General features: G+C 61.1%; 104 protein-coding genes, 3 tRNA genes and 1 riboswitch (2 of these 108 running past the window's edge). Of the genes, 49 read left to right on the plus strand and 58 right to left on the minus strand.

Annotation, left to right across the window (positions count from 1 at the left end; all coding sequences use genetic code 11):
• The 3 genes from ACR0MO_RS10235 to ACR0MO_RS10245 form a co-directional block, all read right to left on the minus strand.
• On the minus strand, positions 1–49 hold the 5' end (the start) of the coding sequence (locus ACR0MO_RS10235; protein WP_170453426.1) for a C40 family peptidase. The gene continues 689 nt to the left of window position 1, outside the view; 49 of the gene's 738 nt are visible here — the first part of the coding sequence; its start codon is at positions 47–49; its stop codon lies off the left edge, out of view.
• The gene (locus ACR0MO_RS10240) at positions 46–1428 is read right to left on the minus strand and encodes a leucyl aminopeptidase family protein (protein ID WP_480891062.1); all 1383 of its coding nucleotides are present in this window, start codon (positions 1426–1428) and stop codon (positions 46–48) included. The genes ACR0MO_RS10235 and ACR0MO_RS10240 overlap by 4 nt, the downstream gene beginning before the upstream one ends.
• 63 nt (positions 1429–1491) lie before the next feature.
• Positions 1492–1881, minus strand: a complete 390-nt coding sequence (locus ACR0MO_RS10245) for a hypothetical protein (RefSeq protein WP_170735601.1) — start codon at positions 1879–1881, stop codon at positions 1492–1494.
• 144 nt (positions 1882–2025) lie between these two features.
• Here ACR0MO_RS10245 and ACR0MO_RS10250 point away from each other — a divergent pair, with 144 nt between their 5' ends.
• Together ACR0MO_RS10250 and ACR0MO_RS10255 are read left to right on the plus strand one after the other, a co-directional pair.
• On the plus strand, positions 2026–2676 hold the full coding sequence (locus ACR0MO_RS10250) for a carbonic anhydrase (RefSeq protein WP_170453429.1): 651 nt from the start codon (positions 2026–2028) through the stop codon (positions 2674–2676).
• A gap of 103 nt (positions 2677–2779) precedes the next feature.
• A complete protein-coding gene (locus tag ACR0MO_RS10255; RefSeq protein ID WP_170735602.1) occupies positions 2780–3316 on the plus strand; it encodes an SRPBCC family protein in 537 nt (178 codons plus the stop codon).
• Between the two features lie 61 nt (positions 3317–3377).
• Here ACR0MO_RS10255 and ACR0MO_RS10260 read toward each other — a convergent pair whose 3' ends face one another.
• The 4 genes from ACR0MO_RS10260 to ACR0MO_RS10275 form a co-directional block, all read right to left on the minus strand.
• Positions 3378–4286 (minus strand): alpha/beta fold hydrolase, encoded by a 909-nt coding sequence (locus tag ACR0MO_RS10260; protein WP_480872995.1) that lies wholly within the window; start codon positions 4284–4286, stop codon positions 3378–3380.
• 254 nt (positions 4287–4540) lie between these two features.
• Positions 4541–5563 (minus strand): aspartate-semialdehyde dehydrogenase, encoded by a 1023-nt coding sequence (locus tag ACR0MO_RS10265; protein WP_480891065.1) that lies wholly within the window; start codon positions 5561–5563, stop codon positions 4541–4543.
• A gap of 112 nt (positions 5564–5675) precedes the next feature.
• Positions 5676–6713: a glycosyltransferase family 4 protein gene (locus ACR0MO_RS10270; protein ID WP_480626507.1), complete on the minus strand. Its 1038-nt coding sequence runs from the start codon at positions 6711–6713 to the stop codon at positions 5676–5678.
• A gap of 22 nt (positions 6714–6735) precedes the next feature.
• Entirely contained in the window at positions 6736–7908 is a 1173-nt protein-coding gene (locus tag ACR0MO_RS10275) for an MFS transporter (RefSeq protein WP_170735604.1), read from the minus strand.
• A 137-nt stretch (positions 7909–8045) separates the two neighbouring features.
• On the opposite strand from ACR0MO_RS10275, the gene ACR0MO_RS10280 reads away from it, so the two are divergent.
• Positions 8046–9188: a DUF3095 domain-containing protein gene (locus ACR0MO_RS10280; protein ID WP_170735605.1), complete on the plus strand. Its 1143-nt coding sequence runs from the start codon at positions 8046–8048 to the stop codon at positions 9186–9188.
• 4 nt (positions 9189–9192) lie between these two features.
• Here the strand turns inward: ACR0MO_RS10280 and ACR0MO_RS10285 are convergent, their stop codons facing one another.
• Positions 9193–9963: an HpcH/HpaI aldolase family protein gene (locus ACR0MO_RS10285; RefSeq protein WP_170623416.1), complete on the minus strand. Its 771-nt coding sequence runs from the start codon at positions 9961–9963 to the stop codon at positions 9193–9195.
• A gap of 190 nt (positions 9964–10153) precedes the next feature.
• Between ACR0MO_RS10285 and hpaR the strand changes: the two genes are divergently transcribed.
• Together hpaR and ACR0MO_RS10295 are read left to right on the plus strand one after the other, a co-directional pair.
• On the plus strand, positions 10154–10588 hold the full coding sequence (hpaR, locus tag ACR0MO_RS10290; RefSeq protein WP_170453436.1) for a homoprotocatechuate degradation operon regulator HpaR: 435 nt from the start codon (positions 10154–10156) through the stop codon (positions 10586–10588).
• 640 nt (positions 10589–11228) lie between these two features.
• Complete coding sequence (locus ACR0MO_RS10295) at positions 11229–11927, plus strand: fumarylacetoacetate hydrolase family protein (protein ID WP_480891068.1); 699 nt, start codon at positions 11229–11231, stop codon at positions 11925–11927.
• Between the two features lie 3 nt (positions 11928–11930).
• Here the strand turns inward: ACR0MO_RS10295 and ACR0MO_RS10300 are convergent, their stop codons facing one another.
• Both ACR0MO_RS10300 and ACR0MO_RS10305 read right to left on the minus strand, forming a co-directional pair.
• Positions 11931–13145 (minus strand): DNA glycosylase AlkZ-like family protein, encoded by a 1215-nt coding sequence (locus ACR0MO_RS10300; protein ID WP_170453438.1) that lies wholly within the window; start codon positions 13143–13145, stop codon positions 11931–11933.
• 4 nt (positions 13146–13149) lie between these two features.
• Positions 13150–14175 carry a LacI family DNA-binding transcriptional regulator gene (locus ACR0MO_RS10305; protein WP_170453439.1) on the minus strand — a complete coding sequence of 342 codons (1026 nt, stop codon included), beginning with the start codon at positions 14173–14175 and terminating at the stop codon, positions 13150–13152.
• Positions 14176–14313: 138 nt separating this feature from the next.
• Here ACR0MO_RS10305 and ACR0MO_RS10310 point away from each other — a divergent pair.
• A tRNA-Arg gene (locus ACR0MO_RS10310) sits at positions 14314–14390 on the plus strand.
• A 2-nt stretch (positions 14391–14392) separates the two neighbouring features.
• Here the strand turns inward: ACR0MO_RS10310 and arsB are convergent.
• Genes arsB through ACR0MO_RS10330 form a run of 4 tightly spaced genes read right to left on the minus strand, consistent with a single transcriptional unit; the run spans position 14393 to position 18501 of the window.
• Positions 14393–15415 (minus strand): ACR3 family arsenite efflux transporter, encoded by a 1023-nt coding sequence (arsB, locus tag ACR0MO_RS10315; protein ID WP_480708438.1) that lies wholly within the window; start codon positions 15413–15415, stop codon positions 14393–14395.
• Complete coding sequence (arsJ, locus tag ACR0MO_RS10320) at positions 15412–16677, minus strand: organoarsenical effux MFS transporter ArsJ (protein WP_480891072.1); 1266 nt, start codon at positions 16675–16677, stop codon at positions 15412–15414. Before arsJ ends, arsB begins: the two co-directional genes overlap by 4 nt.
• Complete coding sequence (locus ACR0MO_RS10325; RefSeq protein WP_170521047.1) at positions 16674–17672, minus strand: ArsJ-associated glyceraldehyde-3-phosphate dehydrogenase; 999 nt, start codon at positions 17670–17672, stop codon at positions 16674–16676. Before ACR0MO_RS10325 ends, arsJ begins: the two co-directional genes overlap by 4 nt.
• Position 17673: 1 nt before the next feature.
• On the minus strand, positions 17674–18501 hold the full coding sequence (locus ACR0MO_RS10330) for an arsenate reductase/protein-tyrosine-phosphatase family protein (protein ID WP_480891075.1): 828 nt from the start codon (positions 18499–18501) through the stop codon (positions 17674–17676).
• Positions 18502–18688: 187 nt separating this feature from the next.
• Here ACR0MO_RS10330 and ACR0MO_RS10335 point away from each other — a divergent pair.
• Positions 18689–18764: transfer RNA gene (locus ACR0MO_RS10335), tRNA-Thr, on the plus strand.
• A gap of 306 nt (positions 18765–19070) precedes the next feature.
• On the opposite strand, the gene ACR0MO_RS10340 is transcribed toward ACR0MO_RS10335, so the two are convergent.
• The 3 genes from ACR0MO_RS10340 to ACR0MO_RS10350 form a co-directional block, all read right to left on the minus strand.
• The gene (locus tag ACR0MO_RS10340; protein WP_480891078.1) at positions 19071–19286 is read right to left on the minus strand and encodes a hypothetical protein; all 216 of its coding nucleotides are present in this window, start codon (positions 19284–19286) and stop codon (positions 19071–19073) included.
• 77 nt (positions 19287–19363) lie between these two features.
• Complete coding sequence (locus tag ACR0MO_RS10345; RefSeq protein WP_480780776.1) at positions 19364–19768, minus strand: PaaI family thioesterase; 405 nt, start codon at positions 19766–19768, stop codon at positions 19364–19366.
• A gap of 45 nt (positions 19769–19813) precedes the next feature.
• Positions 19814–20251 carry a hypothetical protein gene (locus ACR0MO_RS10350; protein WP_170453446.1) on the minus strand — a complete coding sequence of 146 codons (438 nt, stop codon included), beginning with the start codon at positions 20249–20251 and terminating at the stop codon, positions 19814–19816.
• 238 nt (positions 20252–20489) lie between these two features.
• On the opposite strand from ACR0MO_RS10350, the gene ACR0MO_RS10355 reads away from it, so the two are divergent.
• The 5 genes from ACR0MO_RS10355 to ACR0MO_RS10375 are packed head-to-tail and all read left to right on the plus strand — an operon-like array spanning position 20490 to position 27238.
• Positions 20490–22064, plus strand: a complete 1575-nt coding sequence (locus tag ACR0MO_RS10355) for an ABC transporter substrate-binding protein (RefSeq protein ID WP_170453447.1) — start codon at positions 20490–20492, stop codon at positions 22062–22064.
• A 55-nt stretch (positions 22065–22119) separates the two neighbouring features.
• The gene (locus tag ACR0MO_RS10360) at positions 22120–23673 is read left to right on the plus strand and encodes an ABC transporter substrate-binding protein (protein WP_170623390.1); all 1554 of its coding nucleotides are present in this window, start codon (positions 22120–22122) and stop codon (positions 23671–23673) included.
• Positions 23674–24642, plus strand: coding sequence for an ABC transporter permease (locus ACR0MO_RS10365; RefSeq protein ID WP_170623388.1), 969 nt, complete (start codon positions 23674–23676; stop codon positions 24640–24642).
• On the plus strand, positions 24639–25553 hold the full coding sequence (locus ACR0MO_RS10370) for an ABC transporter permease (protein WP_170453450.1): 915 nt from the start codon (positions 24639–24641) through the stop codon (positions 25551–25553). The genes ACR0MO_RS10365 and ACR0MO_RS10370 overlap by 4 nt, the downstream gene beginning before the upstream one ends.
• Complete coding sequence (locus tag ACR0MO_RS10375; protein WP_170453451.1) at positions 25550–27238, plus strand: ABC transporter ATP-binding protein; 1689 nt, start codon at positions 25550–25552, stop codon at positions 27236–27238. Before ACR0MO_RS10370 ends, ACR0MO_RS10375 begins: the two co-directional genes overlap by 4 nt.
• A 31-nt stretch (positions 27239–27269) precedes the next feature.
• On the opposite strand, the gene ACR0MO_RS10380 is transcribed toward ACR0MO_RS10375, so the two are convergent.
• Positions 27270–28034, minus strand: coding sequence for a helix-turn-helix domain-containing protein (locus tag ACR0MO_RS10380; RefSeq protein WP_480891083.1), 765 nt, complete (start codon positions 28032–28034; stop codon positions 27270–27272).
• Between the two features lie 106 nt (positions 28035–28140).
• Here ACR0MO_RS10380 and ACR0MO_RS10385 point away from each other — a divergent pair, with 106 nt between their 5' ends.
• Positions 28141–28569 carry a hypothetical protein gene (locus ACR0MO_RS10385; protein WP_480891086.1) on the plus strand — a complete coding sequence of 143 codons (429 nt, stop codon included), beginning with the start codon at positions 28141–28143 and terminating at the stop codon, positions 28567–28569.
• Positions 28570–28590: 21 nt separating this feature from the next.
• Here ACR0MO_RS10385 and ACR0MO_RS10390 read toward each other — a convergent pair whose 3' ends face one another.
• Positions 28591–30081 (minus strand): chymotrypsin family serine protease, encoded by a 1491-nt coding sequence (locus ACR0MO_RS10390; RefSeq protein ID WP_480891088.1) that lies wholly within the window; start codon positions 30079–30081, stop codon positions 28591–28593.
• A 252-nt stretch (positions 30082–30333) separates the two neighbouring features.
• Here ACR0MO_RS10390 and ACR0MO_RS10395 point away from each other — a divergent pair, with 252 nt between their 5' ends.
• Complete coding sequence (locus ACR0MO_RS10395; RefSeq protein ID WP_480891090.1) at positions 30334–32493, plus strand: hypothetical protein; 2160 nt, start codon at positions 30334–30336, stop codon at positions 32491–32493.
• A 62-nt stretch (positions 32494–32555) separates the two neighbouring features.
• Here ACR0MO_RS10395 and ACR0MO_RS10400 read toward each other — a convergent pair whose 3' ends face one another.
• The 7 genes from ACR0MO_RS10400 to ACR0MO_RS10430 form a co-directional block, all read right to left on the minus strand.
• Positions 32556–34097: an ankyrin repeat domain-containing protein gene (locus ACR0MO_RS10400; RefSeq protein ID WP_480891094.1), complete on the minus strand. Its 1542-nt coding sequence runs from the start codon at positions 34095–34097 to the stop codon at positions 32556–32558.
• A 178-nt stretch (positions 34098–34275) separates the two neighbouring features.
• On the minus strand, positions 34276–36204 hold the full coding sequence (gene dxs, locus ACR0MO_RS10405; RefSeq protein ID WP_170453457.1) for a 1-deoxy-D-xylulose-5-phosphate synthase: 1929 nt from the start codon (positions 36202–36204) through the stop codon (positions 34276–34278).
• 16 nt (positions 36205–36220) lie between these two features.
• Entirely contained in the window at positions 36221–37087 is an 867-nt protein-coding gene (locus ACR0MO_RS10410) for a polyprenyl synthetase family protein (protein ID WP_170521073.1), read from the minus strand.
• Complete coding sequence (locus ACR0MO_RS10415; RefSeq protein ID WP_170521075.1) at positions 37088–37330, minus strand: exodeoxyribonuclease VII small subunit; 243 nt, start codon at positions 37328–37330, stop codon at positions 37088–37090.
• Positions 37327–38253, minus strand: a complete 927-nt coding sequence (locus tag ACR0MO_RS10420; RefSeq protein ID WP_170623374.1) for a histone deacetylase family protein — start codon at positions 38251–38253, stop codon at positions 37327–37329. The genes ACR0MO_RS10415 and ACR0MO_RS10420 overlap by 4 nt, the downstream gene beginning before the upstream one ends.
• A 69-nt stretch (positions 38254–38322) precedes the next feature.
• Entirely contained in the window at positions 38323–39024 is a 702-nt protein-coding gene (locus tag ACR0MO_RS10425) for a response regulator (RefSeq protein WP_170453461.1), read from the minus strand.
• On the minus strand, positions 39021–39533 hold the full coding sequence (locus ACR0MO_RS10430; RefSeq protein ID WP_170623372.1) for a MarR family transcriptional regulator: 513 nt from the start codon (positions 39531–39533) through the stop codon (positions 39021–39023). The genes ACR0MO_RS10425 and ACR0MO_RS10430 overlap by 4 nt, the downstream gene beginning before the upstream one ends.
• Positions 39534–39692: 159 nt before the next feature.
• On the opposite strand from ACR0MO_RS10430, the gene ACR0MO_RS10435 reads away from it, so the two are divergent.
• The 5 genes from ACR0MO_RS10435 to ACR0MO_RS10455 all read left to right on the plus strand — a co-directional run bounded on the left by ACR0MO_RS10435 (position 39693) and on the right by ACR0MO_RS10455 (position 44243).
• Positions 39693–40559, plus strand: coding sequence for a branched-chain amino acid aminotransferase (locus ACR0MO_RS10435; RefSeq protein WP_480780765.1), 867 nt, complete (start codon positions 39693–39695; stop codon positions 40557–40559).
• Positions 40560–40684: 125 nt separating this feature from the next.
• Entirely contained in the window at positions 40685–41635 is a 951-nt protein-coding gene (locus ACR0MO_RS10440) for an AraC family transcriptional regulator (protein ID WP_170623617.1), read from the plus strand.
• Positions 41636–41745: 110 nt separating this feature from the next.
• A complete protein-coding gene (locus ACR0MO_RS10445) occupies positions 41746–42111 on the plus strand; it encodes an SPW repeat domain-containing protein (protein WP_480780764.1) in 366 nt (121 codons plus the stop codon).
• 135 nt (positions 42112–42246) lie between these two features.
• Entirely contained in the window at positions 42247–43815 is a 1569-nt protein-coding gene (locus tag ACR0MO_RS10450; protein WP_480891100.1) for an alkaline phosphatase D family protein, read from the plus strand.
• Positions 43816–44021: 206 nt separating this feature from the next.
• Complete coding sequence (locus ACR0MO_RS10455; RefSeq protein ID WP_170453466.1) at positions 44022–44243, plus strand: hypothetical protein; 222 nt, start codon at positions 44022–44024, stop codon at positions 44241–44243.
• 32 nt (positions 44244–44275) lie between these two features.
• Here the strand turns inward: ACR0MO_RS10455 and cobO are convergent, their stop codons facing one another.
• The 5 genes from cobO to ACR0MO_RS10480 form a co-directional block, all read right to left on the minus strand.
• Complete coding sequence (gene cobO / locus ACR0MO_RS10460) at positions 44276–44875, minus strand: cob(I)yrinic acid a,c-diamide adenosyltransferase (protein ID WP_170453467.1); 600 nt, start codon at positions 44873–44875, stop codon at positions 44276–44278.
• A 56-nt stretch (positions 44876–44931) separates the two neighbouring features.
• Complete coding sequence (locus ACR0MO_RS10465) at positions 44932–45867, minus strand: DMT family transporter (protein WP_170453468.1); 936 nt, start codon at positions 45865–45867, stop codon at positions 44932–44934.
• 54 nt (positions 45868–45921) lie between these two features.
• Positions 45922–46584: an HD domain-containing protein gene (locus ACR0MO_RS10470; RefSeq protein ID WP_480891102.1), complete on the minus strand. Its 663-nt coding sequence runs from the start codon at positions 46582–46584 to the stop codon at positions 45922–45924.
• Positions 46568–47668 (minus strand): chorismate synthase, encoded by a 1101-nt coding sequence (gene aroC / locus ACR0MO_RS10475; protein ID WP_480891105.1) that lies wholly within the window; start codon positions 47666–47668, stop codon positions 46568–46570. The genes ACR0MO_RS10470 and aroC overlap by 17 nt, the downstream gene beginning before the upstream one ends.
• 140 nt (positions 47669–47808) lie before the next feature.
• Positions 47809–48249 (minus strand): 6,7-dimethyl-8-ribityllumazine synthase, encoded by a 441-nt coding sequence (locus ACR0MO_RS10480; RefSeq protein WP_480891107.1) that lies wholly within the window; start codon positions 48247–48249, stop codon positions 47809–47811.
• Positions 48250–48319: 70 nt separating this feature from the next.
• Positions 48320–48470, minus strand: a riboswitch (FMN riboswitch).
• 54 nt (positions 48471–48524) lie between these two features.
• On the opposite strand from ACR0MO_RS10480, the gene ACR0MO_RS10485 reads away from it, so the two are divergent.
• Both ACR0MO_RS10485 and ACR0MO_RS10490 read left to right on the plus strand, forming a co-directional pair.
• On the plus strand, positions 48525–49151 hold the full coding sequence (locus ACR0MO_RS10485; RefSeq protein WP_480891109.1) for an FMN-binding negative transcriptional regulator: 627 nt from the start codon (positions 48525–48527) through the stop codon (positions 49149–49151).
• 55 nt (positions 49152–49206) lie between these two features.
• Complete coding sequence (locus tag ACR0MO_RS10490) at positions 49207–49815, plus strand: glutathione S-transferase (RefSeq protein ID WP_480891112.1); 609 nt, start codon at positions 49207–49209, stop codon at positions 49813–49815.
• 15 nt (positions 49816–49830) lie between these two features.
• On the opposite strand, the gene ACR0MO_RS10495 is transcribed toward ACR0MO_RS10490, so the two are convergent.
• A complete protein-coding gene (locus ACR0MO_RS10495) occupies positions 49831–50274 on the minus strand; it encodes a c-type cytochrome (protein WP_480891114.1) in 444 nt (147 codons plus the stop codon).
• A 462-nt stretch (positions 50275–50736) separates the two neighbouring features.
• On the opposite strand from ACR0MO_RS10495, the gene petA reads away from it, so the two are divergent.
• The 3 genes from petA to ACR0MO_RS10510 are packed head-to-tail and all read left to right on the plus strand — an operon-like array spanning position 50737 to position 53476.
• Complete coding sequence (petA, locus tag ACR0MO_RS10500; RefSeq protein ID WP_170453475.1) at positions 50737–51321, plus strand: ubiquinol-cytochrome c reductase iron-sulfur subunit; 585 nt, start codon at positions 50737–50739, stop codon at positions 51319–51321.
• A gap of 14 nt (positions 51322–51335) precedes the next feature.
• Positions 51336–52667, plus strand: a complete 1332-nt coding sequence (gene petB, locus ACR0MO_RS10505) for a cytochrome b (protein ID WP_170453476.1) — start codon at positions 51336–51338, stop codon at positions 52665–52667.
• Between the two features lie 17 nt (positions 52668–52684).
• Positions 52685–53476 (plus strand): cytochrome c1, encoded by a 792-nt coding sequence (locus ACR0MO_RS10510; protein WP_170453477.1) that lies wholly within the window; start codon positions 52685–52687, stop codon positions 53474–53476.
• A gap of 139 nt (positions 53477–53615) precedes the next feature.
• Here ACR0MO_RS10510 and mtaB read toward each other — a convergent pair whose 3' ends face one another.
• Entirely contained in the window at positions 53616–54872 is a 1257-nt protein-coding gene (gene mtaB / locus ACR0MO_RS10515) for a tRNA (N(6)-L-threonylcarbamoyladenosine(37)-C(2))-methylthiotransferase MtaB (RefSeq protein WP_170453478.1), read from the minus strand.
• Complete coding sequence (gene dapF / locus ACR0MO_RS10520) at positions 54869–55711, minus strand: diaminopimelate epimerase (protein WP_170453479.1); 843 nt, start codon at positions 55709–55711, stop codon at positions 54869–54871. Before dapF ends, mtaB begins: the two co-directional genes overlap by 4 nt.
• 211 nt (positions 55712–55922) lie before the next feature.
• Between dapF and ACR0MO_RS10525 the strand changes: the two genes are divergently transcribed.
• Positions 55923–55998, plus strand: a tRNA-Lys gene (locus tag ACR0MO_RS10525).
• 128 nt (positions 55999–56126) lie between these two features.
• On the opposite strand, the gene ACR0MO_RS10530 is transcribed toward ACR0MO_RS10525, so the two are convergent.
• The 5 genes from ACR0MO_RS10530 to ACR0MO_RS10550 are packed head-to-tail and all read right to left on the minus strand — an operon-like array spanning position 56127 to position 60336.
• The gene (locus ACR0MO_RS10530; RefSeq protein ID WP_170453523.1) at positions 56127–56669 is read right to left on the minus strand and encodes a DUF3833 domain-containing protein; all 543 of its coding nucleotides are present in this window, start codon (positions 56667–56669) and stop codon (positions 56127–56129) included.
• A complete protein-coding gene (locus ACR0MO_RS10535; protein ID WP_170453524.1) occupies positions 56666–57283 on the minus strand; it encodes a DUF3833 domain-containing protein in 618 nt (205 codons plus the stop codon). Before ACR0MO_RS10535 ends, ACR0MO_RS10530 begins: the two co-directional genes overlap by 4 nt.
• Positions 57280–58503, minus strand: coding sequence for an MFS transporter (locus ACR0MO_RS10540; RefSeq protein ID WP_170453525.1), 1224 nt, complete (start codon positions 58501–58503; stop codon positions 57280–57282). Before ACR0MO_RS10540 ends, ACR0MO_RS10535 begins: the two co-directional genes overlap by 4 nt.
• Entirely contained in the window at positions 58503–59051 is a 549-nt protein-coding gene (locus ACR0MO_RS10545; RefSeq protein ID WP_480626529.1) for a hypothetical protein, read from the minus strand. The genes ACR0MO_RS10540 and ACR0MO_RS10545 overlap by 1 nt, the downstream gene beginning before the upstream one ends.
• Positions 59002–60336: an FAD-dependent oxidoreductase gene (locus ACR0MO_RS10550; protein WP_170453526.1), complete on the minus strand. Its 1335-nt coding sequence runs from the start codon at positions 60334–60336 to the stop codon at positions 59002–59004. The genes ACR0MO_RS10545 and ACR0MO_RS10550 overlap by 50 nt, the downstream gene beginning before the upstream one ends.
• A 185-nt stretch (positions 60337–60521) precedes the next feature.
• Between ACR0MO_RS10550 and ACR0MO_RS10555 the strand changes: the two genes are divergently transcribed.
• Positions 60522–61247 (plus strand): SDR family NAD(P)-dependent oxidoreductase, encoded by a 726-nt coding sequence (locus ACR0MO_RS10555; RefSeq protein WP_170453527.1) that lies wholly within the window; start codon positions 60522–60524, stop codon positions 61245–61247.
• A 3-nt stretch (positions 61248–61250) separates the two neighbouring features.
• Here ACR0MO_RS10555 and ACR0MO_RS10560 read toward each other — a convergent pair whose 3' ends face one another.
• Both ACR0MO_RS10560 and ACR0MO_RS10565 read right to left on the minus strand, forming a co-directional pair.
• Positions 61251–62903, minus strand: a complete 1653-nt coding sequence (locus tag ACR0MO_RS10560) for a DUF6504 family protein (protein WP_480891118.1) — start codon at positions 62901–62903, stop codon at positions 61251–61253.
• 61 nt (positions 62904–62964) lie between these two features.
• Positions 62965–63252 (minus strand): I78 family peptidase inhibitor, encoded by a 288-nt coding sequence (locus ACR0MO_RS10565; RefSeq protein ID WP_170453529.1) that lies wholly within the window; start codon positions 63250–63252, stop codon positions 62965–62967.
• Positions 63253–63382: 130 nt separating this feature from the next.
• On the opposite strand from ACR0MO_RS10565, the gene ACR0MO_RS10570 reads away from it, so the two are divergent.
• A complete protein-coding gene (locus ACR0MO_RS10570; protein ID WP_170453530.1) occupies positions 63383–64495 on the plus strand; it encodes an S-(hydroxymethyl)glutathione dehydrogenase/class III alcohol dehydrogenase in 1113 nt (370 codons plus the stop codon).
• A gap of 93 nt (positions 64496–64588) precedes the next feature.
• Positions 64589–65314, plus strand: coding sequence for an NYN domain-containing protein (locus tag ACR0MO_RS10575; protein ID WP_480891121.1), 726 nt, complete (start codon positions 64589–64591; stop codon positions 65312–65314).
• Positions 65315–65323: 9 nt separating this feature from the next.
• Here the strand turns inward: ACR0MO_RS10575 and ACR0MO_RS10580 are convergent, their stop codons facing one another.
• From ACR0MO_RS10580 to ACR0MO_RS10590, 3 genes are all read right to left on the minus strand, one after another.
• On the minus strand, positions 65324–66262 hold the full coding sequence (locus ACR0MO_RS10580) for a DMT family transporter (RefSeq protein WP_170521133.1): 939 nt from the start codon (positions 66260–66262) through the stop codon (positions 65324–65326).
• A 144-nt stretch (positions 66263–66406) separates the two neighbouring features.
• Positions 66407–66820, minus strand: coding sequence for a group III truncated hemoglobin (locus ACR0MO_RS10585; protein WP_480873084.1), 414 nt, complete (start codon positions 66818–66820; stop codon positions 66407–66409).
• A 48-nt stretch (positions 66821–66868) separates the two neighbouring features.
• Positions 66869–69787: an error-prone DNA polymerase gene (locus ACR0MO_RS10590; RefSeq protein ID WP_480891124.1), complete on the minus strand. Its 2919-nt coding sequence runs from the start codon at positions 69785–69787 to the stop codon at positions 66869–66871.
• 109 nt (positions 69788–69896) lie between these two features.
• On the opposite strand from ACR0MO_RS10590, the gene ACR0MO_RS10595 reads away from it, so the two are divergent.
• Entirely contained in the window at positions 69897–70361 is a 465-nt protein-coding gene (locus tag ACR0MO_RS10595; RefSeq protein ID WP_480891127.1) for a DUF1203 domain-containing protein, read from the plus strand.
• Positions 70362–70371: 10 nt separating this feature from the next.
• Here ACR0MO_RS10595 and ACR0MO_RS10600 read toward each other — a convergent pair whose 3' ends face one another.
• Positions 70372–71361, minus strand: coding sequence for an ABC transporter ATP-binding protein (locus tag ACR0MO_RS10600; RefSeq protein ID WP_480891265.1), 990 nt, complete (start codon positions 71359–71361; stop codon positions 70372–70374).
• A gap of 87 nt (positions 71362–71448) precedes the next feature.
• Between ACR0MO_RS10600 and ACR0MO_RS10605 the strand changes: the two genes are divergently transcribed.
• The 3 genes from ACR0MO_RS10605 (at position 71449) to polA (ending at position 75044) form a co-directional block, all read left to right on the plus strand.
• Positions 71449–71625 carry a zinc-finger domain-containing protein gene (locus ACR0MO_RS10605; protein WP_480583615.1) on the plus strand — a complete coding sequence of 59 codons (177 nt, stop codon included), beginning with the start codon at positions 71449–71451 and terminating at the stop codon, positions 71623–71625.
• Positions 71626–71707: 82 nt separating this feature from the next.
• Entirely contained in the window at positions 71708–72178 is a 471-nt protein-coding gene (locus ACR0MO_RS10610; RefSeq protein ID WP_480891129.1) for a hypothetical protein, read from the plus strand.
• 70 nt (positions 72179–72248) lie between these two features.
• The gene (gene polA / locus ACR0MO_RS10615; protein WP_480891132.1) at positions 72249–75044 is read left to right on the plus strand and encodes a DNA polymerase I; all 2796 of its coding nucleotides are present in this window, start codon (positions 72249–72251) and stop codon (positions 75042–75044) included.
• Positions 75045–75089: 45 nt separating this feature from the next.
• On the opposite strand, the gene ACR0MO_RS10620 is transcribed toward polA, so the two are convergent.
• Both ACR0MO_RS10620 and ACR0MO_RS10625 read right to left on the minus strand, forming a co-directional pair.
• A complete protein-coding gene (locus tag ACR0MO_RS10620; protein ID WP_170453539.1) occupies positions 75090–75320 on the minus strand; it encodes a DUF2798 domain-containing protein in 231 nt (76 codons plus the stop codon).
• A 73-nt stretch (positions 75321–75393) separates the two neighbouring features.
• Positions 75394–76146, minus strand: a complete 753-nt coding sequence (locus tag ACR0MO_RS10625) for a TIM barrel protein (RefSeq protein ID WP_170623338.1) — start codon at positions 76144–76146, stop codon at positions 75394–75396.
• Positions 76147–76320: 174 nt separating this feature from the next.
• On the opposite strand from ACR0MO_RS10625, the gene ACR0MO_RS10630 reads away from it, so the two are divergent.
• A complete protein-coding gene (locus tag ACR0MO_RS10630; protein ID WP_170623335.1) occupies positions 76321–77265 on the plus strand; it encodes a DMT family transporter in 945 nt (314 codons plus the stop codon).
• Here ACR0MO_RS10630 and ACR0MO_RS10635 read toward each other — a convergent pair.
• The gene (locus ACR0MO_RS10635; RefSeq protein ID WP_480708421.1) at positions 77262–77843 is read right to left on the minus strand and encodes a DUF1285 domain-containing protein; all 582 of its coding nucleotides are present in this window, start codon (positions 77841–77843) and stop codon (positions 77262–77264) included. The two genes, ACR0MO_RS10630 and ACR0MO_RS10635, sit on opposite strands and share 4 nt — an antisense overlap.
• 64 nt (positions 77844–77907) lie before the next feature.
• Between ACR0MO_RS10635 and ACR0MO_RS10640 the strand changes: the two genes are divergently transcribed.
• From ACR0MO_RS10640 to ACR0MO_RS10655, 4 genes are read left to right on the plus strand one after another with little or no spacing between them, the layout of a single operon-like run.
• Complete coding sequence (locus ACR0MO_RS10640; RefSeq protein ID WP_170521152.1) at positions 77908–78915, plus strand: AAA family ATPase; 1008 nt, start codon at positions 77908–77910, stop codon at positions 78913–78915.
• Positions 78912–79787, plus strand: a complete 876-nt coding sequence (locus tag ACR0MO_RS10645) for a DUF58 domain-containing protein (protein ID WP_170521154.1) — start codon at positions 78912–78914, stop codon at positions 79785–79787. The genes ACR0MO_RS10640 and ACR0MO_RS10645 overlap by 4 nt, the downstream gene beginning before the upstream one ends.
• On the plus strand, positions 79784–82546 hold the full coding sequence (locus ACR0MO_RS10650; RefSeq protein ID WP_480891137.1) for a DUF4159 domain-containing protein: 2763 nt from the start codon (positions 79784–79786) through the stop codon (positions 82544–82546). Before ACR0MO_RS10645 ends, ACR0MO_RS10650 begins: the two co-directional genes overlap by 4 nt.
• Positions 82543–84585, plus strand: coding sequence for a hypothetical protein (locus ACR0MO_RS10655; RefSeq protein ID WP_480780749.1), 2043 nt, complete (start codon positions 82543–82545; stop codon positions 84583–84585). Before ACR0MO_RS10650 ends, ACR0MO_RS10655 begins: the two co-directional genes overlap by 4 nt.
• Here the strand turns inward: ACR0MO_RS10655 and ACR0MO_RS10660 are convergent.
• From ACR0MO_RS10660 to ACR0MO_RS10670, 3 genes are read right to left on the minus strand one after another with little or no spacing between them, the layout of a single operon-like run.
• Positions 84582–85427 (minus strand): 2-keto-4-pentenoate hydratase, encoded by an 846-nt coding sequence (locus ACR0MO_RS10660; protein WP_480891140.1) that lies wholly within the window; start codon positions 85425–85427, stop codon positions 84582–84584. The two genes, ACR0MO_RS10655 and ACR0MO_RS10660, sit on opposite strands and share 4 nt — an antisense overlap.
• Before the next feature lie 12 nt (positions 85428–85439).
• Positions 85440–87476 (minus strand): penicillin-binding protein 1C, encoded by a 2037-nt coding sequence (gene pbpC / locus ACR0MO_RS10665; protein WP_480891143.1) that lies wholly within the window; start codon positions 87474–87476, stop codon positions 85440–85442.
• Between the two features lie 36 nt (positions 87477–87512).
• Positions 87513–92936 carry an alpha-2-macroglobulin family protein gene (locus ACR0MO_RS10670; protein WP_480891145.1) on the minus strand — a complete coding sequence of 1808 codons (5424 nt, stop codon included), beginning with the start codon at positions 92934–92936 and terminating at the stop codon, positions 87513–87515.
• Positions 92937–93052: 116 nt separating this feature from the next.
• Here ACR0MO_RS10670 and ACR0MO_RS10675 point away from each other — a divergent pair, with 116 nt between their 5' ends.
• Positions 93053–95257, plus strand: coding sequence for a response regulator (locus ACR0MO_RS10675; protein WP_480891147.1), 2205 nt, complete (start codon positions 93053–93055; stop codon positions 95255–95257).
• A gap of 146 nt (positions 95258–95403) precedes the next feature.
• Here ACR0MO_RS10675 and yaaA read toward each other — a convergent pair whose 3' ends face one another.
• The 3 genes from yaaA to ACR0MO_RS10690 all read right to left on the minus strand — a co-directional run bounded on the left by yaaA (position 95404) and on the right by ACR0MO_RS10690 (position 98613).
• A complete protein-coding gene (gene yaaA, locus ACR0MO_RS10680) occupies positions 95404–96174 on the minus strand; it encodes a peroxide stress protein YaaA (protein WP_170453551.1) in 771 nt (256 codons plus the stop codon).
• Between the two features lie 33 nt (positions 96175–96207).
• Positions 96208–98247, minus strand: a complete 2040-nt coding sequence (gene recQ, locus ACR0MO_RS10685) for a DNA helicase RecQ (protein WP_480891151.1) — start codon at positions 98245–98247, stop codon at positions 96208–96210.
• Between the two features lie 78 nt (positions 98248–98325).
• Entirely contained in the window at positions 98326–98613 is a 288-nt protein-coding gene (locus ACR0MO_RS10690) for a YggT family protein (RefSeq protein WP_170743634.1), read from the minus strand.
• 130 nt (positions 98614–98743) lie between these two features.
• On the opposite strand from ACR0MO_RS10690, the gene ACR0MO_RS10695 reads away from it, so the two are divergent.
• The 10 genes from ACR0MO_RS10695 to smpB all read left to right on the plus strand — a co-directional run bounded on the left by ACR0MO_RS10695 (position 98744) and on the right by smpB (position 106952).
• Positions 98744–100111: an MFS transporter gene (locus ACR0MO_RS10695; protein WP_170735725.1), complete on the plus strand. Its 1368-nt coding sequence runs from the start codon at positions 98744–98746 to the stop codon at positions 100109–100111.
• A complete protein-coding gene (gene mepA, locus ACR0MO_RS10700) occupies positions 100108–100971 on the plus strand; it encodes a penicillin-insensitive murein endopeptidase (RefSeq protein WP_480891154.1) in 864 nt (287 codons plus the stop codon). Before ACR0MO_RS10695 ends, mepA begins: the two co-directional genes overlap by 4 nt.
• Positions 100944–101828: an esterase-like activity of phytase family protein gene (locus tag ACR0MO_RS10705; protein ID WP_170453556.1), complete on the plus strand. Its 885-nt coding sequence runs from the start codon at positions 100944–100946 to the stop codon at positions 101826–101828. The genes mepA and ACR0MO_RS10705 overlap by 28 nt, the downstream gene beginning before the upstream one ends.
• 91 nt (positions 101829–101919) lie before the next feature.
• Positions 101920–102564 carry a queuosine precursor transporter gene (locus tag ACR0MO_RS10710; protein ID WP_170453557.1) on the plus strand — a complete coding sequence of 215 codons (645 nt, stop codon included), beginning with the start codon at positions 101920–101922 and terminating at the stop codon, positions 102562–102564.
• A gap of 262 nt (positions 102565–102826) precedes the next feature.
• Positions 102827–103246, plus strand: coding sequence for an alternative ribosome rescue aminoacyl-tRNA hydrolase ArfB (arfB, locus tag ACR0MO_RS10715; protein ID WP_170453558.1), 420 nt, complete (start codon positions 102827–102829; stop codon positions 103244–103246).
• A gap of 57 nt (positions 103247–103303) precedes the next feature.
• Positions 103304–104050, plus strand: coding sequence for an SDR family oxidoreductase (locus ACR0MO_RS10720; RefSeq protein ID WP_170453559.1), 747 nt, complete (start codon positions 103304–103306; stop codon positions 104048–104050).
• 81 nt (positions 104051–104131) lie between these two features.
• Positions 104132–105145: a P1 family peptidase gene (locus tag ACR0MO_RS10725; RefSeq protein ID WP_480891157.1), complete on the plus strand. Its 1014-nt coding sequence runs from the start codon at positions 104132–104134 to the stop codon at positions 105143–105145.
• Between the two features lie 114 nt (positions 105146–105259).
• The gene (locus ACR0MO_RS10730) at positions 105260–105673 is read left to right on the plus strand and encodes a cytochrome c family protein (RefSeq protein ID WP_170453561.1); all 414 of its coding nucleotides are present in this window, start codon (positions 105260–105262) and stop codon (positions 105671–105673) included.
• A 201-nt stretch (positions 105674–105874) separates the two neighbouring features.
• The gene (gene idi / locus ACR0MO_RS10735) at positions 105875–106417 is read left to right on the plus strand and encodes an isopentenyl-diphosphate Delta-isomerase (RefSeq protein WP_170453562.1); all 543 of its coding nucleotides are present in this window, start codon (positions 105875–105877) and stop codon (positions 106415–106417) included.
• A 58-nt stretch (positions 106418–106475) separates the two neighbouring features.
• On the plus strand, positions 106476–106952 hold the full coding sequence (gene smpB, locus ACR0MO_RS10740; RefSeq protein ID WP_170453563.1) for an SsrA-binding protein SmpB: 477 nt from the start codon (positions 106476–106478) through the stop codon (positions 106950–106952).
• Between the two features lie 48 nt (positions 106953–107000).
• Here the strand turns inward: smpB and ACR0MO_RS10745 are convergent, their stop codons facing one another.
• The 4 genes from ACR0MO_RS10745 to panB form a co-directional block, all read right to left on the minus strand.
• Positions 107001–107765 carry a caspase family protein gene (locus ACR0MO_RS10745; RefSeq protein WP_480583679.1) on the minus strand — a complete coding sequence of 255 codons (765 nt, stop codon included), beginning with the start codon at positions 107763–107765 and terminating at the stop codon, positions 107001–107003.
• A gap of 110 nt (positions 107766–107875) precedes the next feature.
• Complete coding sequence (glpK, locus tag ACR0MO_RS10750; protein WP_480873113.1) at positions 107876–109354, minus strand: glycerol kinase GlpK; 1479 nt, start codon at positions 109352–109354, stop codon at positions 107876–107878.
• A 68-nt stretch (positions 109355–109422) separates the two neighbouring features.
• A complete protein-coding gene (panC, locus tag ACR0MO_RS10755; RefSeq protein WP_480891159.1) occupies positions 109423–110265 on the minus strand; it encodes a pantoate--beta-alanine ligase in 843 nt (280 codons plus the stop codon).
• Positions 110262–111101 carry a 3-methyl-2-oxobutanoate hydroxymethyltransferase gene (gene panB / locus ACR0MO_RS10760; protein ID WP_480891161.1) on the minus strand — a complete coding sequence of 280 codons (840 nt, stop codon included), beginning with the start codon at positions 111099–111101 and terminating at the stop codon, positions 110262–110264. Before panB ends, panC begins: the two co-directional genes overlap by 4 nt.
• Positions 111102–111272: 171 nt before the next feature.
• On the opposite strand from panB, the gene ACR0MO_RS10765 reads away from it, so the two are divergent.
• Positions 111273–112369, plus strand: the 5' portion of a protein-coding gene (locus tag ACR0MO_RS10765) for an ABC transporter substrate-binding protein (protein ID WP_480891163.1). 391 nt of this gene lie beyond the right edge of the window; only the first 1097 of its 1488 coding nucleotides appear in the window; the start codon lies at positions 111273–111275; its stop codon lies off the right edge, out of view.

Consider the following 112369-nt stretch of genomic DNA (forward strand, 5'->3'; position numbering starts at 1 on the left):
GACTGCGCAGCAGGTCAATGACGGGTCGGATGACGCGCAGGCGGGTCACAGGCCCAATATCTCCGGCAGTGCACCCAGCACGGCGCGCGGGCCTTGGCCCAAACCGCCTTTGCTGCGTCCGGGCGACTTGCTGGGCTGCCATGCATAGATGTCGAAATGCATATAAGCGCTGTTTTCGACAAAGCGGCGCAGGAACAGGGCGGCGGTGATGGACCCCGCGAACCCACCCGAGGGCGCATTGTCCAGATCGGCGATCCCCGGCTCGATCATCGCCTCATACGGTGTATGGAACGGCATCCGCCAGACCGGATCGGCCGAGCGTTGCGCGGCCTGCGTCAGGGCCGCCGCCGCCTGATCGTCATCCGTATAGAACGGGGCCAGATCCGGGCCGACGGCCACGCGCGCGGCCCCTGTCAGGGTTGCCATCGAGATCACCAGATCCGGCTGCCCCTCATCCGCCAGCGCAAGCGCGTCGGCCAGCACCAACCGCCCCTCGGCATCGGTGTTGTTGATCTCGACCGTCAGACCCTTGCGCGAGGTCAGGATGTCACCGGGGCGGAAGGCGTTGCCTGCCACCGCGTTCTCAACCGCCGGGATCAGCACCCGCAGTTGCAGCGGCAGATTCAGCTCCATGATCATCCGGGCCAGCCCCAGCACATTCGCCGCGCCGCCCATATCCTTCTTCATCAGACCCATGGAGGCACCGGGTTTCAGGTTCAGACCACCCGTATCGAAACACACACCCTTGCCGACCAGCGTCAGCTTGGGCCCTTTGTTGCCCCAGCCCATCTCGATCAGACGCGGGGCCTGATCCGCTGCGCGGCCAACTGCGTGGATCATCGGAAAATTCTGCTCCAGCAGCGCATCACCGGTGATGGTGCTGCATGTCGCCCCGAACTCCTGCGCCAGCGCTTCCGCCGCCTGTTGCAACTGGTCGGGTCCCATGTCCGAGGCCGGGGTGTTGACCAGATCGCGGGTCAGCGCCTCGGCATTGACCATCGCCTCAAGCCGCGCGGCATCTACAGTATCCGGCGCGACCAGACGCGCCTTGGCCGGAGATTGGCTGGCGTAGCGGTCAAACGCATAGCCGGTCAGCAGCCAGCCCAGACACTCCATCTCCAACTGATCGGGCGGGACATCGGACCCGAGGTGATACGTGCCTTCGGGCAGCGCCTCGGCAGCGGCGGCCAGAGGGAACCGTTTGCGGGCGCGTTTGGCCTGCGTTCCATAGCCCGCCAGCGCAAACCCGGCCCGGCCATCCTTGCCCGGCACCAAAAGCGCCTGACCTATTGCACCGGTGAACCCGTTCACCTCCACCCAATCACGAACATGATCCGGCTGGTCCTGAAGCCATCCGTCCAGATCGGATTGACCAAGCACATGCAGCGGAACAGAAGCGTCAGAGGGCGGGGCAAAGCTTAGGGTCATGGGCGTCTCGGCTGATTGAATTTGCGCCCAGACTAGCCACCTGCGACCCGCCCGCAACCCCCGTCAGACGGAAAGGTCCTGCTGATCCCAAACGGCGGTCAACGACCGCTCACCCACGCGGATCAGCCGCCCCAGCGTTGCGCCAGCCGCCACCGCATCCCCGGCATCGACCGCGCCTGCCACGTCGCCCGCAACCCGCGCCAGTGCGGTCATCCCGACCTGATCGGCGATCGCCACCAGCGATTTCGAGCATTTGCGCAGGTTCTCCCAATCGCGCTGCCGCCAGAACCGTTCGCAATTCGACAGGCGCACGGCCAGTTCCTCGACCGTGCGGCACAGCACATCCAACGCGTTCTTGTCGCCCAGTTGCCGGTACAGCCCGCTGAGGCGATCCGGGTCCAGTCGCACGGTTTCCTTATGTTCAAGTGTGAGTATCTTATCCACCACATTCACCCTAGTTCAGTCGCCCCCACGGCGTAGGCCTGATGTTTGGCGGGAAATTCTTTGCAAATCCTTGCGCGGAGTTCGGATAATGGCTCGAATTTTCCTTGAATTCAGTTTACAGCGGCCTAAGCAATTGAAGACAGGAACACCGAAATGGATATAGCCAAACCTTTGCCAACCTATCTGGTGAAACGGTATCACGGCTGGAAGGCGACGACATATTCCGAAAATCAGGTCTGGTATCGGCGTCTGGCGGATGAGGGGCAGCGCCCCCGAGCCATGGTGATTTCCTGCTGCGACAGCCGGGTGCATGTGACTTCGATCTTCGGGGCGGATCAGGGTGAGTTCTTCATTCACCGCAATATCGCCAATCTTGTCCCGCCTTACGCGCCCGATGGCGACCATCATGGCACAAGCGCCGCCATCGAATACGCCGTGACGGCCCTGAAAGTGGCGCATCTGATCGTGTTGGGGCATTCGCAATGCGGCGGTGTGCAGGGCTGTATCGACATGTGCAAGGGGCAGGCCCCGCAACTTGAGGCCAAGGAAAGCTTTGTCGGCCGCTGGATGGACATCCTGAAGCCCAAATATGATCTGGTCGCAGATATCGAAGACAGCGCCGACCAGGCCCGCCAGTTCGAACGGCAGGCGGTTGTGGCGTCGCTGGAGAACCTGATGACCTTCCCATTTGTGGCGTCAGCGGTCGAAGACGACACGCTCAGCCTGCACGGGCTCTGGACGGATATCGGTGCGGGCGGGCTGGAGTGTTTCGATCCGCACCAGAAGAGATTCGTGCCGGTCTGACAGCGCCGAACCGCCAGCGCAGGCATCAGGTGCAGTTCAGGGTCTGGTTTTCAGTTGTATTCCGGTATGCTTAGGTCATTGATCGCAATCTCCGGAGCATATTATGAAATGGATTAAACGCATTGTTCTGAGCCTGATCGTGCTTGTTCTGGCGCTTGTGGGCATCTCTTACCTGCTGCCCGGCAAGGCCGAAGTGTCCCGCAGCATCACCATCGACGCACTGCCCGAGGCGATCTTTCCTTATGTGAATTCCATGCAAAAGACCGAGAAATGGTCGCCCTGGCTGCACCGCGATCCCGAAACCCAGCTGTCCTATTCCGGGCCAGCGTCGGGTGTCGGCAATACTCTGAACTGGGCGTCGGACCACCCGCAGGTCGGTACCGGCTCGCAAGAGATTGTGGAAAGCGTCGAGAACCAGAGCGTCCAGACAGCGCTGGATTTCGGCCCGATGGGCACGGCTACGGCGTCGTTTACCCTGCAACCCGAAGGCGGGCAGACTCTGGTCACTTGGGGCTTCACATCTGATCTGGGCCTGAACCCGATGACGCGCTGGATGGGGCTGATGATGGATGGCTGGGTCGGCGGAGATTATGAGCGCGGATTAACCAACCTGAAGGCACTGGTCGAGGGGCAGGGGTGACAGAACCAGCTTTGCGCGCGGCTTGCCCGTCAGAAACTGACCGCCCGCCACCAGAATCCGTTCAGTCAGCCGTGGCCCGCAAATCTGAGATCGCCGCCGCAAACGCCTGCGGGGCTTCCTGCGGCAGATTGTGGCCGACTCCGTCGATGATCCGGCGCTGGTATGGGCCGATAAAGTGGCGCTGATCGAGGTCTTCGTCAGACGGAGGCTCAACCCCATCGTCGCGCCCCAACAAAACAATACTGGGGACCGTGATGTCGGGTTGCCCGGTCAAAAGCTGCTCGATCTCGTTGTAATCGGGGTCACCCGAAACCCCGCCATAGCGGTGTTGGTAGGAATGCAGCACGATGTCCACGAAATCGGGGTTTTCGAATGATGCGGCGGTGGTTGCAAACGTCACTTCATCGAACGCCCAACTGGGCGACCAAAGGGACCATATGTGGCGGCACAGATCATACCGCTGCTGAATCAGACCCGTACGCCCGCGGTCGGTGTGGAAATAATACTGATACCAGTAGCGGGCTTCTTTCTCGGGCGATGCCGGTTTCCATGCGTTTGGAATGTCCTGAATGTTGTAGCCATCGCCGCAACTGACCAAACCACTGACGCGTTCCGGCCAAAGCGCGGCCACAATGCAGGCGGCCCGGCCACCCCAGTCATAGCCGCCAAGCGTTGCACGTTCGATCCTCAGCGCATCCATGAAGGCCAGCAAATCAGCGGCGATTGCTGCCTGTTGCCCTGAACGCATCGTGTCGGGGGACAGAAACCGCGTTCGACCGTAGCCGCGCAAGTACGGCACAAAACACCGAAACCCCTGTCCGGCGAGATCCGGTGCAACCGGATCGTAAGAGCGCACGTCATAGGGAAAGCCGTGCAGCAGAATGACCGGCTTACCATCGGTTGGACCGAACTCATGATAAGCAATTTCAAGCTTACCGGCCTCGACGAAATGCAGTTCTGACCAGGACATTGTGCCTCCTGTTTCGCGGCGGGCGCTGAGAAACCGATTTGGATGATTTGCTGAATATCAAACAAGGCAGGGCATGCAAGTTGCTGAAAGCAGGGGGAATAAGTGACCACCGAAAACTGGGTTTTCTCTGCTGCCCGGCAATAGCGTTTTGTCGCGAAGTGGTTACATAGGCCTGAATTCGCTCATACCGCACAAAAAAACCCCGCCACCGAAGTGGCAGGGTCTGTTTCAAAGTCCTTGATCCTTCAGTGGGCTCAGCCCTTCTTCAGAACCTCACGGCCCAGCAGTTCCGCGATCTGCACCGCGTTCAGCGCAGCACCCTTGCGCAGGTTGTCCGAGACGCACCACAGGTTGATGCCGTTCTCGACGGTCGAGTCCTGACGGATGCGGCTGATGAAGGTGGCGAAATCGCCGACGCATTCGGCGGGCGAGACGTAGCCGCCGGCCTCGCGCTTGTCGATCACCATGATGCCCGGTGCTTCGCGCAGGATGTCGCGGGCTTCGTCTTCGTCCAGGAATTCCTCGAATTCGATGTTCACGGCTTCAGAGTGGCCAACGAACACAGGCACGCGGACGCAGGTGGCTGTGACCTTGATCGACGGATCGACGATCTTTTTGGTCTCGACAACCATCTTCCACTCTTCCTTGGTCGAGCCGTCTTCCATGAAGACGTCGATCTGCGGGATGACGTTGAAGGCGATCTGCTTCTGGAACTTCTTCGGCTCAACCTCGTTGATCGGGTTGTAGACGGCTTTGGTCTGGTCCCACAGCTCGTCCATACCCTCTTTGCCCGCACCGGACACCGACTGGTAGGTCGAGACGACAACGCGCTTGATCTTGGCGCGGTCATGCAGCGGCTTCAGCGCGACGACCATCTGCGCGGTCGAGCAGTTGGGGTTGGCGATGATGTTCTTGTTCTTGTAATCGTGGATCGCCTGCGGGTTGCACTCGGGCACGATCAGCGGAATGTCCGGGTCGTAGCGATAGAGCGACGAGTTATCGATCACCACGCAGCCCGCCGCAGCGGCCTTGGGCGCATAATCCTTGGTCGCGGCAGAGCCTACGGCAAACAGGGCGATGTCCCAGCCGGTGAAATCAAAGGTGTCCAGGTCTTTGGTCGTGAGTGTCTTGTCGCCAAAAGTCACCTCAGTGCCCAGCGAACGGCGGCTTGCCAGAGCGGCAAGTTCGTCCACGGGGAACCGGCGTTCCGCCAGGATGTTCAGCATTTCGCGGCCCACGTTACCCGTGGCGCCGACGACGACGACGCGATAGCCCATTTCATGTCTCCAAAGTTAAGGACGCGCGTTCATAGCCGCGTTGCAGCGAAGAAAAAAGGGCTTTCGCAGGGTATTTCACCGATTGACGCGGATTTGAGGCGGTTCGCTGCGCTTATTCCGCATCCAGCAGAGAGCGGTAGACCTTTACGATGGCTTCGGCCTCGCCTTCGATTCGAAAATTCTGTTCCACATGGGCGCGTGCGGCCTGTCCGGCGGTGGCCAGTTGGGCCGGGTCGGACAGCATCTGATCCAGCGCCTCGGCCAATGCCGGGGCGTTGTCTTTTTCAACCAGCCGTCCGGTCTCAGTGTCCTTGATCTGGGCACTGAACGCGCCCACACCATGGCAGGCGATGGCGGGCACGCCCGAGGCCATCGCCTCAAGCGGGGTCAGACCAAACCCTTCGTGGCGGGCGGGGGCGACGAACAGATCGAGGGCACGATAGGTCTCGACTATTTCCTCCCACGGGCGTTCGCCAAGAAAATGGACACGGTCGCACAAGCCAGCGGCTTGCAGCTTGGCTTCCTGCTCGGCCTGAAAGGCTTCGAATTCGCTGGTGGCGCGACCGGTGAAGATGATGTGGGCGTTGGGATGGTTGGGCAGAACGCTGAGCGCGGCGTCGACCAGCAGATCGACGCCTTTTTGTGGCCTGATGCGTCCGAAACAGCCGATCAGCGTACCGCTGGGCAGGCCCAGCTTGTCGCGCAGGGCTTGTTTGTCGGTCGCCGGGTGGAACAGTTCGGTGTTCACGCCATGCATGATCACCGTCGAAGGGTGCTGCAGGAACGAGGCTGCCTGCGGCGTTGTCGCGATCAAGGCATCCATTTGCGAGATCAGCTTCTTGGTAAACCCGGAATGATCCCGTTGCGCCGCAGAGGTGAACAGAAGTTTCAGATTGCGCCGCAGGACCTTGCGCAGAAACAGGCCCATCAGCATTTCCGTATTGCGCCGCGCGTGCCAGACCCGGCGAGTGCGGTTGGACAGGAACGGAACCTTGATCAGGCGGATATGCGGCAGGTCATCCGGCAGGCCGGGGCCGGTGGCGACGATCCCGATCATCTCTTTCTGGATCGGCAGCAGGCGGATGACCGTGGTTGTGACCCCGGACAGGCTGTGTTTCAGGTTGGGTGCGATCACCTCGATATCCTGCACGGGCCGTCCCTCCGGTTCTAAATCAATCCACGTTGTCCCGGCTGAATAGATAGATCACGCAGCCAATGGCAAGGGTCACGGCGAAAAAGCCGAAGATGGCCAGATAAGGCGCGGTGGCTCCGGCGGCGGTATTGGCCGCATGGATGCGACCGGTCACGAATTGCGCGATCCCAACCCCGCCGATGCCAAAGAGGTTCAGCAAGGTGACCCCGCGCCCCACCAGATGTGGCGGCACAAAAGCCCGGCCATGGGCCATGATCACCGGAAAGCTGGCCCCCAGAAACCCAATGACCGCCAGCAGCAGGACCGAGACCCATATCGCGCTGTCGATCCACAGGCACAGCATACCCAGCGCCGCTGCCCCCAGCGCATTACCGCCGAAGATCACCCATTTCCGCGTGCCCAGTATGCGATCCAGCGGCCCGTAGGCAAAGGTCCCGCCGATCATCGCCGATCCCATGATCAGAGTTGCGGTCCCGATCTGAGTGGTGCTGAGCCCGAAGACGTCGTTCAGATACGGCCCGGCCCACAATCCCCGCAGCGCGGCAGAGGGCGCATAGGCCACCAGCATCAGCGGCAGGATCAGCCACAAGGCGGGTTCCTTCAACAGGTCCAGAACTGATCCCCTATGCTCGGTCTCGACCTTGGCCGGGTCGCTAACGCTGACCCATATGCCAAGGGCGATCACGGCAGAGATCACCGCCAGCCCCAGCAGGGTGGCGCGCCAGCCCATCAGTTCGACCGCCAGCGCGGTGGGGTAAGAGGCGACCAGATTTCCCACCGACCCCACACCCAGCATCACCGCCGCAAGGGTTGCAAACCGGGCAGGCGGGTATTCGCGGGCAAAGATGAAGTAAGACGCCATCAGGACCGGAGAGCATCCGACCCCGATCAGCGCCATTGCAACGCTGATATAAAAGGCCGAGGATGCGGCGGCAAACACAGCCGCCCCGCCAGCACCGCCCACCAGCAGCAGAGCGGCGGCGGTCAGGCGCGGGCCGACCCGGTCCAGCGCCCAGCCCACGGGCAACTGCATGGCGGCAAAGACCAGAAACCAAAGGCCCGAGGCAAAGGCCAGATCCTCGGGCGTGGCACCGATATCCTTCTCAAGATCCAGGCTGAGCACGGCCAGAAACGCGCGGAAGAACTGGCTGAGGACGTAAGCCAGACACAGTACAACCAGCCCTGACTTCATGTAACATCCCCTTCACATCTTGGCACCAATCCTTGGCACGTCGTGGCAAAACGCACAAGCGCGTGTAGAATGTTGCAGAGGGCGGACTTCGATCACGTTTGAGCTAGCTTTTGGGTCAAGCCAATTTGAGGGGGACAATGAAAGACCTCCATTCTGCGTTTTATGAAAACCTTCCGCTGCTGCGGGATTTTAACCGGCTGGCAGACCCGTCGACCTTCGCACCCGTTCCCGATGACTGGATTCTGGGCGTCGCCGATATTGTCGATTCGACCGGAGAGATCGCGCGCGGGCGCTACAAGACGGTCAACATGGTCGGCGCGGCGGTAATCTCGGGCATGATCAACGCCATGGACGGCAAGCTGTTTCCCTATGTCTTTGGTGGCGACGGGGCCGGATTTGCGGTGCCACCCAGCGCAGCGGATACCGCGCGCACTACACTGTCTGACCTGCGGCGCTGGGCGCAGGAGGAATTCTCGATGCCCTTGCGCGCCGCCTTGGTGCCGGTGGCCGAGCTGCGCAAGGCGGGCAAGGATTTGCGCGTGGCACGCTATGCGCCCTCGAACGGGGTGGACTATGCCATGTTCACGGGCGGGGGTTTGGCCTGGGCCGAGGCGCAGATGAAAGCAGGTGTGCATGAGGTGCCGATGGCCGACCCGGGCAGCCAGCCGGATCTAACCGGCCTGTCCTGTCGCTGGTCCAACAGCCCGGCGCAGCATGGTCGCATCGTGTCGGTCGTGGTGCAGCCGACGGCAAGCGCCACCGAAAGCGACTTTTCCGATCTGGCGCAATCGGTTTTGCGCGCCTCGGACGGGTTGGACCGTGCAGGCCATCCGGTGCCCGAGCCCGGCCCGCCCATGACCTGGCCGCCCCCGGATGTGGGCTTGGATGCTCATGTGTCCCGCGCCGGGCGGAACCTGTTGACGCAAAAGCTGATGCTGCTGGGGCAGAACCTGCTGATCGCGATGCTGTTCTGGACCGGCAAACGCATGGGACAGTTCGAACCTGGTCATTACAGGCATATGGTCAGCCGCAACGCCGATTTCCGCAAATTCGATGACGGGCTGAAAATGACGCTGGATTGCGACCCGGCGACGCTGGCCCAGATCGAACACATGCTGGAAGAGGCGCGCGGGCGGGGCAAAATCAGATATGGCCTGCACGCTCAGGATGAGGCGATGATGACCTGCTTTGTCCCTGCAGCCACGCGCGACGACCATGTGCATTTTGTCGATGGTGCATCCGGTGGATATGCGCAGGCCGCAGCGGTCATGCGCGGCTAAGCGGTTATTCCGGCTTCCACTGTGCCGCCAGTGCGCGCGCAGACTGTGCCAGTAGCATCACGTCAATGCCCACGGCCAGAAACGCCGGATCCATCTCAAGATAGGCCGAGGTCGCCTCGTCATTCGTGCCCAGAATGCCCGGAGCCTTGCCGGCAGCCCTGATCCGTTTCATTGCGTCTGCGATCACCGCCCGAACCTCGGGCGCGGCGCTGTTGCCTTGGTGGCCCATATCCGTGGACAGATCGGCGGGGCCGATGAACACCCCGTCGATACCCTCGACCTGCAAAATCTCGTCCAGCGCCGCGATCCCGGCGCGGTTTTCCACCTGCACCAGCAGGCAGATTTCCTGATCCGCGGTCTGGATATAGTCTTTGACGGACCCATACATCGTCGCCCGCGCCGAGGTTGCCCCGACACCACGCACCCCTTCGGGCGGATAGGTGCAGGCGCGGACAAGCGCGCGCGCCTGTTCGGCGCTTTCCACGATGGGCACAAGAATGGTCTGCGCACCTGCATCCAGCACCATCTTGATCAGCCAGGTTTCCCCCACGGGCACACGCACCACCGGATGCGAGGGGCTGTTCGCCAGCGCCACCAACTGATCCCGGATTGAGCGGATGTCATTGGGCGCGTGTTCTCCATCGATGACCAGCCAATCGAAACCGGCGGTTCCCATGATCTCGGCGGTGATTGGTTCGGCAAAGCTCATCCAGCAGCCGATCTGCCGTTTGCCCTGTGTCAGAGCCTGTTTGAACGGGTTATGTGGGGCGGGCATTGGGAACACTCCTGTTTCAGGCTCTTGCGGTGTCAGTGAATTCCGCCAATTGGCCGGGGTCAAGTTCTACTTCTTTTCCCCGCGAATTAGCCGCCTCATCCCATTAAACAAAACAATGCCAGATCGATTGGTATCACGAATTTCAACTGCAAAAACTTGCGCAATTTCTGGATTTAGGTGAGGATTCAGTATGACCGACGAACTTCCCCTAACGTCGCGATCTTTGCCCATTGCTTTGTTGCGGGCGCGGGAAAAGGTTATGGGACCCATTCGGAAATTGCTGGTGGACGCTGGTGTCACCGAACAGCAATGGCGGGTCCTGCGGGTGCTGAACGAAGAAGGCCCGCAAGAACCCACCCATATTGCCGAACGCGCCTGTCTTCTGTTGCCCAGCCTCACGCGGATTCTGCAAAAGCTGGAACAGAAGAAGCTGATTGTCCGGCGCAGCCACCCTCAGGACCGACGTCGCCAGATCGTCGAGATCAGCGCCGACGGTATTCAGGTGATCCATGCCAATCTGGCCGTCAGCGTCGAACAGGCCGAACGCATCCGCACCCAGCTTGGCCCGGACAAGCATGAGATGCTGCTGGATCTGTTGAACGAGCTGAAAGATCTGGAAAGCTAAGGGGTAAATTCGCGATTTGCATTAAAACCCCGCCGGAGATGGTAGGGGGAAATCTCCGGCGGGGTGGCCAGACCCGGACTGGAATTGTGCCTGGCCCGTGTTTCAGAAAGTGCAGAACCGAAAATGGCTCAGTACCGGGGTTTGGGGTCTAGGGGGTAGACCTTTGGCCCTTGCTCCTTCCGAAACAGTCGCGTCCAATTGCAGACTTGTTGGGTTGTCCGCAAGAGGTTTCTTCGAGTCAGTTTGGTCGTGCTATTGTTCCGGTCTTCTATAGGACCGGATGTGTGTCTTTCCCTGTCTCGACGACAGGTGCCGTGCGGCAAATGTCTTTTTTGCTTCGATACCACGTGTTCTAGTGCGAAAGCCGCGGTTTCCAAGCTATATTCTTCAATTCAGGCATGTGGTCCTGCAACACATGCCTTTGAACGATCTGTGCTGGGGGTCAAAAAGCATAGACGCTCTGGACTTGATCAAACCGGGTTGATCAGATTCAGGGAACATATCTGTGGTTGTGTGCCGGAATTGAGCAGTTCCATGCCGAAACAATCTAAAGGCGTTGGTAAAAACAGGCGTGTTTCCGCCGGTTGCCGATAGCGCGGTCTTAACTAAGATGCCTCTGAACACGCAATTAGGGGTCATCATGCAACACTATTTGTTTCCGGTTCCGGACACGCTCGGCCTTCCTGTTGTCGGGGAAAGGGCTTTTTACCCGGTCGGTCGCATCTTTTGCGTCGGTCGAAACTATGCCGCTCATGCCGCCGAAATGGGGCATGAGGTTGATCGCGAGGCGCCTTTTTACTTCACCAAATCCGCCGCAAACGCCGTTTTGGCGGATGCGACAGTGCCCTATCCGCCCGGCACCGGGAACTACCACCACGAGATGGAGCTTGCGGTTGCGATTGGCAAACCGGTGTTCAAGGCCTCCCGTTTGCAGGCATGGGAGGCGGTCTACGCCTATGGCTGCGCGCTGGATATGACCCGTCGTGACCTGCAAATCCGCGAGCGCAACAAGCAACGACCTTGGGATCTGGGCAAAGACGTCGAAAACGGTGCGGTCTTTGCGCCGCTGACCCCGGCCGCCACGTGGTCGCCCGACGATGACAAGCGCATCCACCTGAGCGTCAATTCCGAAGTCCGTCAGGACGCGACCCTGCAAGAGCTGATCTGGAAAATCGATGAGATCATCTGCCACCTGTCCGGTTTCTATCACCTGCGCCCCGGCGATCTGATCCTGACCGGTACACCTGCCGGAGTCGGGCCAGTGGTTGCAGGGGACAAAATCGAAGGCGGGATTGACGGGTTAGAGCCCATTCGCCTGACACTGACAGACGCAGAATAGACCCTATTTAGGGTCTTTCAGCCAATCCTGCGCAAACTCGACCCTATCCAGACCGGCAAAGCGGCGGACCCGATCCAGTTCCGCGTCCAATCGACGGGTGCGGGCGTCCGACCACCGGACCTTGCGCTCGGGCCACATGGCTTTGACCCGCAAAACGCCCGCATCCCGATGGGCTTTCATGTCGATCCGCCCGATCAGCTTGTCGCCCTCAAGCAGGGGGAACACGTAGTAGCCATAGGTCCGTTTCGCCTCGGGCACAAAAACCTCGATCCGATAGTAGAAGCCAAACAACCGCTCGGCCCGGTTTCGGTCGCGCAACATCGGGTCAAACGGGCTGAGCACCCGGATGCGGCCCGTGGGCTGCGGCAGGTCATACGAAGCGTCGATCAGGTCGGGTCGCGCGAACAGCTTGCGCGCGCGCCCGTCCACACAGGTGATCTCAATCTCTTCCAGAGCACCTGATTTCAGCCCCCTGGCGCACCAATTCTTCGCCTCTGCTGGGCTGACCGTATCCCAGAATGCGGCCAACTCGCCCGAGGTTGCAAAGCCAAGCCGGTCCAGTGCCGCGTTGCATAGCCAATCGACCGTCGCCGCTTCGTCACAAGGTCGCTGTCCGGGGCACAGATGTGTTTCGATCACCCGCTCGGTCAGGTCATAGCGTTTCTGAAATCCGTCGCGCCCCACAACGGTCAAAGCCCCCGACCGCCACAGAAACTCAAGCGCGGTCTTGGACGGGTGCCAATCCCACCAGCCGCCAGAGCCCTTCTTTTCGTCCTTCCCGACATCCGAAGACGACACCGGCCCATGGTCGCGGATATGATCCAAAACGATCTGGAACTGCTGTTCGAACCCGTCCCGGCGCCAGTTCTTCCAGCGCGACTTAAGCAACGCTGCATCGCGCTGAAATCGCAGATGCCAATGGCGATAGTAGTCCATCGGAATGACGGCGGCATCATGGGTCCAGTGTTCGAACAGCGCCCGATCCCGCTCGTACAGACGTTTGAGGTTGCCGCTGCGATAGCTGGGCCTGCGCGAGAACAGGATCATGTCATGGGCGCGGGCGACGGTGTTAATGCTGTCCAGTTGTACAAAACCCAGCCGCTGGATCAGATCCAGCAACTCCGCGCCTTTTGCACCGCCCGCAGGTGGCTCGGCCAGCGCGTGGCGATCCATAAACAGCGCCCGCGCCGTCCGGTTGTCTAACCGTCGCAGCGCCATTGGGTCACCGCCGCTTCAGCGTATCGCCATAGCTGATCTTGGGGGTCAGGGTCACACGGGTTTCGATCTCGGAATTCGGATCTTTAAGCCGTTCGGCAATGATCTCGGCCGCCTGGCGACCAATCTCCAACCGGCAGGCATCCATCGTCGCCAATTTCCGCGGCAGGCCCTGCAGCAATTCCACGTTGTTGAACCCGGCCAGACCGATTTGTCCGGGAATGTCGATGCCCTGCTCCAGCAGATACAACAGCCCGCCCGCACCGATCATGTCGTTGGAATAATACAGAAAATTTAACTCGGGTGAGCGTTCCAGCATGGTCTGCGTCATCTCACGGCCCTTGGCCAGAGCGGAGCCGCCGGAATAGAACTCACGATCCTCGATCTCGATCCCGTGCTTGCCCAGCACCTCGGTAAACCCTTCGAACCGCTTCCGTGCCCGGTGATCCAAAGGCATCTTGGTGCCCATGAACCCGATATGTTCATAGCCCGCTTTAAGGATCGCCTGCGCCATCTCACGACCCGCGCGACGGTGGGAAATGCCCACCATTGCGTCCACCGGCTTGCCGTCGGTATCCATGATCTCGACCACCGGAATGCCCGCCGAATCCAGCATGGCCCGCGCAGCCTCGGTATGTTCCAGCCCCGCAATGATCACGCCCGAGGGCCGCCACGAGAGCATCTCGTACAGCACCTTCTCTTCCTTTTCAGGCAAATAATCGGTGACGCCCACCACCGGCTGCAACTCGGTGTCTTCCAGCACCTGATTGATGCCGGTCAGAACCTCGGGGAAAACCATGTTCGACAGCGACGGGATGATCACCGCGACCAGATTGACCCGGCTGGACGCCAGCGCACCGGCGATCTTGTTGGGGACATAGCCCAGTTCTTTGGCTGCAGCCAGAACGCGGGTGCGGGTGGCGTCTGACACGTCGCCCCGGTTGCGCAGGACCCGGCTGACGGTCATCTCGGAGACCCCCGAAGCCTCGGATACATCGCGAAGGGTAAGCGGGCGTTTAGTTTCAGTATTCACGAGAGGGCACCTGCGTTGTTGTTTTGCCCGATGGTAGCGTGAACAGGGCGCAGTTTACAACTGTTCTACGAACCCGCCGTAAACCCGCCGTAAACCCCATGACAAGCCGAAAAAACACAGGTACAGAGACCCTTGCGCGGCCCCGTGGCTCAACTGGATAGAGCAGCCCCCTCCTAAGGGGCAGGTTGCAGGTTCGAATCCTGCCGGGGTCGCCAGCTTAGGGTGTTACTGGCTCTGGGAACCGCGCGCGGGTGCGGTTGGCGAAGGCGACAAGCGACAGCATGACCGGAACCTCGACCAGAACGCCCACGACCGTTGCCAGCGCCGCGCCCGAGTTCAGGCCGAACAGGCTGATGGCGACTGCCACGGCCAGTTCGAAAAAGTTCGATGTGCCGATCATCGCGCAGGGGGCGGCGATGCGGTGGGGGACTTTCAGGGCGTAGGCGGTTCCGTAGGCCAGGGCAAAGATGCCATAGCTTTGGATCAGGATCGGCACGGCGATCAGGACGATGACCATCGGTTTCGACAGGATCGTCTGCCCCTGAAGGCCGAACAGGATCACAACCGTTGCGATCAGGCCCATGATGGACCATGGCTTGACCCGGGCCGAGAAGGCATCGATGGCCTGTTGCGAGCCCAGCTTGCGTCGCGTGATCAGCCCGGCGATCAGGGGAAGGACGACATAGAGAACGGTAGCAAGCACCAAGGTCTGCCACGGAACCGAGATGTCGGTGACACCGAGCAGAAACGCCACGATGGGCGCAAAAGCCACAACCATGATCAGGTCGTTGACCGAAACCTGCACCAGCGTATAGGTCGCATCCCCCTTGGTCAGCTGCGACCAGACGAAGACCATCGCCGTGCAGGGGGCCGCGCCCAGCAGGATCAGGCCGGCGGTGTATTGGGCCGCATCCTCGGGCTGAATCCACGGGGCGAAGACATAATCGAAGAAAAGCACCGCCAGCAGCGCCATGGTGAACGGTTTGATCAGCCAGTTGACGACCAGGGTCACGATCAGCCCTTTTGGTTGGCGCGCCACGCCTGCGACCGCCCCGAAATCGACGCCAACCATCATCGGATAGACCATGGCCCAGATCAGGATGGCGACCACAAGGTTGACGCTGGCGACCTCAGCCGAGGCGACCAGCCCGACGAGGCCGGGCGCGGCCAACCCGATCACCACGCCCGCGACCATGGCGAGGGCAACCCAGATGGTCAGGTAGCGTTCGAATATGCTCATGAATATGCCTCGGACGTTTGGTCGGTCAGTTTGCCCGATGTCAGCGCAGCCAGCGCAACCATTACCGCCGCCGTGCCAAGCACAAGGGACAGCCCGCCGATCTGATAGGTGAGGCCGGACAGGACGGTGCCGACCAACCGGCCTGTTGCGTTGGCCATGTAATAAAAGCCTACGTCCATCGTGACCCGCTCAGATTTGGTGAAGGCGAGGATCAGGTAGGAGTGCAGGGATGAGTTGACGGCGAAGATCGCTCCGAACACCAGCAGGCCGATGACCAACGTGATCGTTAGCCACGTCTCGGGCCCCGAGGACAGCAAAACAGCCAGTGTTAGAGCCGCAGGAATGCAGAACAAACCTGCCGCCCAGCTGCGGGCGGCGCGGATCAGGTCACCCTCGCTGCGGTCCGAGGCGCGCAGGATCTTGGGGGCGCTGGCCTGTACCGCGCCGTAGAGGATGACCCATATCGCCATGAACGTGCCGATCATGAAGAACGCGGCGCGATTGCCATCCTCGGTGCCGTCGGACAGGACGGCGTAGAAATAAATCGGGATGCCCACCACGAACCAGACATCCCGCGCGCCGAACAGAAAGACACGGGCCGCTGACAGCCAGTTCACGTTGGCGGATTTCGAGAACACCTCGGATAATTTCGCGCCTTTGCGCCCTTTAGGCAGCCCCGGCGGCATGAACCGGATGACGGCGAACAGGATCACTGCCAGAACAACAGCCATGACCACGATGGCGGTCATGAAGCCCAGCGTTGCCAGCATCGCCGCACCCAGCAGAAAGCCCAGCCCTTTGACCGCGTTCTTTGACCCGGTCAGCACGGCAACCCAGCGGAACAGCCCGCCGCCCTCGGCTGGGGCCAGCAGTTTGACAGCGGATTTCGAGGACATCTTCGCCAGATCCTTGGCCACCCCGCTGGCCCCTTGCACTACCATGACAAAGGCAACCGATGTGGCGACAGTCCAGTGCGGGTCCAGAAAGGTCATTGTCAGCAGCGCCGCCACCTGTAGCCCCAGCCCGGCATAAAGGGTCGAGGTCAACCCGAACCGCGCCGCAATCCAGCCCGCGGCCAGATTTGTCACCATCCCGGCGATTTCATACAGAACAAACAGATACGCCAACTGCACGGGCGAGAAACCCAACGTATGAAAGTGCAACAGCACCAGCATTCGCAAGGCCCCGTCGGTCAGCATAAAGGCCCAATAGGCCGCCGTGACCGCGATATAGGCCGACAGTCCCTCGGGCCGGTTGGTCACAGCGAGGCCCCGACCATCAGCGCCACATCGACCAGACGGTGGGCATAGCCCATTTCATTGTCGTACCACGCGTAGATTTTCACCTGCGTGCCGTTCACCACCATGGTCGACGGTGCATCGACGATCGAGGAGCGTTCGTCATTGGTATAGTCAGTCGACACCAAAGGCCTGGTTTCATAGCCCAGAATACCCTTCAATTCGCCTTCGGCGGCGGTTTTGAACAGGGCGTTGACCTCCTCAACCGTGGTCTCGCGCTCGACCTCGAACACGCAATCGGTCAGCGAGGCGTTCAACAGCGGCACCCGCACTGCATGGCCGTTCAGACGCCCCTGAAGTTCGGGGTAGATCAGAGTGATGGCCGTGGCTGACCCGGTTGTGGTCGGGATCAGCGAGTTCAGCGCAGACCGCGCGCGGCGCAGGTCCTTGGCGGGGCGGTCGACGATGGTCTGCGTATTGGTCACGTCATGGATCGTCGTTATCGAGCCGTGTCGGATGCCCAGATTCTCGTGGATCACCTTGACCACCGGGGCGAGGCAGTTGGTCGTGCACGAGGCCGCCGTCACGATCTGATGGGCGGCAGGATCGTAGATCGCATCATTGACCCCGAAGACAATGTTGGCGGTCGGGCCGTCCTTGACCGGGGCCGAGACGACAACCTTCTTCACGCCTGCGTCGAAATAGGGGGCCAGCTTCGCCTCGGTCTTGAAGACGCCGGTGCAGTCGATCACCACATCGACACCGTCCAATGGCAGGGCACTCAGGTCCTTGTTGCCGATAAAGGGCAGACGGGTGCCGTTGATGGTGACGCTGTCGGCGTCATGATCGAATGTTGCGTCCCAGCGGCCATGCACAGTGTCGAACTCCAGCAGATGCGCGTGCATCTCGGGGTCGCCGACCGCGTCATTGATCCAGGCGATCTTTGCGCCTTTCTCCAGCAACGGCTTCAGCGCCAGTTTTCCAATTCGACCAAGGCCGTTTACAGCATATGTGGTCATATCATTCCCCGACCGAGTTTCTGCCGATGTCATCGACAGCAGATTGCAACGCGATCCGGTCAAGGCTTTCGACCGGCAGTGATGTGAAGGCTTCGATCCGGTGCTTCAGTGCGCCATAGGCGCTTTGGAACGCCAGACTTTTCTCGGCATCGGTTCCGGTGGCTTTGACCGGATCTTCCATGCCCCAATGGCCGCTGATGGGCTGACCTTCCCAGGCCGGGCATTCTTCGTTGGCGGCTTGATTGCAGACGGTAAAGACGAAATCCATTTCCGGTGCGTCCTCGGTTGCGAACTCGGACATATGCTTTGACCGCAGCACCGAGGTGTCATGCCCTTTGTCCTTCAACACCTGAACGGCGAACGGGTTCAGTTCGGACACAGGCTGGGTTCCGGCGGAATGCACGTTGAACCGATCCCCACCGAGTTGGCGCAGCAGGGATTCGGCAAAGATCGAGCGGGCAGAATTGCCAACACACAGAAACAGGACGTTGAACTTGCGATCTGTCATAGTGTCATTTCCTTTTGTGAAAGGCATGCAAATGTCCGGGCGGCCCCGGCAGCAATCGACAATCAGAAAATCCAGCATCCCCTGAACAGTCTTCATGTCGACCGAGTAGCGCAGCGAAGTACCGGATCGTTCCTGAGTCACCAGCCCCGACCGTTGCAGTGCGTTCAGGTAGTTCGACATGGTGCTGGGTTTGATGCCCAGTTCCCCCGCAAGCTCGCCCGCAGGCACGCTGTCAGGAAACCGTCGCATTAACATGCGAAACACAGTGATACGCTGCGGGTGGCCCAGGATGGCCAGTTGGTCAGTGATTCTTTCTATCATATTTCATGAAATATCGAAATAAGAGTTGCGGATCAATTCGCGACTGGTGCCGTTACAAAAATTTCACAAATCAGGATGTCACCGCTGCGCAGCGTGATCAAAGCCCGGTTCACGCGCATCTGGACTTGCAGGCGCAAGAGCGACGGTTTAAACGAGCCTTCACACCCGGTTCCGGGTGGCCCAGGGTGCCGCTGTAGCTCAGCTGGTAGAGCACGTCATTCGTAATGATGGGGTCGGGGGTTCGAGTCCCTTCAGCGGCACCAGTTCTTCTCAGTGAAAACGCCGTCGATTTTTGACTCAATCGCTTCGGATGACCGTTGGATGGTCGGAATTGGACCTATCATTCAGCACTGAATCTGAGACACCCGAAAAAACGACGTAACGTCGCTTTGGTTGACACTTTCCTTAACAAGTTGACGTAAGCGTCAACTATCGCTGGTTATTTTGACTACGCGGTCAAAAACTGATGCAAATCGTCGATTCCTTCCCCCTTACGTCTCAAAACGAAACCCCTACATCCGCCGTGTCGCTGCGGGAAGCACTCACGGAAGGGGATCCTAGAGCCTGCCTCACCAGTTGCGCTCGGATGTGGCCCGCAGCGGCAAAGCTTGGGCAAATAAGTGGGAGGAGAGAATTTGATACCGTATGTCTTGTCTGTTCTTCGCAAGGCTCAAACGAGCGAGAACGCTGACGTGAATCATCACGATCACCAGTGCGTCATAGTATTGGACGAGGAACAGGGATCGCCCAGACTGAAGAAGGACGAGCTGCGGGATCTCTTTCATGTCGCGTTTGTCGAGATGGACCGCGATTTGCCAAAACGCCGAAAGAAAAAAGCACAGTCAAAGTCGACTTAGCACCGTCAATCTGACCAGGTCAGCGTCAACTGCGTCTGCGTCACAATGGCAGCCGGGCGGCCATCCGGCAGCGCGACAGTGGTTTGCCATATCATCGTCTTCCGACCTCGGTGCAACGGAATGCAGGTCAGTGTGATCTGGTCTTCGATCCGAATTGGCCGAATAAAGTTGGTTTTGCTTTCCAGTGTCGTGGTGCTGGCCCCTTTTTCGAGGTTCAGAGCGGCCGCAACACCGCCAATCGAGTCCGCTGCCCCCATGATCGCCCCACCGTGCATGACGCCGTTCCGGTTGCCCATGTCCGGTCTGACACGCAAAGTGGCAATGACTTTTTCTGGCTCAACCGATTTCAGCTCTAGCCCCAATGATTGAGAATAGGGCGGTAGCCAGTCCTGAGTATCTTTGTGCGGCATCTGTGTTTGGTTCTTTGATGATCTGACTTCAGTCATTGGCTTACTCTATTGCCATACGTAATGCGGATTGCGTTCGCCTTTCAAAAACCGTGCAACATCAATTGCGTCAATGACCAATGAAACACTGTTGAAGCCTGCAAGAACACAAACCCACCAAAAAAGCGCAGGGTCCGTGTCTTTGTCCGGCAAATTAGAAACGAAATAGGCGATCATTGGGACCCATAGAAAGTGGCCTGCGCCAAGCAGCCTGACAAAACCCAATCTGAAGTAAATCACGATCATCAGCGAAATACCGACCCCGACCGCGACAAGGTTGAACCAAGCATAATAGGAATCGAGAAAAAGCAGAGAGGCCAGATTCACAAGTATCAGGCAGATGGCCCAAGTTCTGGCAATTGGCTTGAAGCGAAACAGAACGATCCAGAGAATTTCGAAGGCACGCATGCGCCCTACTTTATCATCAGCGCAATAGTTGTCAGTCACTATGCGAATAACCATCAGCTGCGGAGCACCCTCAAAACAGGGACGGAACGCATCGGGGTATCTGGGTGAACACCAGCCCTCTTGGCCCAAGGCCCAGACCGATTCAGGGGACCCGACCCAGAATGATTGACATGCTCTCGCAGTTGGTATGCTATCCACTCCCATAACAATCACAGAATTTTGCGGCACTGCATCGTGAATTCGGTGCAGCTAAATGACTGCAAAAAGGGAGGAAATTATGAACAAACCAATGCTTGCACTTGCGGTGCTGATGACGTCGACGACGTTGGCCAGTGCGGAAACCCTGCGCTGGGCGCGCTCGGGCGATGCGCTTACGCTGGATCCGCATTCGCAAAACGAAGGGCCCACGCATACCGTGCGCCATCAGATGTATGAACCGCTGATTATCCGCGATACATCCGGCGCTTTTGAGCCTGCACTTGCCACGGATTGGGCCCCCAGTGAGAGTGATCCCAATGTCTGGGTGTTCAACCTGCGTCAGGGCGTGAAGTTCCATGATGGGGCCGATTTCACGGCGGAAGACGTGGTGTTCAGCATCAACCGTGCCAAACAGCCGAACTCGGACATGAAGGAACTGATCAACTCGATCGTTGAAGTGCGCGCTGTCGATGACCACACGGTCGAGATTGTGACTGACGGCCCGAACCCGATCCTGCCGGCGAACCTGACGGACCTGTTCATCATGGATCAGGGCTGGACCGAGGCGAACAACACGGTCGATGTGCAGGATTTCGAAGGCGGAGAGATCACCTTTGCCACCACCAATGTAAACGGCACCGGTCCATACAAACTTGTCAGCCGTGAGCCGGACGTAAAAACCGTGATGCAGCGGAACGAGGATTACTGGGGCCGCGATCAGTTCCCGATGGCGATCAGCGAAATCATCTATACGCCGATCCAGAACGACGCGACCCGCGTAGCGGCGATGCTGTCGGGTGAGGTGAATTTCCTTCAGGATATGCCGGTACAGGATCTCGACCGGGTCAATGCCGTGGATGGTCTGCTTGTCAAACAGGCACCTCAGAACCGGGTGATCTTTTTTGGCATGAACCAGGGCGGGGATGACATCGAAGCGGATAACGTTGATGGCAAGAATCCTTTGGCCGATGTGCGCGTGCGTCAGGCCATGTCCAAGGCCATCAACCGCGACGCCATCAAGCAGGTGGTCATGCGCGGTCAGTCGCAACCCGCCGGGATGATCGCGCCGCCCTTCGTGAATGGCTGGACGGCCGAGATGGACGGTGAAAGCAGCACGGATGTCGAAGGCGCCAAGGCCCTGCTGGCCGAGGCGGGGTATCCCGACGGATTCTCGATCCGGCTGGATTGCCCGAATGACCGTTACATCAACGACGAAGGCATCTGTCAGGCCGCTGTCGGGATGCTGGGTCAGATCGGCATCACGGTGAATCTGGATGCCAAGCCCAAGGCGCAGCACTTCCCGCTGATCACGGATGGAAAGACCGATTTCTACATGCTGGGCTGGGGTGTTCCGACCTACGATTCGGAGTACATCTTCAACTTCCTGGTCCATGGCCGCGAAAGCGATATTGGTACGTGGAATGGTACTGGCTTTGACAGTGATGAGTTGGACGCCAAGATCAAATCGCTGGCCTCGAACACGGACCTCGTTGCGCGCGATCAGGATATCGCCGAGATCTGGCGTGTGGTGCAGGACGAACAGCTGTACATCCCGATCCACCATCAGGTGCTGAACTGGGGTATGGCCGAGAATCTGGACATCAACGTCGATCCCGAAGATCAGCCGATGGTGAAACATTTCGGCCTGAACTAACCCGTGTCGCCGGGCCTCGGGATACGGGGCCCGGCACCAAAAAGTGGGAGCTATCATGAAACGTCTGACCACTGCCGCGCTTTTGGGCGCGCTTGCCATGCCGGTTGCGGCCGAAGAGTTCACCTTTGCCGTCACCACCGATCCGCAAACGATGGATCCTCATGCGGTGAATTCCGCCCCTGTTCTGGGGTTCCTGAACAATGTCTACGAAGGGCTGGTGCGTCGGGGCAAGGATATGACCATCGAACCGGCGCTGGCCACCAGTTGGGAAACCATCGGGGACGGTGCAGGCTGGCGGTTCAAGCTGCGCGAGGGCGTGACATTTCATGATGGGTCCGAATTCAATGCCGATGATGTGATTTTCTCGTATCAGCGCGCGTCCGATGAAAATTCAGACACCCGTAGTTGGTTCGCGCCGGTCAGTGAGGTGGTGAAAGTTAACGATTACACCGTCGATGTGATGACCACCGCGCCAAATCCGATCTTTCCTGACAGCATCGCCAACTGGATGATCATGGACAGCGGCTGGGCCGAGGCCAACGACGCCGCCCTTCCCGACAAAGAGGCCGGGAACCATGCGACGCTCAACGCCAACGGAACCGGTGCCTTTCGCGTCACTGCACGCGAACCGGGGCTGCGTACTGTCCTTGAGCCTTTCGAGGGCTGGTGGGACGAGGCAGAGCACAACCTGACCCGCGCCGAACTTGTGCCGATCCAGAACCCGGCGACCGCTCTGGCGGCTCTGCTGTCTGGCGATGTGGATTTCATCAACCCGGTCCCGATTCAGGACGTCGCCCGTTTGCAGGGCAACCCGGATGTAAAGGTCATTCAGGGGATCGAAGCGCGCGTGATTATGCTGGGCTTTGACCAGCAGGAAGGCGCAAGCGAGGCCGGGCAGGGTAATTCTGACCTGTTCCTTGATCCGCGAACCCGCGAGGCGGTGGCCAAGGCGGTCAACGTTCCGGCCATCCTTCAGACCATCATGCGCGGTAATGCCGAGGTGGCCAGCCAGTTGGTCAGCCCCGCGATGCGCGGTTATTCAGCGGCCAATGCAGACCCCTACGCCTATGACCCCGACGGGGCCAAGGCGCTGCTTGCCGAAGCGGGGGCAGAGGGGGCCGAGGTCAGCTTCAAATGCTCCAACAATCGCTATCTGAATGATGAAGCGGTTTGTCAGGCGATCACCGCCATGCTGACTCAGGCCGGGCTGAATGTGACGCTGGATGCGATGCCAGTGCAGAACTACTGGCCGGAACTGCGGGCCGACAATTTCGACATGTACCTGCTGGGCTGGTCGCCTGGCACGTTTGATGCCGAACATCCCGTGCGCTTTCTCGCCTCGACCCCGAATGAGGAAAAGAAGCTGGGTTCGTGGAACTTCGGCGGCTATTCCAACGCCCGCGTGGATGAATTGCTGCCGCTGATCCAGTCCGAGATTGACGAACCCACGCGTCAGGCCATGCTGGATGAGGTCGCAGGCATCCTGCAGGACGAGGTAGCTTATGTGCCGCTTTACGTTCAGCCTTTGGTCTGGGGTGCCCGCAGCAATATCGAGCTGACTCAACGGCCCGACAACTTCTTCCTTCTGCGCTGGGTCACGGTCAACTAAATGCTGTCATACATCATCAGGCGCGTGGCCCAGTCGGCGCTGGTTCTGTTCGTCGTGGGCCTTGTCGCCTTTTCCATGTTCCGTTTTGTCGGCGATCCCATCGACAACATGCTTGGGCAGGAACGGACCATGGAAGATGTGGAACGTCTGCGTACCCAGTTGGGCCTCGATCAGCCGTTTCCGGTGCAATATGTGAAGTTCCTGCAAGAGGCGGTGCAGGGCAATTTCGGCGTCAGCTTCCGTCAGGGTCGCCCGGTGGCCGAGATTCTGGCCGAACGCGCCCCTGCGACGCTGGAACTGGCAATGGTGTCAGCCGTGTTTGCCATTGTTCTGGGCATTGCGCTGGGCGTCTTTACCGCGATCCGGCGGGACGGGTTTGCGGCGAACTTCATCATGTCGGCCTCGCTGATCGGGGTATCCTTGCCCACCTTCCTGATCGGCATCTTGCTGATCTACGTCTTCTCGGTCGAACTGGGCTGGCTGCCCAGCTTTGGGCGCGGTGAGGTCGTTGACCTTGGCTGGTGGAACACCGGGTTCCTGACCGCCAGTGGCCTCAAGGCGCTGATCCTGCCCGCGATCACGCTGGGATTGTACCAAATGACCCTGATCATGCGGCTGGTGCGATCCGAAATGCTCGAGGTGCTGCGGCAAGACTACATCCGCTTTGCCCGCGCCCGTGGACTGAGCGACCGGACCATCAACTTCCGCCATGCGCTGAAAAACACCATGGTCCCGGTGATCACCATCATTGGTCTGCAACTGGGGGCCATCATCGCCTTCGCCATCATCACCGAGACAGTGTTCCAGTGGCCGGGCCTTGGCCTTTTGTTCATCAACGCAATCCAGTTCGTGGATATCCCTGTCATGGCAGCTTACCTGATGATGATCTCGGTCATCTTCGTCACCATCAACCTTGCGGTCGACATCCTTTACGCCTTCATCGACCCGCGCCTGAGGGTCAGCGCATGAGCCGTGTGAAACGCATTCTGGACAGCGACCAGTTCTACGCCTTTCGCCGCTCGCCCGTGGCCATAGTCTCTGCGACGGTGGCTTTGGTCCTGATCCTTGCCACCATCCTTGCACCGCTGATTGCGCCGACGAACCCGTTTGATCCGGCCAGCCTGAACCTGATGAATGGCTTCACCCCGCCGATGGAGCCGAACGCCTTTACCGGTGAAAGCTTTCTGATGGGCACGGACGATCAGGGCCGGGATGTGTTCTCAACCATTCTCTACGGCATGCGAATCTCGCTGTTTGTAGGCGTGGCGGCGGTTCTGTTTGCCATGGTTCTGGGGATCATTCTGGGCCTGCTGTCCGGCTATTTCGGCGGCTGGACCGAAACCATCATCATGCGTACGGCGGATGTGCAGCTGACCTTCCCATCAATCCTTCTGGCCATGCTGATCTTTGGCATCGCCAAGGGCATCACGCCTATTGAATACCGCGACCAGATGGCGATCTGGGTGCTGATCCTTGCCATTGGCCTGTCCGACTGGGTGCAGTTCGCGCGCGTCGTCCGGGGTGCCACGTTGGTGGAAAAGAACAAGGATTACGTCGCCGCCGCCCGTATCATCGGGCAAAGCCCGCTGACCATCATGTTGCGCCATATCCTTCCCAACGTGCTGTCACCGGTGCTGGTGATCGCCACCATCTCATTGGCGCTGGCGATCATTGCCGAGGCGACGCTCAGTTTCCTTGGTGTTGGTGCGCCGCCTACGCAACCGTCGCTGGGCACGCTGATCCGTATCGGGCAGGGCTTCCTGTTCTCGGGTGAGTGGTGGATCCTGTTCTTCCCCGCCTGCACCCTGCTGGCGCTGGCGCTGAGTGTGAACCTGCTTGGCGACTGGCTGCGCGATGTTCTGAACCCGAGGCTGAAATGACCGACCCCGTTCTTTCGATCCGCAACCTGACGGTGGAAATCCCCACCCGCCACGGCATCTTCAAGCCGGTCGAGCATGTGACCTATGACCTGCATCCCGGTGAAATCCGGGGCGTTGTCGGCGAAAGCGGCGCGGGCAAGTCGATGACCGGCAATGCCGTGATCGGCCTGCTGGACCCTCCGGCCCATGTCTCCGAGGGCGAGGTCTGGCTGAACGGACGCCGGATTGACGAGTTGGACGCCGAGGACAAGCGCAGAATCCGGGGCAAAGAGATCGGGATGATCTTTCAGGACCCGCTGACCTCGCTGAACCCGCTGTTCACGGTGGGCGAACAATTGGTCGAGACGATCCAGCTGCATCTTGGCCTGTCCGCGTCTGACGCGAAAAAGCGCGCAATAGCCCTGCTGGATCGCGTCTCGATCCCCGATCCGGCGGATCGGTTCAATCAATACCCGCACCAGTTTTCCGGCGGGATGCGTCAGCGGGTGGTGATCGCGCTTGCGCTGTGTACCGAACCCAGCGTGTTGATCGCAGATGAGCCTACGACCGCCTTGGACGTGTCCGTGCAGGCGCAGGTGCTGGATCTGATCAAGGAACTGGCCAAGGAACGTCAGGTCGGCGTCATCCTTGTGACGCACGACATGGGCGTCATTGCCGATACCACAGACACAGTGACCGTGATGTATTCCGGCCATGTGGTTGAAAGCGGCACGACCGATCAGATCCTTGGCGCGCCGACGCATGACTATACCAAATCCCTGATTGCCGCTGTGCCGCGCCCGCATACAAAGGTCGAGCGTTTTCCGGTGGTCAGCTATGGCGAGCGAGAAAGGACCTTCAAGATCGACGATCTGGCAGCGCATTGGGACAAGACCGATCTGTCTAAATCCGGTAAGCTGCTTGAGGTCGACAACATCACCAAGACCTTCCTGCAAAAGGGCGGTCTGCTGCCATCGCAACGCAAGTACTTTACCGCCGTCGATCAGGTCAGTTTCGACATTCGCGACGGCGAGGTGTTCGGCCTTGTTGGCGAAAGCGGGTCCGGCAAATCCACCGTCGCACGGATGATCGGCACGCTTTATCCGGTGGACGGTGGCCAAGTGATCTTTGATGGGCAGGACGTGACCGCCATGGGGGCGGACGCACTGCAGGCCTATCGCCGCCAGATCCAGATGATCTTTCAGGACCCGTTCTCAAGCCTAAACCCCCGCATGAAGGTCGGGGACCTTGTGGCCGAGCCGATCCATCACCACAAAATCCTGCCAAAACCCGCCGTTGAGCCGCGCGTGCGCGAGTTGCTGGATTGGGTCGGTCTGGCCAAGGATGCCTGGCGCAAATACCCGCATGAATTCTCGGGCGGGCAGCGCCAGCGCATCTGTATCGCCCGCGCGCTGGCCACGCAGCCCCGGTTCCTGATCTGTGACGAGCCGACAAGCGCGCTGGACGTCTCGATTCAGGCACAGATTTTGAACATTCTGAAGGACCTACAGGATCACCTTGGCCTGACAATGCTGTTCATCAGCCACGATCTGCCCGTCGTGCGGCAGATGTGTGATCGGGTGGGCGTCATGCGACAGGGCAAACTGGTCGAGGTTCAGGACACCGATGCCCTATTCTCGGCCCCTCAGCATGCCTATACCAAAGAGCTGCTGGATTTGATGCCCCGGTTGAAGCAACTGGCGTAGTGGCACTGGTCAATTGCCGCTTGGGGCATCCTCAATGCTGCGCCGAATGGGACAAGGTTTGCAGGAAATCCGCGCTGGCATCATCGGACGGAAAGAACAGTTCGATCTTCAGATCATCCAGCGTCACATCCGTAACGGTGCTGAACTGTGCGATGGTGCCGAACATCGAAACGCGTTGGTCGCCAAACCGATAGATCGTCGGAATGGTTGGGCCAATTGCGGCGTCACTGCGAATCTGCGCCTGTTCCGCCAGGGCCCGCGCGGCGGCGTCCAGTTCCGGCAGGCCACCGGCATTGGCGCTTTCGGACCGCAGGCGCAGCATTGTGTGATGGGCAACCTCGGGCCAGTTCTCGACAAGCTCGGCCATCAGTGGGCTGGTGATCAGCGTCAGAAGGCTTTGACCTTGCGCGATCCCAAGCGGTGCAAACAGCATTTCGGCGGGTTTGTTCAGCCGAACAAGGTGCCACAGCCGGTCCAGCACCATTGCCGGGTAAGGTTCATGCTGTTTTAGCGTCCACTCCACGGCGCTGCGGATGGGGGCCATGGCGGCATCATCGAAGGGCGTCGCCGCAAATCGCGCGGCAAACCCTTCGGCCCGCATCATCTGATTGCGCGCATCGACCGGCACATCCATGACCTCGGACAGGTGCAGGATCATGTCCGGGCTGGGCCGGGACCTGCCGGTTTCAAGGAACGAGATATGGCGGGCGCTGACATCAGCCTCAACCGCCAGATCAAGCTGGCTCATCCTGCGCCGCTTGCGCCACTCTTTCAGCAATCTGGGATACGGGGTCATGACGCAAGCCTAGCAAGCGCGGGTGCAGAAATCACTTACCTCTGACGTAATTGCTTTGTGTTCGAGCCATGGCGCATCAAGGACGGGTCTTGAACAGGAGGGGACCATGACCCGACAACATTCCGCAATGCGCTTGTCCGGCATTATTCTGATCGTGACCGGCGTTCTATTCGCGCTTACCGCGCTTCCGGCTTTGCACGGTCTTGCGCATATATTTCTGACGGTCGCGTATTGGCCGTTCCAAACAGTTCCTTCGGATATATCCGCTCCGACCACATTATTGCTGACGATCACGGGCGGTCTGACGGCCGGGCTGGGCGCTATGCAATGGGCATTGGGTACCCATGTTGCGCCTTTGTCTGCGACGGTGGCCGCGAAGGTTGCAAAGATAGCGACGTGGACATGGTTCTGCACCGATAGCGCGGGGTCCATCCTTGTGGGCGCGCCGTTCAACGTTGTGCTGAACCTGTCTTTTCTGCTGCTGATCCTGTGGTCCTGCCGAACGCAGCCGGACGGTAATCCTGTCGCGACCTGATCTTGGCCTCGGCCCAACCGTTCAATAAGCGGGACCCTGTTCGAACAGGTCGGACAGGGACTTGCCCTCAACCACCTCCAGCATTTTGGCCATGGCCTGCACCGACGCCACCAGCTTTTCATCGCCGGATCGTTCGATCTCATGGATCAGTTTTTGCAGCCGCTTGACATCCTGGGCACAGATACGTCGGGACAAGACGTCACTTGTGGTGACCGCCCCGGACAAGATCGGGCCTATGGCGGCGACCGCGGCGCGGCGCACATCGCCGTTTCGGATCATCAACTCGGTCAGGGCTGCGCGGTGTGCACTGACCAGAGTGTTCAACTGACGCCCGCTGCCCGATCCGTCCAGACGGGTCTGCAGATCGCGCCCAAGACCGCGGGCCGGGGACCCGGCCCTTGCCCAGCGTCTTTCGCGCGGTGTGAAGGGATGCAGCCCCGCCGCCGGTGACACATCTGCGTCGGGTGAGGTGAAGCCTGGCGCAACCGCCATCTCTTCGACAAAATCGGCAAACAGGCCATCGCAAATCGGTGCCAGATCAAGCTGCTCGAAAACATTTCGCATCTTGCAGGCCAGCCCGTCCGCATCCGTGGAACTGGCGAAATGCAGCCCCACAGCCGGATGGATGGCCGAGGACGTGGGCAACCCCGCCTGCGAAAACACGACAGAGCCCGAGTCGCCCGGTTCCGCCCAAACGCCACCGTCAGAGGCCTGAATCTGTACGACATCCTCGAAAAAGAAGATGTCGTCGGCCAGGAACACGGCGGTGTCCACATCCGCATCGACAACCTGGCCCTGGGTCAACCCGCTGGATTTGCCCGACTTCTGCACAGCCATGCCCAGCGTCGGTGTGTCCACCGCATAGATCGCCGAGCCGACGTTCAGCACAACGGTTTGCACCATGTCGGTGTTTGTGGGTTCCGCAATTGCTGCGTCGACGGTTCTGGTTTCGCCTGCCTGCAACTCGATCAGCCGCTTGACGGTTCCGACCCGGTCGTCCGTCACGTCGCCGCCATCCGACAAGCCCGGCTGCAGCATCGGTCCGTTCAACAGGACCACGACGTCAAAAAACCCCACGACGTGGCATGCCGTGAGCATAACAAAGCTTGCATCGGTCCGGTCCCACGCCCAGCCGCCGATCGTGCCGGTAAAGACCGAACCGCCGCTGACCCCACCCGGCACGGGGCGGAACCTGTCTGTCGGGTCGGCGGTAAAGCGCATCGGCGGCTGCTCGATCACATCGGTCGGCAATTCGACCTCGCGCCCGTCGCGCTGCGACCAGATGCGGAATGCGGCGGGCACCCGACGATCCGGCGCTATTCGGTCTGTCGGGTGCTTGCAGCTGACATAGAACCGCAGACACAGCGTATCGGTCGGTTTGCCTGACACGATTTTCTGCCCGATCCCAATCGCATGGGCGTCATATCGTCGAAACGCACCCTTGCCCAAATGCTGTTTCTTGTAGGCCCTGAGCAGCGGATAAAGATCGCCTTCGGCGTTCGGGGTAACCATCAAAAGCCCTCCTACGGCATGAAAAAAGTCAGCAACTATCAGGAGTGTTCGTGCGCTTGGCTTACCGATAGACTAGCACAGATTGGCCAGGCCTGCATCACCGCCAGGTTGTGCCGCGCTGGCATCGGCCATTTGCAGCCAAGCCCCAACGGGCAGTCGCGGAATCAGCCAAAATCGTGTATAATACAACCTGTGCAGGTATTTTTGACTGCATGTTTTTTATTTATTTTAAGCATTTATTGGAGAATTCCCATGACGGATGTCAGCAAGGAAATTGAACTTCGAACCTCTGCCAATTTCAGGCTGCTTCAGAACCCGAACTATTTTGGCAACCTGTCCCAACTGGACCTGAAAGGGCTGCAAAAGCCGGTTCTGAAAAAGATTCAGGACGTCGCGTTCGAAGAACTGACCTGCATCGGCTACAACCCCGACAGCAGCATCCTGACCGCGATTGTGCGGATCAAGCAGGCCGATGGCTATGGCGGCGGGCCCTGCACCGACGGGTCGCAGGAATATGTGCGCTTTTACCTCGATTACGGTGACGGCGTGTGGGTCGACAGCGGGGTGAACAGCTTCAACATCCATGACCTTGGGTTCAAGGATGACCTGTGTTACGCGGTGTCGATCAAGGTCGATCCCAAGAAACGGACATGTTGCGACCGCGACCCGGTTTTGCCGACCGTTCGGGCCGTTCTGTCCTGGAACGTGGTCCCGCCGGCCAACATGCCGAACTGGCTGCCGATCTGGGGCAACAGGCTGGAGCACGACATTCAGATCAACCCCAGAAGCCCGTTCCTATGCAACCTGATCGATCATATCACCGATATCGGCATTCAACAGATCGATCCGAAAGTGCTGCAGCAGGCGACATCGCTGCTGGAAACCCAGTTGGTTGCGAACAAACCGGCGGCCTCGCTGGCGCAGTTGATGAAAAAGACCGACCGGGCGGACAAGATGCAGGTTCTGCGTAATGTCTTTCCCACCATGGTCAAACTTGCGGCCGACAGCACGGATATCGCCGCAAGCCAGACGATGGCGGCCTTCCAGATACCGGATTTTGACATCGACCTTTCGGATTTCGATGACTTCATCATGAAGCCCGACTTCAACACGACATATGAAGAGCTTCACTGCGTTGGTCTGGATCGCGATGCCTCGAACCTGCATGGCGTGATCGAGATCAAGCGCGCCAGTGGTTATTCGGGCGATCTGTGTTCGCAAGGGTCGCGGGAATATGTCGCCTTCTACCTTGATTTCGGATCGGGCTGGGAATTCCAGGGCATCACCTGGGTCGATGTGCACAATATCGATCAGATCCCGGATGACGGGCTGTGGTATCAGGCCTCTCTGCCGGTGGATCTGGATGATCATCGCAAGGAATGGTGCAAGACCGGGCAGGCGCGGATTCGCGGTATCCTGTCCTGGGCCGTCCCGCCCGCGCCGAATGATCCGGATTTCGTGCCCCACTGGGGCGACCGGGCTGATTGCACGATCGAGGTAGAGCATCTTCCGAAAGGCGGCGTGCCCGGACAGTTCCTGCCCTTCCTGGAATCCATCGGAAACATGCCGATCCCGCAGATCAACGCCATGGGATATGCCAATGGCGCGGGCGTGGGCGGTATCATCCCCAATGCCGACGATGCGCCGTTTGGCGGGCGGACGCTGCTGAAGGGTCGGGCCTTCAACATCCCGGCTGGCGCGATGGAGTACCGGATCATGATCCAGGGACCGTCCGATATCGCGCCACGGGCCTATACCAACCCGTTCGAGGCCGATGTTACCACCTTCCCAAGCCCGTTTTCGGTCAAGCAGACGGTCAACGCGGTTGGGGATTGGTTCCCCTATCTGGCCGCCTCGCCGCTGGTCTCGGTCGCCGACGATCTGTTGGGCGCATTGACGGGGCTGGAGAACGGGTTGCACTCGGTCTTCATCGAGTTCCGGCAACCGGCAGGTCCGGTTCTGGGCACAACCGTATCGACGGTCTTTATGGTCGACAACACCCGGCCCGGCGCAGATGTCGAAATCACAAGCGGCGCAGGGAATTGTGGCAAGTTCGGCATTGGCGAAGTGATCTCGGGCACGTATTCGATGACGGGCAATCACTGCGGAAGCCTGCGCATCCATGTGACCCCGCTGCCCGAGGCTGCGGGCGGCACCATGGTCATCACTTCCGCCGCACCTGCGGCGACGGTATTGCCTCCGTTTGTCGGCGGCAGTTCCTCGGTCCCGATCAGCTACGCGGCTGGATCGCTGAGTACCGATGGCGCGTCTGGTAATTGGGAGCTTGATACCACCGGCATGGATCCCTGCGGCTACAACATCCGCATCCATGTAAGCGACCGCACCATTCTGAACAGTGGTCCCAACCACTGGACAAATGGCGATATCGAAGGCTTCTGCCTGGACGGTTGACGCCAGTAGTGCAAACCGGGCGGCGGCGCTTGAATTGCGCCGCCTTTTTTTATGGCCGCGAGTCAAATCACCCCGTGTTCCGCAACCTGATCCGGATTCGTGTTCGCCCAATCGGCAAGAAATTCGGACATCTCGGGCCGGGTTGCAAATTGCGGGGCTTTTCGGGGCAATGGTACGCCCCGCTCTAACGCCATCCGGGCGCAGTCGATATGGTCGCGATGCGCGCGTTGCGGGCAGTTTTCCGAGCCGTGAACGATGGTCGACAGCAATGTGCCGCCGTAGGCGTTGGTGTGGTCAAGGTCCGGGTTCTGGTGCAGAAAAAAGGCCGTGACATCGGCCATCCCTTCCCACCCGGCAAGATGCAGCGGCGGCATCCCCATCTCATCCGGCAGGTTGGCGTCAAAGCCCATCTCCACAAGGCGCTGCATATGGGGCAGGCTGCCTTCTCGCCACACCAGACGACCCAGAAGATAGGTCAATTCTTCCGATAGGGCAGTCATATCGATCCGGTCGCCGGGCCTTGGCACTCCATCCGCTGCACGCGCCAAAAGTGCCTCGGTCTCTGATAGCTGCGTGGATACCCCCGCCTGCTCCAGAACATCCGCCACATCCCGGTTCCCGAAGACGCGGGCAAAGGCATAGGGCGTATGGCCGCGACTGACGGCGTTTGGGTCCGCGCCGTGATCCAGCAAGAGCCGGGCGATCTCACCCGACGCCAAGCGCCGGGCGGTCTGATGCAAGGCGGGGATCACCAGCGATGGCTCGCCCGACGGGTGAGGCGCGATGCCTTCGTTGGGGTCTGCGCCATGGTCCAGCAACAGGCGCACCGCGTCGGTGCTGTTGAAATCAATAGCCCTTGGCAGCGCGTTGGTGCCCTTGGGATCGGCCCCATGGTTCAGCAACATCCGCAGCCCGTCGGTATGGCCAAGCTCGGTGGAATGGTAGAGGGATTCGTTGTCATTGGGGTCCGCGCCGTGATCCAAAAGCCATTCGGCCAGGGGCATGTTGTCCGCATGGCCGACAGCGCCATAAAGCGCGGACAGGCGATGGTCTGACTCCGGGTCGAAGGCAAAGCTGTCATTCACATCCGCGCCGTGGGCCAGTAACAGATCCGCCATGGCCAGCATGTCGCCTTCTTTCTCGGGGGCGGTCTTGATGTGCCGCGAAAACGCCAGATGGCACATCGGGCGCCGAGGCGGGTATTCGCGCGTTGCGGCGCCCGGATCCTGCGCCAGAACCCGGCGCATCGCATTCACGTCGTAAAGCGCAACCAACAGCGGCACCTGATCCCCGGCCAGGTCAGGCTCCTGCGTCAGCAGATACGCCACCGTTTCCGCCGAGCCGTTGTAAAGCGCCCAGCGCAGCCGCCCTTGTTTCTGCGCCCGGTCCATGCCTTGCGTTTCGACGGCCAGTTTCAGCGCGGACCATGTAGCATACCCCGTTTCGCGCGCGATCACATGCAGGCAGTCGGCATGTTTGTAGACCCCGTTTCTGGGCGTTTTGACAATACCATGGACGCGTAACATCGCGCCCTTGTCGCCCGCAGTCAGAGCTTTGCCCAAGGCCTTCGCGTCACGGCGCAGTTGGTCGAGTGATTTGGTCATCGGTCTTCCCTCCGCTGCCCGACGGTCCGCTGATCCGGGCTGAGAAACCGATTTGGTTTACAAGTCGTCTTAATGAGGTGCCGATGACAGCTTTCCGCGGACCGGGTGGCTGCCTCAAACAGCCTGACCCGAGCCTAACTTTCGCCCATCAGGGTTGCAAGCCGCATGACCGCCCGGCCTAGGCGCGTTTTTCACCGATCGAGGCAACGCCCAGAACATCCAGAACCCTGGCTTCGATCTGTTCGGCATTCATGCCAGCGACCGCGTACATATCCGCCGGGCTGGCCTGATCGATGAAGATGTCCGGCAATACCATCGAGCGGTATTTCAGGCCGCGATCAAACACGCCTTCATCCGCCAAAAGCTGCGCCACATGGCTGCCAAAGCCGCCCACAGCGCCTTCTTCGATGGTGATCAGCGCCTCATGGTCGTCGGCCAGGGTCAGGATCAGGTCGCGGTCCAGCGGTTTGGCAAAGCGGGCGTCGGCGATGGTGGGGGTGATCCCCCGCGCGCCAAGCGCTTCGGCCGCCTTCTGAACCTCGGCCAGACGAGTACCAAAAGACAGCAGCGCCACGCGCGCGCCCTTTTGGATCATACGGCCCTTGCCGATCTCCAGCACTTCGCCGCGTTCGGGCAGGTCGACGCCTACGCCTTCGCCACGTGGATAGCGGAAGGCAATGGGGCCGTCATCATGGGCAACGGCTGTGGCGATCATATGCATCAACTCGGCCTCGTCTGCGGCGGCCATTACGACCATACCCGGCAGGTTCGACAGATAGGCAATGTCAAACGACCCGGCATGGGTCGCCCCATCTGCGCCGACCAGCCCCGCGCGGTCGATGGCAAATCGCACCGGCAGGCGCTGGATCGCCACATCATGCACCACCTGATCGTAACCGCGCTGCAAAAAGGTCGAATACATCGCGCAGAACGGCTTCATCCCGCCCGCCGCCAGCGCCGCCGAAAAGGTCACCCCATGCTGTTCCGCAATCGCCACATCGAAACAGCGCGAAGGATAGCGTTCCGCAAACAGATTCAGCCCGGTCCCATCCGGCATTGCCGCCGTGACAGCCACGATCTTGTCATCGCGCGCGGCCTCATCCACCAGCGTCTTGCCAAAGACCGAGGTATAGGACGGCGCGTTCGAGGGTGCCTTCTTCTGCTCGCCCGTCACAACGTCGAACTTGGCGGTGGCGTGGCCCTTGTCGCGGGCCTGCTCGGCCGGGGCGTAGCCTTTGCCCTTTTTCGTCAGCACATGGATCAGGATCGGTCCGGTTGCGCGGGCCTTGACCGTGCGCAGTACCGGCAGCAACTGGTCCAGATCATGGCCATCGATGGGACCGACATAAGAAAAGCCCAGTTCTTCGAACAAGGTGCCGCCCACTGCCATGCCTTTCAGCATTTCCTTGGCGCGCTTGGCCCCTTCACGGAACGGCTCGGGCAACAACGACACCGCGCCCTTGGCGGCGGCTTTTAGGTCGTGGAACGGTTCTTCTGCATAGATGCGCGACAGATAATTGGACAGCGCACCCACCGGGGGGGCGATGCTCATCTCGTTGTCGTTCAGAATGACGATCAGGCGCTTTTTCAGGTGGCCCGCATTGTTCATCGCCTCAAAGGCCATGCCCGCCGACATCGACCCGTCGCCGATCACTGCAATCGCGTCACCCAGCCCCTCGGGCGTCACGCCACCCAGATCGCGCGCAACGGCAAAGCCCAGCGCAGCACTGATCGAGGTCGAGCTGTGCGCCGCGCCAAACGGGTCATACGGGCTTTCGCTGCGCTTGGTGAACCCGCTCAGGCCATCTTTCATCCGCAGCGTGCGGATACGGTCGCGCCGCTCGGTCAGGATTTTGTGCGGATAGCACTGATGGCCCACATCCCAGATGATCTTGTCGCGCGGGGTGTCGAACACGGCATGCAGCGCGGTAGTCAGTTCCACAACACCCAGACCTGCGCCCAGATGCCCGCCTGTCACTGAGACGGCGGAAATCGTCTCGGCCCGCAATTCCTGCGCCACCTGATGCAACTGCGTGTCCGAGAACTGCTTTAGGTCGGCAGGACGGCTCACAAGATCCAGCAGAGGCGTGTTCGGGCGATCAGACATTTAGCGCGTTCCTGACTTAGCTGTCCCGGGCAATAACGAAGCGGGCGGCGTCCTTCAAGGTTTCCGCCCTTGGGCCGTACCCGTCCAGCGCGGCGCAAGCCTGATCCACAAGCTCTGCCGCGCGGGCTTTGGCAGGGCCCAGCCCCAACAGAGAGACAAACGTGGCTTTTCCCGCATCCGCATCCTTTTGCAGGCGCTTACCGGCCTTTTCGGCGTCGCCTTCCACATCCAAAATGTCATCTGCGATTTGAAAAGCAAGCCCAAGCGCTTGGGCGTATTGGCGCAGCGGGGCAGGATCGGCCTGCGCCAATCGAGCACCCGCACAGGCGGACCATTCGATCAAAGCGCCTGTTTTTCCGGCCTGCAAATGCGTGATTGCCTGCAGCGACAGGGGCTCTGCTGCAGTCTCGGCCGCAATGTCCAGCGCCTGCCCCATGACCATACCTTGCGCGCCGCTGGCTTTGGCCAATGTCAGGGTCAATTCGGCCCGTATATCTGCCGCCCCAACTTCGGGTCGCGCGCAAAGCTCAAAGGCCAATGTCTGCAAGGCATCTCCGGCCAGAACCGCCGTGCCCTCATCCCATTTCACATGGGTCGTGGGGCGACCGCGCCGCAGATCGTCGTCATCCATACAAGGCAGATCATCATGGACCAGAGAATAGGCATGCAACGCCTCAATCGCCGTGGCAGGCCAGATCGCGCGGGCCTCGTCCACGTCATGCAAACGGGCGCTTTCCAGCACCAGAAACCCGCGCAACCGTTTGCCGCCTTCGGTGGCATAACCCATCGCCTGCGTCACATCGAAATCGTCAAAGGCGCTTAGGACATGGTCAAACTGCGCCTGAATGCGCGCCGCATCCCGCGCCAACTGGTCGCGAAACATTTACTGACCTTCGACAGGCGTCGTCCCGGTCGGCTGGCCACCCGCATCCAAGGTGATCGCGGCCACCTTTTCCTCGGCCCGCTTCAACTCATCCTCGCAGCGTTTCTTCAACGCCGCCCCGCGTTCATACAGCGCAATCGACTGATCAAGCGCCACGTCACCGCGTTCCAATTGGCCGACCACGGCCTCAAGCTCTTTCATCGCCTGTTCGAACGTCATCTGATCAACGGGGGTATCGGTCATCGTGCTGCCTTCATCAGTTCTTCCACATGCGCGCGTGTCGCCTCGGACAACGCGTTCAGATCATACCCGCCCTCCAGAGTCGAGACGATACGGCCCTCACAAACCTCATCCGCGATCCTGCACAGCTCAGCGGTGATCCAGGCAAAATCACCCGTGGACCAGTTCAGATTGGCAAGCGGATCGTCCTGATGCGCGTCAAACCCGGCTGAGATAATGATCAATTCGGGCCTGAACGCCCGCAAACGCGGGAAAGCCTGCGCCTCATAAGCCGCCCGCATCTCGGCCCCGCCTGTGCCGGGGGCCAGAGGTATGTTCAATACGGTCTCATAAGCGCCGGTCTCATCCGGGCGTCCCGATCCGGGCCACAAGGGCATCTGCTGGCTGGTAATCACCAGCGCGCGCTTTTCGTCCCACAGCAAATCCTGCGTGCCATTGCCGTGATGGACGTCAAAGTCAACGACAGCGACCTTGCTTAGCCCATGATGATCCAGCGCATGTTTCGCCGCCAAAGCCGCATTGCCGAACAGGCAGAACCCCATCGCCTTGTCCGTTTCCGCATGATGCCCCGGCGGTCGGATCGCACAAAACGCATTCGCAGCCTCACCGCCCAGCACCAGATCCACAGCCCGCACCACGGCCCCCGCCGCGCGATAGGCGGCATCGACAGTGCCCGGAGACATAAACGTATCCCCATCGATCTGCGCAAACCCCTCCGCAGGTCGCGTGGCCCGAATATCCCGGATGTAATCTTCGGGATGGACCCGCAGCAAATCATCATCCGCCGCCATCGGGGCCGTCCTGCGATCCAGATCCAAAGGCTCCAGCGCATGAAGAATATGCTCCAGCCGCGCCACCCGCTCAGGATGCCCGTCCGGCGTCACGTGCCCCAGACAATCAGCATGGGTCAACAAGGCAGTTTTCATCGGGATCCCTTCTTCATCTGGCTAAAAATACCTTCGCCGAAGGCATAAAATCGCCGCGCAGCGGCCAAATCAATCCGGTGCCAGCATATATCCTGCACCCCGAACCGTCTGCAGGTATCTGGGCTGCTTCGGATCCTGTTCGATCTTCCGACGCAACCGGGTGATCTGCACATCCACCGCGCGTTCCTGCGCCTGTCCCTTGTCGCGGCCCAGATCCTCGACCAGTTTCGCGCGGCTGATCGGCTCGCCCGGCTGGGCCGAGAAGATCTTCATCAACTGGCTTTCCGTTGCGGTCAGACGCACCGGGTCTTCGCCCTGCCACATCTCACCACGTTCGATGTCATAGCGGATCGGGCCCAGCGTCAGGATCTTCGCCGCGGTATCTTGGGCTGGCGTTTCCGGCATCCGCCGCAGAATGGCATTGATGCGCAGCAGCAGCTCTTTCGGCTCGAACGGTTTGGCCAGATAATCATCCGCCCCGGCCTCAAGCCCCGCAATCCGGTGCTCGGTTTCACCCCGCGCGGTCAGCAGCAGGATTGGAGTCGCATGCGTTTCGCGCAGTGCCTTTGTCAGGCTCACGCCATCCTCACCCGGCATCATCACGTCCAGCACGATCATGTCGAAATCCAGCCCCGACAGCACCCGGCGCGCATGGGCTGCGTCGCGGGCGGCGGTTACCAGAAACCCGTTCCGCATCAGGAACTTCTTCAACAGATCGCGAATGCGTTCGTCATCGTCGACGATCAGCAGATGGGCGTCCATATCGCTCATGAGGTCGTATCCCGCAGCTTCGTATACGCATGACGCATATCAGCATCCATCATCGCTTCAAGCACTTTACGAAAACCGGCCACGGCTTCGGGGCCTGCGTCCTTATATGCCGCACGCATCCGGGCGCGCTGGGCGTCGGACAGCGTGGCCTCCAGCGCGCGGCCCTTTTCGGTCAGAAACAGGTGCCGCTCGCGCTTGTCGGCGGTACCCACCCGGCTTTCGACCATTCCATCCTCGATCAGCGTCCGCAGCACCCGGTTCAGGGATTGTTTTGTCACCCCCAGAATGGCCAGCAGGTTGTTCACCGTGGTCCCCGGCGCGCGATTGACAAAGTGAATCGCCCGGTGGTGCGCACGGCCATAAGACATCTCGGACAGGATGCGGTCAGGATCGGCGGTAAAGCCGCGATAGGCGAAAAACATGGCCTCGATCCCCTGTCGCAACTGCTCATCCGTAAGAAACAACAGGCTTTCGCCCCCAAACATCGGGGCGGGGCGGATTTCGGACATATCTTGCCTCATTCGTTACACAATGCTCAGTTTATGTCAGCCTTATTGACATTCCAAGGGCGGACAGGTATCGAATCGCAGTTTTTGCGCAAGAATGTGTCCGCTCCGGACCTAAATAGCGCAACAATCGAAAATTCAACCCGGTTCAGGAGGTTTCGCATGGCGGGGTACGATGATCGTGACGGTGTCATCTGGATGGATGGTGAACTGGTGCCCTGGCGCGAGGCCAATGTGCACCTGCTGACCCACGCGATGCACTATGCCTCATCCGTGTTCGAGGGCGAGCGCGCCTATAACGGCAAGATCTTCAAAAGCCGCGAACATTCCGAGCGTCTGATCGCCTCGGCCGAGGCGCTGGATATGCCGATGCCCTATGACGTCGATCAGATCGAGGCCGCCAAGGACGAGGCGCTGAAAGCCAGCGGCTTGCAGGACGCCTATGTCCGCGCGCTGGTCTGGCGCGGCTCGGGCGAGGATATGGGCGTGGCTTCGGCCCGGAACCCGGTTCGCATGGCCGTCGCGGTCTGGCCCTGGGGTGCCTATTACGGCGATGCCAAGATGCAGGGTGCCAAGCTGGACATCGCGGAATGGAAACGCCCCAGCCCGGAAACCATCCCGGTTCACGCCAAGGCGGCGGGTCTTTACATGATCTGCACCATCTCCAAGCACAAGGCCGAGGCAAAGGGCTGTTCGGACGCGTTGTTCATGGATTGGCGCGGCTACGTGGCCGAAGCGACCGGCGCGAATGTGTTCTTCGTCAAGGACGGAGAGGTGCACACCCCGCAGGCCGACTGCTTCCTGAACGGCATCACCCGCCAGACCGTGATCCAGATGCTGAAAGACAAGGGCATCACCGTCCACGAACGCCGCATCAAGCCCGAGGAAATGGCTGATTTCGAACAATGCTGGCTGACCGGTACGGCTGCCGAGGTCACTCCGGTCGGGCAGATCGGTGACTATACGTTCAAAGTGGGCGATCTGACCCGCGAGATTGCCGAAGACTACGAAAAGCTTGTCCGCGCCTGATCTGCGCAGATCCTGAACTCCAAACCCCTGCCTTGCGCAGGGGTTTTTCTTTGCCTGCCGTTCAAGACATTGTGCAGATCGTTCAGATGGCTGGACGAACGCGCAGGTGGGGTTACGTTACCCACATGTTGGACCTGCTCAGTGATATCCTCACCCGTCTGTCCCTGCGGGGAACATTCTATTTCCGCACCTCCTTCACACCGCCTTTCGGTATTCAGGTGCCCGCGTTCGAAAACGTGGCCCGGTTTCACTTTGTGCAGCGTGGGGAGTTGAAGGTTTTTGTCTCTAACACAGGCGAAACCCTGCGTTTGAAGCAAGGCGATCTGATTCTGATCCCGCACGGCGCGGCCCATGCGCTGCTGTGCAATGAGGTCAATCCGCTGGACGCCCTGCCGCTGGAGCAGGTGCTGGAGGACGCCGGGTATCAGGGCGACGGCGTTCTGGTTTATGGTGGCGAGGACAAAAGCCGCGATACGCAATTGATCTGCGGCCATTTCTCGTTCACCGGTCCGCCGGGGCGACGCGGCACCGGGCATATGCTGATCGACCGGCTGCCGCCCTACATCCTGATCGAGAATTATGGCGAAGAAGCCGGGGCCTGGATCGAGGCCACGCTGCGCATGATCGGGTCCGAAGTGGGCGGCGCGCGGATCGGCGGTGACCTGATCGCGCTGAAACTGTCCGAGGTCCTGTTTGCCCAGGCAATCCGGGCCTATCTGGAATGCCAAAGCCCGACCGGCGCGGCGCTTGCCGGATTTGCCGACCCCCGCATATCCCGCGCGCTGACCGCCTTTCACCACGGCCCCGCACAGGAATGGAGTGTCGAGACTCTGGCCCGCGAAGCTGGGATGTCACGCACCGCCTTTGCCCAGTTATTTGCCGAGAAGATGGAAACGACCCCGATGCAATACCTGACCTCGTGGCGGATGCAGATCGCCTGCCACGGGTTGACGGAAAGCCGCTGGAACGTGGCGGATGCGGCGGCCGAGGTCGGTTACGCGTCCGAGGCGGCTTTTTCGCGGGTGTTCAAAAAGCAGGTCGGCGTATCCCCGGCGGCTTATCGGGCGATGCACTGATAGGCCCTAACTTCTGAACGATCTGCAACGAGACCTGAACGAACCGAACTGATGCGTCCGCGTTCACTACCTTATCTTCGGATTATCCCAAGCAAGAAAAGGATCTTCCGATGTCTCTTCGTTTTGTAACTCGTAACATTCACGCCTATCTGGACTACCCTGTCGCGCTAGCGCTGATCGTGCTGCCCTTTGTTCTGGGGCTGGGTCAGTCCAACCCCATGGCCTTATGGCTGTCAGTTATCACCGGGGTTGCGGCCTTTGTCCTGACCGTGCTTACCGACCATCGCCTGGGGATCTGGCGTGTCCTGAGCTATAAGTTCCATCTGGCCGTGGATCTGATCGTCGGCATCACCTTCCTGTTCGCCCCCAGCCTTTTCGGGTTTTCGGGTCTGGATGCCGTCTTTTACTGGCTGAACGGTGCTGCGGTGGTGCTGGTGATCTCGCTCAGCGCGCCTGAACAGGGTGTTGCCGCCTGAGAATTATCCACAGCTGTCACAGTATCATCGTGATACTGTCAAAAAACTGAGCCGCGCGTTTTACAAACGGGCGGTTCTTATCGGTTCACCAATCGCGTGATCTTTGAGACGATCACCAGACAGGAGAGCCCCGAGATGACCAAGATTATTCGCCCGACCCGCCGCACGTTTCTGGCTGGCAGCACTGCATTTGCTGCGTCGCTGGCCATGCCTGCCATCAGCCGTGCCGCGTCGCGACCCGTTTTCACACATGGTGTTCAGTCAGGCGACGTGGATGCAAGCTCGGGCATGGTCTGGACTCGCACCGACCGGCCTGCGCGCGTGATGATGGAGGTCTCGACCACCGAGGGCTTTGCCGATACCCGCCGATTGCCGCCAATGGATGCAATCCCGAACGGTGACTTCGCGGTCAAACGCCTGATCGACGGGCTGCCAGCGGATCAGGATATCTTCTATCGCTTTGTCGCCGCCGATCTAAGCGATATCAATACCGTATCAGAGCCTGTTATTGGGCAATTCCGCACCGCTCCGTCCGCGCGCCGCAACATTCGATTTGCCTGGTCCGGTGACACCGCAGGTCAGGGTTGGGGGATTGATGATGACGGGATGCGCACCTATGCGACCATGGCGCAGCATCGGCCTGACTTTTTCATCCATTCCGGCGATACGGTCTATGCCGACGGCCCGATGCAGGACGAGGTCGAAAAGGACGGGCAGGTGATCTGGAAGAACGCCACCCTGATCGACGAAAAGCGCAAGGTTGCCGAGACGCTGGACGAATTCCGCGCCCAGTTGAAATACAACATGATGGACGAGCACGTACGCGCCATGAACGCCGTCTGCCCCACCTTCTTCCAGTGGGATGACCACGAGGTTGTCAACAACTGGTCGGACGCCAAGGACCTGATCTCGGATGATCGGTATTCCGAGAAATCGGTGCATGTGCTGCAAGCCCGCGCCGGACGGGCGTTTCACGAGATGACACCGCTGCGCATAACCCCTGCCGAGCCCGGTCGCGTCTATCGCAAGATCTCATACGGTCCGATGCTGGATGTGTTTTTCCTGGATCTGCGCAGCTATCGCGGCCCCAACGGACCCGCGATGGAGGATGAAATCACCGATCAGTCCCGCATTCTGGGTGCCGCGCAACTGGCCTGGCTGAAACGCGAACTTGCAGCCTCGCAAGCCACCTGGAAGGTGATTGCCTCTGACATGCCGATCGGGTTGATCGTGTGGGACAACTGGAAGGAACAGGCCGGAGCGGAGGCGATCTCAAACGGTGACAGTGGGCCGGCCAAGGGTCGCGAGTTGGAGATCGCCGATCTGCTGCGTTTTATCAAGACGGCGGGCATCACGAACACGGTCTGGTTTACAGCAGATGTTCACTATACCGCGGCGCACTTCTACGACCCTAACAAAGCCCAATTTCAGGATTTTGAACCGTTTTGGGAGTTTGTTTCGGGGCCCCTGCACGCCGGTACATTTGGTCCGAACGCGTTGGACGGAACCTTCGGGCCCGAGGTGAAATTCGTCAAAGCTCCGACCGAAGATCAAGGGGTGAACCTGCCACCCAGTGCGGGTCTGCAGTTCTTTGGCCTCGTGGATATCGACGGTTCAACGCAACAAATGACCGTTCGCCTGATGGACCGCGCGGATACCGAGCTATGGTCGGTAACGCTGGATCCGCGTGACCCGGCCATCTGATCCTATCTTCCCCGTAACTTGCGCCCCGAAGAAATTCGTGGGCGCATTTTTTTGGCTTGAATTGTCTGACTAAAATAATCAGATATAGCTCAACGCCAGATGATGTATTATCCAGCACAGGGTTTCGGGGCGGTTTGCGGGCTTAGCGCGTGACACAGTGAGGGCCTGCCGCCGCCTCGGAAACGAGACAATCGCAGGGCTTCGGTATGCGCGAAAAGATGGACGAGATCATTGCCCGGCACGATGCCGCCACTGCCTGTGGGTGCAGCTGCTGCGACACCGATTACACGGCTTACGTGGACCAAAAGAACCGCAAGGCTGCCCGCGATGCGGCGGGAAAAGACGACACTCTGCCAGAGAGCGCCGCAAGCCGCCGCAAGTCTGTGCGCTACGTATTTGAAAACCTGTCAGGCAAGCGCGCAGGTTAAGGTGGGTATGGCGACGCCCACCTTGACCATTCCTAAAAGTCCACGCCGCGCTGGGCTTTGATACCAGCCTGAAACGGGTGTTTTTCCTCGGTCATTTCGGTGACCAGATCGGCATAGTCGCGCAGCGCTTGCGGGGCGTCGCGACCGGTCAGGAAGACGCTGGTCTTGTCGGACCGTGCCTTCAGCCCCTCGATCACACGCTCAACCGACAGGTATTCATAGCGCAGGGCGATGTTGATTTCGTCCAGCACGACCAGATCATATTCACCGCTGGCCATCAGATCGCAAGCCTTGTCAAAGGCGGCGGTGGCGGCGGCAATGTCACGCTCGCGGTCCTGCGTATCCCAGGTGAAACCTTCGCCCATCGTGTGCCATGTGACCAGATCGCGGTCTTCAAAAAACCGGCGTTCACCGGTCTTCCACTTACCCTTGATGAATTGCACCACCGCGACTGTCTGACCCCAGCCCAGCGCCCGGATCACCACACCAAACGCGGCCGAGGATTTGCCCTTGCCCTTGCCGGTGTTGATCAGCACCAGCCCGCGCCCCGGATCAACCGCCTCGGACACTTTCTTGCGGTGCTTGGCCTGCACCTGCTGCATCTTTTCCTTGTGATCCTGTGCGTCGCTCATGGGAAACCCTCTTTGACTGTCGCGCCCAACCTAGGCGAAGTTTGCGAAAGGTAAAGTCACGCTTTGGGGTCGGTGACGGATCGCGCCTTGCCGCGCTCTAGCCCCAATTGATGCTCGCGCCAGATCACGACGACATTGCCTGCGATCACCAGCGCTGCGCCGATCAGGATGGCGACTGTTGGCAACTCATCGAACCAGACATAGCCGATGAAAATCGCAAACAGCATGGTCGAATAATCGTACGGCGCCAGCATCGAGGCCTGCCCGAACCGATAGGACGAGGTCACCAGAATCTGCGCGACCCCCCCAATCAGCCCCATAATGACCAGTATCAGAGCCTGATTCAGGGTTGGCATGGCCCACCCCCAGAAGGCCGTCAGCGCAGATAACAGCGTCGCGGTCATGGAAAAGTAGAACACAATGGCCGCAGGGTGATCGACTTTGACCAGTTGCCGAATATGAATCTGCACGAAGGCACGGGCCATAGTAGCCCCCAGCACGCAAAGAGCACCAATGGTAGCAGTGACTTCCATCTGAGTGCTGCCGAGCCGGGGCCAGATCATGATCAGGACCCCCAGCAGGCCCAGCGCCACCGCTCCGATTCGGATCATGCGGATGCGTTCGCCCAGCATCAGCGCGGCCAGAATCAGGGTGAAGATCGGGGTGGCATAGCCGATGGCCGTGACCTCGGGCAGGGGCAGAAGGCTGAGGCCGGTGAACGTCAGCCCCATGGCGCTGGTGCCCAGAACGCCGCGCCAGAAATGGCCCATGGGTTTCTTGACGACAAAACCTTGCGCCAGTTCGCCCCGCCAGATCAGCCAGATGATGATGACCGGAATGGCAAAGAGCGAGCGGAAAAAGACCAGCTCACCCGGCGGGAAATCCTCGGACAGGGCTTTGACCAGTGCCGACATCGAGGTGAACAGCATCAGCGCAGCCAGTTTCAAACCCACGGCAAGCATGGGTCGATGCGATGTTAAGGATTGTGCCATTGGCCGGGACCCTGCGCCTTTGGCGGCGAAAGATCAACGACGGGATTGTACCAATCAGGCGGAATTCCAGTGATCGGGAACGGGGTGGCCGATTTCATCCGCGAAGGCATCCAGAAACTCAAGCATCTGTGACACCCGTTCCTGTGCAAGCGCCCGCCCGGCAGGGGTCAGCATATCGGCAGGCAGGGTCAGCAGTTTGACTTTCCAGTGGTCGAGCGAGAATTTCAGATCGTCCAGCGCGCGCGCTTCGGCAAAGGGATCATCGGGATCATAAAGGTCGCGGCCCAGCGCGCCAGCAACAACAAAGGTGCGGGCGATGCCAATCGCGCCCAGTGCGTCCAGCCGGTCTGCGTCGCGCAGGATGCGGGCCTCGGCAGTGCGCGGGGGGATGTTGGCCGAGAAACTGTGGGCCTCAATCGCGTGCTGGGTGGCGCGGATCGACGCGGCATCAAAGCCCAGATCACCCAAAATAGGCTCTGATTCCTGCGCGGACAGACGAGAGGCGAGGTGCCGGTTCGGATCGTTCTTGGGCAGGTTGACTAGATCGTGCAGATAGCAGGCGGCCAGAAGGACCTGCATGTCTGTCTGTTCATCGGCGATGGCCTGCGCATTGCTCCAGACGCGATCCAGATGCGCCAGATCATGCGCCGGATCGGTGGCCATGCGCTGCGCGACGATGCCACGCAGACGGGCGCGCAGATCAGCCGATATGTCCACGGTTCTCGCCGATCTGACCGCGATGCAGCAGCAAGTGGTCGAGGATCACGCAGGCCATCATCGCCTCACCCACGGGAACCGCGCGGATACCGACGCAGGGGTCGTGACGGCCTTTGGTGATGATCTCGGTCTCCTCACCGGATTTGGTGATGGTCTTGCGGGTGGTCAGGATCGACGAGGTCGGTTTGACCGCAAACCGCACCACAATGTCCTGCCCGGTCGAGATACCGCCCAGAATGCCGCCCGCGTGGTTCGAGCTGTATTGCGGGCCGTTCTGACCCATGAAGATCTCGTCAGCGTTGGCCTCGCCGGTCAGTTCGGCGGCGGCCATGCCCTCGCCGATTTCGACGCCCTTGACGGCGTTGATCGACATCATCGCGGCGGCCAGATCAGTGTCTAACTTGGCGTAAATCGGTGCCCCCAGCCCGGCGGGGACGCCGCGCGCCACAACCTCGACCACCGCGCCGACCGAGTTGCCGGATTTGCGCAGGTCGTCCAGATAGGCGGCCCAATCCTCGGCCGCTTGGGCGTCGGGCGTCCAGAACGGGTTCTGTTCGATTTGCGACCAGTCGAAATTGGCGCGGTCAATCTTGTGCGGGCCGATCTGGGTCATGTAGCCGGTGATCTGCACATTGGGCGCGATCTGTTTGATGGCCTCTCGCGCCAAGCCACCAGCGGCAACACGCGACGCGGTTTCGCGCGCCGAGCTGCGCCCGCCACCGCGATAATCGCGGATGCCGTATTTCTGCCAATAGGTGATATCGGCATGGCCCGGGCGGAACTTGTCCATGATGTCGCCGTAGTCTTTCGAGCGTTGATCGGTGTTCTCGATCATCAGCTGGACAGGGGTGCCGGTGGTCTGGCCTTCGAACACGCCGGACAGGATCTTGACCTGATCGGGCTCGCGCCGTTGGGTGGTGAATTTGTTCTGCCCCGGTTTGCGCTTGTCCAGCCAGTGCTGGATCATGCCCTCATCGATTGTGACGCCCGGCGGGCAGCCATCGACGGTGGCGCCCAAAGCGGGGCCGTGGCTTTCACCCCAGGTGGTGACGCGGAAGAGGTGTCCAAAGCTGTTCATCGACATGGGGCGTGCTCCTTTGAGCGATGTGATTAGCCTTGTGGGCCTTTGGCCTCAAGCGGATTTGCGTCTGGAGGTCGGGGAGGGGGCTCTGCCCCCGTCGCGCAAGCGCGACTCCCCCGAGGTATTTTTGAACAGAAGAAGGATCAGGCCGCTTTTGCGATGGATGCGCGCGTCGCGGTGATCTTGAGCGCGGCATGTGCGGCTTCGCGGCCTTTTTCGACGAAATGCGCGCGGTAGATGGCGTTGTGGTGGTCGGTTTGCTGGTATTGGTGCGGGGTGAGTGAGACCGACAGGATCGGAACGCCGGTATCCAGGCCTGCGCGCATCAGACCGTCTACCACGGCTTGGGCCACGAAATCATGCCGGTAGATGCCGCCATCGACGACAAAGGCGGCGCAGGCGATCGCGGCATATTGGCCGGTTTGGGCCAGATCGCGCGCCAGCAGGGGCATTTCGAATGCGCCGGGAACGTCGTAGACGTCGACCTGTTCGGCGGGGATGAGCCCAACGAAGCCGTCAAGCGCGCGGTCGACGATATCGGAATGCCAGTTGGCTTTGATGAAAGCATAGCGGGTGTGTGTCATTTGGACCTCCTTAAGTAGACAGACACGTCACCCAAGGCGATCACGAGCAGACGCGCCGAGGGGGCACGCTGCACGTTCTCTTTCATCCGGACTTTAACCGTCGGCTCTGGCTTCTCACCAGATCTGCTTGTCACCCCAGATGATCCGAAGCCGCTCGCGGGCTTACGGGTCATTGCCCGCATACCGCCGGTGGGGAATTTCACCCCGCCCTGAGAACGAGACGGACCTTGCATGGATCGGGCCCCTTCTGCAAGAGATTTGGCAGGAGGACCGCTATGCACCCGAACCCCGCCTTCCGCGCCGAGGACCGCGCGCGTCATATTGCGTTTGCCCGTGACAGGGCCTTTGGCGTATTGGCAATCTCGACCGATGGCGCGCCGCTTATAAGCCATGTTCCGTTTTTGCTGTCCGAAGACGGGGCGGTGGCGGAGCTGCATCTAGTCCGCTCGAACCCGATTGTGCGGGTGTTGAAGCAGCCTGTAGCGGCGCGAATCGCGGTGTCGGGGCCGGACGGGTATGTGTCGCCCGACTGGTACGGGATCGCGGATCAGGTGCCGACCTGGAATTATGTGGCCGCCCATCTGACCGGCGTTCTTGAGATGCACTCGCAGGAGGAATTGCGCGATCTGTTGGATCGGCAGTCGGCGTTCTACGAAGATCGGCTGCGTCCGAAGCCGCCGTGGCGTACCGACAAGATGAACGATGAGGCTCTGGATCGCATGATGCGGATGATTGTGCCCTGTCGGATGCGGATCGATGACATTCAGGGTACCTGGAAGCTGAACCAGAACAAACCCGATGATGTGCGGATGCAGGCGTCCGATCACATCGCGTCGGGGATTGGGTCCGAGTTGCAGGTGCTGCAGACGCTGATGCGCGGGGCCAAGCCGTCAGACGACTGACCGCTTTTGTTTTTTCGCCCTTGTTGTAAGGTCGGCGCAATCAGGGAGCGTGCGAATGAAACTCTATCACAGTCGGACCTCGCCTTATGTGCGCAAAGTCATGGTGCTGCTGCACGAAACGGATCAGCTGGAGGATGTCGAGCTTGAGACGGTGGCCAGTACGCCGATTTCACCGGCGGCATCTTTGATCAGCAAGGCCCCCCTGACCAAGGTTCCGGCGTTGGAACGCCCGGATGGGCCAACCCTGTTCGACAGTCGGGTGATCTGCGCGTTTCTGGATGCCCGCGCCGGAGGGCGGCTTTATCCCGATGGCGCGCGCCGCTGGGATGTACTGACGCTTGAGGCGCTGGCAGATGGTATTCTGGATGCGGCCCTGTCGATGACCTACGAAGACCGGTTGCGCCCCGAAGATAAGCAATGGGACGACTGGACCGAGTCGCAATGGGTCAAGATCGACCGGGCCTGTGCCGCCCTGAACCAGCGCTGGATGGCGCATCTGTCCGGCCCGCTGGATATGGGGCAAGTGGCTGTCGGCTGTGCGCTGGGCTATCTTGATTTGCGCCACGATGAGCGCGGCTGGCGCAAGGGCAATGATGCGCTTGCGGCTTGGTTTGCCGAGTTTGGCGAGCGGCCCAGTATGGTCGCCACCCGCCCGCAAGGCTGAGGGCGACCCGCGCCCCTAGTCGCTGAAGGTTGCCAGATAGGCGGCGATGTCTTCGGCCCCTTTCCTGAGCTTGACGCTCATGTTGGGGCGGGCGGTTTCGTCCTGCAGAAACTCCTGAATGAAACCAATCGGGTCCTTTGAATAGATCGCGATGTTTTCCTCGGTCCAGACAAGCCCCTGTTCGCCCGCCCGGATTATATCGTCGGTGAACATGCCGATGGGCAGGCGCTCGCTGCCATTCAGATAATCGGTCTCGGACCCGGCGACGCGGCCCACGACGCCATAGAGATTCGGTCCGGTAATGCCGCCTTTCTCCAGAACCTCGCCATCTTTGATGATCGCGTGGCACGAAGAACAGCGGTTATAAAGCTGCTTGCCTTTGGCGGGATCGCCAGCGGCGGCGGTTTGGGTGGACAGTGCAATCGTTAACAGAACGGCGGCCAAGGGGGTTTTTGACATCGGGGTCTCCTGATCGGCGTTCGCGCAGACCGGGATGTCCGGCATTCAGGCACAGGATTCAACAGCAAAAAGACCGCTATCCCACTGAACAAATGGTCTATTTCAGAGGTGTCATTTGTCGCGGAACAATGCGGCTCTGCCGTCGCGGATATTGCATGACATGGCATCAATCTTCTGCCGGAAGATGTGCCCCGAATCCGCTTGGGTCAGGCATAGCGGGGATGTGTCCCTGACCATCGAATCAAACCCCGCCGATTCGGGATGATCGGAAAAGATGTGGGCTTGAATCACCAAAAAAACCCGATGCATTGTGACAAATAGCACAGATGCGGCGTATTGCGCGTTTATGACCGCTGGACGAACGCTATTTGCGTCGATAGACAGCGCGGTTAAGACACCGCATTCGTGCGGTGCGCGAGCTATTTGCCCGTCCGCGGGCGCCAGAAAACCGGAGATAACCTCGTGTCCCACGCAGAAGACCACGAAGGCACCCGCAGAGATTTCCTCTATTACGTCGCTGGCGGCGCAGGAGTCGTTGCGACAGGTGCAGCCGTATGGCCCCTGATCAACCAGATGAACCCGTCGGCGGATGTGCAGGCCCTGTCCTCGATCCGTACAGATGTCAGCGGGGTTGAGCCGGGCACACAGTTGACCGTGAAATGGCTGGGTAAACCCGTGTTCATCCGCCACCGCACCGGTGCCGAGATTGCTGAAGCGCAGCAACAGGATGAGGAAGCGGTTGGCAATCTGCCCGACCCGCTGGCCCGGAACTTCAACCTGAACGCAGATGCGCCCGCAACCGATGCCAACCGCGTGCTGCCCTCGCCCGAGGGCGAAGCGGCGGGTGCCTGGATCGTGCAGATGGGCGTTTGCACCCATCTGGGCTGTGTTCCGCTGGGCGACGCCGGTGATTTCGGCGGATGGTTCTGCCCCTGCCACGGCTCGCACTACGATCTGGCTGGCCGGATCCGTAAAGGCCCCGCGCCTGAGAACCTGCCGATTCCGCCCGTTGAATGGGTGGACGCATCAACCCTCAAACTCGGCTAAGGGAGACCCAACTTATGTCCGGAATTCCCCACGATCATTACGAGCCGAAGTCAAACGGCGAAAAGTGGCTGCACAGCCGCCTGCCCATCGTCGGCCTTTTGTATGACACCCTGATGATTCCCACCCCCAAGAACCTGAACTGGTGGTGGATCTGGGGCATCGTCCTGGCGTTCTGCCTGGCGCTGCAAATCGTCACCGGCATCATCCTGGTGATGCACTACACCCCCCATGTCGATCTGGCCTTTGCCAGTGTCGAGCACATCATGCGAAACGTGAATGGCGGCTACTTCATCCGCTACCTGCACATGAACGGCGCGTCGCTGTTCTTTGTTGCGGTCTATATTCACATGTTCCGCGGCCTGTTCTACGGCTCGTACAAAGCCCCGCGTGAGATCACGTGGATCATCGGGATGCTGATCTATCTGATGATGATGGGCACCGCCTTCATGGGCTATGTTCTGCCCTGGGGTCAGATGTCCTTCTGGGGTGCGACCGTGATTACCGGCCTGTTTGGCGCCATCCCGTTTGTGGGTGATGCGCTGCAGACCTGGCTGCTGGGCGGACCGGCGGTGGATAACGCCACGCTGAACCGCTTCTTCTCGCTGCACTATCTGCTGCCGTTCATCATCGCGGCGCTGGTCATCGTGCATATCTGGGCGTTCCACACCACCGGCAACAACAACCCCACAGGTGTTGAAGTGCGTCGTGGTTCGAAAGCCGAGGCCGACAAGGACACACTGCCCTTCTGGCCTTACTTCGTGATCAAAGACCTGTTCGCGCTGGCGGTTATTCTGGTCGTGTTCTGGGCCATTGTCGGCTTTATGCCGAACTACCTGGGCCACCCGGATAACTACATCGAAGCCAACCCGCTGGTTACACCTGCGCATATCGTGCCCGAATGGTACTTCCTGCCGTTCTACGCGATCCTGCGGGCCTTCACCGGCGAGGTCTGGGTTGTGCAATTCGCCAGCTTCATCACCGGCGGCATCGTCGACGCCAAGTTCTTTGGTGTGGTCGCGATGTTCGGTGCGATCCTGGCGATGGCTCTGGCACCCTGGCTGGACACCTCGACCGTGCGTTCGGGCAAATACCGTCCGATGTTCAAATGGTGGTTCTACCTGCTGATCATCGATTTCTTCGCCCTGATGTGGCTGGGTGCGATGCCCGCGGAAGAGCCCTATGCGACCTTCTCGCTGATCGCATCGGCCTACTGGTTCGCTTATTTCTTCGTGATCCTGCCAATCCTTGGGGTGATCGAGAAGCCGCTGCCGCAGCCCGAGACCATCGAAGAAGACTTCAACGCGCATTATGGCAAGGCTGACGCCGAAGCCACGCCGGCCGAGTAAGAAGAGGGACCGGAAACATGTTCAAGAAACTTGCAATCGGCGCCGCGTTTGCCCTCGCTCTGACCCCTGCTGCATCCTTTGCGGCAGGTGGCGGCGAGCAGCATATCGAGGATTTCGACTTCTCGTTCGAGGGTCCGTTCGGAACCTGGGATCAGAACCAGCTGCAGCGCGGCCTTCAGGTCTACACCGAGGTCTGCGCAGCCTGTCACGGGCTGAGATATGTGCCCCTGCGCGATCTGGAAGCGCTGGGTTATTCGGAAGAGCAGGTCATCACCTACGCGGCCGACAATTTCGAGGTCTTCGACCCCGAGCTGGACGATTTCCGCCCGGCGATCCCGACCGACCATTTCCCGGTCAATGACGCGGTTGGCGCACCCGACCTGAGCCTGATGGCCAAGGCGCGTGCGGGTTTCCACGGTCCTTACGGTCTGGGCATCAACCAGCTGGTCAAAGGCATGGGTGGCGCGGAATACATCGCCTCGCTGCTGGATGGCTATACCGGTGAAGAGAAGGAAGAAGCAGGCACCATCCTGTACGAAAACAAGGCCTTCCCCGGCGGCTGGATTTCGATGGCCCCGCCGATTTCGGAAGATCAGGTTGAGTTTGCCGACGGCCACCCGGCCACTGTCGAAGCCATGTCCGAGGACGTTGCCGCCTTCCTGATGTGGGCCGCCGAGCCCAAGATGATGGACCGCAAGAACGCCGGTTTTGTCGGTGTGATCTTCCTGACCGTTCTGTCGGTGCTGCTGTACCTGGTGAACAAGCGTCTGTGGGCGCCGCACAAGGGTAAGCTTCGCAACGAGGACTGATCCTTTTCGGAATACTGACACAAGAACCCCCGCGCCCTAAGGTTGCGGGGGTTTCTTTTTGAGGTCGCCAGAAGGGGCCAGCCCCTCTTGGCCTGCGGCCAATTCACCCCGAGGTATTTTCGAACAGAAGAAGGGGGGATCAGACCGTGAGTTGGCCCGAGGTCTGCCCGGTGATTGTTGCCGTCACGATCTGGCCTTCGGGCTGAGGCGCGTTGAAGGCGACCTCGGTGAATTGTTCGGTCCGACCCATATGGGGGTTTTCCATCAGGATGTGATGGGTTTTGCCGATCTGGTCTGACAGGTGCCGGGTGACCTGCGCATCACCTGCGGCGCGCAGGCGGGCGGCGCGGTCTTTGATGATGTTGCCGTTGACCTGCTGCGGGATGCGGGCCGCCGGGGTGCCGTCGCGTTTGGAGTAGGGGAAGACGTGCAGCCAGGTCAGATCGCAATCAGCGACCAGTTTCAGCGAGTTCTCGAAATGCGCCTCTGACTCGGTCGGGAAACCTGCGATGATGTCTGCGCCAAAGGTCATCTGCGGGCGCAGCTTGCGGGCCTCTTCGGTGAAGCGGATGGCGTCGTCGCGCAGGTGGCGGCGTTTCATGCGTTTCAGGATCAGATCGTCGCCATGTTGCAGCGACAGATGCAGATGCGGCATCAGGCGCGGCTCGGTCGCGATGGCCTGCATCAGGTTCTCGTCCACTTCGATGGAATCGATCGAACTGATCCGCAAGCGGGGCAGGTCTGGCACCAGCTTGAGGATGCGCATCACCAGATCGCCCAGCCTGGGCTGCGCCGGCAGGTCGGCCCCCCACGAGGTGAGGTCTACGCCTGTCAGGACGACCTCATTATAGCCTTTGTCCACCAGCCGCTTGATCTGATCGACAACCACGCCCGCAGGGACACTGCGCGAGTTTCCGCGGCCATAGGGGATAATGCAGAAGGTGCAGCGATGGTCGCATCCGTTCTGGACCTGCACATAAGCGCGGGATCGGGTTCCGAAACCGTCGATCAGGTGGCCAGCGGTTTCAGTGACCGACATGATGTCATCGACCTGCACTGTTTCGGTTTCGCCAATGAAATCGGCCGCCATACCCTTCCAGGTATCGGGCCGCATTTTCTCGGTATTGCCGATGACTGCGTCGACCTCTTCCATTTGGGCAAAGGTCTCAGGCTCGGTCTGTGCCGCGCAACCGGTGACGATCAGGCGGGCGTTTGGGTTTTCCCGGCGCAGCTTGCGAATCTCTTGCCGCGCCTTGCGCACCGCCTCAGCCGTCACGGCACAGGTGTTCACGACCACCGCATCGGTCAACCCCGCCTGTTGCGACAGCTCTTTCATCGCCTCGGTTTCATAGGCGTTCAGGCGACATCCCAGAGTGGTGAATTTCGGGGCGCTCATCCCAGCGACCTTATGAATTCGGGCGTCAGGGTGCCCGAGAATACATGGGCTGTTGGTCCGGTCATCCAGACACCATCGTCGCGCCAGTCGATCCAGATGGTGCCGCCGTCCAGTTCGATCTGCACCTTGCGCCCGGTCAGGCCCCGCCGAGCAGCCGCAACCGCTGTGGCGCAAGAGGACGAGCCAGAGGCCAGAGTGATGCCCACACCGCGTTCCCAGACGCGCATCCGGATATGATCCGGCCCGATCACCTGAGCAACCTGAACATTGGTGCGTTCGGGGTAGAGAGGGTGGTGTTCGTAGCGCGACCCGAACTCGGTCAAGGGAATCGCTTCGGCGTCATCCACGAAAAACGTGCAGTGCGGGTTGCCCATGCCGGTCGCCGTTGGCGCGCCTTCTATGGGCAGTTCCAGAGTGTCCATCTCTTCCGCCAGCGGGACGTCGTGCCACTCCAGCTGAGGTTGCCCCATATTGACCGAGGTCAGGCCGTTCCCGGCCTCTTTGGCCAACAATGTGCCCCGTTCAGTCGTCAGCGTCAGATCGGATTTCCCGCTTTCCTCCATCAGAAACCGGGCGATACAGCGGGTGGCGTTCCCACAGGCGGCCGAGGTCGAGCCGTCCGCGTTGTAAAATACCAGATGTGCGTCGGCTGGGCCGGTTTCGATCACGGCCAACTGGTCGAATCCGACGCCAAACTGACGATGCCCGATTCCCCTGGCCAATTCCGCGCTGATCGGAACGGCATGTGCGCGCGCATCCACAATGACAAAGTCATTGCCCAGCCCGTGCATCTTCATAAAGGGCAAACCGGTATCGCTTATCTGTTGCATGGCGGGCATATAACGTTGCTCTGAACATGAATCCACCCTGTCGCGCAGATTCCTGAAAAAAGGGGTTGACCCCCCCGCGCCACCTGCCTAATTAGGCCGCCTATCGGGTCGCGGGAAACACTGATTAAACCGGCGAAACGAGGCGCAAAATAAGGGCTTGAACCCGGTCGGGTAATTGCCTTACAGAGCGCCACGGATCGTCAAGATCCAACGAAAGAGTGGGCCGTTAGCTCAGTTGGTAGAGCAACTGACTTTTAATCAGTGGGTCGCAGGTTCGAATCCTGCACGGCTCACCACTTTTTCCGCAAGGCAAGCTTGAACAGGCGGGATTTTCCCGCGTCAGCTGCAATCAAGCGGTATGGAACCGCATAGAAATATGCAAAAGACCGTTGGGGTCGGATGTAGGCGCATCCCAACCCTCGAACTACTTCTTTTCGAAGAACAGGATGACCTCTCCGATGCGGATCCCGAAGCGTGAGACATAGGCGCGGTTCAGCAGGCGGTCATCTTCCAGCAGCCACATCCAGTCGTCGAACTTCACGCGCATGGAGCCGTCCTTGATCGGCAGGTCGATCTTGTATTTCCAGTTGAAGGTGTCACCGCGCTCGATCCCTTCAGCGGTGCCAAGCACGCCGGGGGCGGTGCCGGTCCAGGTATCGGCGCCGGTTTTGGTCAGGGTCCAGATACGCTGCTCGGTCGCGCCGTCATCATAGACGAAATCTTCGACCAAGGTGAGCGTTTCTCCGTCCCAGGTGCCGTCGATATCAACGGTAAAGCGGCGCGGGACGTTGCCGAGGATGTCCTGAAACTGACCGTAGGCAACGGTTTTGCCTTCGAAAAACTCCTCAAGGTTCAACTCGCGATCCGACAGGAAGGATTTGGGAACCCTCGGTTTGGCCGAGCACGCCGCCAGCACCAACAGACAGGCGATCGCGGCAATGGATATGAGCGCGCGGATACGGATCATTGCAACAGCCTGCCGTCCGCGTCGGCATCATAGCCGTTTGTGCCGGACAGATGCGTGGTCTTGATCTCGGGTGCAGGGCGCATGGTCGCGACCAGCTCGGCCACTTTGATGCCGAATTTGCGCATTTCGGATCGGTTCATGATCGCGCCATTTTCGGTCAGATACATCCAGTCGGTCACATCCAGCGTGTGACCGCCCGCATCTTCGGGCAGGATGATCCTGTAGGTCAGCTTGACGGTTGAGCCCGAGATTTCACCTTTTCCTTCCCCCACAATGTCATCTGCCGTGGCGATGAAAGTGTTGCCGGTGCCCATAGTCAGATACCATTTGCGGGTCATCTGCTTGCCGTTGGAATAGGTGAACCATTCCGCCAATGTGCCCGAGTTGCCGTCCCATTCGCCGACCATGCGCGCCACGAAGCTGTTCGACATCTTGCCATTGGGGCCATAGATCAAGCCTTCGGACAGGATCTCGCCATTGAGGTGTTTCTTCAGCGAGAAATCCGGGCCGGTGCCCGTGTAATCGGCAGGCGATTGGGACCGAAAGCTCAGAAACCGGCCCCGGGCCGCAAGAACAGCGAGGATGGCGAGCAGAAACACGATAAGCGTATTCATTTGGCTGTAACCTCCGTAGGAAGGGTCAGAACCATCCCGAACGCCCCAAGCTTTAGGATGCAGGGCAGCACGGCGTAGGCGAGGTTGAGCGTGTTCAACGCCTCGGCACTGTTGGTTTGACCGGGTGTAAAGCCGCTGCGTTCCAGAAGCGGCAGAGTGAAAAAGGCAGCGAGCGCAAGGCCCAGCTTGCCAGCGAATGACCAGATGCCAAACGCGGCCGAGGCGTTCAGCCCCGCGCGCGTCAGCACGACCGAGAACATGGCGGGCAGCACCACCATATCCGCCCCAAGCGCCGCGCCGGATGCGATGCAGATGATGGCGAAACCGGTGAGGTCTCCGGCGGATAGCGTTGCGGCACCGATGAAGCCCGCGATCGAGAGCGGCATGGCGATGATCAGGGTCTTTTTCGGGCCGATCCGGTTGCTGAGCTTGGCCCAAAGCGGCACGCTTGCGCCCGCGCTGAGGAAGAACAGGATCAGCAGCGGCCCCGCCTTGCCGGCCAGTTGCAGGCGATCTTCGACAAAGAACAGGAACAGCGTTGAGGTGATGGCGACCGGAAGGCTGTTGACCAGTGCCAATGCCAGCAGTCTCAGCGCTCCGGCCTGCCCAAGACCGGCGAAGGACAGGCCCTGACCGGTGATCGGCGTGCGCCGCCAGATCGGTATTGTCAGAACCAGGGTCAACAGCGCCAACAGGCCGAGAAACAGCCCGAAAGCGGGGTAACCTTGCGCTGATGCACCCAAGGCCACGAACAGGGCTGGCGCGCTGGCCGCGATGACCACGCCCGTCAGTTGCCCGCCTTCGCGGTAGGCGGCGAGTGTCATCAGTTCTTTCGCGTCAGCCTTTTTCGCAAGCGTCGCGCTGCGGCCGTATAGAAGGATTGTGCCCAGGCTGTAGGCCGAAAACAGCAGGATCAGAACCGTGATCAGGGCTGTGACGCTTGCGCCTTCGGGCAGGCCAAACAGCAAGGGAAAGCCGATGGCCAATCCCAACGCGGCCAAAGCTGCGAACAAAAGCTGCCCCCCCGGCCAGCGGTCGATGGCCCAGCCGATCAGCGGGTCCTGCACCAGATCGACCAGTCGGATCACCAGCAAGACCGTACCGATCACCCCAAGGCCAATGCCCAGATTCACCGCCGCAAAGCGCGGCAGGTGAATATAAAGCGGAATACCCGCCGCAGCGAGCATCAGCGCATAGAGGCTGACACGGGGGTACAGCATCACCGACCCTTCAAACTCTGCGTAAAGCTGGCCGACCGGGTGTTGTCGCCCAGAAAGATCGACATGAAGGATTTCTTGATGTCGGTACTCGCCAGCGTGCAGGTTTGGGTACCATTGCGCCAGAACCCGACCTTGTTGGGCCCTTCCGAGATCGCCAGATAGTTGTCACCTTTGCTGACGGCCTGAAAACAGGCTTCAAGCTGTGCCTGTGTGGGCTGTGGGTTGCCCTGACGGGCCATCTCTTCCAGCGTCGATTCCACAAGTGCCTTTTGTTTTAGGTTCTTGCGGTAGGTCAGTTGCAGGCCAAAATCCTCGGCCCAGTTAAACGCGGCCCCGCCGGGGGTGTAGAGTTTCGCGTCGTAAAGCGGCAGACCCAGAAACCGAAAGGTCCCGCTGCCGATCTGCTTGGGGTCTTTCAATTCGCGCGACAGCGGATCCGCTGCCAGCCCAACCGGGGCCAGCAGCGTCAAAGACAAAAGCCCGGCGCGCCAGAGGCGCCTATTCAGCCGCAACAGCAGGGATGGCCGGGTCTTGTTCCAAAGTGCCATGGTCAGCTCCGATCGTTTGCGGGGTGCCCTTGATGCGATCCACGACATGCATCGCGCTGGCAATCCCGTCTTCGTGAAACCCGTGCCGGTTATACGCTCCGGCGAACCAAGTCCGGTTCTGTCCCTGCATCTCGCGGATTTGCCCTTGTGCTTTCAGGGCGGCCTTGTCGAACACCGGATGGGCGAACTCGACCTGATCATAGATATTGTCCGCGGGAATTTCTGACGACGCGTTCAGCGTCACGAACAGCGGATCGCTGTCTGGAATGTTCTGCAAACGGTTCATCCAATAGGTGACGCCGACATTCCCGGCTTGCGAGCGATAGGTCCAACTGGACCAGCAAGCACGACGCTTGGGCATCTGGCCGGGGTCGCAATGCAGGATGGCGCTGTTGGGCTGATAGCGGATCGCTTCCAATGCTGCAGCTTCGGCGGCGGTGGCATTGTCGCCCAGAATGGCGCGGGACTGATCGGAATGGGTGGCCAGAATGATTTCATCAAACCGGTCGGTGTGGCCCTGACTTGTAACCGAAACGCCCATGTCGTCACGCTGAACATGATCGACCGGAGCACCCAGACGGATGTCACATCCCCGTTCGCGCAGGGCGGCGTCGATGCGACGCACATACTCGATGCTGCCGCCTTTGACCGTGTACCACTGGTGCTGGTTGGCGCGGCCGCTGGCCAGCAAGGCGTGATTGCGGAAGAACTGCACCAGCGAGCGCGCTGGGAACTGATCCACGAATTCAACTGGCGTCGACCAGATCGCGCCGCACATCGGCATCAGATAGTTGTGGCGGAACCAGTGACCCAGACGCATCTGATCCACCAGCTCTCCGATCGTGGTGTCGTCGTCCTTAGCGGCCTCGGGCGCTTCTTTGCTGAAGCGCAGGATGTCGGCGATCATCTTGTAATAAGACGGCCGCGCCAGATTGCGTTTCTGTGCGGTCAGGGTGCGCAGGTTGTTCAGCCCATACTCGATCCGACCGTTGTCGATGGTTGCGCCAAAGCTCATCTCGGATTTGGTGACCGGCACGTTCAATTCGTCGAACAGTTTGGTCAGGTAAGGATAGGTCGCGTAGTTGAACACGATGAACCCGGTATCCACCGGTTGATCACCTTTCTTTCCCGCCATGACCGTGCGGGCATGCCCCCCCAGTCGGGGTTCGGCCTCGTAAACTGTGATGTCGTGGTCTTCTGAAAGGTAGTAAGCTGCGGATAGACCTGAAATGCCTGCACCTACGATTGCGATTTTCTTACGTACGCCCCGTGTTTCGTCGAACATGTGATCCCCTTAGTGCGACATTTTACAAAGGGATACGTAGCAGGGTTCACGCCGGATCAATCAGATTAGATTAATTTGCCACGTGCTCTAGACTGTGACGTCTGGGCTGAGTTTCCTGTGTGGTTGCGTGATCCAGCCCTTTGGCCCAACCGTAGAAGATACAGCACAACAGATATGGCCCGGGGATGAGCAGTTTTCACGGAAAAACCTATTGGATCGTAGGCGCCAGCGAAGGGCTGGGCCGGGCCGTGGCCGAGGGGCTGGCCCGCGACGGTGCGCATCTGATCCTGTCGGCGCGCAATGCCGACCGCCTGGCCGAAATCTGCGCCAAGCTGCCCAATGCGCGGTCGGTGCCCTTCGACGTGACCGATCTGGACGCCGTACGCCGCGCCGTGGCCGAGACCGGAGAGATCGACGGGCTGGTCTACAACGCCGGAGCCTATGAGCCGATGCGCTCGGCCGATTGGGACACCGAGGCGGTTCTGGCCATGACCGACGTGAACTACACTGGCGCGTTGCGGGTACTGGGTGAGACGGTGCCGGGCTTCATGCGCGCAGGTCGGGGGGACATTACTCTGATCGGCTCTTTGTCCGGCTATCGTGGCCTGCCTGCGGCGGTGGGTTATGCGGCCAGCAAGGCGGCGTTGGTGTCGCTGGCCGAGACGATGCGGTTCGATCTGGCGGGCACGGGGGTCACGGTTCGGATCGTCAATCCGGGTTTCATCAAGACCCGCCTGACCGAGAAGAATGACTTCAAGATGCCGATGCTGATGACGCCTGAGGACGCGGCAGAGCGTGTCATCAAAGCGATGTCGCGCCGTCGTTTTCGCACCGATTTTCCTGCACCGTTTTCCTGGGTGGTCCGGTTGGTAGATTACCTGCCGGATTGGCTGGTGTATCGTGGAAAATAGACCCTAACCAAACTGCCCCTGACAGAACCAGCCCGCTGACATGGTGCCGCCATGGCCGTAGAACAGCCACAGCCGTTCCCCCTGTTCCGTCACCACCACCCAGTAATCGCGCACGCCGCTGCGCCAGTTGGGATCGTCCAGCCACCATTCGGGCGCGATCCGTTCCGGGCCGGTGGCCTGTGCCAATTGCCAGTCGCGCCCGCGCCAGCGAAAGCTGCCGGGCACATCCGGGGTTTCCGGGGCCATCACCGGCTCGGGCTGCCACATCTGCAAGGGGCGCGGACGTGCCGGCGCAGGCCAATCGCGAGCCGGTTCCGACCACGCCGCCGCCAGCACCTGCGCCGTCTTCTCGGGGATGTGCGAGGCGGCGGGATGTCGCCGTGTGATCGCCTCAAGCCCGACCCGCGCGCCCAGCTTGCCGATCAGGTCATCCACGGCTGTATTCCCTTCAAGCCGGTTGCGGGCCACCTGTCTGGCTTCGGCATGTCCTGCCATCGTTCGGGCGTGGATAGGTTCGGTCTGGATCGCCTCAAGCCGCAGCATGTCGATGCCATAGCCAGCGTCGATCTTATCGATTTTCATCTCTAACAAGGGGCGAATGCGGTGTTTGTCATAGGTCGGACGGGCCAGACCGACCTCGATGATCTCAGCCGCCTGATCGGCGCGGTGGGCTTCCAACCGCAGGGTCCGGACGCCGCGCCCTTTCTCTTCCAGCTTGGTACAAAGCGTCGGCAGAACGCGATCAACAGCAGCCATCACGTCCTCGATCAACCCGATCGGGTTGGGCAGGGTCATCCGCACCGCAAACTGATGTGGCGGGCGGGCGGGCGAGACGGGCTCGGGCGCGCTGCCCATGGCCTGATCCAGCCGCAGCACCAGCCCGCGTCCGAACCGCCGTGCCAAACTCGCTCGTGGCTGGCCCAGCAGATCGCCGATTCGGCGCAGGCCCAGCCGGTTGAGCTGTGCGACCACCTGATCCTCAAGCCGCAGCGCCGCGATGGGCAGCGGGCTGAGCGCGCCGTAGGATTGCCCCGGCGCGGCGATCCGGGCCCCGCCGCCCAGCGCCATCACCTGCGGCGCGGCCCCGCCTCTGGTCCAGTGCCGCCGCTTGCCCGCCCGCGCGCGGGTGGCACGGGCCTCCTGACTGATGGCGTCGCCATTGCGATCCGATGTGGCCTCTTGCCCTGCATAGCGTGCCAGCGCCCAGGCCGCGCCCAGTGTATCCGCGATCCCCATCTGCACGCTGAGGCCCATATCGGCGCAGTCGGTTTCAAGCACGCTCAGCAGCGCCTCTTCCCCGCCGAACAGATGGGCGCAACCTGACAGATCGACGATCAGCCCGTCCGGCGCTTCCTCGGCCACCCACGGGCTGAACTTGCCCGCCCAGCGGCGCAGCGCGGTCAGAAACGCAGCCTCGGCCGGGGCGTTGCGGTGTCTGGTGATCAGCGAGGCACACATGGCATGGGCATCGCGCACCGGCTGACCCACGCGCAGCCCGGCAGCCTGAGCTTCGGCGTTCAGAGAGGTCACGACCTGCATGTTCGACTGTTCGGCCACGACAGCCAAAGGTCCGCTATGCAGCCCCCGCGCGGCGCGGATCAGCCGTTCAGCCCCCAGAAGGGGAAACCACAGTGAAAGTATTCGGCGTTTTGGCATCGGCAGACATCAAAATGTTCCCATTTTGTTCTTACCTGAGAATCAGCGCCCAAGTCCACGCCTACCCGCAGGTCAGACGCTGAATGACACCCGCACCGTTCACGAAGACATTCAGCCGGTCGATGCGATAATCCTGCGTTGCAATGTCGTTTGGTCCCAAAACCCGCGCCCGTTCGGGCAGATCGGCCTGAATGGAAGACACGGGCTGACCGACCGAGTCAGCAAACGGATCGCCCTGACAAAAGGCCAGATCGACCGGCGCGGCTTCGGGCTCGGTCCGCGCCTCTTCCGGGGCAGGGGGTTCGGCGCAGGCCGCAAGAAGGATCAGGATCGGGATAAATCGGTGCATTGGCGCTCCTCATTCCGGCAATGTCGTTTCTGCAATATCAATCGTTTAACCTGCCTGTCATCAAAGCACAGTTGAAAACACCCTGCAATTGGCGCAGGGTCGGGGCAAACAAGACAGGGAGACAAGCACAATGCGCACCCGTGCCGCCGTCGCCGTTCAGGCGGGCAAACCTTTGGAAGTGATGGACGTGAACCTGGAAGGCCCCAAAGCGGGCGAGGTTCTGGTTGAAATCAAAGCGACCGGCATTTGCCACACCGACGAATTCACCCTGTCGGGCGCCGACCCCGAGGGCCTGTTTCCCGCCATTCTGGGCCACGAAGGCGCAGGCGTGGTGGTCGAAGTCGGCCCTGGTGTCACCAGCCTGAAGCCCGGGGATCATGTGATCCCGCTCTACACTCCCGAATGCCGCGAGTGTGAATATTGTCTGCACCCCAAGACCAATCTGTGTCAGGCGATCCGCGAAACGCAGGGCAAGGGCCTGATGCCCGACGGCACCTCGCGCTTTTCGACGCTGGATGGTGATCCGATCCTGCACTACATGGGCTGCTCGACCTTTTCGAACCACACGGTCCTGCCCGAGATTGCGCTGGCCAAGGTGCGCGAGGACGCGCCGTTTGACAAGATCTGCTATATCGGCTGCGGCGTGACCACCGGTATCGGAGCCGTCATCAACACCGCCAAGGTCGAGATCGGTAGCCGCGCCATCGTCTTTGGTCTGGGTGGCATCGGCCTGAACGTCATTCAGGGCCTGCGTCTGGCCGGGGCCGATCAGATCGTGGGCGTTGACCTGAACCCTGCCAAGGTGGAAATGGCGACGAAATTCGGCATGACCGATTTCGTGAACCCCAAAGAGGTCGAAGGCGATCTGGTTCCCTATCTGGTCAACCTCACCAAGGGCGGCGCGGACTATACGTTCGACGCCACCGGCAATGTCGGCGTCATGCGCGACGCACTGGAATCGGCCCACAAGGGCTGGGGTGAGTCGATCATCATCGGCGTGGCCCCTGCGGGTGCCGAAATCTCGACCCGTCCGTTCCAGCTGGTCACCGGCCGATCCTGGCGCGGTACCGCCTTTGGCGGTGCGCGGGGCCGGACCGATGTGCCCAAGATCGTCGACTGGTACATGGACGGCAAGATCGAGATCGACCCGATGATCACCCACACTATGGGTCTGGACGACATCAACCACGGCTTCGACCTGATGCATAAAGGTGAGAGCATTCGGTCGGTGGTGGTTTACTGATACAATGAAATGATCTTGAAGGGCGGGCTTTTGCTCGCCCTTTTTTCATACCTAATTTTTGATGATTGAATTATTTTGAATTGAGGATTTGAAGTGACAACAGGAAATTCCTACCGATTGGCAGTATTGATAGATGCGGACAATGTGCCCGCGAAACATGCCAAAGAGATATTCGAAGAAATTGCGACATTGGGCGAAGCCGGCCTCAGACGGATTTACGGAGACTTTTCCAACGGCGCACCCCAAGGATGGGATGCCGCATTGCTGGCTGAATTTGCCATCGTTCCCCATCAGCAGTTCGCCAATACATCTGGGAAGAATTCCAGCGATATTGCCTTGGTAATTGATGCCATGGACATCCTGCATTCTGAGCGCTTCGGCGGGTTTGTACTTGTGTCGTCAGACAGCGACTTCACCCGCCTGGCAAGCCGCATTCGCGAACAGGGATTGGATGTATATGGAATCGGCGAGCGAAAAGCACCCAAAGCGTTCGTCAATGCGTGCAATCGTTTCATTTACATAGAGAATATTGAAAAATCCGAACCCATTGCATCACGCGCGAAGAGTGCAGAGACACCAAAGGCGAAGCATGAGTTGAACCATGCTTACCAATTGATCCGAAACGTTGTGCTGAACACGAACGAGGCGGATGGATGGGCCAGCCTTTCCTTTGTGGGTAGCCAACTGGGGAAGATGTATCCGGACTTCGATTCCCGTTCATACGGCTACAAAAGGCTGAGCGATTTGGTTCGAGCCATAGATCGCTTTGAAGAAGGCAACATAAATGGAGGACTCAAGATCAGGTGCATTGACACCTGAAGCCTTGGTTCAATCCCCCGGTCGCGACGCCCCCGTATCCGAGCGCGGTGAGCGCACCCGCAAAACCGGGGTGTTGGTCGAAGTGGTATTCGACCGACTCTCGCGCCAGACCACGAATACACCAGACGCGATGATGATGCTTGCCCCGACGGCGACCCAGCCGTCCGGGCGTTCACCGAAGAAGATCATGCCAAACAGCGTCGCCCAGATGATCTGGCTGTACTGGCTGGGGGCGACCACGCCGGCGGGCGCGGCGCGGTAGGCCAGGATGATCAGGTGTTGCGCTATGACCGAGAACACGCCGACCAGCGCCATCATCGCCAGATGCAGCAGCGAGGGCGGCTGGTAGACGGCGGGTTGCAGCAAGCTCATGACAACAATAGCCAGCAGCATGGGGTAGAGGATCAGCACGGCCGAGCGTTCCTCATTCCCGATCTTTCGCACCAGAACGGATGCGAAGGCGCTGCAAAACGCAGCCGTCAGGGCGGCGAGGTGGCCCAAAGTGATATCCGTTGAACCGGGGCGCAGCACGATCAGAACGCCGATCAGTCCGACGCCAACGGCGGCCCAGCGCTGGGCGCGGACAACTTCCCCCAGAATCGGGATCGACAGGACCGTGACGATCAGCGGGAAGGAAAACAGCAGCGAATAGACCTCGGCCAGCGGCAGGACCGAGAAGGCGTAAAAGGCGCAGGACATGGCCGTGACCATCAGCGCCGAGCGCAGCAGCACCAGCCACGGGTGATGCGGCAGGAAGTTGCCCGTTGTCCGGTCGGTCAGGATTGTGACCGCCATCGGCACAAAGGAAAACAGCGTGGCGAAGAAGATGATCTGCATCACCGAATAGGTCCCGCCCAGCACTTTGATCAGCGCGTCATGGCTGGCAAAGACCGCGAATCCCGCAAACGCGAAACCAAGTCCCCGAAGGGTGGTGTTTTGAGTGCTCATCGATATGGCCTCGGGTGATGTCGGTGTGGTGGCACTGTGCCGTCGCAGCGCAAAAAGGCTGTCTTGCCCCTGAGTAAACCGATTTTACCGGGGCGCATAGCCCCTATTTTACCGCTAACATCGCAAAGCCGCCATGTTCAGGGATCAACGCAGGATCGGCGGAGCGTCCTTGGGTTGGCGGGCCGATTGCACACCGGCCTTCATCCCGACCCCGATACGCCGGGCCAGCGCGACCCATGGGGTTGCGGTTTCCGGGGGCAGGGTTTGGGCGGCGACCTCTTCGAAGAGGTCCAGCCAATGGGCGAACATCTCGGGCTTCACGTCGGGCCGCTCGATATGGACGCGTTGGGGATTGCCGTCATAGCAGCGCTCGAACAGGATGGCGTTGCGCCAGAAGGCGGCGATCTTTTCCTCATGGCTGGGCCAGTCGGTGACATGGTTGCCAAAGACCGGACCCAGCACAGCGTCCTCGCGCACGCGGGCATAGAAGGCGCGGACCTGAGTGTTGATCTGATCGGGCGTTGCCGGAAAGCGCGGCGGCAGGGCGGGTCTGGTCATGAGGGCACCGGTTTCGACTCTGTTCCGGGCCAATATCCCGTTCTGTCGTCACGCGACAGGCGTGGTTTTGTCGCGCTGATCCGGCGTCAGCAGATGCCGCAGCAGGGCGACCGGATGCGCCCGCAGGCTGAGGCGGGTGGCGACGTAATCCTCGACTACCTGCTCGCCCAACGTCATCTGCGGCAGATAGGCTTCGGGCTCATCCAGCGCCTCGCCCTCCAGATCCTGCGAAAACAGGGGCAAGGGTTTGGCGGTGGCAATCGCCTTGGCCTGCCACAGCGCCTCGCGCCGGGTCAGATCGCAGGCGGCGAAGGCGTCGGCTTCGGCCAGCCGCTCGATCACCGACGGGCCCAACCCCGCCCGGCGCCAGACGTCATCGACCTGATGGTAGCCGTTGCCGCGTGCGGCGGTCAGCCAGCTGGCGTCCTCTTCGCTGAGCCCCTTGATCTGGCGGAATCCCAGCCGCAGGGCCAGCCCACCATGGCCGTCGGGCTCCATCACATTGTCCCAGAAGCTGGCATTGATGCAGACCGGGCGCACCTGCACCCCGTGTTCTCGCGCTTCCCGCACGATCTGGGCGGGCGCATAGAAGCCCATCGGCTGTGAATTCAGCAGCGCACAGGCGAAAATGCCGGGGTGATGGCATTTGATCCAGGCGCTGGCATAGACCAGCAGCGCAAAGCTGGCCGCGTGGCTTTCAGGGAAGCCATAGGACCCGAACCCTTCGATCTGCGAGAAACAGCGTTCCGCAAAATCCTGTTCATACCCGTTGCGCTTCATCCCGCGCAGGAACAGCGCGCGAAACTCGCTGACATTGCCATGCTTCTTGAAGGTTGCCAGAGACCGCCGCAGCCGGTCGGCCTGTTCCGGGGTGAACCCCGCGCCGACGATGGCGATCTGCATCGCCTGTTCCTGAAACAACGGTACGCCTAGCGTTTTGCCCAGAACCTCGCCCAACTCGTCCGAGGGGAAGCTGACCTCTTCCTCGCCATTGCGGCGGCGGATATAGGGATGGACCATGTCACCCTGAATGGGGCCGGGGCGGATGATGGCGACCTCGATCACCAGATCATAGAAATTGCGCGGCCGCATGCGGGGCAGGAAATTCATCTGTGCCCGTGATTCCACCTGAAACACGCCAACCGAATCCGCTTTGCACAGCATATCGTATACTTGGGGATCTTCGGGCGGCAGGGTGGCCAGCGTATAGCTGGTCTGGTGATGTTGCCCGATCAGGTCGAACGCCTTGCGAATGCAGGTCAGCATCCCAAGGCTCAGCACATCGACCTTCAGAATGCCTAAGCTGTCGATGTCATCCTTGTCCCAACATATGACAGTGCGGTCCTCCATCGTGGCGTTCTCGATGGGGACAAGTTCGTCCAAACGCCCCTCGGTGATGATGAACCCGCCGACATGCTGCGAAAGGTGCCGGGGGAAGCCGTCGATCTCATAGACCAAAGACAGAGTCTGTTTCAGGCGGCGATCTTCGGGGTCGAGGCCAATCTCGCGCATCCGGTGCGCTTCGAGCCCGACGGTTGAGAAGAAACCCCATAACTGTGAGGACAGCGCCGAGATCGTGTCTTCGGTCAGACCCATGGCCCGCCCAACCTCGCGAATGGCGCGTTTACCACGGTAATGCACCACCGTGGCACAAAGGCCCGCGCGGTCCCGGCCATAGCGGTCGTAGATGTGCTGGATTACCTCCTCGCGACGTTCGTGTTCGAAATCCACGTCGATATCGGGCGGTTCGTCGCGGGCCTCAGAGACAAAGCGTTCGAACACCATCGTGCCCAGTTCGGGGCTGACCTCGGTGATGCCAAGGCAGTAGCAGACCACCGAATTGGCCGCCGAGCCGCGCCCCTGACACAGGATATCGCGGGACCGCGCGAATTTGACGATGTCCCGGACGGTGAGAAAGTAGGGTTCGTATTTCAGCTTGCCGATCAGGGTAAGCTCATGGGCCAGCATCTTCCTGGCCTTCTCGGACGCGCCCGCCGGGTAGCGCCATTTCAGCCCCTCATGGGCCAGACGGTGCAGGCGTTCGGTTGGGGTTTCCTGCGCGCTGCCCTCGCTGGGGTATTCATAGCGCAGTTCGTCCAGCGAGAAGGTAAGCCGTTCGCTGAGGTCATGGGCGCGGGCGACAGCCCCTTCATGCCCCTTGAAGATGCGCAGCATCTCAGCCTCGGATCGCAGGCGCTGTTCGCCATTGGCCAGCGCTGCGCGGCCCAGATCATCCACCTTGCGGCGCAGACGAATGGCGGTCAGCACATCCCCCAGTTTACGGCGCGCACCGTGATGCATCATCGGTGCGGCGCTGGCGAGGGTGGGGATGCCGAGATGTTTCGATTCCGTCTCTAATAAAGAGAAATAGGTGCTGTCTGCGCCATCATACCGGGGGTGCATCAACAGATGTATCCGCCCGACAAAGCGGCGCGTCAGCTGCTGCGCCTGTGTCCGCCATGGGCTCGCGCCGCCCTGCGACCGGTCCGCCTGTGGCCAGAGCAGCAAGTGGAGACCGTCGGAAAACTCCAACAGGTCCGACAGGTGCAGGATGCAATCGCCTTTCTCGGCGCGCAGACGGCCCGCCGACAGGATACGGCACAGGTTGCCCCAGCCCTGTCGGTTCAAGGGCAGGGCGGTAACGGTGGGTGCATCGGTAAAGATCAGCCGCGCGGCTGGGATCAGGCGCGGCACTGCGTTAATCGGATACGAGGGCGGTTTGGGGATATGGTCCGGGCAGGGCGGGCCGATGGAGGTGTTCTGTGCCTCCCACTCCAGCCGTTCGCGGACCTTGCGGGCGATCTCGCGCCCTTGGGTATGGGCGCGCACGATTCCGGCGACCGAGTTGTCATCGGCAATGGCGATGGCGGGCAGGTTCAGGGTGACGGCACGCTCCATATACTCCTCGGGGTGAGAGGCCCCGGTGAGGAAGGTGAAGTTCGATGTGATCGACAGCTCGGCATACATGACGATTCCATATTATATTCACGTTTTGTTCTTTTTCGAGTCCTTTGCGCAGGAAACGGGTCGATTGAGGCCGATCAGGCAGGCAGGGTCAGGAAAAAGGAGGCCCGATATGTTCAAGATCACCGCATTATCCACCGATGATGTCCGCGCCCTTCAGGCAGGCGGCCCGGATGCCTATGGTGTCCCGCCCGAGCGGGCCGTTTCGACCGGCTCTGGCAATCCCTGCCGCCATTGCCTGCGCAACATTCCGGAAGGCGAAGAGATGCTGATTCTGGCGCATCGGCCCTTTTTAGAGACACATCCATACGCCGAAACCGGCCCGATTTTTCTGTGCGCCACACCGTGTGAGCGGTATGAGGGCGCGGCACTGCCCGAGATTCTGACCACCTCGCCGGACTATCTGATCAAGGGGTATGGGGCGGACAACCGGATCGTTTATGGCACCGGGGCGATCACGCCCACGGATCAGATTGGCGCAAAGGTCCGGGATATTTTTGCCCGCCCGGATATCGCCTATATCCATGTCCGATCTGCGCGCAACAACTGCTATCAGGCGCGGATCGATCGGGGCTAGGCTCAGGACCCTAAAGCTTGACCCGGTGCATCCCCCGGCGCGGCTGGTCCTGATCGTCCGCCGGTTCATCCGCGCGCGAGGATGTCAGGGCGAGGAAGACATCTTCAAGGTCGGCTTCCTCGGTCCGGACATCGCGAATGCGAATACCTGCGGCGCGGACGGATTCCAGAACCTGCTCGGCGCTGGTTTGGGCGCTGCGGTAGTTCAACACCAGATTGCCATCGTCGCGCAGGGTGGCTTCGACGCCCTCGGTTGCGGGCAAATCGGTGACAGGACGGTCGGGGACAATCACCATGGTGCGGCTGTCCATGCGGCCCAGCAGGTTTGCGGTGCTGTCCTGCGCGATCTTTTCACCGTGGTTGATGATGGCGATCTGGTCGCACATCTCCTGCGCCTCTTCCAGATAGTGCGTGGTCAGGATGATGGTCATGCCCTGTTCGTTCAGCTTGCGCACATTGGCCCACAGCATCTGGCGCAGCTCGATATCCACGCCCGCCGTGGGTTCGTCCAGCACCAGCACTTTGGGATGATGCACCAGCGCCTTGGCCAACAGCAACCGCCTGCGCATCCCGCCCGACAGGGTGCGGGCATAGGCCTCGGCTTTGTCGCTGAGGCCGACCAGTTCGAGGATCTCATCGCTGCGGCGTTGCGCTTTGGGCACGCCATACAGCCCGGCCTGAACCTCTAGCGCGCCGCGTGGGGTGAAGAACGGGTCGAGGTTCAGTTCCTGCGGCATCACGCCGATGGCGGCGCGGGATTGGCGCGGGTTCTGATCCTGATCGAAGCCCCAGATCGACACATTGCCCGAGGATTTCACCACCAGCCCCGCCAGAATATTGATCAGCGTCGATTTCCCGGCCCCGTTTGGCCCCAGAAGCCCAAAGACCGACCCGCGCGGGATGGTCAGATCAATACCTTTCAGCGCCTGTTTCTCGGGCTGGCCCTTGCCGCCGCGATAGGTCTTGCGCAGCCCTTCGATCCTGATTGCCGCATCGGCCATGTGGCTCTTGCCCCCGGTTTGCTCATCGCTCATAAACGCACCTAGTACATGCCCGCGAGGCCGACAACCGCAGAAGGATCGCCAGCCGTGACCATCGAAGCCCCGGAAACCAGGATCGTCGAAACCACCCGTGTCGCCTGTGACGGGGGTGAGGGCGCATTGGGTCATCCGCGCGTCTGGTTGCAGATCCCCGAGGATACCGGCTGGGTCGAATGCCCCTATTGCGACTGCAAATATGTTCTGAGGGGCACAGAGCAAGGCTGATCGTCCGCTGCTTCGGTCGCTGCCGAAATCTTGCCGCGTTTCTCATGGTAACTCTTTGGTGGGACCAACGCGGGTGAGTGCGATGACCGACATGACTGCTAAACAGAACGCCAGCCCGGTTTTTGGCTGGATCGGGTTTTGCCTGGCGGCGATGGCGTTGTTTGCCGCGCTGTTTGTGTTCTGGGCCGGGCCGTTTGCGCCGCAGCAATCAACCGGCGTGTCGCTGGGGGAACTGGCCGCCGAGATTGGAAAATCGACCCTCCGCGCTGCCGCTGGGCTGGAACAGCCTGAACCGGTCGCCCAAACCCGCGATCTGGACGATTTCCTGCAAATCGGCGTGGCCATGCTGGGCGGGCTGGCGATTGTTGTCTCGGTAATTGGCATTCTGCGCCACGAACGGATGCGCCCTGCTATCGCGGGTGTCTGCGTTGGCATCGGTGCGATCCTGTTCCAGTTCTTCGCCTTTGCCTTTTTCGCCTTCCTTGGCGTGCTGGTGATCATGGCGCTTCTGAACAGCTTCTCGGACGTTTTCAGCGGCCTCTTTGGTGGTTAACCCACGTTCCTGACTGGTCAGTCGCCTGCCCCTGTGGCAGAACCATCCCTGACCGACAGGGAGAGCGCGCATGAGCAATTTCGGAAAAGGGTGTCACCTGCATCTGATCGACGGATCGGCCTTTATTTTCAGGGCCTATCACGCGCTGCCTCCGCTGACGCGCAAATCCGATGGGCTGCCGATCGGGGCGGTTTCGGGGTTCTGCAACATGCTGCAGAAATATGTCGAAGGGAACGCCGGGCCAGATGCGCCGACCCATGTGGCGGTGATTTTCGACAAGGGCTCGCACACGTTCCGCAATGATCTGTACGATCTCTACAAAGCCAACCGCGAGGCGATGCCCGAGGATCTGCGCCCGCAGATGCCCCTGACCCGCGAGGCGACGAAAGCGTTCAACATCGCCTGCAAGGAGCTTGAGGGCTATGAGGCCGACGACATCATCGCCACGCTGGCCGTTCAGGCGCGTGAGGCCGGGGGTCGTGTGACCATCGTCAGTTCCGACAAGGATCTGATGCAACTGGTCGGCGACGGCGTGGAAATGCTGGATGCGATGAAGAACAAGCGCATCGACCGGGACGGGGTGCTCGAGAAATTCGGCGTCGGGCCGGAACGGGTGGTCGATGTGCAGGCGCTGGCCGGGGATTCGGTGGATAACGTGCCGGGCGCGCCGGGGATCGGGATCAAGACGGCGGCGTTGTTGATCAATGAATATGGTGATCTGGAAACCCTGCTGGACCGCGCCGAAGAGATCAAGCAGCCCAAGCGCCGCCAGACCCTGATCGAAAAGCGCGACCAGATCGAATTGTCGAAGAAGCTGGTGCAACTGGATGAGCAGACGCCTCTGGATTTCACCTTGGACGATCTTGAGGTGAAAGACCCCGAGCCGGAGAAGTTGCTGGCGTTTCTGGCCGAGATGGAGTTCCGCACCCTCACCAAGCGCATCGCGGATAAGTTGGGGGCTGAGGCTCCGGTGATTGCCGACGCGCCTGCGCCGGTCGAAGAAGTTGAAGCCGAGGTTATCCCGTTTGATGCCTCGAAATACGAATGCGTGCGCGATGCCGGGGCGCTGCAAAAATGGATCGATCAGGCCTATGAGCGCGGCTGGGTTGCGGTGGACACCGAGACCACCGGGTTGAATGAGATGATCGCCGATCTGGTCGGCATTTCGCTGTGCATTGAGCCGGGCGAGGCTTGTTACATCCCGTTGATCCACCGGCAAAGCGCGACCGATGATCTGTTTGGCTCGGACGCGCTGGCCGAGGGACAGATGCCGCTGGATGAGGCTCTAACCCTGCTGAAACCGGTATTCGAAGACCCGTCGGTCCTGAAAATCGGGCAGAATATGAAATATGATGCCAAGATATTTGCGCGTTATGGCATCGATGTGGCCCCCATCGATGACACGATGCTGATGTCCTACGCCATGCATGGCGGCGCGCATGGGCATGGCATGGATACGCTGTCCGAACGCTATCTGAGCCACACGCCGATCCCGATCAAACCGCTGTTGGGTTCGGGCAAATCGGCGATCACCTTTGACAAGGTGCCGATTGATGAGGCGACCGCCTATGCCGCCGAGGATGCCGATATCACCCTGCGCCTGTGGCAATTGTTCAAGCCGCAACTGCATCAGGTGCAGGTGACGACGGTGTATGAGACCCTCGAACGCCCGCTGGTGCCGGTGCTGGCCGAGATGGAGATGCACGGCATCAAGGTTGACCGCGATGTTCTCAGCCGCATGTCCAACGCATTCGCCCAGAAAATGGCCGGGTTAGAGGCTGAAATCCACGAATTGGCCGGTGAGAATTTCAATGTCGGCTCGCCCGCGCAGTTGGGAGAGATCCTGTTCGACAAGATGGGTCTGGAAGGCGGCAAGAAGGGTAAGACCGGGAAATACTCGACCGGGGCGGATGTGCTTGAGGATCTGGCGACCGAGCATGAATTGCCGCGCCGGGTGCTGGACTGGCGGCAGCTGTCCAAGCTGAAATCGACTTACACGGATGCTTTGCAGACCCATATCAACCCCGATACCGGGCGGGTGCATACGTCTTATTCGATAACCGGGGCCAGCACGGGGCGTCTGGCCTCGACCGATCCGAACCTGCAGAACATCCCCGTGCGTACCGAGGAAGGGCGGCGCATTCGCGAGGCGTTTATTGCCGAGCCGGGCAATGTGCTGGTCAGCCTCGACTACAGCCAGATCGAGCTGCGGATTTTGGCGCATATCGCCGGGATTGATGCCTTGAAACAGGCATTCTCGGACGGGTTGGACATTCACGCCATGACCGCGTCTGAGATGTTTGACGTGCCGCTGGACGAGATGACGCCGGATATCCGCCGTCAGGCCAAGGCGATCAACTTTGGTGTGATCTATGGCATCTCGGGCTTTGGTCTGGCGCGCAACCTGCGCATCCCCCGGGCCGAGGCGCAGGGGTTCATTGATCGGTATTTCGAACGCTTTCCGGGCATTCGCCAGTACATGGACGATACGGTCGCGTTCGCCAAGGAACATGGCTATGTGCAGACCCTGTTCGGGCGCAAAATCCATACGCCTGAAATCAATGCCAAGGGGCCGCATGCCGGGTTTTCGCGCCGGGCGGCGATCAACGCGCCGATTCAGGGGACGGCAGCGGATGTGATCCGGCGCGCGATGGTGCGGATGCCGGATGCGATCAACGGGCTGCCTGCCAAGATGCTGTTGCAGGTGCATGACGAATTGCTGTTTGAAGTGGCCGAAGATGCGGTGGATCAGGTGATCGGTGTGGCGCGCGACGTGATGGAGGGTGCATCGGACCCGGCCGTCAAGCTGGATGTGAAGCTGGAGGTGGATGCCGGGCAGGGGGCCAACTGGGCCGAAGCGCATTAAGGAAGGCGCCGCTCATCAGGCCCGGCGGGCCCTCTTCGCAGCGGGTCAGGCTTTGGGCCTGACCAGTCGGTCCACCAGCCGTTTCACTGCGGGCCCAAGAACCACAATGACCGCGAAGGCGATGGGCCAGCAGAACATCCACGAGGCCATCCAGTCCGAGACGGTGGTGGGACCCAGCCCCACGGCCTTGACCGTCGCAATACCGGTTACGATGCAGGACATCAGCCCTGACATGATCAGGCAAAACACGACATGCGATAAGCGGGCGGCGGTCATGGGCATCATCCGTTCGTTGGCCTTGGCAACATGTGGGGTATTTTGGCCGCAAATGCCAGTGGTTGCTGTCAGGCTACCGCATCCAGTCCAGCGACTCCTCGGTCCGGCGCGTTGAAGGCGTGTATTCCGCGCTGACCCACCCAGCATAGCCGCTATTGTCCATCGCACTGAAAAGCCTGTCGAAATCCGTGTGTCCGCTGCCGGGTTCCGACCGACCCGGCGCGGCCCCGATCTGAGCGTGCACCACGCGGTCATGGTATTGATCCCAGACGGCCAACGCGTCGCCATGGATCATATCGGCGTGAAAGCTGTCATATTGCAGACCGATATTGCGGCGATCCACCTGGTCCAGAACCTCGGCCGCCAGCGCGTAGTCGTTCAGGAAGTAGCCCGGTTGGGACACCGGGTTCAGCGGCTCGATGGTGAACTGCTGGGTGGGCGCGATCTCGGCCGCCCATTGCAGGTTTTGCACGAAGCTGGCCATCGCCTGTGGCCCGGACGCATAGCCGGACATGATATGGATGATCTTCGGGCGCAGCGCGTCGGCGTAGCGCAGAACCCGGCGGATATCGGATTGAAACCGCGCCTCGCCGCCGGGAAGTGCTGCGTAACCGGGCTGCCCGCCGGTGTAGTTGGGCGGTGGGGCGTTGATCAGAACCAGTTCCAGCCCATTGGCCAGCAGGGCGCGGCGGGTCTCTTTCGCGGCCAGATCATAGGGGAACAGAATCTCGACCGCCTTGAACCCGGCCTCGGCTGCGGCGGCAAAGCGATCCAGGTAGGGCAGCTCGGTAAAGAGCAGCGAGAGATTGGCGGCAAATCTGGGCATGAGCGGTCCAGGTGTTTGGTCCCCGGACCTTAGCGAGCGGGCGGTTTTCAGGAAAGGGACGGAAAACGACAGATTGTCGAAAATCGACCAGATCAAGGATCGGGTCTGAGGGACGATCCGCCCCAATGCGGCGAATCATGTCCGGCGCCGCTTTGACAAAAAGGCCCGATCTTTATGGCTTACAGCCCCGACCCCGCGCGCGGGACCGCACTCGCTTTGCCCGCCGACCGCAATGCTGCGCTGTCCGGCAACGGGTTGGCGGTCGCGTCGATGCTGACATGGGCGGCAGGGTTTCCGGCGGCAGAGGTCCTGTTGCACAGCTGGCCTCCGATTGCGCTGTTTGCGGCGCGGATGGCGTTGGCTTTGGCCGTTATGGTTCCGATCTGGATCTGGCTTGACGGTCCGGCGCGGGTGCTGAACGCCCGCTGGGGCCGGGCGCTGTATATCGGAGCGGTGGGGTTCGGCGGCGGCATGTTCCTGATCCTGCTGGCGCAAAAGCTGACCGATCCGGTGACGGTGGCGATCATCGCATCCTGCGCGCCTTTGGCCGCCACTTTGCTTGAAATGGCAACCGGCACGCGACGCCTGCGATGGAACTTTGCCCTCGGCGTCCTGGTCTCGATCATCGGTGGGATCATCGCCACCAGTGCGCTGGCTCCGGCACAGCTGGGTGTGGGGGCGGCTTGCGCGGTTGTATCCACGTTTCTGTTCTGCTGGGGCAGCATGGCCACAGCGCGCGACTTCCCTGAACTCAGTCCGATGGGCCGATCGACGATCACTTTTGCCGGCGCGTTGATGATGGCGGCAGTGCTGCTGTTGGGGGCGTATCTGCTTGGGCTTGATCTGCGCCCCTCACGGCCCGTTGATTTTGCCCAAGGCGCGATGCTGGTGATTTACGCGCTGGTCTCAATGGGCATCAGCCAGGTGTTCTTCATTGCCGCTGTTGGCAAAATGGGCGTCGCGCTGACCTCATTCCACATCAACGTCGCGCCCTTCTACGTCATGATCATCATGCTGGTGCTGGGCGAGGCATGGGACTGGACCCGCGCGCTGGGCGCGGGGATCGTTGCATTGGCGGTGCTGGTCGCGCAGGACCGCAGGATTCCGCAATCGACCTAAACGTCGGTCAGTGCCTCTGCCGCAATCAACGGGAAAAACTGCCCGCCGGACCAGACGCCGAACCAACCCTCGTGCTCGGTCCCGATATCGACCAGCCGGTAAAAGCTTTTGCGGTCGATGCGCGCCTCAAGGTTGGCGCGGATCAACATATATAGCGCGGGTTCTTCTGTTTCGGGATCGGTGACAATGCGGATGGGATGGTCCTGCCCGGCCACCGCCGTATCGCCCACATGGGTTGTGAATGTCAGCTCTTGCGCCGCGCCGTCGCCTGTTTGGTCAAAGTCCACGGCGACAAACGGCGCGTCCTCGACAGTGATTCCCACCTTTTCGACCGGGGTGACGAGGTAGTATCTGTCGCCATCTTTCTTAAGAATTGAGGAAAATAGCTTTACCAACTCGAACCGGTTGATCGGCGACCCTAAGTAACTCCAGGTACCATCCCGTGCGATCCGGATGTCCAGATCGCCGCAAAACGGAGGATTCCACAGGTGAACGGGCGGTAAACCCCTGGTTTTGGCCGCTTTGACTGATGCAGCCAGACCATCCGGCGAAGGTTTCACAGGTTTTTGTCCGCTCATTGCTTTTGCCATTTCCTCTTAGCGCGATACACTTCATTTATAATAGTCCACGGAAGGGAAAGTCATGACCGAACCTGCCGACCTCGTGTCCGAGATCGAAGCGCTGGAAACAAAACTGCAAGAGGCCAAGTCCTCGATCACTCGCCGCTTCATCGGGCAGGAACGGGTCGTGGAGCTGACCCTGACCGCGCTGTTGTGCGGTGGGCATGCGCTGTTGATCGGTTTGCCCGGTCTGGGCAAGACACGTTTGGTCGAGACGCTGTCGACCGTGATGGGGCTGCACGGCAATCGCATCCAGTTCACGCCGGACCTGATGCCCGCCGACATTCTGGGGTCCGAGGTTCTGGACACCGCCGATGATGGCACCCGTCATTTCCGCTTTATCTCGGGTCCGATCTTTTGCCAGTTGCTGATGGCGGATGAGATCAACCGCGCCAGCCCGCGCACCCAGTCGGCGCTGCTGCAGGCGATGCAGGAACGAACGGTGACAGTGGCGGGCGAGGATCGCTCGTTAGGTGTGCCCTTCCACGTTTTGGCCACGCAGAACCCGATTGAGCAAGAGGGCACCTATCCGCTGCCCGAGGCGCAACTGGACCGGTTCCTTGTTCAGATCGACGTCGAATACCCGGATCGCCAGACCGAGCGGGATATTCTGTTGGCGACAACAGGCGTCGAAGAGGACGCGGCGCATCAGATTTTCACCAAGGAAGAGTTGCTGGCCGCGCAGGTCCTGCTGCGCCGGATGCCGGTTGGGGACTCGGTCGTTGAACTGATCCTTGATCTGGTCCGCGCCTTCCGTCCCGATGAGCCCGGCGCGTCAGAGCGTGTCGCCGAAACCGTCGCCTGGGGCCCCGGTCCGCGTGCGGCGCAGGCGTTGATGATGACGGTGCGAGCTCGGGCGATGCTGCAAGGGCGGCTGGCCCCGAATGCCGAGGATGTGCTGGATATGGCCCGCCCGGTCCTGAGCCACCGTATGGCGCTGAACTTTGCGGCGCGGGCACGCGGCGACAGCTTGTCTGAACTGATCGAATCCACCGCCGCCGGTCTGATCCGGACCGAGGCCGCGGCGTGAATGCCGCGCTGACCCTTCGCGAAAGATCCGAGGCCGAGGCGTCCCGGCTGCCGCCCCTGTTGGCGCGTGCCGAACATCTGGCCGGGACCGTCCTGCTGGGTGACCACGGGCGGCGACGCTCGGGGTTGGGCGATGATTTCTGGCAGTACCGCCCGGCACAGATCGGTGACAGTCGGCGGATGATCGATCACAGGCGATCAGCGCGTGGTGATCAGCAATTTGTGCGCGAACGCGAATGGCAGATTGCGCAATCGGTGATGCTGTGGGTCGATCAGGGTGCCTCGATGCGCTTTGCGTCGAACAAAGAGTTGCCGACTAAGGCCGACCGGGCGCGCCTGCTGGGATTGGCAACCTCGATCCTATTGGTGCGCGGGGGTGAGCGTGTGGGCCTGACCGGAACCACCCTGCCGCCCCGGCGCGGCAATGCGCAGATCATCCGGCTGGCGCAGGCGTGGTCCGAGGATGCCGAACCTGACTATGCCCCGCCGGAACACCGGGCGATGATCCCGCATGCGCGGGCCGTGTTCATCTCCGATTTCCTCGGCCCGATGGATGAGGTCGAACTGGCCTTGACCAAAGCCGCCGACCGGGGCGTGCGGGGCGTGATCCTGCAGGTGTTGGACCCAAGCGAAGAGAGCTTCCCCTATCGCGGCCGCACCATCTTTGAAAGTGTCGGCGGCACGACCCGGCACGAGACGCTGAAGGCTGGAGACCTGCGTGATCGATATATGGACCGGTTGGCACAGCGCAAGGACGCGCTGACCCAACTGTGCCGCGCAACTGGCTGGCAACTGGGCCTGCACCACACCGGAGACAGCGCACAAGCGGCTCTGTTATGGCTCTACCGGGCGCTGGACGGGGGCATGCGATGACGGTTCTGGCGGGCATCGGCTTTACCGCCCCATGGGTGCTGCTGGGTCTGCTGACCCTGCCGATCCTGTGGCTGATCCTGCGCGCCGTGCCGCCCGCGCCGATCCGGCGTTTGTTCCCGGCGGTAACTTTGCTGCTGGGCTTGAAGGATGACGAGAGTGTCTCGGACCGCACCCCGTGGTGGCTGCTTATGCTGCGGATGCTGGCAGCGGCGGCGATCATCATCGGGCTGGCAGGGCCAGTTCTGAACCCGTCGCGCGATCAGACGGGCACCGGGCCGTTGTTGCTGGTGCTGGATGCCAGCTGGGCCGGGGCGACACGCTGGTCGGCGACGCTGGATCAGATCGATGCGCAACTGACCGAGGCCGGGCGCGCGGGGCGCCCTGTCTCGATCCTGCGTCTGACCGAGCCGGAAACGCCGGTGTTTCAGGCGGCTGAGGCGTGGCGGAACCGTTTGCCGGGACTGGCACCGAACCCGTGGCAACCGACCGAAGCGCAGATCGATCAGGTCTTTGCGGCGCTAGAGCAGGTCGATGGCGGTTTTGACACCCATTGGTTCAGCGACCGGCTGATCTATGAGGGTCACGCCGATTTAGTGTCTGATCTGCAATCCCGTGGCGCGGTCACGGTGTATCAGCCCAATTCCGGCGCGGTGGCGTTGTTGCCTGCGGCCTATCAGGACGGGGTGATCCAACTGACCGCGCTGCGGGCCGAACCCGGACCGGAACAGCGCGTCACCGTTCTGGCGCAGGGCCGCGACCCGGCGGGGACAGCGCGCGTTCTGCAATCCGCAGACATGACCTTTGAGAATGGCGCAACCGACGCGCGGATCGAGCTGGCTCTGCCCTCGGAACTGCGCGCCCGGATTACCCGGTTCGAGCTTCAGGGCCAGCGGTCTGCCGGGGCAGTCACCCTGACCGATGACAGCCTGCGTCGGCGCGAGGTCGCGCTGATTGCCGGATCGATCAACCGCGAAGGGTTGGAGTTGCTATCACCCTTGCACTACCTGACTCAGGTGTTGGTCCCTACAGCGGATTTTGTCGAAGGCGGGCTGCTTGAGGTTTTGCCTGCGAATCCGGATGTCATCGTTCTGTCGGATGTGGCCCAGATGTCGGCCCTGGAAGAGGCTGACCTGACCGCATGGGTCGAACAGGGCGGGCTGCTACTGCGCTTTGCCGGGCCGCGCATGGCCGCCAGCGATCTGGGCCGGGATGAGGAAGATACGCTGTTGCCCGTAAGGCTGCGCAGCGGCGGCCGCACCGTTGGCGGCGCGATGAGTTGGGGTGAGGCCAAAACGCTGGCCTCGTTCCCCGAAGCCTCGCCCTTCTACGGGTTGCAAATCCCGGATGACGTGGTGGTTTCAACACAGGTCATGGCGCAACCAGACCCTAATCTGGCGGATCGGGTGATTGCGTCGCTGTCGGACGGAACACCTCTGGTCACGCGCAAGGCGCTGGGTTTGGGGCAGGTCGTGCTGTTCCACGTGACGGCGGATGCGGAATGGTCCAGCCTGCCGTTGTCGGGCCTGTTTGTGGAAATGCTGGATCGTCTGGCTGTCGCCTCGGCGGCCAAATCCCGGCAAGTGGAACAGTTGCAAGGCACCACGTGGGAGCCGGTTCAGATCATGGACGGTTTTGGCGTGCTGTCCGACGCGGGCACATTGGCCGGTGTGGACGGGGTGGAACTTGTCTCGGGTCAGATCGGCCCCGACATTCGCCCGGGTCTATACGAAAGCGGCAAGCAGAAGCTGGCGCGCAACGTTCTGTCCGAGGACTCGGTGCTGAGCCCGGTGGTCTGGCCCTCGGACGTGCCGATCCGGGGGCAGGAGGTCACGACCGAGACGCCGTTGGGTGGCCTGCTGCTCAGCCTCGCGCTGATCCTGCTGACCATCGACGTGATCGCCTCACTCGCGCTGTCGGGCCGGTTGGGTCTGGCCAAGGCGACCGCAGCAGCGCTTGCGGCCATGCTGCTGGTGCCCGAGGCACAGGCGCAAACGCCGGATGAGACGGATTTCGCCCTGGCCGCCACCCATGAATTGGTTCTGGCCCACGTCCTGACCGGGGATACTCAGGTAGACGATATCGCGCAGGCGGGCCTGCGTGGGCTGGCGCAAACGCTGTTCTACCGCACATCCGTGGAACCGGCGGAACCCATCGGCGTGGATCTGGAACGCGATGAGCTTGCTTTTTTTCCGCTGCTCTACTGGCCGATCACGCCTGATCAGCCGCAACCCTCAGCCGAGGCTTATGCCAAGCTGAACGCCTATCTGCGCTCGGGCGGGATGATCCTGTTCGATACGCGGGACGCCGATATCGCCGGGTTCGGGGCCTCAAGCCCCAATGGGCGCAAGCTGCAACAACTGGCCGGGCCGCTGAATATTCCCGCGTTAGAGCCGATTCCCCGAGACCATGTCCTGACGCGGACCTTCTATCTGTTGCAGGACTTCCCGGGCCGTTATTCAGGCACCGAGGTCTGGGTCGAAGCCGCGCCGTTGGATGCGGAACAGATCGAGGGGATGCCCTTCCGTAACCTCAACGACAATGTGACGCCGGTGGTGATCGGCGGCAATGATTGGGCCGGGGCCTGGGCGGTGGACCGCAACGGGCAGGCCCTGCTGCCGGTGGGTCGCGGCTATGCGGGTGAGCGTCAGCGCGAACTGGCCAGCCGCTTTGGCGTCAATCTGGTGATGCATGTGCTGACCGGGAATTACAAATCCGATCAGGTGCATGTGCCTGCTCTGCTGGACAGGTTGGGACAATGACCGGAACCGTCATATTCGATCCGCTGATCCCATGGCCCGTTCTGGCCATTGTCGCCGCGCTTGCGGTTGGCGGGGTGATTCTGGCCGTCTGGCGCGGCCTGTCCGGCTGGGCGCTGCGGGGCCTGGCGGCTTTGGTGTTGATCGCCGCGCTGGCCGGTCCTGTGTATCAGATCGAAGACCGCGCGCCGCTGACCGACATTGTTCTGATGATCAAGGATGAAAGCGCCAGTCAGACGCTTTCCGACCGCGCGGATCAAACTGCCGAGGCCGCCGAGGCGCTGGCCGCCGAGATCGAATCCCGCGACAACACCGAGCTGCGCCGCATTCGCGTTGGCGACGGGGACGGTGATGAGGGTACGCAGGTGATGGCCGCCGTCAACGCCGCTTTGGCCGAGGAACCGCGCGCACGGATTGCGGGCGTTCTGGTCGTCTCGGACGGGATCGTGCACGATGTCGATCAGGCCCCGGACCTTCCTGCGCCCCTGCATCTGCTGCAAACCGGGCGCGAAAACGACTGGGACCGCAGGCTGATCGTCCGCAACGCACCCGCCTTTGCCATTATCGGTGAGCCTGTGACCCTGACCCTGCGTGTCGAGGACAGCGGTGCCGCGCCGGGCGGCGCGCCCAACGCGCCGCTTCAGATCTCGGTCGACGGTGGAGAGGCGGAAGAGTTCCGCATTCCGATCGGTGTGGATGTGGAACTGCCGATCACGCTGCCCCATGGCGGGCGCAACGTGATCCAGTTCTCGGTCCCGCAGGCCGAAGGCGAATTGACCGACCGCAACAACACTGCGCTGATCCAGATGAACGGCGTGCGCGACCGGCTGCGCGTTCTGCTGGTTTCGGGCGAGCCGCATCCCGGTGGCCGTACATGGCGGAACCTTTTGAAATCAGACAGTTCCGTTGATCTGGTGCATTTCACCATTCTGCGCCCGCCGGAAAAGCAGGATGGCGTCCCGGTCGATGAACTGTCACTGATCGCCTTCCCGACGCGCGAGCTGTTTCTGGAAAAGATCAACGATTTCGATCTGATTATCTTTGACCGCTACAAACGTCGCGGCATCCTGCCCGCGATCTATCTGGATAACGTGACCGATTACATCAACGGCGGCGGTGCTGTGCTGATCGCGGCGGGTCCCGATTTCGCCAGTGCAGACAGTATCTTCCGCTCACCGCTTGCGCCCATCCTGCCCGCGCAACCCACGGCGCGGGTGATCGAGGAACGCTATGTGCCCATGGTCAGCGATCTGGGGCATCGGCATCCGGTGACCACCAATCTGGGCGATTCCGAGGATTGGGGCGCATGGCTGCGTCAGATCGATGTGAACCAGCGCTCGGGTCAGGTTCTGATGACCGGTCTGGACGAACGCCCGCTGCTGGTACTGGACCGCGTAGGCGAGGGGCGCGTGGCGATGCTGGCCTCGGACCATGCCTGGCTGTGGAGCAGGGGTTACGAGGGTGGCGGGCCGCAGCTAGAACTGCTGCGCCGGTTGGCCCATTGGATGATGAAAGAGCCCGAGCTTGAGGAAGAGGCGCTATGGGCCGAGGCCAATGGTCAATCCATGCGCATCATCCGTCAGACGCTTGAGGATGAGGTCGGGCCGGTCACAATCACCCGCCCCAATGGCGAGACGCTTGAGATCACGCTGGACGAGGTCACTCCGGGCCGGTTCGAAGCGCAGTATTTCGGGCCTGAGATCGGCCTCTACCGCTTGCAGGAAGGCGAGTTGATGGCGGTGATCGGCCTTGGCCCCGCTGCACCCAAGGAATTTGAACGCACGATCGCCACCGGCGATGTGCTTGATCCTGTAATCGCGCAGATGCGTGGCGGGGTGATCCGGCTGGAAGATGGCTTGCCCTCGATCCGCAATGTCCGGGCCGGGCGTCCTGCGGCGGGACGCGGCTGGATCGGTTTGACCCCGCGCGAGGCTTATGAGACTCGCGATGTCACGCAGGCCGGGTTGCTGCCGCCTTGGCTGGTTCTGTTGCTGGCGGGTGGGTTCCTGCTGGGTGGTTGGCTGCGCGAAGGCCGTCGTTAGTCTTCGCTGAAAATAACGCTGACCGATGGGTTCTCCGGCAGACCCTCATAGCTGACGGACGCGCCGCCTTTGCCTTTGGCCGGCGGAAACAGCGGACCAAAAGAACCGACTGAAACCATGTCGCCGGGCTTAAAGGTGATGCCTTTGGAGGTCAGCCAAATCACGGCATTGGCCGGATGCCCCAGAACTGCCCGCCCCGGCGCTTGCGCCAGTATTTCGCCATCTGCTGCGCTGAGCGTGACCGTCATGTCACCCAGCGCCGTTGTCATGGTCAATGGGTCCGTTACGGCGATTTCCGAGCCTAACACGCCCAGTTTCGGCCCCACACCGATGGCCGTAAGGGTCACAGGCGTGATGGGTTGCCCCTCGGCCAGTGTCAGATCGGGCAGTTCGATGAACGGGCGAATGGCCGAGACGTTGCGGATGACCTCCTCGGGCGTTGTGGCCTGATTGATCGCGGGGTCGCCGACGACAAGGATCAGGTCGGCCTCGAATACGGGTCGGGCCCCCCAATTCGCCGGAACCGTGGCCCCATCGTCCCGCATCATGTCGCGATACAGAAGACCCTGAACCGGTTCGGACGCCCCGAACCGTTCCTGCGCCGGTGCGCTGGTCAGGCCCGCTTTGTAGCCGATGACCGGGCCCAGATGCGGTTCCATGACCTCGGCCAGCCTGGCCTGGGTACACAGCGCATCCTCCATCGTTCCATCCGGCGACAGGGCGGCGGTTGCAGTATTGGAGAGATAGTCGCGCACAAAGGTCTCGATCTGCGCGTCAGAGGCGCAGTCCGCAACTGCCTGAGAGGCCGTCATCGCGAGCGCCAGGGTTATCCACGTCCGCATATCGATCTCCTTTCAGTCGATCCTGACCGAAACCCGGTCAGACGCGCCATGGGCGTCAACCACCACCAGCGCGGAAAACCCCGGCCCCGGGTTGGGTATTTCGAACTCACGGTGCCGCTGTCCGGTCAAAACCGGAACCCCGTCGGCCAGCAGGGAAAACGGCCCGACCCCGCCGCGCAGCTTGACGGTCAAAGGGGCTCCGTCGGTCTCTAACACGGCATTGTTTGGCGGGAAGATCACGTCAGGGGCGCTTGGGTCATCTTCAAACGCAGCCCCGCGCGGCTGAAACCGTTGCAGGGGTTGCGGCAATTCGGCGGCTCCGACAATCAGGGTGGATGGGGGAGGCGGGCGCAGCGGAACGGGGATGGGTTTCAGATGCCCAAACGCCTCGAACAGCAGGGGCGCAGCCAGTTCGCCGCCAAACGCGCCGGGCACCGGCGTTCCGTCGGCGCGGCCCAGCCAGACGCCGATCACATGCTGGCCGTCAAAGCCAATGGCCCAGGCATCCCGGTGTCCGTAGGATGTACCGGTCTTGTAGGCCAACCCCTGCGCGGCGGCCCCCGGTGGCGGGGCGAGTCCAGCCAATATGTCGCTCACCTGCCACGCGGCGACGTCCGACAGGGCGCGGGCGGTTTCGGTCCGCTCGGCCAGTGCGTCATGATGCAGAACCGGCCCTTGTCCACCTGCCGCAAGCGTGGCGTAGAGCTGCACCAGATCGTGCAGGCTAAGCCCCACACCACCCAGCGAGATGGCAAGGCCCGGTGTCCCGCCGCCAAGTTGCGGATCACTTCCGGCCTGTTGCAGCGCGGCCATCACCCGCGCGGGACCAAGCGCGTCGGTCAGGCGCACCACCGGGATGTTCAGTGACAATTGCAGCGCGTCACGCACCCGGATGTCCCCCCGAAAGACACCATCGAAATTGCGCGGCGCATAGCGCCCGAACATCACCGGGCTGTCGCTGATCAGGGTTTCGGGATGGGCCAGCCCCTGATCGAAGGCCAGCCCATAGATCATGGGCTTCAGCGTAGACCCCGGCGACCGCAATGCGCGGGTCATGTCGACAAAGCCCTGCCGGTCGTCCTGATAGCCCGCCGATCCGACCGAAGCTAGAATCTCACCACTACGGTGATCCGCCACGATCAGGGCACCGGAGATGCGCGGCCCCGCCTGATCGGCGGCCTGAGCCACCAGCGATTCCAGCCGGGCCTGCAACCCGGCGTCCAATGTCAAATCCAGCGCCTCGGTCTCGGGGTTTGCGCGCTGGGCCCGGTCGGTCAGATGAGGTGCGAGGCGCGGGAAGGCCTTCATCTGCGTGGGAACCGTTTCGGTCAGCGCGCTGAGCATCTGGGCGTCAGACAGCACCCCATGCCGCTGCATCCGTCGCAGAACCCGGTCGCGCGAAATCCGGGCGACCTCGGCGGCGCGGTCGGGTCGCCGCGTTTCGGGGGATTGGGGCAGGGCGACCAGCAACGCAGCCTGTGCAGGCGTCAGGCGAACCGGGTCTTTGCCGAACCAGGCGCGGGTGCCCGCCCGGATGCCTTCCAGATTGCCGCCATAGGGTGCATGGGTCAGATACAGGCCCAGAATCTGATGTTTGCTCAGGCGTCGTTCCAGCGCCAAAGCGACCCTAACTTGGCGGATCTTGCCGCTCCAGCGCCCGGTGGGGCCGTCCTCGATCAGCCGCGCGACCTGCATGGTCAGGGTCGATCCGCCCGAAACGGTGCGCCCGTTCCACAGCGCCTGCCCGGCCGCTCGGATCATCGCCATTGGATCAACGCCGGAATGGGACCAGAACCGTTTATCCTCGTAGCGGATCAGCATGTCGGTAAAGGCGGGATCGACCGCGCCGGGGCGCAGTCGCCAGATCCCGTCTTCGACCGGGAAGGTGCGCAACAACGTGCCGTTCCGGTCCCGCATCTCGACCGAGGTTTCCGCCAGAACCGGGGGCAGGACGGTTGCATCCACCCACTCCGCCGCCCGGTCCCGCGCAAAGGCGGTCAGATAGAGCACACCGGCCAGCGCCATCAATATCGCGGAGCTTCTAGGCATCCCGACGCTCTGCCAGTTGATATGTCGGGCGACCGATCACCGAAACTCGATCTGCCCGGTTCCGGTCCGGGCGCGGTTTTGCGGGCGGTACATATCCTCGACCGAGGCCGCCGGGTGGTGGAACGTGCCCGGCGTGACCGCGCGGGCCACATAGGCCAGCGTCACGGTCTCACCGCCGGACAGATCAACCGCGGCCAGAAACCGGTCCGAGCGGAACTCGGTATGCGTCGCCTCGGACAGGTCCAGCCAGTCCAGCGCGCGCACATCGCCCGAGCGCAGCAGGTTCGGATTGTCGATCTCGATCCCCGCTGCCAGAGGATCATCCACCATCAGCCGCGCGCCCCCGCGCTCAAAGGGTGTGACCGTCAGGACCGTGACAAACCGGTCGCCGGTGGCGAAGTTGGTCGGGTCCAGCGGCTCACCATCCATCGAGTAATAGCTGCGCTCGATTGCATAGCCGGTGCCGCCTGCCTCGGGCGGTGTGGTCGGGATGCCGGTGACGGTCAGCGTGATGTCGGTTGGGTTTGCGTCTGTGGTGGTGATGTTTAACTCATCCGTCAATCCGCTTTCCAGCACCTGAACGAAGGGCCCAGAGACCGGTGCGCCGTTCACCATCAGCCCCGACCCGGACGGGTCCGACACCAGCGCGTGAGCTGCCAGCAGGGACCACGAGGCCTCTTGCGTCGACAGATACCCGCGACCGGCGCTGACGCGCTGGATCAGGGCGTCGCGGTCCACGGCCTGACTGCCCGCACCCACGGCCAGTGTCAGCAGACCGGCGGCGTCGCGCAGATCGGTGCCGTAATCTGCACGCCACAGGTATTTCTCTTGCGCGGGGCGGCGTTGCAGCATTTGGGCGGCACGGGCGAACATGGCGTCAGCGCGGGTCTGATCCCCATAAGAGGCCAGCGCCGCCCCCAATTGAGCCGCAGCCAGCGGAGTGTCGAACGCGTCGCCCTTGGCGTCTGCGTAGTATCGCAGATCGCCCATCGAGGCCGCCCCTTCGCGCGCCAGCACCATCAGGGCATAGGCAATGTCCTGACCCCCCTTGTCGAAGTCGGGCGCATAGTTGATGCGGTTGCGCAGGTTGTCCATGGCTTGGGCAAAGGCGCGGTCGGACACCGGGTGCCCCTGCGCACGGGCGCGCGACAGGAAGTCGGTGACATATGCGTCCAGCCAGAAATCCCCGCTGCCCGCGCGCCACAGGCCAAAGGCGCCGTTCGGGGCCTGCCGGGTCAGGATGCTGCGGATCGAGTCGGTGATGCGCTGATCCACCGCCGGGCCATCCCCCAGCCCCGAGGCTTGCGCGACCGATGACAGATAGAGCAGGGGCAGCGCCTTGCTGGTGATCTGTTCGGTGCAGCCATAGGGGTAGCGGTTCAGTTGGTCCAGCAAGCCGGGCGTGTCGAATTTCGCCAGCGCTCCGGCGGACAGGATGGCCTTGGCCGAACCGGGCTGGAACCCGTCAAACACATCCTGTGTAAGCAGGAAACTATCGCCTTCGCCCAGCGAAAACCGCCGTGTTTGAGCCACAGCAGGGTCATTTGCACGGATAGGCAATCTCAGGGTCTGCGATAGATCGCGGCCATCCGGAGTGGTGATCGCAACGCTGATTTCAGGATCGCCAACCGCAAGAGCGCTGACCGGGATCTCGAACGTGGTTTTGCCGCCGTCTTCCAGCACGAAACTGCTGGGCGCTGAGCCCAGTTGCAGCGTGGATGAGGATGTCAGCCCCAGTGCCATTTCCCCGCTTGGCCCGTCGGCATGGACGATTTCCAACAGCATTCGGCTTTGATCGCCGGGGGCTAGAAAGCGTGGCAGGCTGGCGGTGACGACCACCGGGTCGCGGACGATCATTTCGGCCTCGGCCTGACCGACGGCAGCGTTTGACCACGCCACAGCCATCAGGCGCACGGTTCCGTTGAAGGCGGGCAGGGGGATGTCAATCTCGACCTCGCCATTTGCATCGACCTGAACCGGTCCGCTGAAAACGGCCATCAGGTCCTGCGTTGGTGGCGGAGATTGTCGGCGTGTGCCAGCGTTGTCACCGCCCGAGCGGATCGTTCCCATCGCACCGTTCATGCCATCGATCAGACGCCCATAGACATCGCGCAGGTCCACGCCTAGACGACGCTGGCCAAAGAAATATCCCTGCGGGTCCGGGGTTTCGAATCCGGTCAGGTTGAGGATGCCCACATCCACAGCCGCCAAGGTCAGCCAGACCGGGTCGCCTTCGCGCGCATTTTCGACCCTGATACGGGCTTTTTGTGTTTGCCGCGGCGCGGTCACCTGGGGCACGTCGATGGCCACATCCAGCATGCGCCCCACCGGTTCGACCGTCGCATGGGCCACACCCATGGCCCGCGCCGGGTTCTGGCCTGCGGCGACGTCCATCGGGCGGATCACCGTGGCGGTGACATAGGCGCCCGCGCCCCAGTCTTCGGTGATTTCGATGGGGATCACGGATTCGCCTTCGGGCACCTCGACCATCTGGCGGTGGATCAGGCGGTTCGATAGCACTTCGATCTGTGCCATACCGGCCATACGTGGGACGATCCGCAATTGCGCGGTGTCGCCGGGGCGATAGCTGTCGCGGTCCAGCGACATCTCCAACCGGTCGGGCGAGGTGGATGCATCTGCCGCCTGATACCAACCTGCCGAGAACTCAACCGCCGTCTCGGCGTAAGCGCCATCAAGGCGTTGAACGACCAGTTCATACTGCCCCCAATCTACGGGCTGCGTCAGGGTCAGCGGGTCTGTGGTCGTTTCGACCTCACCCGTGGCAATGCGGGTGCGGCGGGTGGTCGGCTCCCAATTCCAGTCGCCGTATAGCTGGTACCACTGATAGCGGGTTTCCACCTTGTTCAGCGTCCAGCGCAGGCGCATGGGTTCCGGGGTCAGGTCGGGCGACAGGCCGACGATCTGAAAGGCGGCCTCGGTCCCCTCGGGGATCACATCGTCGAACAAGGGCCGGACACCGATCATCGCTTGCGCAGATCTGACTGGGGCTGTCAGCCGACGCTCCACCGGACGACCTGATCCATCGGACAGACGGGCGATGACAACCGCTTCGACCGGAGCGCCATCGGTCTCTAACACAGGGATTTCCACGGCAATTGTGGCTTGCCCGGCGGCATCCGTGCGGGCGTCACCGAAATAAGTGCTTTTGGTCGAGGTTTCGGTGTCGTACCGGCCAAAGCGATAGGTTTCATAGCCGGGAACGGTGTCCGCAGGGCGGGCGATGACCTGACCGTCGATGCCCAGATCCGACCCCGGCGCGCCGAACAGATAACGCGCGTCGATCTGCAAGGGCGGCGTGTCGCCGGGGCGCAGCGGGGCGTCCGGCAGGGTCAGGTCAAAGTCGATGCGTTCGGGCAGGAAATCCTCGATCAGAACGGTTTGGCGGGCCAGCGCCGCGCCCTTGGGATCGGACTTGATTTCGATCTTCCACGCCCCGCGCGGCACATCGGCCGCGACGGGCAAAGCAAAGACATGCCCCCCGGCGACCCCACCATCCGAGATTGCGCGGCGGTACTCCACCCCATCCGGGCGCGAAAGAATGGCCGTCAGCGGCAGGCCGTCAATCGCCTGCGCTGTGCTATCGCGCGTCAACGCGGTGACATGGATCACCTCGCCCGCGCGATAGGCCCCCCGGTCGGTGGTCAGGAACACATCCACCGGCCCGGCAGGCGCGCGCCCTTCGACCCCGCGATCCGAAAGGTCAAAGGCCGGGTCGGTCAGAGACAGAAAGCTGAAATCTGTATCCCCGTCGGATACCATCACCAAAGCAGGCGCGCTTGCGCCCGTGCCGCGAGTCAAACCGGGTTCAAACCGCACGTAGCCACTGTCATCGGTCTGCGCCTGGGCAATCACGGCATTGGCGTTGGACACCAGCGAGACGTCGATCCCCGCCCGAGGCGCGGCATCATGAAGCCCACGCACGGTCACATGCAGACCGTCAGTGCCCAAAGCCGTGCTGATCCCCAGATCGGTCAGGACAAACCATTGCGTCGCACCCGGATCGTCATAGGGATCGACGCCCGGAACACGCGCCGTCAGCGCGTAGATGCCTGCGGGCTGCTCGGCAATCGCCTCGGCCATCGGCAGACGGGCGGTCATGGTTTGGTTCAACTCGTTCGAAATATCAGCTGTGCCGGTCCAGATATCCTCGGCGATCTCTTCCGAGAACGTCTCTTCCTGCCAATCGCTTAGCGGGCGGCCAAAGAAATCCTGCTGCACCGCGCGGATCAGGTTGCGGTCACTGACACGCCGCAGGGTCAGGTCCAGAGATGCGGTATTTACCGTTTCGACCGGCAGGGCGGCATCCGCCGATTTCGGCAGCACATAGCTGCGTCCGGGAAAGCGGACCGACGGCGCGCGATCCCGCACGTAATGCGTCAATTCCACCGTGCGGTTCAAAGCCTCGCCCGATGCGGCTGGAAGCCCCTCACGCAAGCTCAGACGATAGCGTTGGCCGTGCGCCACGCCATCAACGCAGAGGTTTTTGCCTTCAACCTGCACCACCAACCCCTCGGTGCTGCGCTGCACATAGGGGTCATAATCGACCCCGGCCTTGACCAGCGGTTCCGAGAACTCAACACAGATACGCGGCGCGGCGGCGTTGCTTTCAACGGTGCTGTCGATGACGCGGAAGCCATATTTCCCGATTGCCTCATCCAACGCGGCCAGCACATCCGCACGCGGCTGAACCTGTTCCGCCAGACGCAGGGCAGACACCATGTCCCGCCCGCGATCCGCCGCTTCCAGCGCGTCCGCCAGGATCATCAAAGCCGCGATCTGAGTCCCCGGCGCATCCGAACGTAGATACCCGTTGACGGCTGCGTTCAGGGCACGTTCGCGCAACTCACGCCCTTCGCGATAGCCATTGGGGTCCAGGCCCAGCAACAGCCTTGCATATTCCGCCCACAATTCTGGCGCGTCGCTCAGGGTCACAGCCGCCCCGGTCCAGAGCATTGCCAACCTGTCGGTATCCGCGTTCCGCGCCGCCTCCAGCAAAGTCTGCAGATCACGATCCCCGGCATTGTGCAAAAACCCAAGGTCGCGCGCTTGCCGTGCGGCCGCGTTGAGGTCTTTCTGACGGATGAAGGTCATTGCCTCCGCGCGCGTTTTCGCCAGTGTTAGGGTCTGTTCCGGCGTCGCCACCTTCTGCGCCGACACTGCGCCCTGATAGGGCTCCTGCCGGTTCACGCCGCTTTTGGGAAAACAGGCATCGGATCGGGTGTTGTAGGTGAACGCTGTGCATTGCTGATTGGCCGAGCACGCCCGAATGCAGGATTGCAGATCCGTGTCGAACAGCGCGTCCAGATCCGAGCCATAAAAATCCGCATCCCGCGTGGTGATATAGCGGAATTCCGGCACCGCTGTCTGTGCCACTGACGCCATGGGCAGGATCAGCAAAGAAAAGATGTAAGCAATTGAAATAAAAACAAAGCGGTGCATCGGGACCTCCTATTCCCCATCAATCTCGCATGCGGCCCGCGGGTCACGCAACGGCTTAAACACTTTTTCATCGGTTGGCCGGATGCTGGGTGCGGATCAGACCGGAATTGAACATCATGAGCCTTGCACAGAAACTGGCACAGGAACGGCGCGCGCGTCTCGCGGCCGAGCGGATGCTGGAAATGAAACAGGCCGAGCTTTACGCGGCCAATCGCAAGCTGGGTCGCCACGCCATGGCCCTGACCAAGCGCATCGGTGAGACTCAGGCCGAGGTTGAGACGGTCCGGGATGAAAACGAAAAGGTCAAATCCGATCTGACAGTGGCGCATGCCAAGGTCGAGGTTGCAGAACGCCGCCTGTGGCATTCGATCCAGACGATTCAGGACGGGTTCGCATTTTTTGACGGTGAAAGCCGCCTGATCAGCGCCAACACCGCTTATCTGAGCGTGTTTGAGGGGTTGGATGAGGTCGCGCCGGGTATCTCATACACCCGGATTCTCGACCTGCTGACGACCGAGGGGATCGTGGATATCGGCGATGAGAAAGCCGCCGCATGGCGCGCCCGGATGCAGGATCGATGGGCATTGGCAAATCCGCCGTCCGAGGTAATTCAATTGTGGAACGGCGAATACATCCGTCTGATCGATCAACGCGGCAATGGCGGCGATGTGGTCAGCCTGGCGCTGAGCATTACCGCCTCGGTCCGGCACGAGGCTGAATTGCAGGCCGCCCGCGACCGGGCCGAGGCCGCCAACCGCGCCAAGTCGGCTTTCCTCGCGAATATGAGCCACGAAATTCGCACACCGATGAACGGCATCGTCGGCATGACCGAGTTGCTGTCCGAAACCCCGATGGACGAGGAACAACGCCTTTACGTCAACACCATCCGTAACTCGGGCGAGGCGCTGCTGGTTATCATCAATGACGTGCTGGATTATTCGAAGATCGAAGCCGACAAGCTGATCCTGCATCCCGAACAGTTCGATCTGGAACGCTGCATTCTGGAAGTGGCGATGCTGTTGCAGCCCAGCGTGCGGGACAAGGGGCTGACGCTGCTGGTGGATTACGACCTGTTCCTGCCGACGCTGTTTGTGGGCGATCCGGGTCGGGTGCGGCAGGTGCTGACCAACTTGGTGGGCAACGCCGTCAAATTCACCAGTGACGGTCACGTCCTGATCCGGGTCACTGGTGTGCCGCATCCGGACACGCAGGAATGCGACATCCATATCGCTATCGAAGACACCGGCATCGGGATCGCGCCGGACAAGATCAGTCACATCTTTGGCGAGTTCAATCAGGTCGAGGATGAGCGTAATCGCCAATTCGAAGGCACCGGGCTGGGTCTTGCGATCACCAAGCGCCTGATCACCATGATGGGCGGCACAGTCTGGGTCGAAAGCGAGGTGGGGCAGGGCTCTTGCTTTGGGTTCCGGGTGTCGCTGCCCACCGCCGAAGGTCCTCAGCCCGCGCCGCCTGATCTGGATGGTCGCCTGAAACATGTGATGGTGGTCGAAGATATGGCCGTGAACCGCGCCATCCTTGCCAAGCAACTCGGCCGCCTTGGCGCAGACGTCACGATGTGCGCCTCGGGGGGTGAGGCTTTGGCAAAGCTGGATGCAACCGTCGATCTGGTCCTGTGTGACCACGACCTGCCGGATATGGACGGGCTGGAACTTGCGACAACTGTGAAAGATCGCGGCTGGTCAGAGCTGCCGGTGGTGATCATGTCGGCAAATCCGGGCGTCATCTACGCCGATCCCGCCCGGCACCTGATCGAAGGCGTTCTGCAAAAGCCAATCCCGCGATCCGAGCTTTACAGCCGCCTCATGGCGCTGGGCAACGCCGCGTTGAAACCCGACCCCCCGGAAGTGGCCGAAGCTGGCTCTGCGCAGAAACCAGAACGCCAAAGGCGGATGCGCGTCCTTGCGGCCGAGGACAATCGCACCAACCAACTGATCCTGAAGAAGATGGTGAAAGACCTGAACATCGATCTTCAGTTTGCAGGCAATGGGCTAGAGGCGGTTGAAACCTATCAGGAATTCGCCCCTGACCTGATTTTCATGGACATTTCCATGCCTAAAATGGACGGCAAGCAGGCGACCGCCGAAATCCGGCGGCATGAGATTGAAACGGGCGGCCATGTCCCCATTGTTGCCCTGACCGCGCATGCCATGGCGGGTGACGATCAGGGCATCCTGTCCGCCGGGCTTGATCACTACCTGACCAAACCGCTGCACAAGAAGCTGATCCACCAGATGATTCTGGATCACCGCCCGGATGAAGCCCAACCGGTCTCGGACAGCCCGGCACCGACAGGCTAGCGCCGCTCGCCCCACACACGCCACGCTTCAAACCGCGCAACCGGATCCCCTTCATCTGGCCAAAAATATCTCGGGGAGCGCGAGGGGCAGCGCCCCTCGCTCCGCCATCAACAACCAGGACCACAGGCCGGTTTCATGCGTAAGGTTCAAGCCTGATAAGGGCGCAGGAAAACCGGCTTGTTTTCCTCAGACAGTTCCGGGCGGTATTCGTAACCTCCGCTGTCGAAATCGAGCAGCCCTTTGGGATCGGTCAACCGATGCTGAATGATATAGCGCGCCATCGCGCCGCGCGCTTTCTTGGCAAAGAAGCTGACGATCTTGGGTGTGCCGCCTTTGTCTTCCATGAACACGGGCGTGATCACCCGCAGTTTCAGCGCCTTCAGGTCGACCGCACCGAAATATTCCTGACTGGCGCAGTTCACCAGAACATCGCCGCCAATCTCTTCGGCCTGCGCGTTCAGCGCCTTGCTCAACTGGTCGCGCCAGTATTCATACAGGTTCTTGCCGCGGCGGGTTTTCAGTTTGCTGCCCATCTCCAACCGATAGGGCTGAATCGCGTCCAGCGGGCGCAGCACGCCGTAAAGACCCGACAGAATGCGCAGATGATCCTGCGCCCAGGCCATCTCATCCGCGTCCAGCGAGGCTGCCTCGAGCCCCTGATAGGTATCCCCGGCAAAGGCCAGCGCGGCGGGGCGGGTGGCGTCCGCCTCGGGCGCGTCGGCAAAGGCGCGATAGCGGTCGCGGTTCAGGCGGGCCAGATCGTCGCTCAGATCCATCAGCTTTTTCAGATCGCCCAGCGTCAGATTGCGGGCGGTTTTTGACAGACGGATCGCGTCGTCCTGAAAGTCGGGTGCTGTGACCTCAATATCCCGCTCTGCCCAGTCCAGCCGTTTGGCCGGGGAAATCACTACCAGCATATCCGCCCTCGTTCCTTGCCTGATGCCGGGTATTTAGCCCGCATCCCGCAGCACGTCCAGAAAGGCCGCGCCAAACCTTTCGTGACGGCGGTCACCCAGCACCATCTCGATCCCGCGTGGGTCGTCGGGGCGCAGTTGTGCCACCTTGGCCAATTGCGAGGCGGAACAGGTCAGCGGCTTGTCGATCCCGTCCGGGCCACGCGACAGCTGAGACTGCACCTCAAGCAAACGGTCATAAATCTCGCCCTGATCGCGGCCTGCCAGCTTGCGGCGCGCGGGGTGAACGGCCTCGACCGCGCCCGCAATCACCTCCAGAAACGTATCGCCGTAGCGTTCCAGTTTCTTCGCGCCGACCCCGCCGATCCGGGCCATGTCGTCCAGCGTTGCGGGGCGGGTCTCGGCCATTTCGATCAGGGTGCGGTCGGGGAAGATGACATAAGCCGGAACCCGTGCGGATTCGGCCAGCGCGCGGCGCTTGGCCTTGAGCGCCGATAGCAGCGGTGCGTCTTCCTCGGACACCATCGCCTTGACCGCTGGCCGCCGGGTGGCCTTGCGGATCGTGTCCTTGCGCAGGTTGATCTGCGCCTCGCCCTTGAGGATCGGTTTGGCGGCCTCGGTCATGCGCAGCGCGCCGTGGCGGTCCGGATCGGGTCGGACCAGATCGTGGCCCATCATCTGCCGGAAAATCGCCTGCCACTGCGGTCGCGACCAATCCTTGCCGATGCCATAGGTGGGCAGGGCGTCGTGACGGCGGGCGCGGATCTTGTCGGTCTCATTGCCCAGTAGAATGTCGATCAGATGGCCCGCGCCGAACCATTCCTCGGTCCGCAGAATTGCCGACAGGGCCATGCGGACGGGGGTGGTGCCGTCGAAGACCTCGGGCGGAGTATCGCACAGGTCGCATTTACCACAGGGTTCGATCTGCTCGCCGAAATAGCCCAGCAGGGTCTGACGGCGGCAAACCAGCGCCTCGGCCAGCCCCAGCAAGGCGTTCAGCCGCGCATGATCGGCCATGCGGCGTTCAGACGGGGCCAGTCCTTCGTCGATTTGCGACCGGCGCAGGCGGATGTCATCCGGCCCAAACAGGGTCAGCGTCTCGGCAGGGCCACCATCGCGTCCGGCGCGGCCGATTTCCTGATAATAGGCCTCAATGGATTTGGGCAGGTCCGCATGGGCGACCCAGCGGATATCGGGCTTGTCGATACCCATACCGAAAGCCACGGTGGCGACGACGATCAGTCCGTCTTCGCGGGCGAAACGGGTTTCGACGATGCGGCGGTCCTCGGCCTCCATCCCGCCGTGGTAGTGGCAGGCCGAGTGGCCCTCGGCCCGCAGCGCCTGCGCCAGCACCTCGGTCTTGTTGCGGGTGCCGCAATAGACGATGCCGGACTGCCCCTTGCGGGCACCGGCAAAGTCGAGGACCTGCTTGCGGGGGCCATCTTTGGCGGCAAAGGCCAGATGGATGTTGGGTCGGTCGAACCCGCGCAGGAATTTGCGGGGCGCGGTGCCGTCGAACAGCTTCTCGACAATCTCGTCCTGCGTTTCCGCATCCGCAGTGGCGGTGAAGGCGGCCAGTGGCACGTTCAGCGCGCGCCGCAACTCTCCGATCCGCAGATAATCGGGGCGGAAATCATGGCCCCACTGGCTGACGCAATGGGCCTCGTCCACGGCAATCAGGCTGACATTGATCCGGCGCAGCATCCCCAGCGCCGACCCGGCGGCAAGACGTTCTGGGGCCATATAGAGCAGCTTCAGCCGCCCGGCCTCCAACGCTTCCCACACCGCATCGGTTTCTTCTTGTGTATTGCCGGATGTCAGCGCTCCGGCCTCAACCCCGGCCTCTTGCAGCCCACGCACCTGATCGCGCATCAGGGCGATCAGCGGAGAGATCACCACCGTCACACCGTCGCGCAGCAAGGCAGGCAGTTGATAGCATAGGGATTTACCGCCGCCGGTGGGCATGATGGCCAGCACGTTTTCACCGACTGTCACAGCATCGACGATTTCCTCCTGACCGGGGCGGAAGTCGTTGAATCCAAAGACATCTCGCAGCAAAGGCGCGGCGTCGAACATGTGCGGGGTTGCCCTGTTTTAAGGTTTATCTGCTCTTAAGACAGGACAATCACATACTAAGATTCGGTGAACAAGAGGTCAGTAGAAATAGACCGCATTGTTGATCAGAATGATCCGCAGTGCATAGACGCCGACCAGCACCACCAACGGCGTCAGGTCCAGTCCGCCCATCGCGGGTAGAAAGCGGCGGATCGGGCCATAAATCGGTTCGAGAATGCGGTTCAGGCCGTACCAGATTTGCGCGACCAGTTGCTGATGCAGGTTCAGCACCTGAAAGTTGATCAGCCAGCTCATGATCACATGGGCGAGGATGATGAACCAGACAATGTCCAGGATCAGCAGCAGGATTTGGATCAGCGACAGCATGGGCACTCCGTTCTTTCACCGAACAGAGACCTAAGCGCCCCTGTCGCAAAGAGCAAGCCTGCGCCAACTGAATGCTTGCGAATTGGAACAAAGCCCCGTCTTATGAAGACAAAGAAGAACAGGGGCAGTCATGGCAGAGATTTCCAAGCGCAAGCGCATCTGGGGATGGTGGTTTTTCGACTGGGCCAGCCAGCCCTATCACACTCTGCTGGTGACATTTGTGTTCGGCCCCTATTTCGCAGGGGTCGCCGCCGGGTATTACGCCAATACCGGGCTGGGTGCCGAGGCCGCCGCCGCGCAGGCGCAGACGGTCTGGGCAAACTGCCTGACCATCACCGGTCTGATCATCGCGTTCGGAGCGCCCTTGCTGGGCGCAATGGCGGATGTGTCGGGGCGGCGCATCCCCTGGATATTTGCCTTTTCGGTGATGTACGCGGTGGGCTCGGCTGCGCTGTGGTACACGCTGCCCGATGGCTCGAATATGTGGCTGATGCTGTCGGCCTTTGGCCTGGGCTTTGTGGGCGCAGAATATGCGCTGATCTTCATCAATTCTCAGCTGCCCGATCTGGGGGACGATAACGAAGTGGGCGAGATTTCCGGCTCGGGCTTTGCGTTCGGCTATTTCGGCGGTCTGATCTCGCTCGCGATCATGCTGGCGCTGTTTGTGGAACAGCCCAATGGCAAGACCCTGATCGGAATGGAGCCATTGTTCGGGCTGGACGCCGCCGCGCGCGAGGGCACGCGTTTTGTCGGTCCGTTCACCGCCGGGTGGTTCGTTCTGTTCATGGTGCCCTATTTCCTGTGGGTGCGCGATGATCCGCAAACCGAAAAGAAGGGCAGCGTCGGAGAGGCGTTGCGCCTTTTGGGCAAGTCGATCGCCGCCTTGCGTCATCGGGGCAGTCTGGCGGCTTATCTGGGTTCGTCCATGTTCTACCGCGACGCGCTGAACGGGCTTTACAGCTTTGGCGGCGTTTACGCACGGCTGGTGCTGGAATGGGATCTGATCAAGATCGGCGTGTTCGGGATCGTCAGCGTTCTGGCCTCGGCCATCTTTGCTTGGATCGGCGGCAAGATGGATCGGAAATACGGCCCTAAACCGGTGATTTTGACCGCGATCTGGGTGCTGATCTTTGTCTGCGCCACCGTGGTGATGATGGACCGGACGCAGATTTATGGCATCAGCCTGCCCGAAGGGTCCAACCTGCCGGATCTGGTGTTCTTTGGCTGCGGCGTTCTGATCGGCGGCATGGGGGGGATTCTGCAATCGGCCAGCCGCTCGATGATGGTGCGCCACACGGATCCCGCCACCCCGGTTGAAAGCTTTGGGCTTTATGGTCTGTCGGGTCGCGCCACAGCCTTTGCCGCGCCGCTGCTGATCGGGATTGCCACAACCGTGACTGGCAGCGCGCGACTGGGGGTGTCACCCATCGTCCTGTTGTTTATTCTGGGGCTGTTCCTAATGCGCTGGGTGAAACCGGAAGGGGATCAGAGCAGATGATTTTACGACGTTTTTTAATAGTTTTGGCCGCGCTTACCCTGGCAAGTACAGCAGCGGCCGAGCCTTTGGCCAAACAGTTATTTGGCGCGCAGAGGGCCAGTTCACAGCAAAAACCTGCCGCTTTCGGCAGTTATTCGCGCGGCTGTGCTGCCGGTTCAGTGCAGTTGCCGGAAACCGGACCCACATGGCAGGCGATGCGGCTGTCGCGGAACCGAAACTGGGGCCATCCAGAGGCAATCGACTACGTGCAGGACCTCAGCCGTTTTGCCGCCAAACAACCGGGGTGGAACGGCCTTTATATCGGGGATATCAGCCAGCCGAGGGGCGGGCCGATGACCTCGGGCCATCGCTCGCATCAACTTGGGTTGGACATCGATATCTGGATGCTGCCCGGCGGTGATATGCGCCTTAGCCGCACTGCGCGCGAGAACCTTTCTTCCATCTCCCTACGCCGCTCTGGCGGGGCCTTTGTGAACGGCAACTGGACCCCTCAGCACCACGCGATCCTGCGTGAAGCTGCCAAAGACAAACGCGTGGCGCGGATCTTTGTCTTTCCCGGTGCCAAGGTTCAGATGTGCAACAACGAGACAGGCAACCGCGCCTATCTGCGCAAGATCAGGCCGTGGTGGGGGCATCACTATCACTTCCACGTCCGTCTGAAATGCCCGCGCGGATCGCGTGGTTGCGTCAATCAGGATCCGCCGCCCCGGGGCGACGGGTGCGCTCAGGCGCAGGAATGGGTGAACAACATCCTCAACCCTCCGCCACCCGACCCGAACGCCCCAGCCCCCAAGAAACGCCGGGAGTATGTTCTGGCTGATTTACCCCAGCAATGCGCCGCCGTTTTGTCGTCCAACTGATAGCAGCGGCGGCTATTGCGGGATCGGTCGGGGCCGTTGAGGTCAAAACCGCCACGCAACTTGGCAGCTATGTCTGGAGGCATAACGCCGAATGGTTCGGCGGGTTTTCGGCCATCCATATGTCGGAAAACGGCACTCACATCACGGTGCTCAGCGACCGGGCAACGCTGGTCACGGCCCGCATCGCCCGTGACGGGGATCAGATCACCGACATCCGAATTCTGGGCCAATGGCCTGTTCTGTCCAGCGCGGGCCGCATCATGCTGGGCTATGCGGGGGATTCCGAAGGCATCGCAATGGCGCCGGATGGCGGGTTCTATATTTCGTTCGAAGGCGTGCATCGCGTGGCTTATTACCCGGCGCCGGGAACAAGGGCCCAGGTCTTGCCCCGGCCCAAGGCGTTTGACGGTCTGGATCGCAACGGCTCGTTCGAAGGGCTGGCAATCGACGATCAGGGTCGCCTTTATACCCTGACCGAGAAAAGCCGCACGGCGCAGGGGGACATCCCTGTCTATCGCTGGAATGGGCGCGCGTGGTCTACGCCCTTTGTCCTGCTGCAACGCGGGGATTTCCGGCCTGTGGCTGGCGATTTCGGCCCGGATGGGCGGTTTTATGTGTTGGAACGCACCGCTTCCATAACCGGCTTTCGGTCGCGCCTGCGGCGGTGGGATGTCTCTGATGACACGCCAAAGGCCGAAGAAACCCTGATTGAGACAGGCAAAGGCGCGCATGACAACCTCGAAGGGCTGTCGGTCTGGCGCGATGAACAGGGCCGATTGCGCGCCACCATGATCTCGGATGACAACTTTCTGGCGCTGCAACGGACCGAGTTGGTGGAATACCTGCTGCCCGATTGACAGGCCGCAGGCAAAGGTCTAAACGCACGGCTTGCCTTGGGATGAGCCCTTGGCCAAGTCGCCGCTACCTTGTCAAAACGGGCATCAAAATATGCAACGCAGCTTTATTCCCGGCATTCTTGCCATGGCCGCCATTGTCGTGGCCTCGAACATCCTGGTCCAGTTCCTGATCCTTGACGGGCTGTTGACCTGGGGTGCCTTCACCTATCCGCTGGCCTTTCTGGTCACTGACATCATGAACCGCGTCTATGGCGTGGGCCCGGCCCGCAAGGTCGTGTTTGCCGGGTTTGTCACCGGTATCATCTGCTCGCTGATCGGCAGCCAGATCGTGCTGCAAGGGGACGGCTTCACCTATACCGCCGTACCGCTGCGGATCGCAGTCGCGTCGGGTACCGCCTTCCTGATCGCACAGCTGACCGATGTGACCATCTTCAATGCGATGCGCGGCGGTCGCTGGTGGCGCGCGCCGCTAGTCTCAACCCTTGTGGGCTCGGCTTTGGACACTGCGATCTTCTTTACCCTCGCCTTCTCGGCCTCGGTTACGGTCTTCGGTGCTGGCGCAGACGCAGCCATCAGCTGGGCGTGGGAGCCTGTGCCCTTCATGCTGTCCGGCCCGATGGCCCCCCTGTGGGTCACACTGGCCTTTGCCGATTGGCTGGTGAAACTGTCCCTGGCGCTGATCGCGCTGATTCCGTTCAAGGTGATTGTTTCCCGCCTGACTGCGCAGCCCGCGTAAAAAACGTTTGGAGAATGGCACAACTTGTGCCACCATCCTTTTCAACCGCAACAGATAGAAAAGGAGGTGATCCAGTGTCGAGAAAGAGATTGGAGAGAGGTGTCGGAACAACCGGGGGGATCGCCTGCTAGGGCAGCCCTTGGCGGAGCGCTCGCTCCGGCTGGTCGATTGATCTAACCGACCCGACCTCCTGAACTTTCGAAGGGCCGTCCCGCCGGGGCGGCCCTTTCTGTTTCTGTGCGGTCCCTGTAAGGTCCGCCTCATGTTGCGCATCACCGACGAGATCACCCTGCAGGACTGGGAAATGACGGAAAGCTTCGTGCGGTCCTCTGGCCCCGGCGGGCAGAACGTCAACAAGGTGTCCACCGCCGTCGAGTTGCGGTTCGAAGCCGCGCGCTCGCCTTCACTGCCCGACCCGGTGAAGAACAGGCTGAAACGGCTGGCCGGGCGGCGCTGGACCAAGGATGGCGCGATCATCATCCAATGCGAAGAAACCCGATCTCAGGCCCGCAACCGCGAACTTGCCCGCGCCCGACTGGCCGAACTGATCGCCCGCGCGCTGGTCAAACCCAAACGGCGGGTCGCGACGAAACCGACCTATGGGTCGGTCAAACGGCGGTTGGCAGCGAAAAAGGCGCGTGGTGACGTCAAGGCGCTGCGTGGCAAAGTGTCGGAAGAATGATCTGGCATCTTTGCGATGCGTTGCTACTCTGCCCCTGACAGGCAGGAGGGCAACATCATGAGGCTGGACGGAAAAACCGCAATCGTGACCGGCGCGGCGTCCGGGTTCGGGGCAGGGATCGCACAGAAGTTTCTGGCCGAAGGGGCCCGTGTGATGATCGCCGATATAAACGGCGACGCAGCGCAGGACATGGCCGCGCAACTTGGACCAAACGCCTTGGCGCAGCAGGTGGATGTGGGTGACCGTGTCTCGGTCCAGGCCATGGCCGATGCAGCCTATGCCACATACGAACATCTCGACATTCTGGTCAACAATGCGGGCGTCACGCATCTGCCCACACCGCTGGAAGATGTCAGCGAGGATGACTTTGAACGCGTCTTCAATGTGAACATGAAATCCGTCTACCTGACCGCCCGCGCCTTTGTCCCCGCGATGAAGGCCCGCGGCGCGGGGGCTATCCTCAACGTCGCCTCCACAGCAGGCCTGTCGCCACGCCCTAACCTGAACTGGTATAACGCCTCCAAGGGCTGGATGATCACCGCAACCAAGACCATGGCCGTTGAACTCGCCCCCTCTGGTGTGCGGGTGAACGCGATCTGCCCGGTGGCGGGTGAAACCCCGCTATTGAAATCCTTCATGGGCGAAGACACGCCCGAGATTCGCGCCAAGTTTCTCTCAACAATCCCGCTCGGCCGCTTCTCGACCCCCGAGGACATGGCCAACGCCGCCCTGTTCTTGTGCTCGGACGAAGCCAGCATGATCACCGGAACCGCATTGGAGGTCGACGGTGGCCGTTGCATCTGATCCGCTCTTCATCTGGCTAAAAATATCCCCGCCGGAGGCAGCGCGCCTGCGCGCTTCCCGGCCCCAACCTCGACAAAATCAATGACCCCTGGACCCAGAAACCTGATCACCGATGTCCCTGGCCTGCGGGTCGGCAACGCGCAGGATGGCACGCTGAAATCCGGCACAACCGTCCTGACGGCGGATGCGGCCTTCACAGCTTCGGTCCATGTGATGGGCGGCGCGCCGGGAACGCGCGAAACCGATCTGCTTGCGCCGGACAAATCGGTTACACGGGTTGATGCGATTGCGCTGTCCGGTGGTTCGGCCTTCGGGCTGGATGCGTGTTCGGGCGTCTCCGATGCGCTGCGGGCGCAGGGCCGGGGGTTTCCGGTCGGGGACACTGTGGTTCCGATCGTGCCGGGCGCGATCCTGTTCGATCTGCTGAATGGCGGCGACAAGGAGTGGGAGGAAAACCCCTATCGCGCATTGGGGCGCAGCGCGTTCGAAAACGCCAGCGAAGACTTCGCGCTGGGTACGGCGGGCGCAGGCACGGGTGCTCTGGCGGCGATGCACAAGGGCGGGCTGGGCTCCGCCTCGCTGGTGCTGGAAAGCGGTATCACCGTTGGCGCGCTGGTTGCGGCCAACCCGCTGGGCAGCGTCACCACACCGGGTGAGCGTCATTTCTGGGCGGCGCCGTTTGAAATCGGGGATGAATACGGCGGTTTAGGCCCTGATCCCAATGCCGGTCTGGGCCGTCCGCCCCCCAGTCGCAAGGCACAGGCGATGCGCGGCGATCCCGAGAAAACAAACACCACGATCGCGATTGTCGCCACCGATGCCGCTTTGTCCAAACCTCAGTGCCAGCGCGTTGCCGTGGCGGCCCATGACGGCATCGCCCGCGCTGTTCTGCCGGCGCATACGCCGGGCGACGGCGATCTGGTCTTTGGGGTCAATACCGGGGCAAAGGCACTGTCCTCTGACGCCGAGCTTGGGATGATCGGCCACGCAGCTTCGATCTGCCTGGCACGTGCCATTGCGCGCGCGGTTTATCTGGCGACCCCGGCACAAGGCGATCTGTTGCCCTGTTGGTCCGTGTTACATGACTTAAGTTAAGGACAGCCTCTATGTCGCAGTGGCAGAGTGTCGTCACGCGGCAATCTGCCGGTTGACTCTTTTTTGCACCGACGGTCCATTCGGTGCAGCCAATTTCGTATCGGAGCTAAGACAATGAATCGTATCCTCGCTACCGCAATTGTCGGCCTGCTGGCCCTGCCAGCCTATGCAGAAGGTGATGCCGAGGCCGGCAAGAAAGCCTTCAACAAGTGTAAATCCTGCCACCTGATCGCTGACCCCGCGGGCGAAGTGATCGTGAAAGGCGGCAAGACCGGACCCAACCTGTACGGCGTCGCAGGCCGGACCGCTGGCACCTATGAAGGGTTCAAATATGGCGACAGCATCGTCGCCGCCGGTGAAAACGGGCTGGTCTGGGACGAGGAAACCTTTGTCGCCTATTCGCAGGACCCCAAGGCGTTCCTGAAAGACTATCTGGATGACACCGCGGCCAAGTCGAAAATGACCTTCAAGCTGAAATCCGGGGCCGAGGACGTTTTTGCCTATATCGTCAGCGTCTCTGGCGAATAAATTCACACGTTCATAACGGGTGACATGACGAAAGGCCGCAGCCCCGCGGCCTTTCGTGCGCTTGATAACTGGCCTTAACGTTGCCAGTTTGACCTCACGTGGCGAAACAACACTCCGACGGGGCCGCGACGCCAAGCCGATCCGGCCTTAGCTTTTCTTTTTACTTCCCCCGTCCTACGGATCGGCAGCAGGAGACGACCGATGGGAATCATGATCCCGGCCTGGGTTGATGGCGAACTGACCCCAGTAGACAAGCTGGAGGCACATCAGAAAGGCCTCAGGCACAAGGCGGTGTCGGTTTTCGTTATTCGCGGGACCGAGATTTTGCTGCAGCGGCGCGCGCTGGGCAAATATCACACGCCTGGCCTGTGGGCGAATACCTGCTGCACCCATCCCGACTGGGGCGAAAACGCCTCGACGTGTGCCGTGCGCCGCTTGCGGGAAGAGCTTGGGATCACCGGTCTTTACCCGGAATACCGCCACCGGCTGGAATATCACGCCGATGTCGGCAACGATATGGTCGAACATGAGGTGGTGGATGTCTTTCTGGCCCATGTGCGCGGCCCGCTGAAGATCGAGCCGAACCCGGACGAGGTGATGGAGATCCGCTGGATCGACTATCACGATCTGCTGGCCGAGGTGCAGCGCCACCCTGACCGGTTCACGCCCTGGCTGAAGATCTATCTGCACAACCATGCCGACACGATTTTTGGCCCCGACCTGATCATTTCCGCAAAATCCTGAGGCGCAGGGCACATCCTTACCTTGCATGGCTGCTGCAAGCGGCCTAAATCAACGCGTCATGGCCAAGCAGAAGACCGACCCGAATTACAAAGTGATTGCCGAAAACCGGCGCGCCCGCTTCGATTACGCAATCGAAGAGGATATCGAGTGCGGCATCGTGCTGGAAGGCTCCGAGGTCAAATCCCTGCGGGCCGGTGGCTCGAACATTGCCGAAAGCTATGCCTCGGTCGATGACGGAGAGCTGTGGCTGATCAACAGCTACATCGCACCGTATGAGCAGGCCAAGGTGTTCAAACACGAAGAACGCCGCCGCCGCAAACTGCTGGTCTCACGCAAGGAGTTGTCCAACCTGTGGAATGCGACCCAGCGCAAGGGTATGACGCTGGTGCCGCTGGTTCTGTATTTTAACCATAAGGGCCGGGCCAAGCTGAAGATCGGCATCGCCAAGGGTAAAAAGCTGCACGACAAGCGAGAAACGCAGGCCAAGCGCGACTGGTCACGGCAAAAGCAGCGTTTGATGAAAGATCACAGCTAGGGTGGGGGACACCCCGACCACTGCGAAGCCCTGGGCTGAAAGCCTAAATCAGTTGGACGTCGGGTCTCTCATACCGATCCTAAGGTTCAGCGACGACCGCGCCCAGGGGGACTGGACGCCATCCGTTTCGCTGATAACGTCCGAGCGCACCTGATCAAACAGCTGATCGAGGGACAGGCCAGAGGTCCCGATCCCGCGCGCAATCGCTGCTGTATAAGGGCTGTTGGTTCCGGTCCCATCAAGTGCAACGTCACCGGGTCCTGTGGCATAGGCGATCAGGTTGTTCGTGCGTGCGGTCATACGCGCCAGCCCGTCGCCCACATCCAGGACCACGTCCGATTGGCTGCTGAACGGATTGTCGCGGCAGGCGTCAAGGATCATAACGCTTACAGCCTGTGGCGAGTGAAAGCGATCCAAAACCCATTCTGCCGGGACGGCTTCGCCCGCTATGTCAGCCTCGGACTGAATGTTCACACCCAGCGGAAGAAGATAGTTAAAACCATCACTGCGCACCCCGTGCCCCGCGAAATAGAATACGGCCAACGCCTCGGACCCCGCCGCGCGTACTTTGCTGGCAAAGGTTTCGACTTCGCGCATCATCTCTGCACGGTTCGCATCTGTCAGCGTCGTGACCGAGAAACCGGCGTTGCGCAGTTCATAGCTCATCAATTGCGCGTCGTTCACGGGGTTGTCGAGCGCCGGGACATTTGTGTATCCGGCATTCCCAATCACCAATGCAAACCGTTCATGCGCCGCTGACGGCCCTGCTAACAGGGCGGTCACGATATAAAATGCTGCAAAAATACGCGTCAATTCGGCCTCCAGGTTTTATGGGTAAACGTCATTCAGGTTTTGCTTCACCGGTAACGCCCGAAGCACAAGGATAGAGCCGCAGAAACCAACCGCCACCCTTGCTCATCCCATTAAAATGCCATCGCTGCCTGTACCGCGCGTTGCCAGCGGGCATAGGCGGCGTCGCGGGCTTCTTGCGCCATCTCCGGTTCAAAGCGTTTGTCCAGTTGCCATGTCTCGGCAAACCCGGCCTGATCGGGGTAAACACCTGCTCTCATCCCGGCCAGCCAGGCCGCGCCCAGAGCGGTTGTTTCCTGCATCACCGGACGGTCCACCGGCGCGCCCAGGCAGTTTGACAGCCCTTGCATGGTCCAGTCCGATGCGCTCATCCCGCCATCGACGCGCAGGATCACATCGGCCTCGGCGCCCCAGTCGCCTTGCATGGCGTGCCACAGATCGCGAGTTTGGAAGGCGATGCTGTCCAGTGTGGCGCGGGCAATTTCGGCCCGGCCCGAGTTGCGGGTCAGTCCGAACATCGCGCCCCGGCAGTCGGGTTTCCAATAGGGCGCGCCAAGCCCGGTAAAGGCGGGAACCAGCACCACATGCTGGGTCGGATCGGCCTGCGCTGCCAGATCGCCGCTTTGTGGGGCGGCATCTATGATTTTCAGCGCGTCCCGCAACCACTGCACCGCAGCCCCCGCGATGAAGATTGACCCTTCCAGCGCATAGGTCCTCTGCCCGTCCAATTGATAGCCAATGGTGGTCAGCAGGCGGTTCTTCGAGGCGACAGGCTGCGTGCCGGTATTCAGCAGCGCGAAACATCCCGTTCCATAGGTCGATTTCATCATGCCGGGTTGGAAACAGGCCTGCCCGATGGTGGCGGCCTGCTGATCCCCCGCGACGCCCAGGATTGGGATATTGCCGCCCAGCAGCGACGTGCTGCCGAAATCCGCCGCGCAATCCAGCACTTGCGGCAGCATCGCCAACGGCACATCCAGAAGCTCGCAAATCTCTGCACTCCACGCGCCCTTGTGGATGTCGAACAAAAGGGTGCGGGCGGCGTTTGTGGCGTCGGTCACGTGGCTGCGCCCTTCGGTCAGACGCCAGATCAGAAAGCTGTCGATGGTGCCGAACAGCAGCTCTCCGGCCTCGGCCCGGTCGCGCGCGCCATCGACGGTGTCCAGCAGCCATTTGACCTTGGTGCCCGAGAAATAGGGATCCAGCAGCAGCCCGGTCTGGGCGGTCACGTCATCTTCGCACCCGGCCTGTTTGTAGCGGGCGCAGATCTCGGCGGTGCGACGGTCTTGCCAGACGATGGCGTTGTGGATCGCCTTGCCGGTGGTCTTGTCCCAGACCACGGTGGTTTCGCGCTGGTTGGTGATGCCGATCCCGGCGATCTGGTCGGCTGAGACCTTGCTGGTCTCCATCACCTCGCGGCAGACGGTCAGGACGCTGTCCCAAATATCCTCGACATCATGCTCAACCCAGCCTTCCTGCGGGAAATGCTGTGGAAATTCACGCTGCGCCGTTCCGACACGGTTCATCTGCGCATCGAACAATATCGCGCGTGAGGACGTGGTGCCCTGATCGATTGCCAGAATATAGGTCATGCCTGCGCGCCTCTCCCAAACCGTTTTGCGGGACTTTAGCGCAAACAATGACGCTCGGGCCAGAGCGTTCAGACGGGAATATTGTCGATCAGGCGGATTCCGTTCAGCCAGGCGGCGGCCAGCAGGCGGGCTGGGCGATCCGGATGGGGCAGCGGCTCAAGCGTTTCGGCGCAATGCAGCTTGAGGTACTCGACCTGCGAAAACCCCGCTGCCAGCAGATCGGCCTGCGCCTGTTTCACCAGCGGACCAAACTCTGCGCCGGTTTTCAATGCGCCAGCGATGTCCCGCATCGCCCTGTTCAGATGCGCGGCCACCTCAAGCGCTTCGGGCGACAGGCGCAGGTTGCGCGAGGACATGGCCAGCCCCGAAGGCTCGCGCACCGTAGGGCAGCCGATCACTTCGATCGGAATGTCCAGATCGCGCGCCATGCGGCGTACGACCAGCAATTGCTGATAATCTTTTTCCCCGAAATACGCCCGATCTGCCTGCGTTTGCAGGAACAGCTTGGCGACCACGGTGGCGACGCCGTCAAAGTGGCCGGGGCGGAATTCGCCCTCAAGCACGTCGGTCAGGCCGGTGACCGAGACATTGGTGGCAAAGCCTTGCGGATAGATCTCGTCGGGCTCGGGCACATAGATTGCATCGACGCCGTAGGGGGCCAGCTTTTCCGCGTCCTCAAGTTCGGTACGCGGGTAATTGGCCAAATCCTCGGGGTTGTTGAACTGTTTGGGGTTCACAAAGATGGTGACGATCACCCGGTCGGTGCCTTCCCGCGCGGCCTCGGCCAGCGACAGGTGGCCCTGATGCAGCGCGCCCATGGTGGGCACAACGCCGATGGTTTCGCCCTTGCGGTGCCATTCGGTGGTCAGCGCGCGCAGGTCAGCCAGACGGCGCAGGATCGGTGCGGTCATGATTTGGTGCCCTTGGCGGGGGCCTGATCGGCAAAGACATGCTCGGCTGCCGGAAAGCTGCGCGCGCGGACCTCGGCGGCGTATTCGGCGATTGCAGCCTCGGCCAGTGGACCAAGCTCGGCATAGCGTTTGACGAATTTCGGTTTGAACGCTGTGAAAAAGCCCACCATGTCGTCCACTACCAAAATCTGCCCGTCACACCCGGCAGATGCACCGATGCCGATGGTCGGGATCGCGACCTCACCCGTGATCTGATCGGCCAGACCCTGCGGCACCTTCTCTAAAACGACGGAAAATGCGCCCGCGTTCGTCACCGCATGGGCATCGGCCAAAACGGCTTCGGCCTGCTCATCCCGGCCCTGCACCTTGTAGCCACCCAGCGTGTTGATCGACTGCGGCGTCAGGCCGATATGCGCCATCACCGGAATGCCGCGCTTGACCAGAAAGCGGATGGTCTCGGCCATTTCAACGCCGCCTTCCAGCTTGACCGCACCCGCGCCGGTTTCCGCCATCAGGCGGGCGGCGTTGCGGAACGCCTGCGCCGGGCTTTCCTCGTAGCTGCCAAAGGGCATGTCGATGACCATCATCGCGCTGTTCAAGCCGCGCGCGACGGCCTGACCGTGCAGGATCATCATCTCCATCGTCACGCCAAGGGTCGATTCCAGCCCGTGCAGCACCATGCCGACGCTGTCCCCGACCAGAACAAAGTCGCAATGGGCGTCCATCAGCCGGGCCATTGGCGTGGTATAGGCGGTCAGGCTGACAAGGGGCTCGCCGCCTTTTCGGGCGCGAATATCCTGGGCGTTCGGGGCTTTCTTGCGGGCGGTGGCGCTCATGCTCGCTCCTCGCGGGGTTCATGTTGCAGCGCGGCATAACAGATCAGGCAGGGCCATAGAAACCCCGGTTGCGCGAACATTTCCTTGAATGACCCAAGGTTTAGAGGAACACTGGCCCAGGAATAACCCGCACAAACACGGTTACGTTGACTTCAACGGGGAGAGATTTTCATGACAAAGCAGGTGTTTCGAACCTTTGGCTCGGTGCTTGCGCTGAGCGCCGGATTGCTGGCAACGGGCGCGATGGCCAAGTCCGACATTACGATTGCGATGCAGTTGGAACCGCCGCATCTGGATCCAACCAGTGCTGCCGCGCAGGCAATCGATTCGGTGGTTTACACCAATATCTTCGAAGGGCTGACCCGGTTCATGGGCGACGGCTCGGTCGTGCCGGGGCTGGCGGAAAGCTGGGAAATCTCGGATGACGGCACCGTCTATACGTTCAAGCTGCGTGAGGGTGTGACCTTCCATGACGGTAGCACGATGGATGCCGAGGACGTCAAGTTCAGTCTGGACCGCGCCAATGCCGATGACAGCGCCAACGCACAGAAAGCCCTGTTTGCCGGGATTGAAAGCGTCGAGGCGGTGGACCCGCTGACCGTCAAGGTCATTCTGTCCGAGCCAAACGGCAATTTCCTGTTCAACATGGCCTGGGGCGACGCGGTGATCGTCGCATCCGAAAGCATCGAGGACATCAAGACCAACCCCGTCGGCACCGGAGCCTTTACCTTTGGCGAATGGGTGCAGGGCGACAGTATCACACTGAACCGCAATCCCGATTATTGGGGCGATCAGCCCGCGTTGGAGACTGCTACCTTCAAGTTCATCTCGGACCCGACCGCTGCCTTTGCCGCCATGATGGCCGAGGATGTGGATGTGTTCGACAATTTCCCCGCGCCCGAGAATCTGCCTCAGTTCGAAGCTGATCCGCGCTTTCAGGTCCTTGTCGGCTCGACCGAGGGGGAAACGATTCTGTCCACCAACAACAAGCAGGCCCCGTTTGACGATATCCTCGTCCGGCAGGCGCTGGCCCATGCAATTGACCGTCAGGCGATCATCGACGGGGCGATGTTTGGCTATGGCACGCCCATCGGTACTCATTTCGCGCCACATCACCCGGCCTATGTCGATCTGACGGGTCAGTCGGCTTATGACCCGGAAAAGGCCAAAGCGATGCTGGCCGAGGCCGGATATGCGGAGGGGTTCGAGACCACTTTGCACCTGCCGCCTCCGTCATACGCCCGTCGGGGTGGAGAGATCATCGCAGC

The organism is Ruegeria sp. K5 (assembly GCF_056531805.1).

What these genes read in the sequence shown, in the direction of transcription:
- ACR0MO_RS10240 (WP_480891062.1), bottom strand. Translation starts at nt 1,428, where the DNA reads ATGACCCTAAGCTTTGCCCCGCCCTCTGACGCTTCTGTTCCGCTGCAT.
- ACR0MO_RS10250 (WP_170453429.1), top strand. Translation starts at nt 2,026, where the DNA reads ATGGATATAGCCAAACCTTTGCCAACCTATCTGGTGAAACGGTATCAC.
- ACR0MO_RS10255 (WP_170735602.1), top strand. Translation starts at nt 2,780, where the DNA reads ATGAAATGGATTAAACGCATTGTTCTGAGCCTGATCGTGCTTGTTCTG.
- ACR0MO_RS10260 (WP_480872995.1), bottom strand. Translation starts at nt 4,286, where the DNA reads ATGTCCTGGTCAGAACTGCATTTCGTCGAGGCCGGTAAGCTTGAAATT.
- ACR0MO_RS10265 (WP_480891065.1), bottom strand. Translation starts at nt 5,563, where the DNA reads ATGGGCTATCGCGTCGTCGTCGTCGGCGCCACGGGTAACGTGGGCCGC.
- ACR0MO_RS10275 (WP_170735604.1), bottom strand. Translation starts at nt 7,908, where the DNA reads ATGAAGTCAGGGCTGGTTGTACTGTGTCTGGCTTACGTCCTCAGCCAG.
- ACR0MO_RS10280 (WP_170735605.1), top strand. Translation starts at nt 8,046, where the DNA reads ATGAAAGACCTCCATTCTGCGTTTTATGAAAACCTTCCGCTGCTGCGG.
- ACR0MO_RS10285 (WP_170623416.1), bottom strand. Translation starts at nt 9,963, where the DNA reads ATGCCCGCCCCACATAACCCGTTCAAACAGGCTCTGACACAGGGCAAA.
- hpaR (WP_170453436.1), top strand. Translation starts at nt 10,154, where the DNA reads ATGACCGACGAACTTCCCCTAACGTCGCGATCTTTGCCCATTGCTTTG.
- ACR0MO_RS10295 (WP_480891068.1), top strand. Translation starts at nt 11,229, where the DNA reads ATGCAACACTATTTGTTTCCGGTTCCGGACACGCTCGGCCTTCCTGTT.
- ACR0MO_RS10300 (WP_170453438.1), bottom strand. Translation starts at nt 13,145, where the DNA reads ATGGCGCTGCGACGGTTAGACAACCGGACGGCGCGGGCGCTGTTTATG.
- arsB (WP_480708438.1), bottom strand. Translation starts at nt 15,415, where the DNA reads ATGAGCATATTCGAACGCTACCTGACCATCTGGGTTGCCCTCGCCATG.
- ACR0MO_RS10325 (WP_170521047.1), bottom strand. Translation starts at nt 17,672, where the DNA reads ATGACCACATATGCTGTAAACGGCCTTGGTCGAATTGGAAAACTGGCG.
- ACR0MO_RS10330 (WP_480891075.1), bottom strand. Translation starts at nt 18,501, where the DNA reads ATGATAGAAAGAATCACTGACCAACTGGCCATCCTGGGCCACCCGCAG.
- ACR0MO_RS10340 (WP_480891078.1), bottom strand. Translation starts at nt 19,286, where the DNA reads ATGAAAGAGATCCCGCAGCTCGTCCTTCTTCAGTCTGGGCGATCCCTG.
- ACR0MO_RS10345 (WP_480780776.1), bottom strand. Translation starts at nt 19,768, where the DNA reads ATGCCGCACAAAGATACTCAGGACTGGCTACCGCCCTATTCTCAATCA.
- ACR0MO_RS10355 (WP_170453447.1), top strand. Translation starts at nt 20,490, where the DNA reads ATGAACAAACCAATGCTTGCACTTGCGGTGCTGATGACGTCGACGACG.
- ACR0MO_RS10360 (WP_170623390.1), top strand. Translation starts at nt 22,120, where the DNA reads ATGAAACGTCTGACCACTGCCGCGCTTTTGGGCGCGCTTGCCATGCCG.
- ACR0MO_RS10365 (WP_170623388.1), top strand. Translation starts at nt 23,674, where the DNA reads ATGCTGTCATACATCATCAGGCGCGTGGCCCAGTCGGCGCTGGTTCTG.
- ACR0MO_RS10370 (WP_170453450.1), top strand. Translation starts at nt 24,639, where the DNA reads ATGAGCCGTGTGAAACGCATTCTGGACAGCGACCAGTTCTACGCCTTT.
- ACR0MO_RS10375 (WP_170453451.1), top strand. Translation starts at nt 25,550, where the DNA reads ATGACCGACCCCGTTCTTTCGATCCGCAACCTGACGGTGGAAATCCCC.
- ACR0MO_RS10380 (WP_480891083.1), bottom strand. Translation starts at nt 28,034, where the DNA reads ATGACCCCGTATCCCAGATTGCTGAAAGAGTGGCGCAAGCGGCGCAGG.
- ACR0MO_RS10385 (WP_480891086.1), top strand. Translation starts at nt 28,141, where the DNA reads ATGACCCGACAACATTCCGCAATGCGCTTGTCCGGCATTATTCTGATC.
- ACR0MO_RS10390 (WP_480891088.1), bottom strand. Translation starts at nt 30,081, where the DNA reads ATGGTTACCCCGAACGCCGAAGGCGATCTTTATCCGCTGCTCAGGGCC.
- ACR0MO_RS10395 (WP_480891090.1), top strand. Translation starts at nt 30,334, where the DNA reads ATGACGGATGTCAGCAAGGAAATTGAACTTCGAACCTCTGCCAATTTC.
- ACR0MO_RS10400 (WP_480891094.1), bottom strand. Translation starts at nt 34,097, where the DNA reads ATGACCAAATCACTCGACCAACTGCGCCGTGACGCGAAGGCCTTGGGC.
- dxs (WP_170453457.1), bottom strand. Translation starts at nt 36,204, where the DNA reads ATGTCTGATCGCCCGAACACGCCTCTGCTGGATCTTGTGAGCCGTCCT.
- ACR0MO_RS10410 (WP_170521073.1), bottom strand. Translation starts at nt 37,087, where the DNA reads ATGTTTCGCGACCAGTTGGCGCGGGATGCGGCGCGCATTCAGGCGCAG.
- ACR0MO_RS10415 (WP_170521075.1), bottom strand. Translation starts at nt 37,330, where the DNA reads ATGACCGATACCCCCGTTGATCAGATGACGTTCGAACAGGCGATGAAA.
- ACR0MO_RS10420 (WP_170623374.1), bottom strand. Translation starts at nt 38,253, where the DNA reads ATGAAAACTGCCTTGTTGACCCATGCTGATTGTCTGGGGCACGTGACG.
- ACR0MO_RS10425 (WP_170453461.1), bottom strand. Translation starts at nt 39,024, where the DNA reads ATGAGCGATATGGACGCCCATCTGCTGATCGTCGACGATGACGAACGC.
- ACR0MO_RS10430 (WP_170623372.1), bottom strand. Translation starts at nt 39,533, where the DNA reads ATGTCCGAAATCCGCCCCGCCCCGATGTTTGGGGGCGAAAGCCTGTTG.
- ACR0MO_RS10435 (WP_480780765.1), top strand. Translation starts at nt 39,693, where the DNA reads ATGGCGGGGTACGATGATCGTGACGGTGTCATCTGGATGGATGGTGAA.
- ACR0MO_RS10440 (WP_170623617.1), top strand. Translation starts at nt 40,685, where the DNA reads ATGTTGGACCTGCTCAGTGATATCCTCACCCGTCTGTCCCTGCGGGGA.
- ACR0MO_RS10445 (WP_480780764.1), top strand. Translation starts at nt 41,746, where the DNA reads ATGTCTCTTCGTTTTGTAACTCGTAACATTCACGCCTATCTGGACTAC.
- ACR0MO_RS10450 (WP_480891100.1), top strand. Translation starts at nt 42,247, where the DNA reads ATGACCAAGATTATTCGCCCGACCCGCCGCACGTTTCTGGCTGGCAGC.
- ACR0MO_RS10455 (WP_170453466.1), top strand. Translation starts at nt 44,022, where the DNA reads ATGCGCGAAAAGATGGACGAGATCATTGCCCGGCACGATGCCGCCACT.
- cobO (WP_170453467.1), bottom strand. Translation starts at nt 44,875, where the DNA reads ATGAGCGACGCACAGGATCACAAGGAAAAGATGCAGCAGGTGCAGGCC.
- ACR0MO_RS10465 (WP_170453468.1), bottom strand. Translation starts at nt 45,867, where the DNA reads ATGGCACAATCCTTAACATCGCATCGACCCATGCTTGCCGTGGGTTTG.
- aroC (WP_480891105.1), bottom strand. Translation starts at nt 47,668, where the DNA reads ATGTCGATGAACAGCTTTGGACACCTCTTCCGCGTCACCACCTGGGGT.
- ACR0MO_RS10480 (WP_480891107.1), bottom strand. Translation starts at nt 48,249, where the DNA reads ATGACACACACCCGCTATGCTTTCATCAAAGCCAACTGGCATTCCGAT.
- ACR0MO_RS10485 (WP_480891109.1), top strand. Translation starts at nt 48,525, where the DNA reads ATGCACCCGAACCCCGCCTTCCGCGCCGAGGACCGCGCGCGTCATATT.
- ACR0MO_RS10490 (WP_480891112.1), top strand. Translation starts at nt 49,207, where the DNA reads ATGAAACTCTATCACAGTCGGACCTCGCCTTATGTGCGCAAAGTCATG.
- ACR0MO_RS10495 (WP_480891114.1), bottom strand. Translation starts at nt 50,274, where the DNA reads ATGTCAAAAACCCCCTTGGCCGCCGTTCTGTTAACGATTGCACTGTCC.
- petB (WP_170453476.1), top strand. Translation starts at nt 51,336, where the DNA reads ATGTCCGGAATTCCCCACGATCATTACGAGCCGAAGTCAAACGGCGAA.
- ACR0MO_RS10510 (WP_170453477.1), top strand. Translation starts at nt 52,685, where the DNA reads ATGTTCAAGAAACTTGCAATCGGCGCCGCGTTTGCCCTCGCTCTGACC.
- mtaB (WP_170453478.1), bottom strand. Translation starts at nt 54,872, where the DNA reads ATGAGCGCCCCGAAATTCACCACTCTGGGATGTCGCCTGAACGCCTAT.
- dapF (WP_170453479.1), bottom strand. Translation starts at nt 55,711, where the DNA reads ATGCCCGCCATGCAACAGATAAGCGATACCGGTTTGCCCTTTATGAAG.
- ACR0MO_RS10530 (WP_170453523.1), bottom strand. Translation starts at nt 56,669, where the DNA reads ATGATCCGTATCCGCGCGCTCATATCCATTGCCGCGATCGCCTGTCTG.
- ACR0MO_RS10535 (WP_170453524.1), bottom strand. Translation starts at nt 57,283, where the DNA reads ATGAATACGCTTATCGTGTTTCTGCTCGCCATCCTCGCTGTTCTTGCG.
- ACR0MO_RS10540 (WP_170453525.1), bottom strand. Translation starts at nt 58,503, where the DNA reads ATGCTGTACCCCCGTGTCAGCCTCTATGCGCTGATGCTCGCTGCGGCG.
- ACR0MO_RS10545 (WP_480626529.1), bottom strand. Translation starts at nt 59,051, where the DNA reads ATGGCACTTTGGAACAAGACCCGGCCATCCCTGCTGTTGCGGCTGAAT.
- ACR0MO_RS10550 (WP_170453526.1), bottom strand. Translation starts at nt 60,336, where the DNA reads ATGTTCGACGAAACACGGGGCGTACGTAAGAAAATCGCAATCGTAGGT.
- ACR0MO_RS10555 (WP_170453527.1), top strand. Translation starts at nt 60,522, where the DNA reads ATGAGCAGTTTTCACGGAAAAACCTATTGGATCGTAGGCGCCAGCGAA.
- ACR0MO_RS10560 (WP_480891118.1), bottom strand. Translation starts at nt 62,903, where the DNA reads ATGCCAAAACGCCGAATACTTTCACTGTGGTTTCCCCTTCTGGGGGCT.
- ACR0MO_RS10565 (WP_170453529.1), bottom strand. Translation starts at nt 63,252, where the DNA reads ATGCACCGATTTATCCCGATCCTGATCCTTCTTGCGGCCTGCGCCGAA.
- ACR0MO_RS10570 (WP_170453530.1), top strand. Translation starts at nt 63,383, where the DNA reads ATGCGCACCCGTGCCGCCGTCGCCGTTCAGGCGGGCAAACCTTTGGAA.
- ACR0MO_RS10580 (WP_170521133.1), bottom strand. Translation starts at nt 66,262, where the DNA reads ATGAGCACTCAAAACACCACCCTTCGGGGACTTGGTTTCGCGTTTGCG.
- ACR0MO_RS10585 (WP_480873084.1), bottom strand. Translation starts at nt 66,820, where the DNA reads ATGACCAGACCCGCCCTGCCGCCGCGCTTTCCGGCAACGCCCGATCAG.
- ACR0MO_RS10590 (WP_480891124.1), bottom strand. Translation starts at nt 69,787, where the DNA reads ATGTATGCCGAGCTGTCGATCACATCGAACTTCACCTTCCTCACCGGG.
- ACR0MO_RS10595 (WP_480891127.1), top strand. Translation starts at nt 69,897, where the DNA reads ATGTTCAAGATCACCGCATTATCCACCGATGATGTCCGCGCCCTTCAG.
- ACR0MO_RS10600 (WP_480891265.1), bottom strand. Translation starts at nt 71,361, where the DNA reads ATGGCCGATGCGGCAATCAGGATCGAAGGGCTGCGCAAGACCTATCGC.
- ACR0MO_RS10610 (WP_480891129.1), top strand. Translation starts at nt 71,708, where the DNA reads ATGACCGACATGACTGCTAAACAGAACGCCAGCCCGGTTTTTGGCTGG.
- polA (WP_480891132.1), top strand. Translation starts at nt 72,249, where the DNA reads ATGAGCAATTTCGGAAAAGGGTGTCACCTGCATCTGATCGACGGATCG.
- ACR0MO_RS10620 (WP_170453539.1), bottom strand. Translation starts at nt 75,320, where the DNA reads ATGACCGCCGCCCGCTTATCGCATGTCGTGTTTTGCCTGATCATGTCA.
- ACR0MO_RS10625 (WP_170623338.1), bottom strand. Translation starts at nt 76,146, where the DNA reads ATGCCCAGATTTGCCGCCAATCTCTCGCTGCTCTTTACCGAGCTGCCC.
- ACR0MO_RS10630 (WP_170623335.1), top strand. Translation starts at nt 76,321, where the DNA reads ATGGCTTACAGCCCCGACCCCGCGCGCGGGACCGCACTCGCTTTGCCC.
- ACR0MO_RS10635 (WP_480708421.1), bottom strand. Translation starts at nt 77,843, where the DNA reads ATGAGCGGACAAAAACCTGTGAAACCTTCGCCGGATGGTCTGGCTGCA.
- ACR0MO_RS10640 (WP_170521152.1), top strand. Translation starts at nt 77,908, where the DNA reads ATGACCGAACCTGCCGACCTCGTGTCCGAGATCGAAGCGCTGGAAACA.
- ACR0MO_RS10650 (WP_480891137.1), top strand. Translation starts at nt 79,784, where the DNA reads ATGACGGTTCTGGCGGGCATCGGCTTTACCGCCCCATGGGTGCTGCTG.
- ACR0MO_RS10655 (WP_480780749.1), top strand. Translation starts at nt 82,543, where the DNA reads ATGACCGGAACCGTCATATTCGATCCGCTGATCCCATGGCCCGTTCTG.
- ACR0MO_RS10660 (WP_480891140.1), bottom strand. Translation starts at nt 85,427, where the DNA reads ATGCGGACGTGGATAACCCTGGCGCTCGCGATGACGGCCTCTCAGGCA.
- pbpC (WP_480891143.1), bottom strand. Translation starts at nt 87,476, where the DNA reads ATGCCTAGAAGCTCCGCGATATTGATGGCGCTGGCCGGTGTGCTCTAT.
- ACR0MO_RS10670 (WP_480891145.1), bottom strand. Translation starts at nt 92,936, where the DNA reads ATGCACCGCTTTGTTTTTATTTCAATTGCTTACATCTTTTCTTTGCTG.
- ACR0MO_RS10675 (WP_480891147.1), top strand. Translation starts at nt 93,053, where the DNA reads ATGAGCCTTGCACAGAAACTGGCACAGGAACGGCGCGCGCGTCTCGCG.
- yaaA (WP_170453551.1), bottom strand. Translation starts at nt 96,174, where the DNA reads ATGCTGGTAGTGATTTCCCCGGCCAAACGGCTGGACTGGGCAGAGCGG.
- recQ (WP_480891151.1), bottom strand. Translation starts at nt 98,247, where the DNA reads ATGTTCGACGCCGCGCCTTTGCTGCGAGATGTCTTTGGATTCAACGAC.
- ACR0MO_RS10690 (WP_170743634.1), bottom strand. Translation starts at nt 98,613, where the DNA reads ATGCTGTCGCTGATCCAAATCCTGCTGCTGATCCTGGACATTGTCTGG.
- ACR0MO_RS10695 (WP_170735725.1), top strand. Translation starts at nt 98,744, where the DNA reads ATGGCAGAGATTTCCAAGCGCAAGCGCATCTGGGGATGGTGGTTTTTC.
- mepA (WP_480891154.1), top strand. Translation starts at nt 100,108, where the DNA reads ATGATTTTACGACGTTTTTTAATAGTTTTGGCCGCGCTTACCCTGGCA.
- ACR0MO_RS10705 (WP_170453556.1), top strand. Translation starts at nt 100,944, where the DNA reads ATGCGCCGCCGTTTTGTCGTCCAACTGATAGCAGCGGCGGCTATTGCG.
- ACR0MO_RS10710 (WP_170453557.1), top strand. Translation starts at nt 101,920, where the DNA reads ATGCAACGCAGCTTTATTCCCGGCATTCTTGCCATGGCCGCCATTGTC.
- arfB (WP_170453558.1), top strand. Translation starts at nt 102,827, where the DNA reads ATGTTGCGCATCACCGACGAGATCACCCTGCAGGACTGGGAAATGACG.
- ACR0MO_RS10720 (WP_170453559.1), top strand. Translation starts at nt 103,304, where the DNA reads ATGAGGCTGGACGGAAAAACCGCAATCGTGACCGGCGCGGCGTCCGGG.
- ACR0MO_RS10725 (WP_480891157.1), top strand. Translation starts at nt 104,132, where the DNA reads ATGACCCCTGGACCCAGAAACCTGATCACCGATGTCCCTGGCCTGCGG.
- ACR0MO_RS10730 (WP_170453561.1), top strand. Translation starts at nt 105,260, where the DNA reads ATGAATCGTATCCTCGCTACCGCAATTGTCGGCCTGCTGGCCCTGCCA.
- idi (WP_170453562.1), top strand. Translation starts at nt 105,875, where the DNA reads ATGGGAATCATGATCCCGGCCTGGGTTGATGGCGAACTGACCCCAGTA.
- smpB (WP_170453563.1), top strand. Translation starts at nt 106,476, where the DNA reads ATGGCCAAGCAGAAGACCGACCCGAATTACAAAGTGATTGCCGAAAAC.
- glpK (WP_480873113.1), bottom strand. Translation starts at nt 109,354, where the DNA reads ATGACCTATATTCTGGCAATCGATCAGGGCACCACGTCCTCACGCGCG.
- panC (WP_480891159.1), bottom strand. Translation starts at nt 110,265, where the DNA reads ATGACCGCACCGATCCTGCGCCGTCTGGCTGACCTGCGCGCGCTGACC.
- panB (WP_480891161.1), bottom strand. Translation starts at nt 111,101, where the DNA reads ATGAGCGCCACCGCCCGCAAGAAAGCCCCGAACGCCCAGGATATTCGC.